Consider the following 115,343-nt stretch of genomic DNA (forward strand, 5'->3'; position numbering starts at 1 on the left):
AGCACGATCAGCAGATAGCCGAGGGCGTTGAACGGGTAGGCGATGGAGAGCGGCACCTTGGCCAGGGTCGACATCCAGGCGACGGCGGAGACCGCGAAGATCACCAGGCCGATCACCACCCAGGGGCTGGTGGCGGCCCGCAGGGCCACGGAGCCGCCGTGCTCCCCGGCGGTGGCCGCGGCACCCTTCATCCCGTGTTTGAGCATGATCTGGCCGCCCGCGGACGAGAACACGGCGAACAGCAGCAGCATCAGACTGGGAAGGGTCAAGACCTGGCTCCTGACTGCGGCGGCCGGGGTCCCGGACGCGGGGGCGGCGGTGGGTTCGTGGGCGGTCGCCTCAGACGCCGACCCGGCCGGCAGGGACGTACTGTCGGTTGAGGATGTCCTGTACATCGACGTGCTCTCCAGCGATGATCGTCTCGGCCGCATGCGGGGTGAGCAGTGCGACGTGCTGATAGCCGAACAGGGTCGGCCGGATCCGGGTCAGCAGCCTCGACAGCCCGCCGAGTACCGCGGCGAGCGGGCCGCGCCCGAGCAGCGACCAGAACGGCGCCCCCGTCGAGGCGATGTCCAGGACGTCGTAGCCCGCGTTGCGGACCGTACGGCGCAGACTGGCCCGGGTGAAGAACCGCAGATGCGTCTCGTCGAGGATGCCGCGGCGGTCGTAGTCGAAGGCGCCGAGCGCGACCCGCAGCCGTGAGTACCAGTGGCTGAAGTTCGGTACGGACAGCAACACCCGGCCACCGGGCCGGAGCACGGTGGCGACCTCGGTGAGCACCCGCTCGGGTCGGGAGAGATGCTCGATGACGTCCCCGGCGACGACGTAGTCGAAGTCGACGCCGATCTCGACCGGCAGGCCCTCCTCCAGGTTGGCCAGGTGGAAGTACGTGCACTTCTCGCGCACTCCGGGCACCTCGACGAAGTCCACACCGGTCACCTCGTGGCCGAGTGCCTCCAGCCGCTCCGCGAACAGACCGCCGGAACAGCCGAGGTCCAGGACCCGGCCGGGCGGCAGCTTCCGCATCTTCTCCAGGATGACCGCGTGCGAGGAGCCGTCGCCCTCCTTGAAGGCGTACTCGACGGGCTTGGGAATCCAGGCGCAGGTGCCGAACCCCTTGACCGCCAGGCGGTATTCGAGGACGTCCTTGATGACGTCCTTCGCGTACTTCATGCCGTTGACGTAGCAGATCTCGTCGCCGTAGTACGTGGGCACCGGGATCTCCTCGATCCGCATTCCCGCGTTGAGCAGCTGGACGATGATCTGGGTGTCGAAGTCGAAGGCGTCGGTGTTCCGGTCGATCGGCAGCCGCTTCAGCGCCTCGACGCTGTAGGCACGGTATCCGGAGTGGAATTCGGTCAGCCGCGAACCGAGCAGGCCGTTCTCCAGCCGGGTGAGAATGCGGTTGCCCAGCCATTTGTAGAGCGGCATACCGCCCTTGAGGGCGTTGCCGGATTTCATCATCCGCGACCCGAACACCGCCTCGCATTCGCCGCGTTCGATCGGGGCGACCATGTCGGGGATCAGTTCCGGGGCGTACTGTCCGTCGCCGTGCAGCAGCACGATGATGTCCAGTCCGTGCGCGGCTGCCAGCGCGTATCCGGCCTTCTGGTTTCCGCCGTATCCAAGATTCTTGGTGTGCCGCATCACCACGGTCCGCGGCATTCCCTCCGCCTGGGACCATCGGCAGCCGGCGGTGAAGGTCGCGTCATGACTCGCGTCGTCGAGAATGAGGATCTCGTCGATCCGGGACCGGAAATCCTCCGGAATACGGTCGAGGGTCTTCTCCAGCGTTGTCTCCGCGTTGTACGCGACCACCAGGATGCCGATCCTGGGGCTCGGGCTTTCCTTCACGGGGCGTTCTCCAGTTGCGCTCGGTGCTGGGGTCGGGAACGGACGGTGGTGGGTACGGCGCCGGTGTCCGCGATCAGTTGACGGTGGATCCGGAAGGCTGCGAGGTACGCGGAGCGGAGAGCGGCGCCCGCCCGGCGGGGGTCTTCGCGGGTGTGTCCGGCCGAGTGGCGAGGATCCGGCGGACGCCGGTGGCGAGGCCGGCCGCGAGGACGATCCATCCGGCGGCGCCCACGTACATCACCGGCTCGCTCCAGCGCACGGCGGAGCTTCCGCTGTAGCCGAGAATGGCCGTCAGCCCCACCACACAGCTGTACGCGAGCCCTTCCCAGAACCCGAGAACGAACGTTCCGGCGGCCCCCCAGGTCAGGTACTGCAGACCGGAGGCGGTGGACAGGAGCAGCAGCAGGCCCAGCGTGACGCCGACGACCCCGGGCAGTTGCGCGGGCCGCAGCCACGCCAGCCAGACCCCGGCGGCCACGCAGACCAGCACGAAGAGGAAGTGGCCGCCGCCCTGCATGAAGGTGATGACGGAGTCCGGCAGCCCGAGGACGTCGGCGAACCTGACGAGCCCCCAGAGGCGGTAGCTGCCGCCCGCGTACTCCAGGACGTTCTGCTTGAGATGCTGCGGCACGGTCACCAGGACCGGCCCCCACACCAGGGCGAACAGTGCGCCGAACCCGGCGGCGAAGCGGACCAGTACCGGCCGGCCGCCGCGCAGCGCGGCGACGAACAGCGCCGGCACCACCACCACCGGAATGAACTTGACGCTGATCGAGAGCGCCGCGGCCACCCCCGCGGCCAACGGCGACTTCCGGTCGGCCAGCAGATGGGCGGCGGCCAGGGCGAACATGATGGCGACTTCGTCGGTGTTGCCGTGGTAGCCGGAGGTGGCGATCAGCACCGGGCTGGCGGCCACTCCGACGCCGCACAGCACGGCCTTGCCCAGGGTGGCGCGCCGCCGGACGATTTCGAACACCAGAAGTGCGCAGAAGAAATCGGCGATCGACGCGGGTGACCGGATGAGCGTGGCGAACGACATTCCGAGTTCGGAAAGGCTGTTCAGACCGAGCAGCATCCAGCCGGCCAGTGGCGGGTGGTTGTAGACGGGCAGTCCGGGCAGCGGCTGCTCGTAGATCCGAACGGGGCCGTACACGGTGAGCGCCTTGGCGAACCCCGCGAAGATGCGCACATCGGCCGGGCCCGGCATATTCGCCGCGATGATCATGCGAGTCAGGAGGCCGACGGCCGCGGCGACGAGCACAACGGCTCTTGCGCGTCTCACGTCCCAGGATTCGCACCACATTCGGATACCCATGAAAGCAGAACGTAGCAACCCCGCGACGCTATGCGACGCACCGATGAACATACTTATGTAGCTTGCGGGTCGAATGCCCTGCGGGTCTGCGCAAACGCCGGGAATACCGAATCACTCGAAAGGTCCATGCAGTTCGCACGGCCCGTGCGTCAATTTCTGTTCACCACCGCGTCGCACAGCGGTTCCTTATACGCCGGTGCCCGGCCGGTTGGGGTACCGGCCGGGCACGTGTGCCCCTCGCTGGGCGACGTTTCGCGGGATATCCGGACTACAGCATCCGGTCGACCACTCGCGCGGTCGCACGGCCGTCGTCGAGGTCGCAGAAGTCCCGCCGGAATGCCTCGTACGCTTCCGCGTGTCCCGCGATGGCCCGGACCGGGTCGCGCAGGGCCGCGATGAGGTCGTCGGAGCCCGGGATCAGCGGGCCGGGAGCACGCGCCTCGAAGTCGAAGCTGAACCCGCGCAGCGTGTCGCGGTAGTGCTCCAGGTCGTAGGTGTGGAAGAGCATCGGACGGCCGGTCTGGGCGAAGTCGAACATCAGCGAGGAGTAGTCGGTGACCAGCGCGTCACTGATCAGCATCAGCTCGCCGACGTCCGGGTAGCGCGAGACGTCGCGGACGAATCCGGTGCCGCTGTCCGGGAGGCGGTCGGTGACCATGTAGTGACGGCGCACCAGCAGGACGGTGTCCGCGCCCAGTTCGCGTTCGGCCGCGGCCAGGTCGAGCTGGAGGCCGAGGGAGTAGCGCCCGCCGCCCAGCTGCTGGTCCTCGCGCCAGGTCGGCGCGTACAGCACGACCCGCTTGCCCTTGGGGATCCCGAGCCTCTCCCGTACCGCTTCGGCGACCTTCGTGCGGTCGGGGGCGTGGAAGATGTCGTTACGGGGATAGCCGCACTCCAGGACCTCGCCCTCGAAACCGAACGAACGGCGCAGGACGGGGGTGGAGAAGGTGTTCGGGGAGACCAGGAAGTTCCACTGCGCGGCGCGCTGCTTGAGCGTCGCGATGTACGCGGCGTTCGCCTGGATCGTGCCCGCGAGTTCAAGGCCGATGCGCTTGAGCGGGGTGCCGTGCCAGGTCTGGACGACGGTCTGGTCCTCGCGCCGCAGGAACCACTCGGGCAGCTGCGTGTTGGTGACGATGTGCCGGCTGCGGGCCAGCGCGTCGTGCCAGGCGGCCGAGCCGTGCTCCACGGCGGTGGCGCCCGCGGGGATGATGGCCTGCTGGTCGCGCACCACCCACAGGTGCTCCAGCTCGACTCCCCTGAGCACCAGTTCCTCGTAGACCGCACGCGGCGAGTCGGAGAACTGGCGGCCGTCGAAGCTGCTGTAGAGCACGGCCTCGCGCAGCGGCGCGGTGCGCTGTGCGGCGTAGGAGTCGCTCAGCAGCTTCTTGGCGCGCAGGCCGCGCTCCGAGACGGTGAGCACCGGGGCGGAGACGACCAGGAGCTGGTCGCCGAAGCGCCGCTCGATGGTGTAGTCGCGGCCGGAGAGGGTGCGGGTGGCGGGCAGGGTGCGGAAGGCGGAGGCCGGGATGCGCAGCGCGATGTCGCCGGTCTCGTCGCCCGCGCCCTTCTCGCGGAAGAAGAAGTACCAGTTGCCCTCACCCAGCGGGAGCGGGCCGCCGGGTCCCTCGACGGCGTCCGGCCGCAGTTCGGCCCGGAAGCGCCGCGCGTCACCGCCGCCGTCGCCGTTGCCTTCACCGTCACCGTCGAACTTGACCGGGAAGGTCGCCTCCTCGCGGTGGCTGCTGTTCTGGACCACCAGCTCGACGGGGTGTTCCGGGTCCTCGGGGAACGTGCCCTCAAGGATCAGCCGCCCGTCCTCCGTCCAGCTCGCCAGCTCGACGGACGGCTGCACGGTGCGGTCGCTGATCAGCAGGTTCCCGCGGGAGCTCGTGACGAAGGCGAGCTCGCGGCGTACGCCGTCCGCGCCGTCGCCGACCGCGTAGCGGCCGGGCGGCACGGGGCCCGGCACGTCGATCGGCGTCTTCTGGTTCTTGGGGCCGACGAGGTGGACGCTGTACCCGAGGTTCTTCGGTGTGTCGTCCGCCGGACGGGCCTCGGTGACGGCCGCGAGCGGGAGCTCGGCGGTGAACCGGAGCCAGCCTGCGGCCGAGGACTCGGTTCCCTCGCCCACGGTGACCGGGACGTCGAACGCGGTGCCGGTGGCCTTGTGGGTGAGGCCGAGCCGCAGGGAGCCCTTGGCGAGGCGGTCACGGACCATGCCGGACACCACGACGGTGCCGGACGTGTCGCCCGCGCGGTGGGTCTCGAACCGGGCGTCGATCCGCTCGGCGTGCAGCACCAGCTTGTCGTCGTCGAAGGCGGGGACGATCCGGTGGTCGCCGTCCGGCCGGAACACGGGCGGCGCCACGGGGGCCTCGCGGACGGAGGGGAAGGCGCGGCGCAGCAGGCCGTTCCTGGCGATGCCGACCTCCAGGCGCCAGGTGAGCTGCTTGGGGGTGCCGTCGGCGGCGATGCGCAGCTTCGCCGGGTCGACGACCGCCTCGAAGCCCGCCCGGTCGTAGTCGTGCAGGCTCTGGCGGGAGCGTGCGGTGGCCTCCGGCTCGTCGGTCCTGCGCAGCCGCAGCGGCACCACGTTGCGCCGGCCGGCCCGCAGCCAGCCGATCCGGAACTCGCTGGGGCCCGAGGCGACGGGCAGGTTGCGGATGTAGGCGTACCCCTTGAGGTGCAGCTTGCCGTCCCGCCACTGCGCGTCCCGGAGCCGGGCGGCGAGCGGGAGGTCGCGGTCGGCGACGCGCAGCACCTGGGCCGGCACCGGCCGCTTCAGCACCGGGTACCCGGCCTGCCGGCGGCGCACCCCGCGTACGGCGAACGCCCCGGGCTCGCGCTTGTCGTAGGCGAGCAGCGCCAGCAGTTCCTCCATGCGGTGCTCGCGCACCAGGTACCACATCAGGCGCAGCCGCAGCGGGAGTCCGTCGAGAACCGACGGGTCGACCTGGTCGAGGAAGGCGTTGCAGTGCGTCAGGAAGGCCTCGCGGTAGTCCGCGTCACCGTCGGGGAGGACCTCCATGAAGTACCAGAGGTCGTTGGCGAGGGCGTGCGCCTCGTAGTGGTTCTTGTCGGCGGCCGGGCGGTTCTCCGCCAGGAAGGTGGAGACCCCCTGCACGTGCGCGACCCGGTCGCGGACGCCGCGGACGACGGCCCGGCTGGTGGTGATCGAGCCCGGCCGGTCCCGCCAGTGGTAGACGGGGTCCTTCACGATGTCGACGGAGCCGGCCAGGAAGTGGGCCGGCAGCACGACGGGGATGTCCTCGTAGAGCGCGCCGACCGGGAAGGCGAACTCGTGCTTGTCCCAGAAGGAGCGGCGGAAGACCTTGTTGCAGGCGATCCGGTCTCCGAGGAGCTCCAGGTCGCGGGAGACGTGGGTGCGCAGCCGTGTCGTCGCCATCGGCTTGCGGAACATCGGCGACTGCTGGAGCCTGCCGCCGGCGCGCAGCCGCAGCACGTTGCCGGACGCGAGGTCCGAGCCGGTCTCCTCCAGCGCCCCGACGAGCAGCTCGTACGCGTTCGGCGGGATGATGTCGTCGCTGTCGACGAAGGCGAGGTAGCGGCTCTCCGGGTCGCAGTTGCGGACACCGGTGTTGCGGGCGTGCCCCAGTCCGCCGTTCTTCTGGCTCACCAGCCTGAAGCGGTCGTCCTGCGCGGCGAATTCGGCGGCCAGAGCTGCACTGCCGTCGGTGGACCCGTCGTCGACCATCACCACCTCGAGGTCGGTCATGGTCTGCTCCGCGAGGGACTTCAGGCAGTCCGTCAGGAAGAGTTCCACGTTGTAGACGGGGACAACGACACTGAGCCGTGGCGGCATGTTGAGCACGTCCGTTCATCGGGGGCCTGGCTGTCCGTATGGCTCAACCGTGTGACCGGTCGGGGGTCACCGGTTACGGTCCCGAACGCGTGACTACGCCTGCACCGTGCTCACCCCGTGGGCAGAGCCGCTCCGATCCAGGGTTCGTCCTCGGCGGTGACGGCAGTGCCCGGGGCTTCGCCCGGACGGCCCGGGAGCACGGTGTGGCGCATGCTCCGGGAGGCCCGGTGGGCGGCCCGTCCACCAGACTATCCGATGGACCGGCAGCTCCTGAAAACACACTCACACCCCGGTCCGAAGCGCAACCGGGGACGGGGCCCGCCCCAGCCCGGTGGTCCCGAGCGGGTCTGCCACGGGCGGGGACGCGGGGTGCGCGTCACCGGCCCGCCCCGCCCCGCCCGCGGTCAGCGGGTGAGCGCGGCCACGGCCGAGGCCGCCAGGTCGTCCAGATACCCGGCGGGCAGCTCGCCCCGGACCACCGCGAGGCGCCAGTAGAGCGGGCCGACGATCAGGTCGAGGGCGCGCTCGGGGTCGCTGCCCTGTGGCAGTTCGCCGCGTGCCACGGCGTCCCGTACGACCACCGCGGCGATGCCCAGCTGCGGGTCGAGCAGGGCGGCCTTGATGGTGGCGGAGATCTCCGGGTTCCGGGCCGCCTCCACGAGCAGGTCCGGGATGACCTGGGAGGCCAGCGGGTGGCGCAGGGCGTAGGCGGCCAGTTCGAGCACGGCGCGGACGTCCCCGTACAGCGAACCGGTGGCCGGGGCGGGCATGCCCTGTACCGCGACGGCGGAGACCAGGTCCAGGACCAGGTGCAGCTTGGACTTCCAGCGGCGGTAGACCGCCGTCTTGCCGACGCCCGCGCGCCGGGCGATGCCCTCGATCGACATCCGGGCGAAGCCGACCGCGGCCAGTTCCTCGAAGACCGCGCTGCGGATCGCATCGGTCACGTCCTCGCGGAGCACGGCGGCTCCGGCGGGGACACGGCGGCGGCTTCCCGGCTCGGTGGTCATGACCCGAATCATAGTCCGTGACGACGAAACGGTTGCGTTGCGACGCCAGCACGTCCTACCCTCTGCGTTACGACGATACGGTTCCGTTCCGTCGATTGTGTGTTTGTTCCCGCCCCTCGACGAAAGCGATCGTGGTGAGCCAGACAACAGCCCCGGCAGCCCCGGTGGACGCCCCGCCACCCCTGCTCCCGCCCGTGTACGCACCGGGAGAGCTCGCCGCCCTCGCCGCTAGGCACGGGCTGACCGTGAGCGGGGCGAGGCCGTCCCTCCCGGAGTACGTCCGGCAGCTCTGGGGACGGCGGCACTTCATCACGGCGTTCGCCACCGCCAAGCTCACCGCCCAGTACAGCCAGGCGAAGCTCGGCCAGATCTGGCAGATCATGACCCCGCTGCTCAACGCGACGGTCTACTACTTCATCTTCGGCGTCCTGATGAAGACGAAGCACGGCGTCCCGGACTACGTCCCGTTCCTGGTCACCGGCGTCTTCATCTGGACCTTCACCAGCAGCTCGATCACCGCGGGCACCCGTGCGATCAGCGGCAACATCGGGCTCGTACGGGCCCTGCACTTCCCGCGCGCCTCGCTGCCGATCGCGCTGGCCCTGCAACAGCTCCAGCAACTGATCTTCTCGCTGGGCGCGCTGGTCCTGATCCTGCTGGCGTTCGGCCAGTACCCGCAGCCCTCCTGGCTGCTGGCCGTACCGGCCCTGACGCTGCAGGCCGTCTTCAACACCGGCATCTCGATGATGATGGCCCGGCTGGCCGCACGGACCCCGGACATCGCCCAGCTGACGCCGTTCGTGCTGCGCACCTGGATGTACGCGTCGGGCGTCATGTGGAGCATCGGCACGATGCTCCAGGGCGACCGGGTGCCGCACCTGGTGAAACTGGCACTGGAGATCAATCCGGCCGCCGTCTTCATCAACCTGATGCGGTTCGCGCTCATCGACAGCTTCGACGGCGCACAGCTGCCCCCGCACGTGTGGGCGATCGCCGCGGGCTGGGCCCTGGTGTGCGGTGTGGGCGGATTCATCTACTTCTGGAAGGCCGAGGAGAGTTACGGACGTGGCTGACAGCACTTCGCCCGGAGTACCGACGGTCGTCGTCGACGACGTCCACATCACGTACAAGGTCAACGGCGCCCGCACCGGAAAGGGCAGCGCCACCTCGGCCCTCAGCCGGCTCGCCTCGCGGCGGCAGTCCCCCGGCGTGCGCGAGGTGCACGCCGTGAAGGGGGTCAGCTTCGCCGCGTACAAAGGCGAGGCGATCGGTCTGATCGGCTCCAACGGCTCGGGGAAGTCGACGCTGCTGAAGGCCATCGCCGGTCTGCTGCCCGCCTCGAAGGGCCGCGTCCACACCCAGGGCCAGCCCTCGCTCCTCGGGGTGAACGCCGCGCTGATGAGCGATCTGACCGGCGAGCGCAACGTCGTCCTCGGCGGACTCGCGATGGGCATGAGCCGGGCCGAGATCCGCGAGCGCTACGAGGAGATCGTCGAATTCTCCGGCATCAACGAGAAGGGCGACTTCATCACCCTGCCGATGCGGACGTACTCCTCCGGCATGGGCGCCCGGCTGCGCTTCTCGATCGCCGCGGCCAAGAACCACGACGTGCTGCTGATCGACGAGGCCCTGTCCACCGGCGACGCCAAGTTCCAGCGCCGCAGCAAGGACCGGATCATCGAACTGCGCCAGCAGGCCGGGACGGTCTTCCTGGTCAGCCACCACAACAAGTCGATCACCGAGACCTGCGACCGGGCGATCTGGCTGGAGGCCGGAACGCTGCGCATGGACGGCCCGGCGAAAGAAGTGGTCGCCGCCTACGAGAAGTTCACCGGCAAGAAATAACCGCTCCCACCACCGAGCACGCCCGACGAACGGGGGCGGGGCGGCCACCGGATCCACCCGGCAGCCGCCCCGCCCCCGTCACCGTCACATGTGCGTACGCAGCAGCGTCCGCATCGTCCGCATGGCCACCGACAGGTTCGCCAGGTCGAACGCGTCCGACCCCTGGATCTCCTCCAGCGTGGAGCGCGACCGCGTCAGGATCGCCGCGTTCTTCTCCTCCCACGCCTCGAACCGCTCCTGCGGCGTGGACGCCCCGTTGCCCACACTCAGCACGTCACCCGTGAGCGCCGCATGCGCCGCGTACAGGTCCTCGCGGATGGAGGCACGGGCCATCGACTGCCAGCGGTCGGCCCGCGGCAGATCGATGATCCGGTCCATCAGCTGGGTGATGCCCAGCCGGTCCGCCAGGTCGTAGTAGACCTCGGCGACGGACAGCGGGTCCTTGCCGGTACGGTCCGCGATCGCCACGATGTCGAGCGCCGGGAAGGCGGACGAGAATCCGGCGACGCGCTGCGCCAGCTCGTCCGGAACCCCCGCCTCGGTGAGCTCGTCCAGGATCGACTGGTACCACTTCTGGTCGGCGCCCATCAGCATCTTGGGCAGCTCGGCCCAGACCTGCTCGACACCGGCCCGGAAGAAGTCGATCGTCCCGGCGATCTCCAGCGGCTGCGGCCGGTTGCCGAGCAGCCAGCGCGAGCCGCGCTCGACGAGCCGCCGCGAGTGCAGCCTGATCCGGGTCTGCACATCGGCGGGCACCTGGTTGTCGAGCGCCTCCACGGCGTCCCACACCCTGCCGAGCCCGAAGATCTCGCGGGCCGCGACCTGCGCCCGCACGATCTCCTCGATCGAGGCCCCGGTCTCTTCCCGCAGCCGGTGCAGGAAGGTCGAACCGCCGCTGTTCACCGTGTCGTTGACCAGCACCGTGGTGATGATCTCGCGCCGCAGCGCGTGCCCGTCGACCGCGTCCGGGTACCGCTCGCGCAGCTGCTGCGGGAAGTAGGCGTGCAGCAGCTTCTGCAGGTACTCGTCGTCCGGGAGCGTCGTCCCGATCAGCTCCTGCGCCACCGTGATCTTCGTGTAGGCGAGCAGCACGGCCAGCTCGGGCTGGCTGAGCCCCTTGCCGGCGCTCAGCAGCTCGCGGATCTGCCGGTCGTTGGGCAGGAACTCCAGCGCCCGGTCGAGGTGGCCGTCGCGGCCCAGCCTGCGCATGAAGCGCTGGTGGGCGTGGAGCAGCGAGGGCGCCTGGGCGACCGCGTTGGAGAGCGCCGTGTTCTGCGCGTAGTTGTTGCGCAGCACCAGCCGGCCGATCTCGTCGGTCATCTCGGCCAGCAGCTTGTTGCGCTGCTTGACGGTCATGTCGCCGTCCCGCACCAGACCGTTGAGCAGGATCTTGATGTTCACCTCGTGGTCGGAGGTGTCCACCCCGGCGCTGTTGTCGATCGCGTCGGTGTTGATCCGGCCGCCGGTACGGGCGAACTCGATCCGGCCGAGCTGGGTGGCGCCGAGGTTGCCGCCCTCGCCGACGACCTTGGCCCGCAGGTCCTCGCCGTTGACGCGGATCGCGTCGTTGGCCTTGTCGCCGACGTCCGCGTTCGACTCGGCGGAGGACTTGATGTACGTACCGATGCCGCCGTTCCACAGCAGATCGACGCGGGCCTTGAGGATGGTCTGCATCAGGTCGGCGGGCGTCATCTTGGTGACCCCCGACTCGATGCCGAGCGCCTCGCGGACGTGCGCGTTGATCGGGATGGACTTGGCGCTGCGCGGGTGGACGCCACCGCCCGCGGAGATCAGTTCCTTCTTGTAGTCGGCCCAGGAACTGCGCGGCAGGTCGAAGAGGCGGCGCCGCTCGGCGTACGAGATCGCGGCGTCCGGCTTCGGGTCGATGAAGATGTGCCGGTGGTCGAAGGCCGCGACGAGCCGGATGTGCTCGGAGAGCAGCATCCCGTTGCCGAACACGTCACCCGACATGTCGCCGACGCCGACGACGGTGAAGTCCTCGGACTGGATGTCGTGGCCGCGCTGGCGGAAGTGCCGCTTGACGGACTCCCAGGCGCCCCGGGCGGTGATGCCCATGCCCTTGTGGTCGTAACCGGCGGAGCCGCCGGAGGCGAACGCGTCACCCAGCCAGAAGCCGTACGAGACGGCGACCTCGTTGGCGATGTCGGAGAACTTCGCGGTGCCCTTGTCGGCGGCGACGACGAGGTAGGTGTCGTCCTCGTCGTGCCGGACGACGTCCTTGGGCGGCACGACCTCGCCGGTCACCATGTTGTCGGTGATGTCGAGCAGCGCCGAGATGAAGGTGCGGTACGAGGCGATGCCCTCGGCCAGCCAGGCGTCACGGTCGACGGCCGGGTCGGGAAGCTGCTTGGCGACGAAGCCGCCCTTGGCGCCGACCGGCACGATGACGGTGTTCTTCACCATCTGCGCCTTGACCAGGCCGAGGATCTCGGTACGGAAGTCCTCGCGCCGGTCCGACCAGCGCAGACCACCGCGGGCGACCTTGCCGAACCGCAGGTGGACACCCTCGACACGCGGCGAGTAGACCCAGATCTCGAACGCCGGGCGCGGGGCCGGGAGGTCCGGGATGGACTGCGGGTCGAACTTCATCGACACGTAGTTGTGCGGCTTGCCGCTGTCCGCGCGCCGGCCTGTCCTGTCGTCCTCCTCGATCGCGCTCTGGAAGAAGTTCGTGCGCAGAGTGGCCTTGATGACGGTGAGGAAGGACCGCAGGATCCGGTCCTCGTCGAGCGAGGCGACCTGGTCCAGGGCCCCGTCGAGCTCTTCGAGGAGCCCGTCGGTCAGCTCCGTGCCCGCGCTCTGGCGCTCTGGCGACATCCGGGCCTCGAAGAGCGAGACCAGCAGCCGGGTGGTGTGGACGTTGTTCTGGAGCGTGCTCTCCATGTAGTCCTGGCTGAAGGTCGATCCGGCCTGGCGCAGGTACTTCGCGTAGGCGCGCAGCACCATCGCCTGCCGCCAGTTCAGACCGGCGCTCAGCACCAGCGCGTTGAAGCCGTCGTTCTCGGCCTCGCCGGTCCACACGGCGGCGAAGGCCTCCTGGAACCGCTCACGGGCGTCGTCGGGCAGGTAGCTGCCGTTGCCCGTGGCCTGCGGCATCCGCAGCCCGAAGTCGTAGATCCAGGCGTGCGTGCCGTCCGCGCAGCGCAGCTCGTACGGGCGCTCGTCGACGACCTCGACACCGAGGCGCTGGAGCGCCGGGAGGACGGCGGAGAGGGAGACCTGCTCGCCGGTCCGGTAGATCTTGAAGCGGCGCTCGCCGGGGGCGGCGCCGACCGGCTCGTACAGGCTGAGGGCGAAGTCCTGCCCGTGCTGCTTGAGGGCTTCGAGGTGGACCAGGTCGGCCACGGCGGCACGCGCCGAGTGGTCGGCCTTGTAGCCCTCGGTGAACGAGTGCCCGTAGTGGCGCAGCAGCTCGGCGGCGCGCTCCTCGCCGCACTCGGCGTTCAGCGCCTCCTGGAATCCGTCGGACCAGGAGCGGGCGGCCTCGACGAGCCGGGCCTCGATGCGGTCGGCCTCGGCGTCGGTGAGGCTGGGCAGCTCGCTGCCGGGGGCGACCCGGACGACGAAGTGCAGCCTGGAGAGGATCGACTCGGTGTTCCAGGCGGTGAAGTCGACGCTGGTGCCGTTCAGCTCCTCCTTGAGGATGTCGATCAGCCGGAGGCGCACGCCGGTGGTGTAGCGGTCGCGCGGCAGGTAGACGATCGCGGAGTAGTAGCGCCCGTACTCGTCCTGGCGCAGGTACAGCCGGAGCCGGCGCCGCTCCTGGAGGTAGAGCACCGACGTGACGACGGAGCGCAGCTGGTCGGGCGGCGTCTGGAACAGCTCGTCGCGCGGGTACGTCTCCAGGATCTGGAGCAGGTCGCGGCCGTCGTGGCTGTTGTACGTGAAGCCCGCGCCCTCCAGCACCTCGGCGACCTTGCGGCGGACGACGGGCACCCGGCGCACGGACTCGGTGTAGGCGGCGGACGAGAACAGTCCGAGGAAGCGGCGCTCACCGATGACGTTGCCCTCGGCGTCGAACTTCTTCACGCCGACGTAGTCGAGGTAGCTGGGGCGGTGCACGGTCGAGCGGCTGTTGGCCTTGGTCAGGATGAGGAGCTTGTGCTCCCGGGCCTTGGCGCGGGCGTCGGCGGGCAGCCGGTCGAAGGAGGGGCTGACCGGGTGTGCCTCGTCCTCGCTGTGGTGCGGGTCGGAGCGCAGGATGCCGAGGCCGGTGCCGGGCACGGCGGCCAGCGCATCGGAGTCCTTCAGCTCGTACTCGCGGTAGCCGAGGAAGGTGAAGTGGTCGGCGGCGAGCCAGCGCAGCAGCTCCCTGGCCTCGTTCACCTCGTCGTCGGCGAGGTCGTCGAGCGGCTCGCCGGGCAGGTCGTCGGCGATGCGCAGCGCGGCGTCCCGCATCTTCTCCCAGTCCTCGACGGTCTCCCGTACGTCGGACAGCACACGCAGCAGATCCGCCTGGATCTGCTTGAGGTCGGCGCGGTCGGACTCGCGGTCGATCTCGACGTGGATCCAGGACTCGACGAGCGCGTCGTGCGGCAGCTCGGCCTTGGCGTCCTTCGCCCCCTTGGCGTTCTTGCGCCCGTTCTGCACGCCGGTGGAGATGCCCGCGCCGTCGGTGAGGACCTCGATCAGCTTGCCGGCCACATCGCGCCGGACGATGACCTGCGGGTGGATCACGACATGGATGCCACGTCCCTGACGGGACAGCTCATTGGTGACGGAGTCGACCAGGAACGGCATGTCGTCCGTGACGACCTCGACGACGGAGTGACTGCAGGTCCAGCCGTTCTCCTCGACGGTCGGGGTGTGCACCCGGACGTTGGCCGTGCCCTGCGGGCGGTTCCCCGCGAGCCGGTAGTGGGAGGAGGCGGCGCCGAAGACGTCGACCGGGTCCCGGCCGCCGATGTCCTCCGGAGCGGTGTGGAGGTAGTAGCGCTGGAGATAGGCCAGCAGTACGTCCTGGCCCGGACGCTCCTGCCCGGCCCCGGTGCCGTCGTCGGCCACGGTGGCCGCAACGTGCACCCGGGGGGTACCGCCCGGGCCACCGACACCACCGCCCCGGCTGTTGTCAGCTACCTTGGCGGCCCGTACGAGCAGCTCGGCCTTGGCTTCGTCCAGCTTGGTCTGCATGTCCTCTGGCTCCTGTCGCGCGCCGTTGCGTGACGTAGGTGAAAAAGACGACGTACCGCCACGACACGGGGTTTCCGGTCTGAGTCGACGCTATGCCGCTATGAGAGACGCCCGTGACCTTATTAGCCATTTTTGGCACTCGGGTCGGGCTGAGGGGATCAGTCAGGGCCCGGGCACTGTGGCACTCCGGGCGCAGGTCGGGGGCTTCGCTGCCCCCGCGACGTATCGCGCTGATCACGGGGTCCAGGCTATCTCGCTCGCCCCGGTCACCGTCACGAGCCGTTTGGGTACAAAGAAAACCCCGAACTTTGACACTCTGGACAGCGCGTCGGGCCGCGCTGTCGCACTCTGGTACCCGAAACAGGCCGACGACCCGTGGGGAGCCCAGCCATGGCACCGAAGATCCTGATCGTCACCGGCGACGCCGCCGAGTCCCTGGAAGTCCTCTATCCGTACCAGCGGCTGCGCGAGGAGGGGTACGACGTCCGCATCGCAGCCCCCTCCCGCAAGACGCTGCGCTTCGTGGTCCACGACTTCGAGCCCGGCTTCGACACGTACACCGAGAAGCCCGGCTACACCTGGCCCGCCGACCTGGCCTTCGCCGAGGTCGACCCGGACGACTACGTGGCCCTGGTCGTGCCGGGCGGCCGCGCCCCCGAGTACCTCCGCAACGACGCCGACCTGCGCAAGATCCTCACGGCGTTCTTCGACACGGACCGCCCGGTGGCCCAGATCTGCCACGGCCCGCTGATGACGGCTGCGGCCGGTGTGCTGAGGAACCGCCGGGTCACGGCGTATCCCGCGCTGGAACCGGACATGGACACGGCCGGGGCCGCGTTCCAGGACACCGAAGTCGTGGTGGACGGCACCCTGGTCTCGTCCCGCGCCTGGCCCGACCACTCGGCCTGGATGCGTGAGTTCCTGACCGTGCTCCGCACCAAGGCCCCGGTCACCTGAGCCGCCCTGCACCGCACGAAGGCCCGGGCCGCCCGATCCACCCTGCTCCGTATGGGGGCCCGGGCCGCCTGGGTACCGGCTCCCCCGCAGCCGCTGCTCGGCTACCTGCTCTGCCCGCCCAGCTGCTCGGCGAGCGCCGCGGCTTCGGCCAGGGTGTCCACGACGGGCACCCCGGCTTTTTCCAGGCTGGCCCGGCTGTGCGAACCACCCGTGTAGAGCACCGCTCTCGCACCGACATGGGCCGCGGCCACCGCGTCGTCCACCGCATCGCCGATGATCACCGCGTGCTCCGGGGATATCCCGTCCAGCGCCGCGAAATGCCGCTCCATGTGCTGCGCCTTGCTGCCGCCGGAGCGCCCGGTGCGGCCGTCGACGCGGAGGAAGTGCCCCTCGATCCCGTATCCCCGCACCACGGGGACCAGCTCATCGTGTCCGTACATGCTCAGCAGGGACTGGCTGCGGCCGGCCTGCTGCCACTGCGCGAGCAGCTCCGCGGCCCCCGCCGTCAGCCCGCAGCCCGTGCGCTGCTCGGTGTAGTGGCGGTGGAAGGCCACGTCCATCAGATCCCACTCGGCCTCGGTGGGCAGCCGGCCCATCAGCCGTTCGTAGAACCGGGGTATCGGGATGCAGTACATCTCCCGGTACTGGTCCAGGCTGATCGGCGCCACGCCGACCTCCCCGAACGCGGCGTTCGTCGCGCCGACGACCGCGGTGTTGTCGTCGAGCAGCGTGCCGTTCCAGTCCCAGACCAGATGTGTGCGGTACTTCCCCTGCGTCCCCATGCCGAGAAAAATACCCGCCGCCACTGACAACCGCCGCGGCGGCCGTTCCTCAGCCGATCAGGCTCTCGATCTCCTGGATGCCGAACCACAGCAGTTCGTGGTCCTCGGCCCCGTCCACGGTGAACTGCGCGTCGCCGTCACCGAGGTCCGCCGCCCCCAGCGCTGCCGCGGCCGCGCTGACGTCCTTGTCCGCCTCGTCCGAGTCGACGTGCACCGCGGCAGCCTTGGTCAGCGCCACCGCGGAGGCGATCGTGACCTCACCGAGCGACGAGGCGTCCAGGATGTGGTCCGGATCGGCGACCGCGGCCCCGTCCGGCACATCGACCGCGACGACGACGCGACGGCGGGCGGCACCGGGGTCCCCGGCGATCATCCGCAGCGACGCGGACGCGGCCCGGTTGAGCGCCGCGTACTCCAGCTCCTCGATGTCGTCGGAGACGTACCACTCACGCAGTCCGGGGGTCACCGCGTACGCGGTGAGCGGACCGGGGCCCAGCTCGCCCGCCCTGTGCGCCGCTGCGAGACCGGAGAGGGTCAGGGGGACGTACACGCGCATGGCTTGGCCGCTTTCGTAGTCGGAGACGCCCTCAGGATACGTGCGACGTCCCCCTTTGGGGTTACCTGTACGGGCCCCGCCCCGTCCACCCGGCAACCGCCGCTCACCCTGCCCGCCCCGTCCCCGCCACCCCCTCCCGTCCCGGCCCACCACCCGGATAGGTGAATTCCTGGCACCCTCCACCGGCCGCGCCGACGCTTGCGGCCGCGCCGCCGCCCCCGTAGAAGATCCCCAGCAGAAGTTACCGCCCGGTATACGCCGGGCCTCTGAAGCACGGGGGCGATGAGCAGTGACCATGAACAGGACCCGGCCCGCCGGACGGCACGACGCACGCAGGCCCGAAACCGTCCCCACGCAACGCCACCGGACACCCCGGCGCATCCGTCCCCACCAGTGGTTCGCGGAACGCCTCCTGGCGGTCCTCAGCGGCCAGCGCCCCGTCCACTGGATGCTGGGCCACACCATCGGCGATGCCTACGACCAGCTCGCCGAACTGGCCCCAGCCACCCCGCTCCGCAGCCGCGGCGCCCGCCCCGTGATCCGCATGTGCCGCGGCGCCCAGCCGGCCCCGGGCGTGGTGGAGGCCTGCGCGAGCATCGCGGCGGGCGAACAGGTCCGCGCCATGGCCTTCCGCCTGGAACAGGGCCCCGACCTCCGCTGGCGCTGCGCCGCGGTGGAACTGGGCAGCACCCCGGCCCGCCATCCCTGACCGAAGGAGAGTCCATCCCCCATCCCCATCCGTAAGGGTCTGTACGACCCACAGAGGCCCGTACAAACCCCTCCCGACCACAGTCCCTCCCCGTCTCTCCCTACCGACGCACCCAGCCCCCGTTCCAGCCCCTCCGGCGTTTGAGGAGCGGGGCCCGGGGCGGAGCCCCGGTTGCGGGAAGGGGCGGGCAGGGGACCAGGCCTGCAGCAGGCGCACCCCACCCGCACCCACCCCGCACCGCCGAGCCACCCCCACCCCGCACCCACCCCACGCACAACGGCCGGGGCCGAACACCCAACGGTGTCCGGCCCCGGCCGCGATCCAACGATCAGCGCACGCTACTTCTTGCGGCGCCGCCCACCCCCACCACTCTTCTGCGCCTTGCGCCGCTCAGCCCGGGTAAGACCGTCGGACTCACCACCGACCCCGTCACCGTTGGAGAAGTCGCCCTCGACGACGCCGCCCTCCCCGTCCACCGTGGGAGCGGAGAAGTGCAGCCGGTCGGGCCGCTGCGGAGCGTCGAGCCCCTTGGCCCGGATCTCCGGACGCGCCGCCGGGACCGCGTCCTCCTTGGACAGCGAGGTCCCCGCGTCCTGCACCGGCACCTCCTCGACCTGCTGCTCGACCTGGACCTCCAGGTTGAACAGGTAGCCGACGGACTCCTCCTTGATGCCCTCCATCATGGCGTTGAACATGTCGAAGCCCTCGCGCTGGTACTCGATCAGCGGGTCCTTCTGCGCCATGGCCCGGAGGCCGATGCCTTCCTGGAGGTAGTCCATCTCGTAGAGGTGCTCACGCCACTTGCGGTCCAGTACGGACAGCACCACGCGCCGCTCCAGCTCACGCATGATGTCGGAGCCGAGCGTCTTCTCCCGCTCGTCGTACTGCTCGTGGATGTCGTCCTTGACCGACTCGGCGATGAACTCGGCGGTGACCCCGGCGAGATCCCCGGCGGCCTCCTCCAGCTCGGCGACCGTGACCTTCACCGGGTAGAGCTGCTTGAACGCGCCCCACAGCCGGTCCAGGTCCCACTCCTCGGCGAACCCCTCCGCCGTCTCCTGGCGGATGTAGTCGTCGATCGTGTCGTCCATGAAGTGGCGGATCTGGTCCTGCAGGTCCTCGCCCTCCAGGACCCGGCGCCGCTCGCCGTAGATGACCTCACGCTGCCGGTTGAGCACCTCGTCGTACTTCAGGACGTTCTTACGCGTCTCGAAGTTCTGCTGCTCGACCTGCGACTGGGCCGAGGCGATCGCCCGCGTCACCATCTTGTTCTCGATCGGCACATCGTCGGGCACATTGGCCATCGACATGACGCGCTCGACCATCTGGGCCTTGAACAGACGCATCAGGTCGTCGCCCAGCGACAGGTAGAAGCGGGACTCGCCCGGGTCGCCCTGACGGCCGGAACGACCGCGCAGCTGGTTGTCGATACGGCGCGACTCGTGCCGCTCGGTGCCCAGGACGTAGAGCCCGCCGAGCTCCTTGACCTCGTCGTGCTCGGCCTTCACGGCCAACTCGGCCTTCTCCAGCGCCGCGGGCAGCGCGGCCGCCCACTCCTCGACGTGCTCGACCGGGTCGAGTCCGCGCTGACGCAGATCCGCCTCGGCCAGGTCGTCGGGGTTGCCGCCCAGCTTGATGTCCGTACCGCGGCCCGCCATGTTCGTCGCGACCGTGACGGCACCCTTGCGGCCGGCCTGCGCGATGATCGGCGCCTCCCGGTCGTGCTGCTTGGCGTTGAGGACCTCGTGCTGCACGCCGCGCTTCGACAGCTGCTGCGAGAGGTACTCGGACTTCTCGACCGAGGTGGTGCCGACCAGGATCGGCTGGCCCTTCTCGTGCTTCTCGGCGATGTCGTCCACCACAGCGGCGAACTTCGCGACCTCGGTGCGGTAGATCAGGTCCGACTGGTCGGCCCGGACCATCGGCCGGTTGGTCGGGATCGGCACCACGCCGAGCTTGTAGATCTGGTGGAACTCGGCGGCCTCGGTCATCGCCGTACCGGTCATGCCGGAGAGCTTGCCGTAGAGGCGGAAGAAGTTCTGCAGGGTGATCGTGGCGAGGGTCTGGTTCTCGTCCTTGATGTCCACCCCTTCCTTCGCCTCGATCGCCTGGTGCATGCCCTCGTTGTAGCGGCGGCCGGCGAGGATACGGCCGGTGTGCTCGTCGACGATCATGACTTCGCCGTCGATGACGACGTAGTCCTTGTCCTTCTTGAAGAGTTCCTTGGCCTTGATGGCGTTGTTGAGGTACCCGACGAGGGGGGTGTTCACCGACTCGTAGAGGTTCTCGATGCCGAGCCAGTCCTCGACCTTCGCGACACCGGGTTCGTGGATCGCGACGGTCCGCTTCTTCTCGTCGACCTCGTAGTCGCCGGTCTCCTCGATGCCCTTGAGCGGGTTGCCCGCCTCGCCCTTGGACAGCCGGGTGACCAGCTTGGCGAAGTCGGCGTACCACTTGGTGGCCTGGTCGGCGGGGCCGGAGATGATCAGCGGGGTCCGGGCCTCGTCGACCAGGATCGAGTCGACCTCGTCGACGATCGCGAAGTTGTGACCGCGCTGGACGAGCTCGTCCTGCGACCACGCCATGTTGTCGCGGAGGTAGTCGAAGCCGAACTCGTTGTTCGTGCCGTACGTGATGTCGCAGCCGTACTGCTCGCGGCGCTGGGCCGGCGTCATGTTGGCGACGATGCAGCCGACGTCCAGTCCGAGGAACTTGTGGACCCGGCCCATCATCTCCGAGTCACGCTCGGCCAGATAGTCGTTGACCGTGATCAGGTGCACGCCCTTGCCGGAGAGCGCGTTGAGATACGCGGGCAGCGTGCCGACCAGGGTCTTGCCCTCGCCGGTCTTCATCTCGGCGACGTAGCCGAGGTGCAGGGCTGCGCCGCCCATCATCTGAACGTCGTAGTGGCGCTGTCCGAGAACCCGCTTGGCGGCCTCACGGACGGTCGCGAATGCTTCGGGAAGCAGGTCGTCCAGGCTCTCGCCGTCCGCGTACCGTTCTTTGTACTCGTCGGTGAGCGCCCGCAGCTCGGCGTCGGAGAGGTTGACGAAGTCCTCTTCGATGGAGCTGACCTGGTCCGCGATGCGGTGCAGTTTGCGCAGGATCTTGCCTTCGCCTGCACGCATGAGCTTGTTGAAGACGGACACTGAGGCTGGTCTCCTTGCCGGTCGGGCCTGGCACTGGGTCGTGTTATGGACTCTGGCGCGGGCACGGCAGGTGGGCCCCACCGCAACGGCCATCGTAAGCGAGGACCCCGCCGCGCCGGGAGGGCTGCCACCGCGTTGAGCTTGCAGTGCCCTTCCGGGTCAACGGCCGAAGGGCGCCGAAGGTGCCGGGAAGTCCGAAAAGTGCTCGCCCCGCACCCGGGCCGGTCATCAGAATCCGTACATGGAGCCGATTACTCTCACCACCGACCGCCTGCTGCTGCGCCCTTTCGCCCTGGGCGACGCGGACGACGTGTACGCCGCATGCCAGGACCCGGACATCCAGCGCTGGACGGTCGTCCCCTCCCCCTACAGCCGCACCGACGCGGAGCTCTTCACCAGGCAGTTCTCCCCCGACGGCTGGCAGGACGACTCCATGTACAACTTCGCCGTCGTACTGCGCGACGGCGGCGCCCTGACCGGTGCGCTCGGCATCAACCGCCGCAACCAGCCGGGCACCTACGAGGTCGGGTACTGGACCGCCGGGGAGCACCGCGGCCGCGGCTACACGACGGAAGCGGTCCGCCGTGCCGCCCGCTGGACCTTCACCTCACTCGGCGGGGACAGGCTGGAGTGGCGGGCCGAGACCGGCAACGTCCCCTCGCGGGCCGTGGCGCTGCGGGCCGGCTTCCGTATGGAGGGCGACCAACGCTCCGGGCTGCTCAACAAAGGGGTGCGACGCGATACGTGGACCGGTGCGCTGCTCCCCTGCGACCTCGGCCTGCCAGGGACCTGCGCCTACCTTCCGGCGGTCGCCCGCACCCGCCCATGAGGGTCACGGAACTCCCGGCCGGCGTGTCAGTGCCGCCCTTTAGGGTTCGAGGCATGACGCCTGTGCAGCCACCCGCAGCCGAACTCTCCGCCGATCAGGCCCGCCGGATCGCCCTGCGCGCCCAGGGCTTCCTGGGCGCGCCGGACCGCCGGGCCGGGGTGCCGGGCGTGCTGCGGCACCTCGGTGCCGTACAGCTCGACACGATCTCGGTGCTCGCGCGGTCGCACGAGCTGATTCCGTACGCGCGCCTCGGCGCGGTCGGCAGGCGCACGGTCGAGGAGGCGTACTGGTCGGGTGGTCGCGCCTTCGAGTACTGGTCACATGCGGCGTGCATCCTGCCGGTCGAGGAGTGGCCGCACTTCGCCTTCCGCCGCCGCGCCTACCGCGCGCGCCCGCAGTGGCACCACGACCTGCCTGACGGTGCGTACGACACGGTCATCAAGCAGTTGCGCGCCGAGGGCCCGCTGACGGCCACGGAGCTGGGCGGCGCGAAGAACGGCGGGGAGTGGTGGGACTGGTCGGCGTCGAAGGTCGCCGTCGAGCGGGCCCTGATGTACGGCGAGGTGGTGTGCACCGAGCGACGCGGCTGGAAGCGGGTCTACGACCTCGCGGAACGCGCCCTGCCCGACGCGCTGCTCCACGACGATCTGGACGACGCGGAGTGCACGCGCCGGCTGGTGGCACTCGCCGGCCAGTCGCTGGGCGTGGGCACCCGCGCGGACATCGCCGACTACCACCGGCTCAGGGGCGAGCAGTTCGACGCCGTGGTCGCCGACTCCGGTTTGGTACCGGTGACGGTGCAGGGCTGGGCGAAGCCGGCCTGGGCCGATCCGGCGGCGCTGGCCTCGGAACCGCGCGGCCGGCACCGTACGACGCTGCTGTCACCGTTCGACTCGCTGGTCTGGGAACGGGCGCGCACCGAACGGATCTTCGACTTCACCCACCGGCTGGAGGCCTATGTCCCCAAGCCCAAGCGAATCCACGGCTACTTCGCGATGCCGCTGCTGGCGGGCGGCAAGCTGCAGGGCCGGGTCGACCCGGCGCGCGAGGGCACGACGCTGGTTGCCCGGCAGGTGTCCCTGGCGGGCCCGAAGGCCGTGACCCCGATGGCGGAGGCACTGGTGGAGGCGGCGTCGTGGGTCGGCTGCACCGAGGTCCGGCTGGAGCGGGTCGACGCACCGGAACTGCGTGGGCCGCTCACGCGGGAAATCGCCCGCGTCCTGGCATGACCGCGCATTCCAGGGGCTATACCCGGCCGCGCCGCGTCATCTGATCTCGAGGATCTTCTCCCGCATGGCGTAGACCACGGCTTCCATCCGGGAGTGCAACTGGAGCTTCTCCAGAATGTTGCGGACGTGGTTCTTCACGGTGTTCTCGGAAATGAAGAGTTCCTTCGCGATATCGCGATTGTTCATGCCCGTTGCAACCAGTTTGAGGACTTCGAGCTCACGCTCGGTGAGCCGGGGCGCCGGCACCAGCCGTCGTTCGTCGGTCCGCTGAATCATGGACTTGAACTCGGTGAGCAGTTTGGACGCCATGGACGGACTGATCTGGGACTGTCCGTCGGCGACCGCGCGAATCGCGGTGGCGACCTCGTCCGTGGAGATCTCCTTGAGGAGATAGCCGGTGGCGCCCGCCTTGATGGCGTCGTAGAGGTCGGCCTCCTCATCGCTGATCGTCAACATGATGATCTTCGCGCTGGGAGCCACCTCCTTGATGGAGGTGCAGGCCTCGATACCTCCGCGTTTGGGCATCCGTACATCCATGAGCACGATGTCGGGCAGCAGATCGGCCGCCTTGTCGACCGCCTCCGCCCCGTCCCCCGCCTCGCCGACGACCTGGATGTCCTCCTCCTGCGCGAGGACGATCTCCAGTCCTCTGCGGAAGAGGGCGTGGTCGTCGACCACGAGCACCCGGATCGGTTCCCTGCGGGAACCACTGTCCTCAGCCACTGCGGTATGGGCACCGGCAGCAGCATCGGCATTATTCGCATCGCGCACGGGCCCGAAGGTATCCGCCATCGTTCCTCCCCCTGAAGGCCATGGCCTGAAGTTCACAAACTGTCCGCCAACGGCAGTTCGCAGAGCACCGATTGGCTTGGATCGCCATGATTTCATGCCTGGACGTCAGAGCGGTGATCCAGCGGTCGCGCGCGGGTGCCCCTGGGGGCGCACAGGGCGCTCCAGGGGCACCACGGAGCGGTGGCGTCAGCCGCCGAGCGCGCCGCCCGCGCCGCCCGCCTCATCAGCGGCCAGCGGGTCGGTCCTCAGGTGGATGACACCGTAGTCATAGGCGTGCCGCCGGTAGACGACACTGGGTTCCTTCGTCTCGGAGTCAACGAACAGATAGAAGTCGTGTCCGACCAGTTCCATCTCGTAGAGCGCCTGGTCCAGCGACATGGGTGCCGCGACGTGCGTCTTCTCGCGCATCACCAGCGGACCTTCGCCCTGTACCTCGAGCGAACCGATCATGGTGGTGGGTGCGGGCTTGGTCACTTCGTCGGCGACCAGCACGCCGTCGCCGTTGAACGACGCCGCGTCCGGCACCACCTCGGCGACTTCGGCAGCAGGGATACGGCCCGTGCCGCGGCGGCTGTAGCGCTTGTCGTGCTGCTTGCGCAGCCTGGCCTCCAGCTTGCCGGTGGCCAGGTCCAGCGCTGCGTACGGGTCGCCTGCGGCCGCTTCCGCCCTGATGACCGGCCCACGCGAGCGGAGCGTGATCTCCACCCGGTCGGAACGGTCGGCCTGACGGGGATTCGGCTCCTTGGACACCTCCACGTCGAGGCTGATCACCTTGCCGTCGAACTTCTGGATCTTGTCCAGCTTCAGCTTCTCGGCCACGTGCTTGCGGAACCGCTCGGGCACCTCGGTCTTGCGGCCCTTGACGACGATGTCCACGCAGAACTCCGTTCCCGGATCGCTCCGCTCAGTGGCGGAGCATCTCCCTTTTGCACCAGGCTCCGGTGATCGCCGGAGCCGCGGACTCGGTGGCTTCCACCTCCTCCTCCCCCGTCGGCGAGGTCTCACCCCACCGAATTCCCGGATTCTTGACTGCCGGTGGGTCACCTGCCCGAAACCTGGTGGTGCATTCGCCGAGGCCTGGCATTCACCATTCCTCACAACCGAACATAGCCTGCTCGGCCACCTGTCGGCACCTGCTACTCGCACGTACCTCCGTTCAGGTCTATTTACCCACTCACCACCTGCAACGATGCAAGTTCACTTCCAGTTCCGGTTTATTTCGAAGGAGGACGGAGATACTGCGACAACGGCCGCCTGTCGCACCCCGGGTCGAGGGCTGTCCGGCCCGTCGACCGCGTCGATCGCCCGTGCCGCCTCGGCCAGCGAGGCACCCGTCGTGAGCAGGTCGTCCACCAGCACCACCCGTCCGGCACCCAGCAGCCGTCCACCCCCGGCCACCACCTCCAGCGCCCCCGCCAGATTCGCCCGGCGGTCCCCGGCTCCGAGCCCCGACTGGTCGGCCACCGGACGTCGCTGCCGCAGCACCGCGGCCACCCGGACCGGGGTGCCGGTGCGGCGCAGTTGCGCCGCTGCCGCCAGCGCGATCCGGCGGGTCGGATCATGTCCTCGCGCCGCCACGGCCCGCCGCGCCGACGGTACGGGTACGAGCAGCAGCGGTCCCGGATCGGACAACGACCCCGCCCCGGCCCTCACAGCCCCCGCCAGCGCTTTGCCGAGCGCCCCGGCGAGGCCGAGTGCACCCCGCTCCTTGTGGGCCAGCAGCAGCGCCCGTACCGCGTTCTCGTAGCCGGCGGCGGCATGCACCACGGGCAGACCGGCCGGCTCCGGCACAGGTCGGACCCGGCGCGGCGCCCCGCCGTGGAGCTGTGCGCCGCACTCCTCGCACAGCTCGGTCCGCGGTCTGCCGCAGCCTCCACAGGCCACCGGCAGGACCAGTCCGGCGATCTCCCGCCACCACCCGCGCATGGCTCCACTGTGCCCCCGGCCGGGCCGCCGGACCACCCCTGTGGACAACCGCCCGGACACAGACGACACGGTCAGGTACGGGCAGAAACCGGTCAGGTACGGGCGGGTTCTGGCAGGCGCGAGCGGGTTCAGGCGGGTTCGGTCAGGTATCGGGTGTCAGCCCGGGTAGACCAGCGCCGAGCCCTCCTTGAGAACCGTCTGCCAGTTGTCACCGGGCAGCAGCTTCACTATTCCGTCGCCCTGCGTGTCCGCCATCAGCGGCAACTGCTCGTCGTCCGCCGCGGCGATCGCCAGCACCTGGTTCACCCCTGGCAGCACACCCGAGGAAGGTGTCGAGCCGTCCGCCTGCACATAGCGGACCTGCTGCACGCCGCCCTGCTCCTTGCCGACCACCACGAGGCGGCTCCCGCCCGACCACGACATCGCGGTCACATCCGCGAGCTGCGGCGCGGCCTGCCGCAAGTCCACCACGGATACCCGTTGCTTGTCCTGCGGTCCCTGCCGCTCGATCCGGCCGATCTTCAGCGTCGTATGGCCCTCGCTCGTCAGCAGCAGCGCGATGCGCACCCCGTCCGACGACAGCCGCAGCGCCTCGATCCGGCTGCCGTCCAGACTCGGCACGGTGACCTCCTGCGGCTTGCCGGCCCCACCGGCCAGCCGCAGCAGCCTGGGTCTGTCGGGGTCCCGGTCGGCAACCCAGAGGTCGCCCCGGCCGTCCCAGCTGGGCGCCGTCAGCCGGTCCTTGGAACTGCCGGCCCTACTCGTCACCGCCGGGGGCGGCAGCTGGCCGTCCGCGGTGACGGAGGCCACGTAGAGCGCGTCGCCGTGCTCCGAGAGCGCCGCGGCCAACTGCTCGTCCCGGGCCACGCCGACCGCACTCAACCGCGCCGCACCCGTACCGAACGGCCCGGCCACCGGCTCCGGTTCCCCACTGCCCTTGGTGCTCCCCGGAATGCGCTGCACGTGCCTCTTGGCATCGACGAAGTACTGGCTTTCGGACCCGCCCGACGAACCGTCGGGGGCGTACTCCTCGGCCTGATCCGATCCGAGCACGCACAACGGCGAACCGTCCGAGCGCTGCAGCTCCACCTGCTCGACCCGAGCCGACGTCAGGTCCCGGAGGGTGAAGAGCAGCTGCGAGGCCATCATCCGGCAGGAGCGCTGCCCGGCCCCGTCCGCCTTCTTGTTGAGCGGGACCTTCAGCACGTTGCGGTCGTCGGGCGTCAGCGAGGTGACGTCCTTCCGCAGTCCCGTACCCGCGGGAAAACGTGATGTGACCACCGGACGCAGCCAGTCGGTCGGGCCCCTCAAGAGACTGCGGACCGCCTGTGTGACGGTGTCCATCCCGGTGACGGGGTCCGTCCGGTTACGGATGTAGACGGGGTCGGCGACCAGTGTGGACTCCGCCTCGGACCGCCCGGTCGCGAAGTAGAACTTGTTGACGGAACGGTAGAGCCGCTTGAAGTCCGACTGCCCGAGCACCAGGCCGTCCGGCACGATGTCGATGCGCCACTCCTTGCCGTCCGGCCCCTTCTGCCGCACCAGATGGAGGGTGCGGGAGTAATCCGTCGGAGCCAGCGGCTGGTACGCGCTCTGCTCGTCGACCGTCGCGACCTTCTCGCCGGACAGGGTGTAGCTGACCTCGGTGGTACTGCGGTCGCTCTCGTGGACCGGCCGGTCGCTCCGGTTCGGCGCCTTGGCCAGCACAGTGGTGAGCGCACTCGGATTCCAGCCGTTCGACGCCTCCTGCGTGAGGTACTTGCGCGTCGTCCGAAAATCGGAGTCATCGCTGGTCATCGACTCCAGGAAACCGTCGACCACCTCGTTCGGAGTGGCACCGTCACGCGGCGCGACCGCGTACACCTGCACCTGGGAGTCACCGGGCTGCGAGGCGTCCACGGCCTTGACATCCCCGGTGACGGGCATCGAGCCGCACGCGGTCAGCAACAGGGCGCCGCATCCCAGCAGTACGATCAGCCCCGCCGCACCACGTCCACGGCCGCCCTGACGGGGGTCAGTGCCCACGAGTCGTGTCCTCCCGCCCCGGATCCTGCCCCGGAGAGTCGTTGTCGCCGGGCCGCTCCTCGGCGGGCCGCGGCACCACTCGTGCGCCGCTGCCCGGCAGCGCCGCCGGATGCACCGAGACCGGTGCAGTCCGGGCAGCCGCGGGGACGCGAGCCGGTACCGGCAGCGGTGAGCGGTCGGTACCGGCCGGCTGCGAGGGCACCGCCATCAGCCGGTGCTCACCTCCTGCGGCCGGCGCGGGGGCGGCCGCGGCCCGCTCCCGGTTCTCCCGGTTACGCCGTGAGTCCTCGGGCTCCAGCGGTATCGGCGAACCACGCAGCGGCTCGTCCGCCGTACGCGGCAGCGTCAGACGGAACTGCGAGCCACCGCCGGGCTCGCCCCAGGCCTGCAGCCAGCCGCCGTGCAGCCGGGCGTCCTCGACGGCGATGGACAGCCCCAGACCGGTGCCACCGGTCGTCCGGGCGCGGGCCGGGTCGGCCCGCCAGAAACGGTTGAACACCCGGGTCGCCTCGCCGGGCTTCAGCCCCACGCCGTAGTCCCGGACGGCCACCGCGACCGCTCCACCGGCCACCCCCATCCGCACCACGACCTCGCGGCCCTCACCGTGCTCGACGGCGTTGACGACCAGGTTGCGCAGAACCCTTTCGACGCGTCGCGCATCGGCCTCCGCGATCACCGGCTGCTCGTCACCGACCACCCGGATCCGGGTTCCCTTGCGCTCGGCCAGCGGCTCGGCACCGCCGATCACCCGCCGCACGACTTGCCTCAGATCTATCGGTTCGGCCTCCAGCGCCGCGGCTCCCGCGTCGAACCGGCTGATCTCCAGCAGATCGGAGAGCAGCGACTCGAACCGGTCGAGCTGATCACCGAGCAGTTCCGCGGAGCGAGCCGTGACGGGATCGAAGTCGACGCGCGCCTCATGGATGACATCGGCGGCCATCCGTACCGTCGTCAGCGGTGTCCGCAGCTCGTGCGAGACATCCGAGACGAACCGCCGCTGCATCCGCGAGAGCTCCTCCAACTGCTGGATCTTCAGTTGAAGGTTCTGCGCCATCTTGTTGAAGGCCTCACCGAGCCGGGCGATGTCGTCCTCGCCGGTGACCTTCATCCGCTCCTGGAGCCGGCCGGCGGAGAGCCGTTCGGCGATCCCGGCCGCCATGCGGACGGGTGTGACGACCTGGCGCACCACGAACCAGGCGATGGCCCCGAGCAGCACGACCACGAACAGACCCGCGGTGGCCAGCGTGCCCTTGACCAGGGTCAGGGACTTCTCCTCCTGCGTCAGCGGGAAGACGTAGTACAGCTGGTAGGGGTTGCGATCGATGTCGTACAGCCGCTTGCCCACGACGAGACCGGGCTGCGAATCCTGCCCGTTCGCGTAGCGGATCAGGGAGTACGTCTGGAACGCTCCCGGCCCCTTGTTCACGGACTCGCGGAGGCTCTGCGGAATACTCGCGGCCTCGACGCTGCCCGAGCCGCGGGGCGCGCGGGAGCCCTCGTCGGCGCTGAGCGCCACCACGTTGAAGGCGTTCTTCCCGCCACTGGCGAGCTGGTCCACGAGCTCGGTCCGCCAGGAGTTGTTGGCCGTCGTGCCGTCCGCGGAGTCGCCGCCCTGCCCCGTGGGGGTGATCGGCGCGTTCGCCTTCTCCTGGGCAGCGGCGAATCCGCCTGCGGCCTGTGTCTGGGCGGCCTTGCCCTTCGCGTCCAGCAGGCCGTTGCGCACCTGCCCGATCACGACCAGGCCGAGCAGCAGCACCACACCGAGCGACATCAGCAGCGTGCCCGCGACGACCCGCAACTGAAGATTACGCCGCCACAGCCGCACCGCGGGCAGCAGCGGACGCCGCACCCAGCGCATCAGCAATCGCGGCACCGGCCCGCCGGGCGCCCGGTTCTGGAACATCCGGCCGCCCCGAAGAAAACGCCCGACGGGAGACGACGTATGCCCTGAGCCGGCAGCCCGCTCCGCACGGACTCCCGGCTCCCCGGGCCTCGGAGCAGCGCTACCCAGGGACATGTCAGCTCGGTCCGGCCTTGTAACCGACACCTCGGACGGTCACCACGATCTCCGGCCGCTCCGGGTCCTTCTCGACCTTGGAGCGGAGGCGCTGAACATGCACGTTCACCAGCCGGGTGTCGGCGGCATGGCGATATCCCCACACCTGCTCGAGCAGTACCTCACGGGTGAAGACCTGCCACGGCTTACGAGCGAGCGCGACCAGCAGGTCGAACTCCAACGGGGTCAGGGCAATGGACTGCCCGTCCCGCTTCACCGAGTGCCCGGCCACATCTATGACCAGATCGCCGATGGTCAACTGCTCCGGCGCCGGCTCCTCGGACCTCCGCAAACGTGCCCTGATCCGGGCAACCAACTCCTTAGGTTTGAACGGCTTGACGATGTAGTCGTCGGCCCCGGACTCCAGGCCCACCACCACGTCAACCGTGTCGCTCTTGGCAGTGAGCATGACGATCGGCACACCGGACTCGGCCCTGATCAGCCTGCAGACCTCGATGCCGTCCCTACCGGGCAGCATGAGATCCAGCAGAACCAGGTCCGGCTTTGCCTCACGAAATGCAGCAAGTGCCTTGTCGCCGTCCGCTACGAACGACGGCTCGAACCCCTCACCACGCAGCACAATGCCGAGCATCTCGGCCAGTGCGGTGTCGTCGTCGACGACAAGGACGCGTCCCTTCATAAACGACATCATCCCATTAGCTAATCGTTATCTGCGATGATCTGGCACACAGCTCTGCCAGTCCGACCCCTGTGACCGGGGAGATTACGCCCTCCTCCGTGACGATCGCCGTGACCAACTCCGGCGGCGTGATGTCGAAGGCGGGGTTGTACGCCTGGGTTCCCAGCGGTGCCACGGGCACGCCGCCCCTTTCTCGGCCGGCTACCCCGACCTGCGGAAATGTGACCTCCGTCACTTCCCGTCCGGGTCTCTGCTCCACTGTGATCGACGCCCCGTCCACGGTGTCCAGATCCACGGTCGTGGTCGGGGCCACCACGATGAACGGTACGTGGTGATACTTCGCAAGCACCGCCAGCGGATAGCTCCCCACCTTGTTGGCCACGGATCCGTCCGCAGCGATGCGGTCCGCCCCGATGAGCACGGCGTCCACCTCCCCCGCGGCGAACAACGACCCCGCGGCGTTGTCCGTGAGCAGGCTGTACGGCATGCCGTTGCGAGCCGCCTCGTACGCGGTCAGCCTGGCGCCCTGGAGCAGCGGACGGGTCTCGTCCACCCACAGCCGCCTCAGCCGGCCTGCCCGGTGCGCCCCGAGCGCCACCGCGAAGGCCGTGCCCTCGCCTCCCGAGACGAGCGCCCCGGTATTGCAGTGGGTCAGCAGCTGATGCCCGCCATCGGGAAGCAGCTCGTCCAGCAGCGCGAGCCCGAACCGCGCCATACGCCCACTGGCCACGGCGTCCTCCCGGTGCAGGGCCCTGGCCTCTGCCAGCGCCTCTGCCGCAGCCAGCCCCGGATCCGCCCCCTTCTCGACCGCCTCCCGATAAGCCCCGGCGGCCCTCCGCACGCCGTAGCCGAGGTTCACCGCGGTGGGCCGCGCCTGCTCCAGCAGCCCTGCCGCCACCCCCACGTCCTGGCCCCGGACAGCGGCGAGAGCCACGCCATAAGCCCCCGCGATACCCAGCAGCGGCGCTCCCCGTACCGCCAGAGTCCGGATCGCCTCCACCAGCGCGGGGACATCGGCACACACCAGCTCCGCCTCTTCCGCAGGCAATCGCGTCTGGTCGAGAAGCACCAGCACGGGACCTTCCGGAGGCTCGTCCCAGCGAAGTACGGGAAGCGCCGAGGGGGCGGTGCCCACCGGCGGTTGCGCGTCCTGATCAGCCATCCGCCCAGTCTGCCCGGTGAGCCGCCCACAAATGAAGGGACGAAGGAGATAGAGCGCCAGGCCCGGACTGGTGCAACGCGTGGCACGATGGCTGCCAACCTGACGCCCCGATGAGCGGACAGGACCGTTAAGGAGCGAGAATGAACGACACTCCGGGCTGGGCCTCGCCCGGATCTGCCCCCTCCGACGGCCAGGAGACGGGCATCCCCCGTCCTTCCGAGCCTGTCGACAGCAGCGGACCTGCGGGGAACTGGTCTTCCAGGCAGCCGCCCGCAGGGCAGTGGTCCCCGCCGAGCAGTTCCGGTACCGGTCCCGGCGCGCCGCCACCTGCCCCGGGGTGGGGCGGACGCCCCCAGGGACCCGGCTGGGCCGGCCGCCCGCATGCGGCAAAACCAGGTGTCATCCCGCTCCGGCCGCTGGGCGTCGGCGAGATCCTGGACGGCACCGTATCCACCATGCGCGCCCACTGGCGCACGGTCCTCGGCATCACGCTCACCGTCGCCGTGATCGCCCAGACCGCGATCATCCTCGTACAGCGTTACCTGCTGCCCGATCCCCCGCCGGTCGACGCGAACGCCACGGGCCCGGAGGCCCTGCGACAGACAGCCGACTCGCTCCAGTACAACCTGATGAACAGCGCCCCGCCTCTGCTCATCACGATGTTCGCCACAATCTTCACCACAGCGGTGCTGACCGTGGTGATCAGCCGCTCGGTGCTCGGCCGCCCCGTCACACTCTCCGACGCGTGGGCCGAGGCCCGGCCCCGGCTGCTCCCGCTGCTGGGCCTGACACTTCTGCTGGCCGTCATGGCCGCGGCCGTCATGACCGCCGGCCTCCTCCCGGGCCTCCTGCTCGGCGACACGGCAGGTGTCGGGCTCGCCTTCCTCGGGCTTCTCGCCGCGTGCGTCGTACTGGTCTGGCTGATGATCCGCTTCTGCCTCGCCTCCCCGGCGCTGATGCTGGAGCGGCAGTCGATCACCGCCTCGATGCGACGCTCCGTCAAACTGGTCCGCGGCGCATGGTGGCGGACCTTCGGCATCCTGGTGCTCACCTCGCTGCTGACGTTCATCGTGACCCTGATGATCGGCATCCCGTTCGGCACCATCGCCCTGTTCGTGGACGACGGCGGACTGAACGCCCTCCTCACCGATGGCGCCACCAGTTTCGGCTGGCCGTTCCTGATCATCGGCGACGTGGTCATCGCAACGATCACCTATCCGCTCTCCGCAGGTGTCATGGCACTGCTGTACGTGGACCAGCGCATCCGACGCGAGGCACTCGACCTCGACCTCGCCAGGGCAGCAGGCCTGCCGGGCTACGACAACGGGAGCTGACACCGTGTCGGGGGTGGGTGCCACAGCGGCAGCACAGCTGCTGGTCCGAGCGAGCGGCGACATACCCGTGGACACCCCGCGGGTGCCAGCCCGCGAGGCGGCGCGGCATGAACTGTCCAAACCGATGTACCACGAGAACGACCCGAACCTCCTCCAGCGTGCCCTCGACCACCTGTGGGAATGGATCGGCGATCTCCTCTCGTTCGCCTCGGGCGCCGCCCCCGGCGGTCCGGCCGGACTGGCCGTACTCGCGCTGATCGTCCTCGCTCTGGCAGCCGCTCTCCGGTGGCGGCTGGGTACCCCGCAACGCAGCCTCAGGCCACCGGACGCCCTCTTCGAGAACGGTCCCCGCAGTGCTGCGGAACACCGCACAGCAGCCGAGTCCCACGCTGCCGCCGACCGCTGGAACCAGGCGCTACAGGAACGGATGCGCGCCATCGTCCGCTCCCTCGAAGAGCGCGCCCTGCTGGACCCGCGCCCCGGCCGCACGGCCGATGAAGCCGCCACGGAAGCCGGCCGCCCGCTCCCCGCACATGCCGCCCGACTGCGGGCGGCGGCCCGGCAGTTCGACGACGTCACATACGGTGGCCGCACCGCCGGCCAACAGGCGTACCTGACCGTGCTCGCCCTGGACCTGGAGCTCGAGACCACCAAACCCCAGCTGACCGGCACCCTCCAGGGGGCTGCTGAATGACCGTGGTCACCGCCCCCTCCTCCTCGGCCTCCCCCACTCCCCGTCAGGTCTGGATCCGCATACGCGGACTGCTGCTCGCCGTCCTCGTGCTCGTCGCCGTCGGAGTCACTCTGGCAGCCACCCACTCCGGCGATCGGCACGGACGCCTCGACCCACGGTCCGCGGACCGCTACGGCAGCCGAGCCGTCGCCGAACTCCTCAAGGACCGTGGCGTCTCCGTCCGTGTCGTCACCACACTCCAGGCCGCCACATCCGCGGCGGGCCCTGACACCACGCTGCTCGTCGCCGCCCCCAATCTGCTGACGCCGGACCAGCAGCGCACCCTCCGCACGGCGACCACCGGCGTCGCCGGCCGGACCGTGCTCCTCGCTGCGGGACCTCCCTCCGTGGGCAGGCTTGCCCCCGGTGTCCGAGCAGAGTCCTCCGTCCCGGTAGTCACACGCGCCCCTCGGTGCTCCTTGGACGCGGCCCGGCTGGCCGGCGACATCGAGACGGGCGGCTTCCGCTACGCCTCGGACAGCCTCGACGCGCTCGCCTGCTACCCGGCCGACGGCCTTCCCTCTCTGCTGCTCATCCGGCAGCAGGCAGCGGGTGACACCGTCCTTCTCGGCTCCCCCGACATCCTCTACAACGACCGTCTGGACAATCAGGGCAACGCCTCGCTGGCCCTTCAACTCCTCGGTTCCCACCCGCATCTGGTCTGGTACCTCCCCTCATTTGCTGACAGCTCCGCCACGAACAGCAGCGAAGGCAATGACGGCAGTCCGAATGGCAACAGCACGGGCGGCGAGAGCAGCTTCATCGACCTGATCCCCTCGGGCTGGCTGTGGGGCACCCTGCAACTCGCACTCGCCGCCGTACTCACCGCGGTCTGGCGAGCACGCCGCCTGGGCCCCGTAATCGCGGAACGGCTACCCGTGGCCATTCGCGCCTCCGAGTCCACCGAGGGCCGCGCCCGCCTCCACCGCAAGGCCAACGCCCGCGACCGGGCCGCCGCCTCACTGCGCCACGCCGCGCGCGCCCGTATCGCCCCCCTCGTCGGCGTCTCCCCGCAGGACGCCCACTCCCCCGCAACACTCCTGCCTGCCGTGTCCACACGCCTCAGCGCGACCGCCGGCGGCCTCCACGAGCTGATCTTCGGCCCGGCTCCCTCCGACGACGCCGCACTCGTCCTTCTGGCAGACCGACTCGACACCCTCGAAAGGGAGGTTCGTACCTCATGACCGCCCCGCCCCCAGTTCCCGCCGGGACAACCGAGCCCATCAGGAGCGACAACACCGCCCGCGCCTCCCTGGAGGCTCTGCGCTCCGAGATCGCCAAGGCCGTGGTCGGGCAGGACCCCGCGGTCACCGGTCTTGTCGTCGCGCTGCTCTGCCGAGGTCACGTCCTGCTCGAAGGCGTCCCGGGTGTGGCCAAGACCCTGTTGGTCCGGGCTCTTGCGGCATCACTCGAACTCGATACCAAGCGCGTCCAGTTCACCCCCGACCTGATGCCCAGCGACGTCACCGGGTCCCTCGTCTACGACGCCCGCACCGCTGAGTTCTCCTTCCAGCCGGGACCTGTCTTCACCAACCTCCTGCTCGCTGACGAGATCAACCGAACGCCCCCCAAAACGCAGTCCTCCCTCCTGGAGGCCATGGAGGAGCGCCAGGTCACTGTCGACGGAACCCCCCGTCTCCTCCCCGACCCCTTCCTCGTCGCAGCCACCCAGAACCCGGTGGAGTACGAGGGCACGTACCCGCTTCCCGAAGCCCAGTTGGACCGCTTCCTCCTCAAGCTGACGGTGCCCCTCCCGTCCCGCGAGGACGAGATCGGCGTCCTGACCCGTCACGCCGACGGGTTCAACCCCCGCGATCTCAAGGCTGCGGGCATACGGCCGGTCGCAGGGCCGGCCGATCTGGAGGCCGCTCGCACCGCTGTCGCCAGGACCAGCGTCTCCCCCGAGATCGCCGGATACGTCGTAGATATCTGTCGTGCCACGCGTGATTCCCCCTCGCTCTCCCTCGGGGTCTCGCCCCGCGGTGCCACTGCTCTCCTCTCCACAGCCCCGGCCTGGGCCTGGCTCACGGGCCGCGACTATGTCATTCCCGACGACGTCAAAGCCCTGGCCCTCCCCACTCTCCGGCATCGTCTCCAGCTGCGGCCCGAGGCGGAGATGGAAGGAGTCACCCCCGACTCCGTCATCGCCGCAGTTCTCGCCCAAGTCCCCGTACCCCGATGAGGCGGTGAATTGTGGCCCTCACCGGACGCACCGCGCTGCTCGCCGCTCTGGGGTCACTCCCCGTAGGCATCCTGGCCCCGAGCTGGACGGGCATGCTCGCGGTCAATGCCCCGCTGTCTCTAGCAATTCTGTGCGACTACGCCCTGGCTGCGCCAGTGCGCCCGCTCCAGTTCACCCGATCTGGTGATACAACCGTTCGACTCGGTGACGGCGCGGAAGTGCAACTCACCGTAATCAATCCTTCCCGCCGCCGCCTGAGGGCACACCTCCGTGACGCCTGGCCTCCCAGCAGTTGGCAGACCGGCACGGAACAGTCCGCGTCCCGCCACAAACTGACGATCCCGCCCGGTGAACGCCGCCGCATCACCACTTTTCTGCGTCCCACCCGACGTGGTGACCGACGGGCCGAGCAGGTCACCGTCCGCTCGTACGGCCCGCTGGGGCTCGCGGCACGCCAGGGCAATCATCAAGTTCCTTGGACGGTCCGGGTCCTGCTGCCTTTCGCCAGTCGCAAGTACTTGCCGTCCCGCCTCACCAGACTTCGCGAACTCGACGGTCGCACAAGCGTCCTGACCCGCGGCGAGGGTACGGAGTTCGACAATATTCGTGCTTATGTGCCCGGCGACGACACCCGCTCGATCGACTGGCGGGCCACCGCCCGTCAGTCCGCTGTCGCTGTACGCACGTGGCGTCCGGAGCGCGACCGTCACATACTCATCGTCCTCGACACGGGACGTACGTCGGCGGGGCGGGTCGGTGATGTCCCTCGTCTCGACGCGGCAATGGACGCGGCTCTGCTCCTGACCGCTCTCGCCACCCGGGCCGGCGACCGGGTGGATCTGCTCGCCTACGACCGCCACGTTCGCGCCCGCGTTCAGCGCCGGGCAGCCGGGGAAGTCCTGGCGGCCATGGTCGATGCGATGGCACCGCTCGAACCGGAGCTCGTGGAGACGGATGCACGAGGTCTCTGTGCCGCGGCTCTCGCGAACGCTCCTCGTCGTTCCTTGATCGTGCTTCTGACCAGTCTCGACGCGGCCCCCGTCGAGGAGGGGCTGCTGCCTGTCCTGTCCCGCCTCATCCAGCGGCACACAGTACTGCTGGCGGCCGTCAGCGACCCGCATATCGAGGAGATGGCCGGCGCGAGAGGCACAGTGGACGCGGTCTATGAAGCTGCTGCCGGTGCCCAGGCCAAGGCTCGGCGACGGCGAACGGCGGACCAGCTCCAGCGCCGCGGCGTGGTTGTCGTCGATGCCACTCCCGACACCCTCGCGCCGGCCCTCGCCGACGCCTACCTGGCTCTCAAGGCGGCAGGTCGTCTGTAGCGGGCTTCGGTCACACATTTCCGGATCAGCGGGCACGCCAGGAAGGACGTGACCCGCTCGGATCCGTTCGGACTCGTTCTGGTCCGGAACGCAGAAAAGCCCCGTGCCACAAGGGCACGGGGCTTAACTATCAAAAGGAGTTCGGCGGCGTCCTACTCTCCCACAGGGTCCCCCCTGCAGTACCATCGGCGCTGAAAGGCTTAGCTTCCGGGTTCGGAATGTAACCGGGCGTTTCCCTAACGCAATGACCACCGAAACACTATGAAATTAACCAACACCGGAACAAAACACGGCCGTTCGTTATTTCAGAACTAACACAGTGGACGCGAGCAACTGAGGACAAGCCCTCGGCCTATTAGTACCAGTCAGCTCCACCCGTTACCGGGCTTCCACATCTGGCCTATCAACCCAGTCGTCTACTGGGAGCCTTAACCCTTCAAGAGGGTGGGAATACTCATCTCGAAGCAGGCTTCCCGCTTAGATGCTTTCAGCGGTTATCCTTTCCGAACGTAGCCAACCAGCCATGCCCTTGGCAGGACAACTGGCACACCAGAGGTTCGTCCGTCCCGGTCCTCTCGTACTAGGGACAGCCCTTCTCAATATTCCTACGCGCACAGCGGATAGGGACCGAACTGTCTCACGACGTTCTAAACCCAGCTCGCGTACCGCTTTAATGGGCGAACAGCCCAACCCTTGGGACCGACTCCAGCCCCAGGATGCGACGAGCCGACATCGAGGTGCCAAACCATCCCGTCGATATGGACTCTTGGGGAAGATCAGCCTGTTATCCCCGGGGTACCTTTTATCCGTTGAGCGACAGCGCTTCCACAAGCCACTGCCGGATCACTAGTCCCGACTTTCGTCCCTGCTCGACCCGTCGGTCTCACAGTCAAGCTCCCTTGTGCACTTACACTCAACACCTGATTGCCAACCAGGCTGAGGGAACCTTTGGGCGCCTCCGTTACTCTTTAGGAGGCAACCGCCCCAGTTAAACTACCCATCAGACACTGTCCCTGATCCGGATCACGGACCCAGGTTAGACATCCAGCACGACCAGAGTGGTATTTCAACGACGACTCCACAACCACTGGCGTGGCCGCTTCAAAGTCTCCCACCTATCCTACACAAGCCGAACCGAACACCAATATCAAACTATAGTAAAGGTCCCGGGGTCTTTCCGTCCTGCTGCGCGAAACGAGCATCTTTACTCGTAGTGCAATTTCACCGGGCCTATGGTTGAGACAGTCGAGAAGTCGTTACGCCATTCGTGCAGGTCGGAACTTACCCGACAAGGAATTTCGCTACCTTAGGATGGTTATAGTTACCACCGCCGTTTACTGGCGCTTAAGTTCTCAGCTTCGCCGACCCGAAAGTCAGCTAACCGGTCCCCTTAACGTTCCAGCACCGGGCAGGCGTCAGTCCGTATACATCGCCTTACGGCTTCGCACGGACCTGTGTTTTTAGTAAACAGTCGCTTCTCGCTGGTCTCTGCGGCCACCCCCAGCTCACCGAGTAAATCGGATCACCAGTGATGGCCCCCCTTCTCCCGAAGTTACGGGGGCATTTTGCCGAGTTCCTTAACCATAGTTCACCCGAACGCCTCGGTATTCTCTACCTGACCACCTGAGTCGGTTTAGGGTACGGGCCGCCATGAAACTCGCTAGAGGCTTTTCTCGACAGCATAGGATCATCCACTTCACCACAATCGGCTCGGCATCAGGTCTCAGCCTTAATGTGTGACGGATTTACCTACCACACGGCCTACACCCTTACCCCGGGACTACCACCGCCCGGGCTGGACTACCTTCCTGCGTCACCCCATCGCTTACCTAATACAAGTCTGGTTCGTCGGCTCCACCACTACCCTCAACTCCGAAGAGATCGGGCCGGCTTCACGGACTTAGCATCGCCTGATTCAGTATTGGGCGTTTCAAAGCGGGTACCGGAATATCAACCGGTTGTCCATCGACTACGCCTGTCGGCCTCGCCTTAGGTCCCGACTTACCCTGGGCAGATCAGCTTGACCCAGGAACCCTTAGTCAATCGGCGCACACGTTTCTCACGTGTGTATCGCTACTCATGCCTGCATTCTCACTCGTGAACCGTCCACAACTCGCTTCCGCGGCTGCTTCACCCGGCACACGAAGCTCCCCTACCCATCCACACAGGCGTTGGCCCTATATGTGTGAATGACACGACTTCGGCGGTACGCTTGAGCCCCGCTACATTGTCGGCGCGGAATCACTTGACCAGTGAGCTATTACGCACTCTTTCAAGGGTGGCTGCTTCTAAGCCAACCTCCTGGTTGTCTCTGCGACTCCACATCCTTTCCCACTTAGCGTACGCTTAGGGGCCTTAGTCGATGCTCTGGGCTGTTTCCCTCTCGACCATGGAGCTTATCCCCCACAGTCTCACTGCCGTGCTCTCACTTACCGGCATTCGGAGTTTGGCTAAGGTCAGTAACCCGGTAGGGCCCATCGCCTATCCAGTGCTCTACCTCCGGCAAGAAACACACGACGCTGCACCTAAATGCATTTCGGGGAGAACCAGCTATCACGGAGTTTGATTGGCCTTTCACCCCTAACCACAGGTCATCCCCCAGGTTTTCAACCCTGGTGGGTTCGGTCCTCCACGAAGTCTTACCTCCGCTTCAACCTGCCCATGGCTAGATCACTCCGCTTCGGGTCTTGAGCGCGCTACTAAATCGCCCTGTTCGGACTCGCTTTCGCTACGGCTTCCCCACACGGGTTAACCTCGCAACACACCGCAAACTCGCAGGCTCATTCTTCAAAAGGCACGCAGTCACGACTGCATGTGCAAGCACACACAGCGACGCTCCCACGGCTTGTAGGCACACGGTTTCAGGTACTATTTCACTCCGCTCCCGCGGTACTTTTCACCATTCCCTCACGGTACTATCCGCTATCGGTCACCAGGGAATATTTAGGCTTAACGGGTGGTCCCGCCAGATTCACACGGGATTTCTCGGGCCCCGTGCTACTTGGGTGTCTCTTAAACGAGCCGTTGATGTTTCAGCTACGGGGGTCTTACCCTCTACGCCGGACCTTTCGCATGTCCTTCGCCTACATCAACGGTTTCTGACTCGTCTCACAGCCGGCAGACCGTGAAAAAGAGATCCCACAACCCCGCATGCGCAACCCCTGCCGGGTATCACACGCATACGGTTTGGCCTGATCCAGTTTCGCTCGCCACTACTCCCGGAATCACGGTTGTTTTCTCTTCCTGAGGGTACTGAGATGTTTCACTTCCCCTCGTTCCCTCCACACTGCCTATGTGTTCAGCAGTGGGTGACAGCCCATGACGACTGCCGGGTTTCCCCATTCGGACACCCCCGGATCAAAGCTTGGTTGACAGCTCCCCGGGGCCTATCGTGGCCTCCCACGTCCTTCATCGGTTCCTGGTGCCAAGGCATCCACCGTGCGCCCTTAAAAACTTGGCCACAGATGCTCGCGTCCACTGTGCAGTTCTCAAACAACGACCAGCCACCCACCACCCCACCCTTACCGGGCGAGTTCACTGGGGCCGGCAACCGAAGGACGACCAATGACGGCCGTACCTTCAGATACCCAACAGCGTGCCCGACCCGACCGATCACTTCCCACATTCCACGCCGAAGCAGTACTAGTGAAAAACAACCTGTCGTGCCGAATAGTCAACGTTCCACCCATGAGCTGACCACCGTCGATCATTTGCCGACGTAGTGGCTCTGGATTCCTTGCGGAATCTAGATGCTCCTTAGAAAGGAGGTGATCCAGCCGCACCTTCCGGTACGGCTACCTTGTTACGACTTCGTCCCAATCGCCAGTCCCACCTTCGACAGCTCCCTCCCACAAGGGGTTGGGCCACCGGCTTCGGGTGTTACCGACTTTCGTGACGTGACGGGCGGTGTGTACAAGGCCCGGGAACGTATTCACCGCAGCAATGCTGATCTGCGATTACTAGCAACTCCGACTTCATGGGGTCGAGTTGCAGACCCCAATCCGAACTGAGACCGGCTTTTTGAGATTCGCTCCGCCTCGCGGCATCGCAGCTCATTGTACCGGCCATTGTAGCACGTGTGCAGCCCAAGACATAAGGGGCATGATGACTTGACGTCGTCCCCACCTTCCTCCGAGTTGACCCCGGCAGTCTCCTGTGAGTCCCCATCACCCCGAAGGGCATGCTGGCAACACAGAACAAGGGTTGCGCTCGTTGCGGGACTTAACCCAACATCTCACGACACGAGCTGACGACAGCCATGCACCACCTGTATACCGACCACAAGGGGGGCACCATCTCTGATGCTTTCCGGTATATGTCAAGCCTTGGTAAGGTTCTTCGCGTTGCGTCGAATTAAGCCACATGCTCCGCTGCTTGTGCGGGCCCCCGTCAATTCCTTTGAGTTTTAGCCTTGCGGCCGTACTCCCCAGGCGGGGAACTTAATGCGTTAGCTGCGGCACCGACGACGTGGAATGTCGCCAACACCTAGTTCCCAACGTTTACGGCGTGGACTACCAGGGTATCTAATCCTGTTCGCTCCCCACGCTTTCGCTCCTCAGCGTCAGTAATGGCCCAGAGATCCGCCTTCGCCACCGGTGTTCCTCCTGATATCTGCGCATTTCACCGCTACACCAGGAATTCCGATCTCCCCTACCACACTCTAGCCTGCCCGTATCGACTGCAGACCCGGGGTTAAGCCCCGGGCTTTCACAACCGACGCAACAAGCCGCCTACGAGCTCTTTACGCCCAATAATTCCGGACAACGCTTGCGCCCTACGTATTACCGCGGCTGCTGGCACGTAGTTAGCCGGCGCTTCTTCTGCAGGTACCGTCACTTTCGCTTCTTCCCTGCTGAAAGAGGTTTACAACCCGAAGGCCGTCATCCCTCACGCGGCGTCGCTGCATCAGGCTTTCGCCCATTGTGCAATATTCCCCACTGCTGCCTCCCGTAGGAGTCTGGGCCGTGTCTCAGTCCCAGTGTGGCCGGTCGCCCTCTCAGGCCGGCTACCCGTCGTCGCCTTGGTAGGCCATTACCCCACCAACTAGCTGATAGGCCGCGGGCTCATCCTTCACCGCCGGAGCTTTTAACCTTCCCCCATGAGAGGGAAAGTATTATCCGGTATTAGACCCCGTTTCCAGGGCTTGTCCCAGAGTGAAGGGCAGATTGCCCACGTGTTACTCACCCGTTCGCCACTAATCCACCCCGAAGGGCTTCATCGTTCGACTTGCATGTGTTAAGCACGCCGCCAGCGTTCGTCCTGAGCCAGGATCAAACTCTCCGTGAATGTTTTCCCGTAATCGGGATGACACCACGAGAGCGGAACAATCAAGTCGGAATAAGACCGATCGTCCACTGTGTCCTCGCTATGTGCATTGCCTGCCAGACCCGTAAGGAATCTGCCAGGACTTTCAAAGGAACCTCGAACCTGCCGAAGCAGGTCGGGGTATCAACATATCTGGCGTTGACTTTTGGCACGCTGTTGAGTTCTCAAGGAACGGACGCTTCCTTTGTACTCACCGCAGAACATTTTCTGCGGCTTTCCTCCGGGCGCTTCCCTTCGGTCTTGCGTTTCCGACTCTATCAGACTCTTTCGCGTCCGATTCCCGGTCGAAGCGGGTTTCGCATTTTCGCTTTCCAGTTCTTCGCTTTCGCGTTTCCCTTTCCGGCGGTTCCAACTTTACCAGACTCGATTTCGTTCCGTTTCCGGTTCGAATTTGAATTCCGGTGGCCGTTGAAGTGGCCTTGCCTTTCGGCTGACTCGACTTTATCAGAAACAGTTCGGCCGAACTAATCGGCTTCCTGATCCGGAGAGTGGGAATCAATGGCTCTGCGGAAATTCAATTTCCGGTGAGAGCGAGGTAACGCTAAACGTTGGGCCCGAACTTGTCCAGTTCGAGGCAACTGTTCAAATATACCTCCCCCAGTCCGCCGTGTCAACGGTTTTTTGGGGCGAGGAGGAGACTAGCAGCTCGGGAGAGGCATACGCACATCAGGCGGCAACCGGGAGTTCGGCGCTCCGTTCGGAGCCGGCAATGTCGCCTGAGTCGCCGGTTCGGGCCGCGCGGCCGCCCAGGATGTAGACGTAGGCGAGAAAAGCCAGCTCCGCGGCGATTCCTATGGCGATGCGGGCCCAGGTGGGGAGGCCGGAGGGGGTGACGAAGCCCTCGATGACACCCGAGACGAACAGGATCAGGGCCAGGCCGATGGCCATGCCGATCGCGGCACGGCCCTGCTGCGCCAGGGCTGTACGCCGGGTGTACGGGCCCGGGTCGATCACCGTCCAGCCCAGACGGAGGCCGGTTCCCGCCGCCACGAAGACGGCCGTCAGTTCGAGCAGTCCGTGCGGAAGGATCAGGCCGAGGAAGGTGTCGAGCCGGCCGGCCGAGGACATCAGCCCGATGCCTACTCCGAGGTTGAGCACGTTGAGAAAGAGGATCCAGATCACCGGGACGCAGAGGAATGCTCCCAGGACCAGGCACATCGCCGCGGCCTGAGCGTTGTTCGTCCAGACCTGGGCGGCGAACGAGGCCGCTGGATGGCTTGAGTAGTAGGTCTCGTACTCCCCGCCAGGACTGGTCATGCGGCGGAGGTCGTCCGGGGCGGCGATGGCCGACTGGACCTCCGGATGCGTACCGATCCACCAGCCGACCAGTGCGGCCAGGAGCGTGGAGAGGACAGCTGTCGGTATCCACCAGTTCCTGGAGCGGTAGACCGCTGCGGGAAATCCCGCCGTGAGGAACCGCGCGGCGTCGCGCCACGACGCACGGCGGGTCCCGGTCACCGTGGAGCGGGCCCGGGCCACCAGCTGGGTGAGGCGCGCGATGAGCAGTGCGTCGGGGGCACTGGACTGGATCAAGGAGAGATGCGTCGCCGTGAGCTGGTAGAGGTCGACGAGCTCGTCGGCTTCCGCGCCTGTGAGCCTGCGCCCGCGGTGCAGGAGGTGATCCAGGCGGTCCCACTCGCTGCGGTGGGCGTTGACGAAGACGTCGAGGTCCATGGGCGGCTGCTGCTCCAGGCATGGGTGCGTACGGGTCCGTACTACTGCGGCGCTTTTGCGGGTCAGCTTGGCAGACTGTGGCCCCGTAGGGCAGGGATGGTCGGCGAAGGGTGGGCGGCGATGAGTGAGCTCGTGACCGGGGACGCGGTCGTGCTGGGGCTGCGGCCGGCGAAATTGCCGAGTCGTGCGCTGGCTCTGGCCATCGATCTGGTTGTAGTAGGAACGGGCTTCGTCCTCGTGTCGATCGGACTGGTCGTGGCGACGGCCGCACTGGACGAGGCTGCTGCCGCCGCCATCTCCGTGGCGACCTTCCTGCTGGTCCTGGTGGGAGCGCCGATAGCGGTGGAAACGCTCAGCCACGGCCGTTCGCTGGGGAAGCTGGCATGCGGGCTGCGGGTGGTGCGGGACGACGGGGGGCCGATCCGGTTCCGGCACGCTCTGGTGCGCGGGGCGATGGGCATCGTCGAGATCCTCATGACACTCGGGGTGGTCGCCTCCGTCGCGTCGCTGGTGTCGGCGCGTGGGAGACGGCTCGGGGATGTCTTCGCGGGGACGCTCGTCGTACGGGAGCGGGTACCGGCGGGCCGGGCCGCAGCCGTTCCGCCTCCGCCGCCCTGGCTGGTGGGACGCTTCGCCGGGCTGGATCTGTCGGCGGTCCCGGCCGAGCTGTGGCTGGCGGTGCGGCAGTACCTGACGCGGATGCACCAGCTGGACGCCGACGTGGGCCGGACCATGGCCGAGCGACTGGCCGGAGAGCTCGCCGGGTGGACCGGAGTTCCGGCGCCGGTGGGGGTGCCCGCCGCCGCGTACCTGGCGGCCGTGGTGAACGAGCGGCAGGCTCGGGATGCGCGCCGGCTGTTCGCCGCTTCCCGCGCCGCTGCCGGCGTTACGGGGCCGTGGGGCTCAGGGACTCCTGTGGACCCCGTGGCCCCCGTAGCTCCTGCAGTCCCTGGCGCTTTTGGTGCTCAACCTGCGCAGGTGGCCTCAGTGGCGGCTGTTCGGCCCGCGGAGTCAGGGGATGTGGCGGCGCCCGGGGCGGATGGGGCGCGGCCGTCCACCACCGGGTTCGCTCCGCCCGGCTAACGGGTCGAGGGTGGGGATTCCAGCTCTTCGAGCTCGATGCCCGGGGCCGAGAGGACCACGTCACCGGCGATGTGGATGGTGTGCTGCTCACCGGTGTCCAGGGCGTTGACCTGGTATTCGTCCACAGTCAGCGGACCGTTGTCAGTGGCGTGCGCTTCACTGTTCACCAGGGCCCAGGACTGGTCGACGGTACGGGGGGCGAGGACCGGATCCGTGAAGGCCACGACGCGGAGACGGGTCGCGGGGGAATCGGGGGTGAGGCGCAGCAGGCGTGCGGTCGCGATGAGGAAAGCGGGGGAAGTGCCGGTGAAGGTGTGGGCGCGGACATTGCCTTCGTTGGCGTGAGTGCCGGTCGGATCGGTGCGGACCCAGGTGACGCCTTCGAGGGCGGCGCCGCGGATCTGCCAGCTCGCGGCGTGGAGCTCGAGACGGATCGGGCGGCCGAGTTCGTCGAGGGTGAGGTCGATGGATCCGAGGTGATCGCCGGACGGGGCGGTCGTCTGGGAGACATAACGCCAGCCGGAGGGGCCGGGGGCGCAGTGGAAGTGTTCTTCACCGAGGGGGGTGTGGTCGTGAAGATCGTGGAGCGAATATCGGCCGCGGGGCATGGGGTCCTTCAGGTTCCTCGGGCTGTGCGGGTGCGGTACGACGCAGGCCCCCGACACGGGGGTGCGGGGGCCTGCGTGCGTAGCTGCTGCGCTGCTGCTGCTGCTGAGTCACCGGGTCTGTTGACGCTGTCGCGTCCGCGGACTCCGGGTCCGGGGTCGTGGGGCCTGCCGGTGGCCGGTCTTCACTGACTGGTGGTGACCGTGAACGGTCACCGGCGGGCCGCCGCGGTTACGGGGTCAGTAGCGGTAGTGGTCGGACTTGTACGGGCCCTCGACCTCGACACCGATGTAGGCGGCCTGCTCGGGGCGGAGCGTCGTGAGCCTCACTCCGAGCGCGGCGAGGTGGAGGCGGGCGACCTTCTCGTCGAGGTGCTTGGGCAGCACGTAGACGTCGGTCGGGTACTCCTCGGGCTTCGTGAACAGCTCGATCTGGGCCAGGGTCTGGTCCGCGAACGAGTTGGACATGACGAACGAGGGGTGGCCGGTGGCGTTGCCCAGGTTCAGCAGGCGGCCCTCGGACAGCACGATGAGGACCTTGCCGTCGGGGAACGTCCAGGTGTGGACCTGCGGCTTGACCTCGTCCTTGACGATGCCGTCGATCTTGGCGAGGCCGGCCATGTCGATCTCGTTGTCGAAGTGGCCGATGTTCCCGACGATGGCCTGGTGCTTCATCCGGGCCATGTCACCGGCCATGATGATGTCCTTGTTCCCCGTCGTGGTGACGAAGATGTCGGCCTGCTCGACGACGTCATCGAGGGTGGCGACCTGGTAGCCGTCCATCGCCGCCTGCAGGGCGCAGATCGGGTCGATCTCCGTGATGATCACCCGGGCACCCTGGCCGCGCAGGGACTCCGCGCAGCCCTTGCCCACGTCGCCGTAGCCGCAGACGACGGCGGTCTTGCCGCCGATCAGGACGTCGGTGGCGCGGTTGATGCCGTCGATCAGCGAGTGGCGGCAGCCGTACTTGTTGTCGAACTTCGACTTGGTGACCGCGTCATTGACGTTGATCGCCGGGAACAGGAGGGTGCCGTCGCGGTGCATCTCGTACAGCCGGTGCACACCGGTGGTGGTCTCCTCGGTGACACCGCGGATCTCGGACGCCAGCTGGGTCCACTTCTGCGGGGCCTCGCCGAGGGTGCGGTTCAGCAGGGTGAGGATGTAGGCGTACTCCTCGCTGTCCGCGGTCGAGGGGTCCGGGGCCGCGCCGGCCTTCTCGAACTCCACGCCCTTGTGGACGAGGAGGGTGGCGTCACCACCGTCGTCGAGGATCATGTTCGGGCCGCCGGTGGGCGTGTTGGGCCAGGTCAGGGCCTGCTCCGTGCACCACCAGTACTCTTCGAGCGTCTCGCCCTTCCAGGCGAAGACGGGGACGCCGGCGGGGGCGTCCGGGGTGCCGTTCGGGCCGACCGCGATGGCTGCGGCCGCGTGGTCCTGGGTGGAGAAGATGTTGCAGGAGGCCCAGCGGACCTCGGCGCCGAGGGCGACCAGGGTCTCGATCAGCACGGCCGTCTGCACGGTCATGTGCAGCGAGCCGGTGATGCGGGCACCGGCCAGCGGCTGCGTGGCGGCGTACTCCTTGCGGATCGACATCAGGCCGGGCATCTCGTGCTCGGCGAGGGTGATCTCCTTGCGGCCGAAGGCTGCGAGGGAGAGGTCGGCGACCTTGAAGTCCTGTCGATTGGCGACCGTCGTCATAACGGGCTGCTCCTCGTGATGGGTCGAGGGTGGGTGGGCGGCTCTGCGGCGGCGGGCACACGAATGCCCGAGCGGCTCGCAGCGCAGTCCGTCGGAGGCCCTCTCTCCCTCGGCCGGTCCGCGCGAACGGACCGATCGACCGCCATCAGCAGCGACGTCTGGCACTGCCGTCGAATCTACACCGAACGGCCCAGCCGCTCCCAGCCCACCGGGTCCGGGAGCGGCCTCGAAGGCGCGTCGGGTGCGGTCAGTGGCCGGTTTCCGTCGGATCGGCCGGGGTGTCGGAGGCCTCGTCGGATGCGGAGGGTGCGGTGGGTTCGGCGGGTGCTCCGGCCGGGTCCTTGGCCGGGTTGGTGCCGGCCCGGGCCGCGGCCTCGTTGTAGATGTCCGGTTCCAGGTAGATGACCCGGGCGATCGGGACCGCCTCGCGGATGCGGGACTCGGCCGCGTTGATGGCGTTGGCGACCTCGGTGGCCGTGTCGTCGTGCTGGACCGCGATCTTGGCGGCGACCAGCAGTTCTTCCGGGCCGAGGTGGAGCGTACGCATGTGGATGATGCCGGTAACGGTGTCGCCGTCCACGACTGCGGCCTTGATCTTGTCGACCTGGTCGATGCCCGCGGCCTCGCCGAGCAGCAGGGACTTGGTCTCGGCGGCCAGGACGATCGCGATCGCGATCAGCAGGATGCCGATGCAGAGGGTGCCGATGCCGTCCCACACCCCGTCACCGGTGCCGACGGCCAGGCCCACGCCGCCGAGGGCGAGGACCAGACCGATGAGCGCGCCGAAGTCCTCCAGCAGCACGACGGGAAGTTCGGGGGCCTTCGCGCGGCGGATGAACTCGGTCCAGGACAGTGCGCCGCGGGTCTCGTTGGACTCCTTGATGGCCGTCCGGAAGGAGAAGCCCTCGGCGATGATCGCGAACACCAGGACACCGACCGGCCAGTACCAGGCCTCGATCTCGTGCGGGTTCTTGATCTTCTCGTAGCCCTCGTACACGGCGAACATGCCACCGACCGAGAACAGCACGATGGAGACGAGGAAGGCGTAGATGTAACGCTCTCGCCCGTACCCGAAGGGGTGTTGCGGGGTGGCCTCGCGCTTGGCCTTCTTGCCGCCGAGCAGCAGCAGTCCCTGATTGCCCGAGTCGGCGAGCGAGTGGACGCTCTCCGCGAGCATCGACGACGAGCCACTGAACAGGAACGCCACGAATTTGGCCACTGCGATCGCGAGGTTGGCGCCGAGCGCCGCCACGATCGCCTTGGTTCCGCCTGACGCACTCATGGGTGCCTGGTGTCCCTTCGTTCGGTGCTGCGGCCCCAGCGGCCGCGGTACGGCCGGACATTGTTGCAGTCCATGGTGCGGACGGTGCGTCAGGCCACCACAGTGGAACGGAACAGCGTGCCCGTACCGGACACTTCGGTCGTTTCCCCTGCCGGTACGAAGACCGAGTCGCCGGGTACGAGGACGAGGTCGCCGGCCCGTGGTGCGCCCGCCGTGCAGAGCAGGATCTGGGGTGTGGCCGCGGTCAGGTCGACGGGGTCGGCGCCGGGCGAGAGGTCGAAGCGGGACAGCCGGAACTCGTCGGCCGGCGTCTCGTACAGTTCCTCGCCGGACGGGGACGCCTCGGGGCGCAGGATCCCGGGTTCGGTCGCCTCGAAGCGGACGATGCGCAGGAGTTCGGGTACGTCGATGTGCTTGGGCGTCAGTCCGCAGCGCAGCACATTGTCCGAGTTGGCCATGATTTCGACGCCGAGGCCGTCGAGGTAGGCGTGCGGCACTCCGGCGCCGAGGAACAGCGCCTCGCCGGGCTGGAGTTGTACGTAGTTCAGCAGCATGGCCGCGATGACGCCCGCGTCACCCGGGAAGTGGTGGGCGATGCGCGCGTACGGGGCGTACGCGCCGCCGAGCCGTTCCGCGGCGGCTGCCGCGGCGGTCACCGTCTCCGCCATCTGTGCCGGGTCCGCGGTGAGGATCGCCGTGAGGACCTCGCGCAGGGCGGCCTCCTCGGGGTGGGCGCGGAGCAGATCGGCGTACGGCTTGAGGGAGTCGACGCCCAGTGCCTCCATCGCCTCGGCCGCCTCGACGGGCCGGCGGAAGCCGCACAGGCCGTCGAAGGGGGTGAGCGCGCAGATCAGTTCGGGCTTGTGGTTGGCGTCCTTGTACGTGCGGTGGGGGGCGTCGATCGGGACGGACCGGCGCTCCTCGTCCGCGTATCCCCGCTGTGCCTGGGCGAGGTCGGGGTGGACCTGGAGGGAGAGCGGGGCTCCGGCGGCGAGAAGCTTGAGGAGGAAGGGGAGACGGGGACCGAACTTCTCGACGGTGGCCGGGCCGAGCTCCGCGACGGGGTCGGCGGCGATGACGTCGGTGAGGGGCTGCTCGGCAGTGGGCTGCTGGGTGACGGGCTGCTTGACGGTGGGCTGCTCGGCAGTGGGCTGCTGGGTGCCGGACGTTGCGTCGGGGGTGGCGGCGGTGCGGGTTATCCGGGAGGGGGCTCCGGGATGGGCGCCCATCCACATCTCGGCCTGGGGCTCGCCGGTGGGGGCGACACCCAGCAGGGCCGGGATGGCTGTGGTGGAGCCCCAGGCGTACGGGCGCACGGTGTTGGAGAGCCGGTCCATGGAGTTCGTCCTCGTGCTTTGTGGGATGCGTGGAGCTTGGGGGTGTGCGTGCGCTGGGGTGCGTACGCTGAGCCGGGGGTGCGTCGGGTCCGGGTGCTTGCCGGGCCCGCGGCTTGCGGCGTGGTGGTTCAGGTGCGGGTTTCCGAGGCCAGGGCCAGGTAGACGGCCGCGAAATCGGTGACCGCGAGAAGCTCGGCGAGGGCTTCGAGCCTGTTGCCCTCCTCCGGTTCGAGTTCGCTGATCGCCGTCTCGTGGCCCAGAGCGAGTTCGCGGGCCGCGGGTGCCGCGCTCAGGCCGCCGGTGGGCCGGTCCCGGAGCAGGACGACCCGGGCGTGCAGGGTCTCCGGCTCGTCGACCCGGTCGCGGAAGAACTCGTCGGGGTCGGCCCCGGCGGCGAAGGCCCCGGCCAGCAGTCCCCCGTGCGCGGGGAGCGCCTCGGGGAGTTCGGCCGCGAGCGCCGGACGGCCCGAGAGCTCGGCCAGGACCGCGGCGAACCGGCGTCCGACGGGGGCCGCAGCCTCGCCCTCGGTCCAGATGAGCGGAAGGGTGTCCGCGAGTTCGGCGGCCAGGGTCTTCGCCGGATTGCTGTACGTGGCGATGGCCGGTCCACAGCGTTCCGCCGTGCGGTCCAGGCGGTCCGCGACGCTCTGCAGCGTCTCCGGGGGCGCGGTGACCAGGCCGACGCGGTCGAGCAGCGCGAGCAGCGGGGTGAACAGGGCCCACAGGGTGCCCGGGCCTGCGGCCGACGTCTCGGCGTCGTACTCGCCGTGCGGGGCGGAGGCCATCGGTACGACGAGGCCGTGCGCGCCGTCGACCGCCTCGTTCAGCGGTGACTGCCGGGGGGCGACGGCCACGACCGTGCAGCCGCGGCGGTACGCCTGCTCGGCGACGAGGGCCAGGCCGGGTTCGGAGCCGTCCGCCGTGACGATGAGCAGCAGGTCGAGGGAGCCGGCCCAGCCGGGCAGCGTCCAGCGCATCGCGCCGGCGGCGGGTGCGACGCCGGTCGGGTGGACGCGCGTGACCGGTGCGGAGGCCCCGGCGAGGGCGCCGATCAGGTCGGCGACGCCGGATGCGGCGGTGCCGGAGCCCGCGACCAGGACGGCGCGTGGGCGGCCCTCCGGGTTCAGCTCGGAGATTCCGGCTTCCGTCGCGTGCCGGGCGGCGGTACGGACCCTGGCCCCGGCCTCGGCGGCGCCGCGCAGCAGACCGCGGCGGTCGGCTCGGGCCAGGGCTTCCGGGGCGTCGAGCAACGACTCGTCGAGCATGGGGACGGTCCTCCGATCACGTGCTGATCACCGTGCGGGGTGTGGGGCCCGCTCAGGCGGGGCGGCGGGCCTCGTCGACGAGGAGGACGGGGATGCCGTCCCGTACCGGGTAGGCCAGGCCGCAGTCCTTGCCCGTGCAGACCAGTTCGGGGCTGTCGGCTGCCGACCGGTCGTCGAGGGGGGAGTGACAGGCCGGACAGGCCAGGATCTCCAGGAGGCCGGCTTCGAGCGGCATGGGGTGGGTCCCTTCGGGCGGATACGGGTGTGGTGCGTGTTGTTGCTGTTCTTGCTTGTGTTCTTACGACTTGCTTCTTGCTCTTGGATCGGGCGACGTCAGCCTACCGCTGGGGTGGCTGAGGCGCGGCCCGGCCGGGGCCCGTGGTGGACGTGCCAGCGACGGCGGGGGCACCAGACGTCCCGGAACCACGGATCAAGGTCAAGGCCTCGTCCCGTACGGCCTTCATCGTCTCTTCGTCGCGGGCCTCGACGTTCAGGCGCAGCAGCGGTTCCGTGTTGGAGGCTCGGAGGTTGAACCACCAGTGCGGGGCCGTGACCGTCAGGCCGTCCAGTTCGTCGGTGGTGACGCCCTCGCGGTCGGCGAATGCTGCTCGTACCTCCGCCGTGCGGGCCGGCTGGTCGTCGACCGTGGAGTTGATCTCGCCGGAGCCGGCGTAGCGGTCGTACTGGGCCACCAAGGCCGAGAGGGGTTCCTCCTGGCCGCCCAGCGCGGCCAGGACGTGGAGGGCGGCGAGCATGCCCGTATCCGCGTTCCAGAAGTCCCGGAAGTAGTAGTGGGCGGAGTGCTCGCCGCCGAAGATCGCCCCGTGTGCGGCCATCTCCGCCTTGATGAAGGAGTGGCCCACCCTCGTCCGGACCGGGGTGCCGCCGTTCTCGCGTACGACCTCCGGGACCGAAAGGGACGTGATCAGGTTGTGGATGACCGTGCCCCGGCCGCCGTTGCGCGCCAGTTCCCGGGCCGCGACCAGGGCGGTGATCCCCGACGGGGAGACTCCCTCGCCCCGCTCGTCCACGACGAAGCAGCGGTCCGCGTCGCCGTCGAAGGCCAGGCCCAGATCGGCGCCCTCGGCCAGCACGCGGGCCTGGAGGTCGAGGATGTTCTTGGGGTCCAGGGGGTTGGCCTCGTGGTTCGGGAACGTGCCGTCCAGCTCGAAGTACATCGGGACGAGGTCGACGGGCAGACCTGCGAAGACCGTGGGGACCGTGTGGCCGCCCATGCCGTTGCCGGCGTCCACGACCACCTTCAGCGGGCGGATCGCGGACACGTCGACCAGCGACAGCAGGTACGCGGCGTAGTCGGTGAGCGTGTCCCGTGCGGTGATCGTGCCGGGGGTGGCGGTCGGCTGCGGGGCACCGGTCACGGACCACTTCTCGACGAGGGTGCGGATCTCGGCCAGGCCGGTGTCCTGGCCCACCGGGGCGGCGCCCGCGCGGCACATCTTGATGCCGTTGTACTGCGCCGGGTTGTGCGAGGCCGTGAACATCGCGCCCGGCAGGTCCAGCGACCCCGACGCGTAGTACAGCTGGTCCGTCGAGCACAGCCCGATCATCGTGACGTCCGCGCCGCGGGCCGCCGCACCACGGGCGAAGGCTCCTGACAGGGCGGGGGACGTGGGGCGCATGTCGTGGCCGATCACGATCGCGTCCGCGGCCGTCACCTCGACGAACGCCGCTCCGAACTGCTCGGCCAGGGCTTCGTCCCACTGGTCGGGCACGACTCCGCGAACGTCGTACGCCTTCACGAGCTGCGACAGGTCTGCAGTCACGGGACGGTCCTCCTGAGGGTTTCTTCGGACCGCCAAACTACCCGGCGGCCCAGGTCGCCTCGTGCTCCGGGGACGGGAGCGCGACGGAAGCGGGAGGGGAGCGTCACGGGAGCGCGAGGGAAAGCCTCGCGGGGAGAGCGCGGGAAAGTTCGCGGCTCGTGTGCGGGAAACTGCCGCCGGCGTCAGGAGTCGGGCGAGCGCAGCACGCGGAGGTGGCTCCTGCGGGCGACCTCCAGCGGATCCGCGGTACGAGGACCGCCACCGCGCCTGGTCCCGTCGCCGCGGTCCTGCGGACGCGCCGCTTCCCGTACGGCGTTGGCGAGCGCTTCGAGGTCGTCACCGCTGGGGCGGGTGGGCGCGGAGGGGTCGGCGAGCCGGACGACCTCCCAGCCGCGTGGCGCGGTCAGCCGCTCGCTGTGCTCGGCACAGAGGTCGTAGCAGTGGGGCTCGGCGTAGGTGGCGAGCGGGCCGAGGACCGCAGTCGAGTCGGCATAGACGTACGTCAGTGTCGCGACGGCAGGGCGGCCGCACGCGGTGCGCGAACAGCGACGTACAGGGCTCACGATGTTGGACGCTACCGCACTCTTGACCGGGCTGCGAAGACTCTCCCTCAGCTCACCCCACCGTGTCGCCCTGTGGCGTCGGGCTCAGCCGCCTCCGGGGCGACTCCCCTGACCTGCGGGGCAACAAGGGGGTACGCGTCACGGCGGCAGCCTTTCCGGTCGCCACGCGCCTCGAATACGGTCATGTGGCAGGAGGCCCATGGTCGGGAGCGGGGCCTGAAACGGGCTCCCCCGTGGCCGGATCGCTCAAGAACCGACAGTCCCGTTCGCCCCTCGGGAAGCCCTCGCGAATCCCCCTGGGAAACCGCCCGGGGTTCCGCTGGGCAGTCGCCGGTCGACCGCCGTCCGCTCGCCCCGTGGAGCGTTACGCTGCGTCGGTGATGGACAGTCCCGTACCGCCCCACTCGTCCGAGCCGCGACCGCGGCGCAGAGACCGGCACGGCCGAGGCATGCGTGGGCCGGTCGCCCCGCCCCAGGTGCCGCTCTCGGCCAGCCGGGCGGACAGCTTCCGTGATCTCGTGCAGGACTCCGTGGAGCGGCTGGAGCGGCGCTGGCCGCAGTTGGCCGAGGTCGACTTCGTGGTCCTCGATGTGCCGACGACCGGGGAGGAGACCGTCCCGCTGGGGAGCGCGTTGTCGGCGGAGAAGGAACGGCCGGCGCAGATCGTCGTCTACCGGCGTCCCGTCGAGATCCGCACCAAGAGCCGCGACGAGCGAGCGCTGCTGGTGCACGAGGTCGTGGTGGAGCAGGTCGCGGACCTGCTCGGGCTCTCGCCGGAGTCGGTCGATCCGCGGTACGGGCAGGAATAGCGGCGCAGCGCGGCGGCGCAGTACGGCGGCGGGCGGGGGCCGTGTTCGTCGGCCCCCGCCCGCCGCTACCGCTCCTGGCCGTGTTCAGTCGTCCAGCACCGACAGGTCCTGGACGGCCGCCGGTACCTCGACCGTTCCGCCGTCGTCCGGCAGGGTCTGCACCGTGAACATCGGGATGCCGTCCCGCGGAAGGGTGAGCGTGCGGGCGGCGTGGACCGGGCCGCCCGACTGCGTCTCGACCGTCAGCGCGTACGTGCCCTTGAGGCCCGCCGGGACCGGCGGGGTGACCGCCACCGTCGTGCCCGCGGCGACCTTGTACGTCTTGCTGACCGGTGTGCCGCCCTTGCTGCCCGCGGACGCCGTGACCTTCACGGTGCCGGCGGCGCCCGGTGCGGTGAGCGAGAGGACCGAGCCCTTCGCCCGGTTGTCGGCCGCGGTCGCCTGCGCGCCCACCGGGCCGGTCGCCGGGATGTAGCCGACCTCCTGGTTGCCGCCCTTGCCCCGGACCACCCGCAGCGCGGCCACCACCGGGGTGGCCCTGTCCTTCCGGGCAGGGGTCAGCAGCAGGGAGCCCGCCTCGCCCCGGGTGAGGTTCTTCAGGTCGACCCCGGCCGTCATCCGTGACTTGACGTGGAGCTCCTCGTGACCCACCGGGGCGAACGCGCCCGTCTTGCCGAGCAGCTTCACCGTCAGGTCCGCGTCGTCCTCGCCGGGGGCGAAGGCGACCAGCCGGACCGAGGTCGCGTCCGCCGGGATGCCGGGCAGCACCAGGGTGCCCGCCGGGCCGGCGGAGGCGGTGAGCCAGTCGCTGCCGGTCGTGCTGTCCGCGGTCCTGACGACCGCGCCGACCCGTCCGGTACGGGTGGTGACGTGGACGGTCACGTCGTCGGCCGCCGTGCTGGTGAGGGTCGAGATCAGGACCCGGACGCCGGATCCCGCCGGGACCGTGATGCCCTCGCCCACATCGGACTTGAGCGTGCCGTCCGGTCCGTACAGCTCGATGTCGGCGACCGCGGCGGTGTCGTCCGGGTTGGTGAGGTTGACGTAGTCCTGGCGGGACTTCGCGGTGCTCGCGGCCGGGAACCAGAACTCGGTGTCGGGTGCCGTGCAGCTGACCCCGAGCAGGCCGCGGGCGTCGCCCGCCTCGACGGTGGTGGTCTGCTGGGTGGTCCAGCCGGGGGCCAGCCGGCCGGTGGCGGTGCCGACGAGGGCGGGGGCGTCCGAACCGGACACATCGGCGGTGGCCGGCTTGCCCGGCTCCTTGAGGGCGACGACCGGCTTGTCCGTCTCTGCCTTCTTGTCCTTGCTCTTGCTCTTGTCCTTGCCCTTGTCGTCCTTCGCGGCGTCCGTCTCGGCGTCCTTCTTGGCCGTGGACGACCTCAGTTCGGCCGTGCCGGCCTCGCCGCCGCCCTTCGTGGCCGGGGTGAAGGACGTGTACGTCGTCTCCGCGAGATCCGAGAGACCGGGCGCCGGGCAGAGCAGGCTGGACTGCTCCACGGGCAGCCTGGTGGCCGCCTTCGCCTCCGTCGCACCCCCGTCCCCGGGCACGGAGACCGCGGCGAATCCGGTGACGGCGGCGAGGGCGACAACCCCCGCGATGAGGGACAGGCTGGTGGACTTCACTCGGACTCGCCTCGCGATGCGTTACCGGTCGGCCACGGGTTCTGGCCCGGGGCGGGGTTCTCGTCGGGGTTCTGGTTCTGCGGGTCGTACGGCTGCTGGTCGCCGTACTGGCCCGCGCCGTACTGGGCGTTGCCGTACTGATCGCCGGTGGCGTACTGCTCACCGGTGCCGTACTGGGCATGGGCGTCGTACTGCGGGTTCGCCGGGTCGTACGGGGTGTTGGTGTACTGGCCCTGGTCGTACGCGGGGTAGTCGCCCTGCTGTTGCGGATAGCCGTACTGGTCGTACGCGCCGGAGGCGTCCGGCTGCTGCCCGTCCGGGTACTGGCCGCCCTGGTACTGGCCCTCCTGGTACTGCCCCTCCTGGTACTGGCCCTCCTGGTACTGCGGGTAGTCGGCGCCCTGGTACTGCTGGGCGTCCCACTCCCCGTACTGCTGCTGCGGCACCGCCGCGTACTGGCCGGTGTCGCCCTCGGCCTGCTGGGGCACGAAGGCGTCCTGGTGGTCGGGGGCCGGCGGTTCCGGTTCGGCCGCCTGCTGGGCCGGGACGTACTCCGCCCGAGGCGCCTCCTCCTCCGCGTCGCCGTACTCGTCGCCGTCCTCGCCCTCCGCCTGGGCGGCCGCGCGGAGCCTGCGCGCCCGGCGTCCCTCGCCCGAGACCGGCTCGGCGGGGACCGGCGCGGTCTCGTCGGGCAGGTCGTCGTCGATCTCCCGGCGGCGGCCCGGAAGGGCCAGGACCAGCAGGACCACGGCGAGCGCGACCTGGGCCCAGATCCACGCGGAGTGCGCGAAGGACGTCTCGTACGTGAGGTCCAGCGAGCCGCCCTCGGCGGGGAGCTCGAAGCCCTGGGCCCAGCCGTCGACGGTCTTGCGGGTCAGCGCCCGCCCGTTGAGCGTGGCCTGCCAGCCCGGGTCGGCGGCGTCGGCGATCCGCAGCACCCGGCCCGCGCCGCCCTCAGGGATCTTGGTGTGAGCCTCGACCGGGAGGGAGCCGACCGGAAGCGGCTCGTCACCGGCGGCGGGCGGGATGATCATGATTCGGGCGACCTGGCGGTCGACCCGCCAGAGCGCGCTGCCGTCCAGCTGGCTGAGCCGGCTGAGGCCGGGCGTCGCGTCGAGCACCCGGCTCATCTGCCTCGGGGCCCCGTCCCGCACGAGGACGTAACGGATCGCGAAGCCGCTGAGCTGGCTGCCCTGGTTGGCACCGGAGCCCGCGACCAGGTTGGCGACGACCTTGTCGAGGTGGCTGTTGCCGCCGCCGGCCGCGGCCAGCTCGGCATCGCCGAGGCGTGCGCCGGAGCCGCGGACCAGGGTGTACGCGACGGAGGAGGGCGATGTGCCGCCGAGCACCAGGGTGCGCGGCTGGTCACGGGTGCTGCTCTCCTCGGCGACGAACGCGGGCACCTGCACCGGGTCGCGCCGCTCCAGCGGGCCCGCGGCGCCGCCGATCATCCAGCCCGCGGCGGCCAGCACGGGGGCGACCCCCGCGGCGAGGGCGATCAGGACGGCGACCGGCTGGCGCCAGCCGAAGTTCAGCTCGGCGACGCGTACCCGGGCACCGTCCGCACCTACCAGCGCGGCGGCGATGAGCGCGGCGCCGTAGACGAGGGTGGCCGGTCCCGCCCAGCCCGAGCCGTTGGCGAGGCCGGCGAAGGCCAGGCCGACCAGGGCGACAACCCAGGCGGACCGGACCGCGAACTGCCGCTCCCCGCGCAGCAGCGCGGCCAGCGCCGCGAGCACGATGCCGAGCAGCAGGACGCCGCCCGCCGCCTTGGGGCCGCCGGGGCTGATCCCGAGCAGATCGAGGGCGGAGGCGGTACCCGTACCGGTCTCCAGGCCCGCTTCCTTCAGGAAGGACGAGGGGCTGGACAGGAGCGACAGCGACCAGGGCGCCAGGGCGAGCAGCGGGGTGCCGACGGCGGCGAGGAAGCGGAGCGCGTAGGCCGTGATGTCGTTGCGGCGCAGCGCCAGGACACCGATGCCGAGCACTACGGCGAGCGGCCACACGATGGGGGTGAACGCCATCGCGAGGGTGAGCAGAAGGGTGTACGCCCAGGTGGCGCGCCAGCTGCCGCGGCTGTCGCCGCTGCCGCGCATGCCGTGCGCCGAGACGGCCGCGCGGGCGATCAGGGGCAGCAGGACGAGCAGTACGGCCGTGCCGAGACGGCCGGTCGCCAGGGCGCCGGTCGCGGCGGGCAGGAAGGCGTACGCGACGCTCGCCCAGGCCCGCAGCAGCCGTGAGGGGATCAGCGGACGGGAGACGAAGTACGCGGTGAGTCCGGCGAGCGGGACCGAGCAGACCAGCAGCAGGGTGAGCGCGAAACCGGTGGAGCCGAGGAACAGCGCGGACAGGGCCGCGATCATCGCCAGGTAGGGCGGTGCGGTCTGGGTGCCGCCGGTGCCGACGGTGTGCCAGCTGTCCGCGTACCGGCCCCACAGCTCGGACACGTCGCCGGGGGCGGGCAGCAGGGCGCCGCCGGCCAGTGCGCCGCCGCCGAGGAGGCTGCGGCAGGCGATGAGGGAGACCAGGAGCAGGACGGCGAAGAGCACCGGTCCCGGCTTGCGCCCGACCCGCTTCAGCTTGGCGAACTGGTCGATCTCCAGGAAGTCGGCGTCGTCGCCGCCGGGTCCGGACTCGACGGCACCGTGCCGCGAGCCGCCGGACTCGGCCTCCGTGGAGCCGCCGAAGTTCCCGGCGACCTGTTCGACGGTCGCGCGGACGGTGGCGCCGGGCGCCGGGAAGAGCCCGCGCAGCTCGGCCGGGTCGATGACCCCCTTGCCGCGTGCGCGGCGGGCCGCGAGGATCCGTCCGGGCCGCAGCAGGGTGCCGAGGAGTCCGGCGACCTCGTCGAGCGCCTGGCCGGGCGCCTTGCCGACGAGGTAGGCGAGCGTACGCAGCAGGGTGCCGAGCACCAGCCGGAGCAGCGCCCAAAGGAGCAGTTTGCCGCGGGCGTTGACGAGCATCGTGTAGACGGCGCCGGCCTTGTCGACGCGGTGCGGGCTGGAGACGGACCGCCCGGCGCAGTCGATGGGACGGCGTTCGCGGGCGGACGCCTCGGCGTGCCGCAGGACGGCGTCGGGGGCGACCAGTACCCGGTGTCCGGCCATGTGGGCGCGCCAGCACAGGTCGACGTCGTCGCGCATCAGGGGGAGGCTGCGGTCGAACCCGCCGAGCTCCTCCCACACGTCACGGCGGATCAGCATGCCCGCGGTGGAGACGGACAGGACGGTACGGACCTGGTCGTGCTGGCCCTGGTCCTGCTCGCGCCGGTCGAGTCCGGTCCAGCGGCGTCCGCTGTTGGCGATGGAGACGCCGACCTCGAGGAGTTGCCTGCGGTCGTACCAGCCGCGGAGCTTGGGTCCGACGATCGCGGCGTGCGGGTCGTTGTCGACGACGCGGAGCATCTCGGCGAGTGCGTCGGGCTCGGGCGCGCAGTCGTCGTGGAGCAGCCAGAGCCACTGCACCGGTTCGCCGTGCGGCAGGTCGGGCAGGTCGTAGGCGTCGTCGCGCCAGGACCTGGTGACCGGGTCCCAGCCGCTGGGGCGCTTCAGGTACGGCAGGTCGTCGGGGGTGAGGACACCGGCGGTGCCGGTCGCCTCGTCGACGGCGGTGCCGAAGCTCGTACGTCGCGCGAGGTGCAGGACGCGGTCGGCGCCGAGCGCCTCGGTGACCAGCCGCGCGGAGTCGTCGGCGCTGCCGGTGTCGGCGGCGACGACGCTCTGCACGGGGCGTTCCTGCCCGAGCAGCCCGGCGAGTGCGTCGGGCAGCCAGCGTGCGCCGTCGTGGGAGACGAGCACGGCGGTGACGACATGCCGGGGGAACTCTGGGGCGGCGGCGGCCGCGTACGGCGCCGTCGAATGGCTGTGCACGGACATCGAGGTACGGGCCCTCCGGCCGGGTCCGGGGGAATGTACCCCCGGTGGCTGCATCGGTGTACACGCGCGCCCTGTCGGGTCGTTGGCGCGTCTCGGACGGGGCCCCACACTAACGGTACGGGTAACCGGGGTGGCGCGGACCGGTTGAACGAGGGCGCCCGCACAGCGGCCGAGGGCTGCGGGCCGGGCCCGTCGGAGCCGTGGCCCGGGGCGGCGGCGGCCGTGCGCGGACTGCGCACACGGCGGGTACCGCGGGTACGGCGGACACGGCAATGGCCCGCCGCCTGCGGGCAGGGTGCAGGCGGCGGGCCATGTGCGGCCGGGGCCCGGGGGCGGTCCGCTCCTCGGGGCCGGCGTCTTCCGGCCGGGCTCGGCGGGCCAGGACTTCCGGCCGGGCTCGCCTGGCCGGAGACTTCCCGGTCGGACTCGCCGGGCTCAGCTCCTCGGGCCCGGTGTCCCGGCTGCGGTGCGTCAGATCGCGGCCTTCTTCAGGCGCCGCCGCTCGCGCTCGGAAAGACCGCCCCAGATGCCGAATCGCTCGTCTTTGGAGAGGGCGTACTCAAGGCATTCGGACCGGACTTCACAGGCGAGACAGACCTTCTTCGCCTCGCGGGTCGATCCGCCCTTCTCCGGGAAGAAGGACTCGGGATCGGTCTGGGCGCACAGTGCGCGCTCCTGCCAGCCGAGTTCCTCATCCGCGTCCTCGACCAGCAGTTGCTGGAACAGCTCGGTCATGTGCGCCCCTCGTCTGTCTCTTGCGTCCCCGTGATGCGGCCGTTACCGAATCGGCCGAACGACACGAGTGAAATTACAAGTGTGTAGCTTCGCGCCAGTCAAGCGCAGATCTGCTATTGGGCCCGGCATTCACTCTGCGGCACCAAGCGTATGCGGAAAGTGTTCAAATCACCAGAGACCTGACATATGCCATAGGCCCTGTCACGGGTACACCCGTCACGGAGGTGAACTCCCGAGGGGGTGGACGCGTTGCGATTCGGTCACCGAAGCGACCAAGATCACAGTCGGGTCACGGGGCCGCGACCGCGTTTGCGGGTGCGCTTGGTGCGCCACATCTCCACCCCGAACACGGCACAAACCTTTACCCCTCCGGAACAACCGGATGAGGGGAAACAATAACCCTAAATCGGGCATTGGGTTGACAGTCGTGGTTTCTCCGGTTCTCCTTGATGGCATGCCAGTGACCTCAGCGATGCGCGTCACCCACGTCCGTGGGTTCCGTAGCGCTGTTCAGGCTCGCTGTTGCTGTTCCAGCTGTCTCAGCTGTTGAAGCCCTCGCGCTCCAGCCCGACACAGCTCGTCCCGGACCCCCGGACCCTCCCCCTGTGGCCTTCGCGGCCCGTGGTCACCCGGTCCCCACGGGCCTCGCGACGCCCCTGCATCCCCACTGCATCTGCACTCCTGCCGAGGAAGCACCGCACCCATGAACAGCGACAGTGACCTCCAGATCGCCGGCGACCTCCTTGAGGTCCAGCACCTCCTGCGCCCCGCCCGTGAGCACCCCGCCACGGTGGCGGAGTTCGTCGGGCTCGCCCGTTCCATCGCCGGCGACCGCTCCCGGTGGGCCCCGCTGGTCCAGTACGACGCCACCACCCGCTGGTATCACCGGCTGCTCAGCGTTCCGCCGACTCCCGGCTCCGCCCGGGCCGGGGAGACCCCGCTCGGCTATGACGTCTGGCTGCTCAGCTGGATCCCGGGCCAGGGCAGCGGGCTGCACGACCACGGTCTGTCCTCCGGCGTACTGACCGTGCTGGACGGCGAACTGACGGAGCGTACGGATCGCGGGAAGCGGACGCTGGGCCCCGGCGCCCAGCGCGTCTTCGCCCCCGGCTACGTCCACGAGGTGGTCAACGACTCCCTCGAACCGGCCGTCAGTCTGCACATCTACTACCCGGGCCTGACCGACATGCCGATGCACTCCGCCCAGTGCGCCCCGGCCGAAGCCACCGTCTGACGGCCCGCCGCCGAGTACCGGGCTTCGCCTGACAAACTGTCCGCATGCGCATTGTGGTTCTGGCCGGCGGTATCGGTGGTGCTCGTTTCCTGCGTGGCCTCAAGGAGGCCTCGCCCGACGCGGACATCACGGTGATCGGCAACACCGGTGACGACATCCATCTGTTCGGGCTCAAGGTCTGCCCCGACCTCGACACCGTGATGTACACCCTCGGCGGTGGTATCAACGAGGACCAGGGCTGGGGCCGTACCGACGAGAGCTTCCACGTCAAGGAGGAACTCGCGGCCTACGGCGTGGGACCCGAGTGGTTCGGTCTCGGCGACCGTGACTTCGCGACCCATATCGTCCGGACGCAGATGCTCGGCGCGGGCTATCCGCTGAGCGCCGTCACGGAGGCGCTCTGTGCGCGCTGGAAGCCGGGCGTCCGGCTGCTGCCGATGTCCGACGACCGGATCGAGACGCATGTGGCGGTCGATGCCGACGGCGAGAGCAGAGCCATCCACTTCCAGGAGTACTGGGTGAAGCTGCGCGCCTCCGTCCCGGCGCGGGCGATCGTGCCCGTCGGTGCCGAACAGGCCAAGCCTGCGCCGGGCGTCCTGGAGGCGATCGCCTCGGCCGACGTCATCCTCTTCCCGCCGTCGAACCCCGTCGTGTCCATCGGGACCATCCTTGCGGTGCCCGGGATCCGGGAAGCCATCGCCGAGGCCGGGGTGCCGGTCGTCGGCCTCTCCCCCATCGTCGGTGACGCACCGGTGCGCGGGATGGCGGACAAGGTGCTCGCCGCGGTGGGCGTCGAGGCCACGGCCGCGGCGGTGGCCACGCACTACGGCTCCGGGCTGCTCGACGGCTGGCTCGTCGACACCGTGGACGCCGGCGCGGTGGACGAGGTGGAGGCCGCGGGGATCCGCTGCCGTTCCGTACCGCTGATGATGACCGATGTCGCCGCCACGGCCGAGATGGCACGGCAGGCACTGGTTCTCGCCGAGGAGGTACGGGCATGAGCGCGACCTCCGCCGCCGCACCCTCGTACCGGGTGTGGGCGCTCCCCGGGATGCCCGAGGTGCGGGCCGGGGACGATCTCGCGAAGCTGATCGCCGCCGCCGAGCCCGGTCTCGCCGACGGTGACGTCCTGCTCGTCACCTCGAAGATCGTCTCCAAGGCTGAGGGCCGGATCGTCGAGGCCACCGACCGGGAGGCGGCGATCGACGCCGAGACGGTACGGGTGGTGGCGCGGCGCGGTGCGCTGCGGATCGTCGAGAACCGGCAGGGCCTGGTCATGGCCGCGGCCGGGGTCGACGCCTCGAACACCCCCGCCGGAACGGTCCTGCTGCTGCCCGAGGACTCCGACGCGTCGGCCCGGGCGATCCGCGAAGGACTGCGGGACACACTCGGCGTCGAGGTCGGCGTCGTCGTCACGGACACCTTCGGGCGCCCTTGGCGCAACGGGCTGACCGATGTCGCGATCGGGGCGGCCGGGGTGCGGGTACTGGACGATCTGCGCGGCGGGAGCGACGCGCACGGCAATCCGCTGAGCGCGACCGTGGTCGCCACCGCCGACGAGCTGGCCTCGGCCGGGGACCTGGTCAAGGGCAAGGCGGACGGGCTGCCGGTGGCGGTGGTGCGCGGGCTCGGCCACGTCGTGGACCCGGCCGACGCCGGGGGCGCACGGGCGATGGTGCGGGTCGCGGCCGACGACATGTTCCGGCTGGGGACGTCCGAGGCGGTACGGGAGGCGGTGACCCAGCGGCGCACGGTGCGCGAGTTCACCGACGATCCGGTGGACCCGGGCGCGGTGCGGCGGGCCGTGGCCGCGGCGGTGACGGCGCCCGCGCCGCATCACACGACGCCGTGGCGGTTCGTGCTGCTGGAGTCGCCGGAGTCGCGGACCCGGCTGCTGGACGCCATGCGGGACGCGTGGATCGCGGATCTGCGGCGTGACGGGAAGAGCGAGGAATCGGTCGCCAAGCGGGTGCGGCGGGGCGATGTGCTGCGCCGGGCGCCGTATCTGGTGGTGCCGTGTCTGGTGATGGACGGCTCCCACACGTACGGGGACGAGCGGCGGGACACGGCGGAGCGCGAGATGTTCGTGGTCGCCGCGGGCGCCGGGATCCAGAACTTCCTGGTCTCGCTGGCGGGTGAGCGGCTGGGGTCGGCGTGGGTGTCCTCGACGATGTTCTGCCGCGATGTCGTGCGGGAGGTGCTGGAGCTGCCGTCGTCGTGGGACCCGTTGGGCGCGGTGGCGGTGGGGCGGGCCGCGGGGGCGCCGTCCGCTCGGGCGGAGCGGGCTGCGGAGGCGTTCGTCGCGGTGCGGTGAGGCTGCGGCCGTGTGTGGGTGTGGGCGGGGTGGGTTTCGGGGCTGTGCCCCGTTGCGGGGCTCTGACCTGTTGCGGGGCTCTGACCTGTTGCGGGGCTCTGACCTGTTGCGGGGCTCTGTCTCGTTGCGGGGCTCTGACCCGGGCGGCCCCGGTCCTCCGACCCGGGCCCGGTCCTCCATCGCCGGGCGGGCTGCGACGGCGGCCGGAGGGGCCTACAGGCGGGCGATGTCGCCTCTCGTCATTCTCGGGGCGTGGCGGGGCGGGGTGTTGCCGGAGAGCATGATCAGGCGGGTCGCCCGGTGGCGCTGGCCCTCGTAGGGGGCCAGGAGGGACAGCATCTCCTCGTCGTCGGCGTTCCGGTTTCCGGCCAGTGCGTGGCCGACGATGCCGGGCAGGTGGATGTCGCCCACCGTCACCGCGTCCGGGGCGCCGTTCGCCCGTTGCAGGGTCTCGGCGGCCGTCCAGGGGCCGATGCCCGGGATCGCCTGGAGCCGGGCCATCGCCTCGGTGAGCTCCATGGCGGCCGCCTCCTCCATCCGGCGGGCCACCCGGACCGCGCGCAGGATCGTCGCCGAGCGCTTGCTGTCGACGCCCGCGCTGTGCCACTCCCAGGACGGGATCAGCGACCAGGTGCGGGCGTCCGGCATGACGTACAGGCCGTACTCCTGCGGGCCGGGCGCCGGCTCCCCGTACTTGCGGACCAGGAGGCGCCAGGCGCGGTACGCCTCGTCCGTGGTGACCTTCTGCTCCAGGACCGACGGGATCAGGGACTCCATCACCAGGCCGGTGCGCAGCAGCCGCAGTCCCGGCCGGCGGTGGTGGGTCGCCGCGAGCAGCCGGTGGCGCGGGGTGAAGGCCTCCGGTTCGTCCGCCGCGCCCAGCAGCGTCGGCAGCTGGTCCAGCAGCCAGGCCGCGCCGGGCCCCCAGGCGGCCGCCTCGATCCGGCCGTCGCGGGCGACGACATGAAGGGTGCCGGGGCCCGCGGGGGTGCGGCTGGCCCGCCGGACGGAGCCGTCCGCGGACATCCGGAAGGCGGGGTCGGCGGGACCTCGGCGCAGCGGGCCGAGGACGAGCCGCAGATCGAGCGGGCCCGGCGGGGTCCAGTCACGGGTCAGTGCCGCCGGCGCGGGCGTCGTCACCTGGTGCGGGACGGCCGCGTGCGGGGCGCTGCGGGGAGCGAATCGTCCTGCCACGGGTGGAGTCCTCGGTAGTCGGGGGTGCCTGTCGAGGGTACGGCTGATTCCGGCCAGTCGCGGTGTCCTACGAGGAGCGGATCGCCCCGGTCATTCGTCCGAGGAGAAGCGCACCGATGCGGCGGGCAGGTGTGCCCCGCACCAGATCCGGACACCGTCGCGCAGTTCGTTGTCGGCGCCGACCTTGGCCCCGTCGCCGATGACCGCGCCGGCCAGCACCGTACGGCTGCCGATCCTGGCGCCCGCTCCGACCAGGGAGTCCGTGATCACGGCTCCCGGTTCGACGACGGCGCCCGCCAGCACGGTGGAGCCCTCGATCCTGGCGCCCGCGCCGATGACGGCGTCGGCGCCGATGACCGTACCGCCGGTGAGTTTGGCGTCGGGGGCGACGGTGGCGGTCGGCAGCACGAGCCGGTCGCCGCATCGGCCGGGGACTGCCGGGGAGGGGGCACGGCCGAGGACCAGGTCGGCGGAGCCGCGTATGAAGGCCTGCGGGGTGCCGAGATCCAGCCAGTACGTGGAGTCGACCATGCCCTGGAGATGTGCGCCGGAGGCGAGCAGTCCGGGGAAGGTCTCGCGCTCCACCGAGACCGGGCGGCCGGTCTCGATGGTGTCGATGACCGACCGGCGGAAGATGTACGCCCCCGCGTTCACCTGGTCGGTGACGATCTCCTCGGGGGTCTGCGGCTTCTCCAGGAACGCGGTGACCCGGCCGGTCCCGTCCGTGGGTACGAGGCCGAAGGCGCGCGGGTCCTCGACCCGGGTGAGGTGGAGCGAGACGTCCGCCCCGGAGTCGGCGTGCGAGGTGACCAGTGCCCGGATGTCGAGGCCGGTGAGGATGTCACCGTTGAAGATGAGTACCGGTTCGTCCGGGCCCGAGGTGAGCCGTGCGGCGACGTTGCGGATGGCTCCGCCGGTGCCGAGCGGTTCGCGTTCGGTGACGTATTCGATGTGGAGGCCGAGCTCCGAACCGTCGCCGAAGTACGGCTCGAAGACCTCTGCCAGGTACGACGTCGCGAGGACGATGTGCTCGACCCCGGCGGCCCGTGCACGCGCCAACTGGTGCGTGAGGAAGGGGACGCCCGCTGCCGGAACCATGGGTTTCGGGGTGTGCACCGTGAGCGGGCGCAGCCGGGTTCCCTTGCCACCGACCAGGAGAATCGCTTCTTTTGCCTCTGTCACAGCACTGTCTCTGCTTCCTGCTGGGCCGGGCCTGGTTTCGGCTGGCCAGTTTATGCAGACCGGACGGGGTGTCCTTCGGTCAGCAGCCCGCAGCAGGCCCCGGGCGCCGTCGGCGCCCTTCGGCTCCTTCCGTTCAGCGGCCCTGGAGTCGGGCCGAACTGGTCCGAGCCGTGCCGAGCTTCTTGTAGAGACGCGCTCCGGGGCATTCGGTTGCGAAACCGTCCCGGTGGCCGGAGATGACGTTGAGTTCGACCTTCTTGCCCTCCTTGTACTTGTTGCTTCCGCCCGAGACCAGGGTCACCCTGCCCTTCGGGTTGGCTCCGTAGAGGCCGAGCTTCCAGGCGGTGAGCTTCGCGACGGCGTTGACCGCGGCGGCGGGCGGGTTCGCGTCGCTGAAGGTCCCGAGCACCGCGATGCCCATGGTGTTGGTGTTGAAGCCGAGGGTGTGTGCGCCCATGACGGCCTTCGTCACGCCGCCGGCCCGGCCCTCGTAGATGTTTCCGCACTTGTCGACGGCGAAGTTGTAGCCGATGTCGCGCCAGCCGCTGCTCCTGACGTGGTAGCGGTAGATGCCGCGCAGCACCGCGGGCGCCTGGGAGCACGCGTAGTTGTTGCCGGTGGCGCTGTGGTGGATGAAGGCCGCCTTGACGCTCTTGGTGTACGTGAAGGCGCGCTCGCGGAGCTTCTCGTCGGCGCCCCAGCCCTGGCGGGTGATGATGCGCGGGCGGGGTCCGATCAACGGCGCGGCGCCGGGCACGTAGCCGGCGGCCGCGTCGGTCGCGAGCCTGCTCAGGGCGGGGAGCGCCGTGATGCCCGCGGTGCGGTCGGCGCCGGCAACACCGGTGGCGGGAACTTGCCGCGGGTCCTTGCCGGGGTCGACGAGTTCGAGGCGCAGCCCGCCGGGCAGCGGTACGGAGGGCGCGGAGCCGCCCCGGGCGTCGGGGGCCTCGGGGTTCACCCGGACCTCGACGCCGTCGGAGTCACCGACCCAGAGCGGGGCGGTGGAGCCGCGGGCGGCGCCCGAGTCGCGTTCGGCGGTGCCGGGGTCGGCGGAGTGCTCGGCGTTGTGCGTCTCCAGGTCCTGCCAGCCGGACCAGCGGTGGGTGCCGGTGGCACGGGTACGGACCTGGGCGGTGCCGTGGAGTTCGGCGCTCACGTCGTCCCAGACGACGCCGACCATGGAGAACGCGCGGACGTCACGCTCGGTCAGCCCTTGTCCGGCGGCCACTGCTATGGGTTGACCGGTGGCGCGCGCGGAGGCGGCGGGCAGGGAGGTCAGGGCCAGCGACTGCGTAGAACCGGACAGCGGGGCGGGTTCGGACGCCTCGGCGGGCGCGGGGCCCATGGCGGCCGAGTGGGCGGGGGTGTCGGGGGCGGCGCCCGCGGGCGCGGCGAGCGGTAGTACGAGAGCTGCCGCGCAGGTGACACCAATGGAGGATGCAATGAAGGCACGCATACAGATGATCCTGGGCACAATCGGACGACTCCGGCGACCGGTGTTTCTCGCGGCAGTTGACGGCCCGTCTGCCGAACCGGTGTACGGGATACCCGGCGTACCCTGCCCGGCCCGCCGCCGCCACGTACCCTTGCGCGGATGAACGCCAGCGACCGCACCCCTGCCGACCTGCTGCGTTCCGCGCTTGCCGCGGACCCGGCCCGCCCCATGGTCACTTTCTACGACGACGCCACCGGAGAACGCGTGGAACTGTCGGTGGCCACCTTCGCCAATTGGGTGGCCAAGACCGCCAACCTGCTGCAGGGCGACCTCGCCGCGGAGCCCGGCGACCGGCTCGCGCTGCTGCTGCCCGCGCACTGGCAGTCCGCGGTCTGGCTGCTCGCCTGCTCCTCGGTCGGTGTCGTCGCCGAGGTGCAGGGCGATCCGGCCGCCGCCGATCTCGTCGTCACCGGACCGGACACGCTGGAGGCCGCACGGGCCTGCCGCGGCGAGCGGATCGCGCTGGCGCTGCGCCCGATGGGCGGCAGGTTCCCGCAGCCGCCCGAGGGCTTCGCGGACTACGCGGTGGAGGTGCCGGGGCAGGGCGACCGGTTCGCGCCGTTCGCCCCGGTGGACCCGGATGCCCCGGCGTTGACCGTGGACGGGGTCTCGTTCACCTCGGCGCAGCTGGTGGCGCGGGCCCGCGAGGACGGTGCCGCGCTGGGCCTGGGCGCCGGATCGCGGCTGCTGTCGGGACGTACGTACGACACCTGGGACGGCCTCAGCGCCGGGCTCTTCGCGCCGCTGGCGACCGGGGGTTCCGTGGTCCTGTGCCGGCACCTCGGAAAGCTGGGCGAGGACGGGCTGGCGCAGCGCGTCGAGAGCGAGCGGGTCACCCGGAGCGTGTGACCTGCCCGTGCGGCAGCGCCTCGTACGACAGCGCTTCATGCGACAGCGCGGCGCTCGGCAGCGCTTCGTGCGGCAGCGCGGCGGTGCGGTACGACAAGCGGCCCGTGGGGCACCCGTCCGGCCCATCGTGGGCCGAGCCCTACGGGCTGGGCATCAACTCCGGTACATGATCTGCGGTACGGACCACTCAAGGCACAACCAAGCGTGAGGTTCAGCCGTCTACTTCTGCGACCGGCGGCCCAACGCGCCGCCGAACGTGAAGGATGGACGCAGACGTGACCGAAAGCGCCGGCACTCCGGCCGACCCCGACGACGCGGGCGCGGGCGAGGACCAGACGCCGGACGGGTTGCCCGTCGAGGAGAGCGGCAAGCAGCCCGCCCCGGGCGGCGAGACCCGCAGTGGATCGGGCAGCACATCGGGCGGCGGGCCGTCGCCCGCGGCCCCCGACCCCGGCTCGACGCTCGACATCACCGTCAAGCGCAGGCGGCACTGGCTGCGTTGGACCGCGCTCGGGGCCTCGTTCGTCGTCCTCGTCGCCGCGGGCACCGGCTGGTGGCTGTACAAGAGGCTCGACGGCAACATCAAGACGGACACCTCCGCGGCCGCCGAACTCAAGACGTACGAGAAGGAACGACCCGTTTCCGTCGTCCACGACGCGGAGAACATCCTGCTCATCGGCTCCGACAGCCGGGCCGGGGACAACCGCAAGTACGGGCGTGACGACGGGGGCAGCCAGCGCTCGGACACCACGATCCTGCTGCACATGGCAGCGGACCGGAAGAGCACCACCGCGATGTCCATCCCGCGCGATCTGATGGTGAACATCCCGGCCTGCCACAGACAGGACAAAACCACCAGCAAGCCGCAATTCTCCCAGTTCAACTGGGCTTTCGAGTTCGGCGGAACCGCCTGCACCATCCGTACCGTCGAGAAGATGACGGGCGTCCGCATCGACCACTACATGGTTGTCGACTTCAACGGCTTCAAGGACATGGTCGACGCGGTGAAGGGCGTCGACATCTGCCTCAAGGAGCCGATCAACGACACCGCGGCCCACCTCAAGCTCCCGGCGGGCCGCCAGAAGCTCAACGGCGAGCAGGCGCTGGGGTACGTACGGGTCCGCAAGTCGATCGGCAACGGCAGCGACACCGAACGGATGGACCGCCAGCAGCAGTTCCTGGGCGCGCTGGTCAACAAGGTGCAGAGCAACGGCGTACTGCTCAATCCGACCCGGCTCTACCCGGTGCTGGACGCGGCGACGAAGGCGCTGACCACGGACCCCGGGCTGGACACCCTGAAGGACCTCTACGAGCTGGTGCGCGGCATGCGCAACGTACCGACCGACAAGGTGCAGTTCCTGACCGTCCCCCGGAAGCCGTACACCGCCGACCCGAACCGGGACGAACTCGTACAACCCGACGCGGACAGGCTCTTCAAGCAACTGCGCGACGACACACCCCTCGCAGTGGTTCCGGCGGATCAGCTCAACGGCGACCAGGGCAAGAACACCGGCCAGGGTTCGGAACATTCACAGAATGAACAGGATGACGGCGGCAAGAGCCAGCCGGGCGAGGGGTCCACGGAAGGGGAATCGGGCGCTACCGGCGCTCCGGGCGCCGGCCCCACACCCACCTATTCGGGGAACAACGCGGCCGCCGACCTGTGTAAGCGGTAAAGCAATTACCAAGCAGACATCAACATTCGGCGTGCAATGGGAAGAATGCCCGGTTGTAAGGGTCGTGGAATGCGTCACGCCCATCGCTCGGCGCCGAACTGGACGGATAGTGTGACGCGATCCGGTTGCTTCCGGCCCTCGGGCCGAGCACTTCCGGAGCGAAAGATTGAGCGCCTTTTCGGGGGAGGCGCCTCGCGTGGCACCGACGGAGGACTCAAGCAACCGTGGATGCGCAAAGCCGTGGGCGGGCGGAAGATATTGATCCCGCAGACCAATGGGTCCTCAACCCGGACACCGGCGACTACGAACTGCGACTGAACCAATCCGGAGGGGATTCGGGCGGTCGCTCGGACACTTCGGCCCCGCGTGCTTCCCGGCGCAGAGGCGCCGTCCGTGAGGACGGCGGCGAACGCCGGGGTGCGCCGGCCGAGGGTCCGCGCCGTAGCCGCGAGGTGCCGCGCCAGGGCGGCCGCCGTTCGGGCCGCGGGCCGCGTGGCCAGGAGCCTTCCGGCCCGGTCGAGAACAGGGCCGGCCGCCGCAAGCGCAAGGCCTCGACGCCACGTCGCAAGAAGGCGCTGATCTGGACGGGCGGCGTGATGGCGTTCCTGCTCGTCGGCGTCTCGGTCGGCGGGTACGCGTTGTACCAGCACTTCAACGGCAACCTGAACTCCGTGGACATCGGCGATGTCGGCAACAAGGACGTCGTCACGGCCAACGCGCCCCTCAACATATTGGTCATCGGTACCGACAAGCGGACCGGCAAAGGCAATGAGGGCTACGGCGACGCGGGAAGTGTCGGCCACGCCGACACGAACATCCTGTTCCACGTGTCCAAGGACCGCACCAACGCAACCGCGATGAGCATCCCCCGCGACCTCATCACGAACATCCCGGACTGCACCACCAGGCAGTCGGACGGTTCGGAGAAGGCTATCCCGGGCGCCGACCACGTCCGTTTCAACACGAGCCTCGGCCAGGACGACCGTGACCCGGGCTGCACGATGGAGACGGTCAAGGAACTCACGGGCCTGGAGGTCGACCACTTCATGATGGTCGACTTCAACGCGGTCAAGACCCTGTCCACGGCGGTCGGCGGCGTCAAGATCTGCCTCGATCACGCCGTCAACGACAGCAAGTCGCACCTCAACCTCCCGGCGGGCGACAACACCATCCAGGGCGAGGACGCGCTGGCGTACGTACGGACCAGGCACGCCTACGCCAACGAGAGCGACCTCGACCGGATCAAGGGCCAGCAGCAGTTCGTCGGGTCGATGATCCGGCAGATCAAGTCGGACGACACCCTGACCAGCCCGACGAAGCTGTTCAAGCTGGCGAACGCGGCGACGAAGGCCCTGACGGTCGACCAGGCCATCGCCTCGGTGCCGAAGCTGACCTCGCTCGCCAAGGAACTCACCAAGATCGACACGAAGAACATCACCTTCGTCACGATGCCGGTGATCGACAACCCGGAGGAGAAGACGCCCGTCACGGTCGTCCCGCACCCCACGCAGGCGGAGCAGCTGTTCTCGATGATGCGCGACGACACCTCCCTGACCGAGGTCGCCGTACAGAAGAAGAAGGCCAAGAGCAAGCAGGACGCGCTCCTCAAGGGAACCAAGGCAGCCGCCGCCGACGTCCGTGTCGACGTGTACAACGGCGGCAAGATCCCCGGCGCCGCCCAGCAGACCGTGACCTGGCTCCAGAACAACAAGGGTGTCCTGAAGTCCACGAACAAGGCCAACGCCCCGGCGAAGACCGCCAGGACGACGCTGGAATACGCGCCGAACCAGGCGGACCAGGCCCGTGCGCTGGCCGGGATGATGGGCCTGCCCGGCTCCGCGATGAAGCAGGGCACCGAGGACGCCGAGGGGCTGCAGGCGATGGTCCTGACGCTGGGGGCGGACTTCAAGGGCGCGGGGACCTCCATCACCGGACCGGCGAAGATCGACATTCCGAAGTCCAGTGCCGACAAGGCGGGGTGCTCCAAGTGACACGGAGCCACTGCGCGATACCACGAGTCTGAGCAGCAGGGGGGTCCCGGTGGGACGGAGCAGCACGCCAGGGGAGGGAACGCGACCACGGGTCCGGCATGCCGGTCAGCTCGGCTGGGACGACGGCCTCTACGAGGACCGGAACGACGACGCCGTGACACCGGACGCGGAAGGGGCCGGAGACGGGGGCAGCGTCCGCCGCGGCGACGGGCGCCGCGGCCGTTCGCACCGGGCCGGGAAGCGGAAGAAACGGCGCGTACTGCGCTGGACAGCCCTCGTGCTGGCGGTGCTGATACTCGGCACCGGCGCGGCCGGTTACCTCTGGTACGAGCACCTGAACGGCAACCTCCGCAAGGGCCACCGCAGTGCGGGCAACAGCTCGGCGAAGAAGACCGCGCCGAACGCCGCCGGGCAGACCCCGCTGAACATCCTGCTGATCGGGTCCGACAGCCGCAACACCGCGGAGAACCTCAAGCTCGGCGGGTCGAAGTCGAGCGTCGGCGGGACCCCGCTCGCCGATGTGCAGATGCTGCTCCATGTGTCGGCCGACCGGAAGAACGCCTCGGTCGTCAGCATCCCGCGCGACACCCGCGTGAACATCCCGGCCTGTGAGGACCCCGACAGCGGCCACAAGTACCCCGCCACCAACGACCTCATCAACACGACGCTCGGCCGTGGCGGCCCCGGCTGCACACTGGACACCTGGGAGACGCTCACCGGGGTCTACATCGACCACTGGATGCTGGTCGACTTCGCCGGTGTGGTGTCCATGGCGGACGCGGTGGGCGGCGCCGAGGTGTGCGTGAAGCAGGACGTCCACGACGTGCCCAAGCCCAACGTGCCCGGCGGCTCCTACCTGAAGCTGACGAAGGGCCCGCACAAGATCAAGGGCAAGCAGGCCCTCCAGTGGCTGCGCACCCGGCACGCCTTCGAGAGCGACTTCGGCCGGTCCAAGGCCCAGCACATGTACATGAACTCCGTCATCCGTGAGCTGAAGGATCAGAACGCCTTCACTGACACCGGACGGCTGATGAGCCTCGCCGAGACGGCGACCAAGTCGCTCCAGGTCTCCGAGGAGATCGGTTCGGTGAAGAAGCTGTTCGACCTCGGCATGCAGCTCAAGGGCGTGCCGATGGACAAGATGAACATGCTGACCATGCCGAGGATTCCCGACCCCGGGAACGCCAACCACGTGCTGGCGAAGCCGGGCGCCGCGGACAAGCTCTGGGCGCTGCTGCGCGACGACGAGTCGCTCGACCCGAAGGACCGGGCCAAGAGCAAGAAGAAGAAGGAGAGCGGACCCGCGGCCGGCGCTCCCGCCTCGCTCGGCGTGACCGTCGTCAACGGGACGGCGGCCGACGGCCAGGCGCCCACCAGCAACCGTGCCGCGGGCGTCCGGGACCTCTTGCGGGCCAAGGGCTTCACCGAGGCGGCCACCTCGACCACTCCCGGATCGGCGCTGACGACCGAGGTGACCTATCCGAAGAGCTCCGGCCCCCAGGGCAGGTCGGACGCGGTCTCCATCGCCAAGGCGCTGTCGATGCCGACCAGCGTCGTCAAGGAGGCGCCGGACGGGGACGAACTGACGCTCACGGTCGGCTCGGACTGGCGGACGGGGTCCACGTTCCCGAAGGCGGCAGCGGACGACAGCGACCCGCTGGAGGGCACCGAGGCGGTCAACGGTGCCAAGACGGGCTGCATGGACGTGTACTGGCCGTACCGCCAGATGTAGCCGAGCGCCCGAAGGCGCATGAGGAGGGGGATGCCCGGTTCATCGGGCATCCCCCTCCTCATGTTTCCTGCTTCCTGCTTCCTGTTTCCTGCGCGACGTGCGGGTCAGGCCACCGGTGTGCCCGGCTCGCTGACCGCCGGGCGGCGGCTGGCGATGACCTTCTTCGCCAGCGAGCGCGGGCTGGTCAGGAAGCCGTACCCCCACGACATGTGCATGGTCGCCAGCGCCACCGGGATCAGCGCCCGGGCCTTCAGCGGCAGTCCCTTGCCGGCCGGCAGCGATCCGGCGACGATGGCCGCGACGTACCCGGCCGGGACGACCAGCGCCCACGGGGTGACGGCCGCGCCGACGACGATGCCCGCCGCGATCGCGACGACGGCGGTCGGCGGGGCCAGGTAGCGCAGGTTGATCGAACCGGCGTGGTAGCGGGCGACGACGTGGCGCCAGCGGCCGTAGTCCTTGTACTGCTTGGCTAGCGCCCGGACGGAGGGGCGGGGGCGGTACTGCACCCGCAGCTCGGGCGAGAACCAGATCAGGCCGCCGGCCTCACGGATGCGGAAGTTCAGCTCCCAGTCCTGGGCGCGGATGAACTCGATGTTGTACCCGTCGGCCTTCTCCAGGGCCTCGCGGCGGAAGACACCCAGGTACACGGTCTCGGCCGGTCCCGCCTGGCCGCCGGTGTGGAAGGCCGCGTTGCCGACGCCGATCTTCGACGTCATGGCCGCGGCGACGGCGTCCTCCCAGGCGTTCTCGCCCTCGGCGTGCATGATCCCGCCGACGTTCTGCGCGCCGGTCTCCTCCAGGAGCCGGACGGCGGTCGCGATGTAGTTCGGCGAGAGCATGCCGTGACCGTCGACCCGCACCACGATGGGGTGCCGGGAGGCCTTGATCGCGGCGTTGAGCGCGGCGGGGGTGCGGCCGGTCGGATTGGGCACGGTGTGGACCCGGGGGTCCTCCGCGACCAGTTCGGCGGCGATCTCGTCCGTACGGTCCGTGGACGGGCCGAGCGCGATCACCACTTCCATCTCACCGGCGTACTCCTGCTCCAGGATGTGCCGGACGGAGTTCCTGAGATGGCGCTCCTCATTGAGCACCGGCATGATCACGGAGACGGCGGGGTGCTGCGCGGCAGACATGTGGTCCTCGGGGGGTCCTCGGGGGCGCCGGGGGTCCGAACCGAACCCCACCAGGCGGCGTCATTCGGCCGCCACGTTACCGCGAATGGGGGAACCCGGCGCGCGCCGCCGGGTTGCGGACCGGGATGCAGATCGTATGGGCCTACCGTGCGACAGGTCCCCCTCGCACCGCGGAGGTGTCCCCCCGTGCCCACGCCGCACCGCTCCCCCCGTCCGCCGCGGCCCCGCGCCGCTCCCACGCAGCGCAGACAGCCCAGAAAGCCGGGCGAGAAACCGCGCTGGAGCACGCGAATGGCCACAGGCCTGTCCGTGCTGGTCCTCGGAGCCGGAGGCATCGGCCACGCCGTCCTGACCAACCTGGAGACCGGGATCGATCGGATCGACCCGTTCAAGGACATGAAGAACCGGCCCGCGGGCGGTCACGGCATGAATCTGCTGCTGGTCGGCACCGACGGCCGCGACAAGATCACCCAGGACGAGAAGGAGAAGTACCGGCTGGGCGGTGCGCCCTGCCACTGCACGGACACGATCATGCTGGTGCACCTGTCCGCGGACAAGGAGCGCGCCAGCGTCGTGAGCCTGCCGCGCGACAGCTACGCCGAGATCCCCGAACATCTGGATCAGAACACCGGCAAGGAGCGCGCGGCCCATCCGGTGAAGCTGAACGCCGCGTATGCCGAGGGCGGGCCCAATCTGACCGTGCGGACCGTCGAGCACATGACGGGCGTCAAGGTCGACCACTATCTGGAGGTCGACTTCACCGGCTTCATGACGACGGTGGACGCCCTGGGCGGGGTGCAGATCTGCACGGCCCGGCCGATGAAGGACTCGTACACGGGTCTCGATCTCGCGGCGGGCCCCCACAAGCTGGACGGCGGCCAGGCGCTCCAGTACGTACGCTCCCGGCACATCGACGGCGCCGCCGATCTGGGCCGGATGCAGCGCCAGCAGAAGTTCCTCGCCTCGCTGATCAAGCAGGCGACCAGCAGCGGGGTGCTGCTCAACCCGGTGCAGTTCCGCGAGGTCGCCTCGACGATGCTGAAGTCGGTACGGGCGGACAAGGGCTTCGGTACGCAGCAGATGCTCGACCTCGGTGAGGCGATGCGGGGCTTCTCCGCCGCCTCGTCCGAATTCGCCTCGGTGCCGATGGGTGATGTCGCCTACCAGGTCAAGGGCGTCGGCTCGACGGTGAAATGGGACCCGAAGAAGTCGAAGCAGCTGTTCCAGGCGCTGCGCGAGGACAAGCCGCTCGCCGTGAAGCGGCACAAGCAGGCGTCGGCGAAGCAGGTGGACGTACCGCCGCAGCAGATCCGGATCCAGGTCTACAACGGGACCCCGACGGACGGCCTCGGCGGCAAGATCGACCGTGCGCTGCACGCCACCGGCTTCGACACCACCAGGTCACCGCTGAACGCGGAGCAGCGCGACCTCAAGCACACCCTGGTCGTGTACGACCCGCGCTGGGACCGGTCGGCGAAGTCACTGGCGGTGGCGTTGCCGGGGGCGGAGCTGAAGGCCGTGAAGGGGCAGGGACCCACACTGAAGGTGATCGGGGGCGCGGACTACGCCAAGGTGGAGCGGGTCCGGGCCGAGGAGCCCGACGCGGGCAGGTTCGGCGCGGTCACGGGCGACGAGGTGGTCTGCCCGTGAGCAACAGCGCGGGGGGCGCCCGCGGCCTCAGTCCTCGATGCCGTCCGCGGCGCGCTTCTCGCGCAGTTCCTTGATCGCGCGGCGCCGGGCCAGCCGGTGCGTACGGCGGATCTGCGCCTCCTGGTAGCGCCGGTTGTCGCGTTCGGTCTCCGGGATCACCGGCGGTACGACGCGCGGCCTGCCGTCCGCGTCGACCGCCGCGAAGACCAGGTACGCGCTGCCCACCTGCTGGGCCGGGGTCGACTCGTTCCACCGCTCGGCCATGACCCGGACGCCGACCTCCATCGAGGAGCGGCCGGTCCAGTTCACCTGGGCGCGGACGTGAACGAGATCACCCACGCGGACCGGCTCCAGGAAGACCATCTCGTCCATCGAGGCCGTCACCGCGGGACCGCCGGAGTGCCGGCCGGCCACCGCGCCGGCCGCGTCGTCGACCAGCTTCATGATCACGCCGCCGTGCACCGTACCCAGCAGATTGGTGTCGCTGCCGGTCATGATGTGGCTGAGGGTCGTCCGGGAGGCCGCGGTCGGCTTGCCGGGAATGTCGCCCTCCGGGCGCGGGGCCTGATCTGTCATGCCCTCCACCTTATGCGGGGGCTTCGGGCCCGTCGCAATGCATCAGCTTCGCAACAGCCGAGGTCCTATTTAACTCACACCCTGTAATAGCAGGGGGCCGGGCCTGCACACTGGACGGCATGAACGATTGGCCCGAGGGCCGTAACGACGACAACCGCGGCGGCAACCGCTACGGGCAGGGCAGCGCGAGCGACCGGCCCGAGAGCGCCCGCTCGATGCCGCACGTCCAGCACTCCGTCCCGCAGCAGCCCGCCCCGCCCCGGCGGCGCCCCGCACCGGCGCGGCAGCCGCAGGTACCGCAGCAGCCGGGCGGCTACGACGACGGCTCGCAGTACGACAGCGGCTACAACACGGGCCAGGTCTACGGCGGCGGCAACGGCGGGGGTCGCGGTGGCGGCCACGGCGGCGGACCGGGTGACGGCGGCTACGTCCAGGGGCGTCCGTCGGCCGCACCGAACTGGCGCCGCCGGATCAAGATCGGCGCGCTGACCCTCGTGATCGTGGTGCTCGCCGTCTCCATCGGTACGTACTTCTGGGCCGACTCCAAGCTGAAGCGCGAGGTCGACCTCTCCAAGGTCATCGAGCGGCCGAAGGGCGGCGACGGCACGAACTACCTGATCGTCGGGTCGGACAGCCGCGAGGGCATGACCGCCGAGGACAAGAAGAAGCTTCACACCGGTTCCGCCGAAGGCAAACGGACCGACTCGATGATGATCCTGCACGACGGCGGCAACGGCCCGACGCTGGTCTCGCTGCCGCGTGACTCGAACGTCGAGATCCCGTCGTTCAAGGGCTCGGACACGGGCAAGGTCTACCCGGCCCGCGGCCGCTTCACCAAGCTGAACGCCGCGTACGCCGAGGACGGTCCCGAACTGCTGGTCCGCACCGTCGAGTTCAACACCGGGCTGCACATCGACCACTACGTCGAGATCGGCTTCGGCGGCTTCGCCAAGATCGTGGACGCGATCGGCGGGGTGGAGCTCGACATCCCGAAGGCGTTCAAGGACAAGAAGTCCGGCGCCGACTTCAAGGCGGGCAAGCAGACGCTGAACGGCGAGCAGTCCCTGGCCTTCGTCCGGACCCGGTACGCCTTCGCGCGCAGCGACCTGGACCGTACGAAGAACCAGCAGAAGTTCCTCGCGGCGCTGGCGAGCCAGACGGCGACCGCGTCGACGATCCTCAACCCGTTCAAGCTGTACCCGACGATGGGCGCCGGTCTGGACACCCTCGTCGTCGACAAGGACATGTCCCTCTGGGACCTGGGCCAGATGTTCTTCGCCATGAAGGGCGTCACCGGCGGCGACGGCACGTCGATGAACATGCCGATCTCCGGTTCCACGGGCGGCAACCTGGTCTGGAACAAGGCCAAGGTCAAGCAGCTGGTCGAGCAGCTCAACAACGACGAGAAGGTCACCGTCTCCGAAGACTGACGGCGGTCGCGCGGCAGGGCCCGGACGGTTCGCCGTCCGGGCCCTGCCGCGTATGCGGCCGCCCCCGCCACTCCCCCAGGGCCGGGCCCGGCGTACGAGAAGCTGCCTATACCCGTCCCTGAGCCAACAGGGCGAGATGGGGCAGCGCCAACTCCCCGCCCTCCGAGGCGAATTCCTTGCACAGCACGTCGTACTCCCGCTTCGCCGCCGCCACTCCTTCCGGACCCCGGCTGTTGACCAGCTGCCCGATCGCGGCGACGCCGGCGGCGGGACCGGCCCACCAGTCCTCCGGGTCGGCGTGGTGCTCCCAGGACAGCGACTCGCTCCGTACGTCCCTGAGCCCGGCGGCCGTCAGCAGCACCTTCAGCCCGTCCGGGGTGCGCGGGAAGTTGTGCTCCTCGTCGACAGTGGCGAGCCATCCGGGCCGGGTCAGTCCGGCCGCCTCGGCCGCCCGTCCGATCAGCGCCTGGCCCGAGCCCCCCGGCGCCTGCCAGATGGTGACGACGACCCGGCCTCCGGGGCGGGTGATCCGGCGCAGCTCGACGAGCGCGTCCAGCGGGCGGCCCACGTGGTTGAGCACGAAGTTCGCCACGACCGCGTCGAACTCCCCGTCCGGGTACGGGAGCTGGGGAAGCGAGCCGGTCCGGACCTCGACGCCGGGCGCCGCCCGGTGGGTGGCCGCGACCATGCCGGGTTCGGCGTCCACGGCCCGTACGACCGCCCCGCGGGCGACGGCCACCAGCGTCACGCTGCCGCTGCCGCAGCCCACATCGAGCAGCCGCGTCCCGTGTCCCGCACCTGCGGCGTCCAGCAGGGCGGGCACCGTATGGGCGCAGAGGCGGGCGACAGTCCGGGCATAGCTCTCGGCCCGCCCGTCCCAGATCCGCCGCTCACTCACATCGAACGCGGTCATGCGGCACCTCCGGTCGGGCCTTGCGGCTCCACTTCGTCCAGGTCCTCGTAGAGCGCGTCAAGGACGCGCCCCGTGGGCCTGCCCTCCGGCGACAGTTCGGCCAGACACCAGCCGGGCAGCCTCGCCTCGGTCTCGGGCGGGAGATCGCCGTCCGCCGGGTCGGCCAGCCCGTAGAGCAGGCCGAACGCGGTCTCCTTCGCCACCTCGCGGGCTATCTCCCCCAGTTCGCCGGGGGTCAGCCCGAGCCGCAGGGCCCGCTCGACGGCCCCGCCGGCCAGGCCCGCCTTCCGGTAGGCCTCGACCCAGTCGGGCGCCGCCGCGCTCCAGGCGTCGATGTCCTGCCAGACCATGCGCAGGAACCGGTACCGGGCCAGCTGCGGAATGTTCTCCTCGGCCTCCGAGTCGGCCCAGCCCGGCGCGTCGTCGGCGCCCAGTGCTTCGAACAGGCCGGTCAACTCGTCGATGTCCGTCATGGGTAGGGAAGGTACGCCACCGGCCCCGGCGGGACGGAACCGCTCCCGCCCTTGGGTCTTCAGTTCGAACCAGGCGGCGTGCGTCTCGTCTGCCACACCGAAGAAACTGACGGCCGGAATCCTGTCCGCCACCGGGGCGTTCGCGGGCTACACGTACATCGTGAAGTTCCTGGGCGACGTGAGCGGCTTCTCCGGGAGCGAGGTCAGTGCCCTGTTCATGGCTTTCGGTGTGGCGTGTCTGGCCGGGGTGAGCATCACCGGGGTGCTGCTGGACCGCTTCCCGAACTCCGGCCGCACGTGGACACGGTGCGCACCTGGCCGGCCCGGTTCGCCGCCGTGGCCTGCCCGCCCTGGCCGACCGCAGGTCGGTACCGGTAGTTCGGGATCAGGAAGGGCCTTGACCAGCCGTAACACGGCGCTTCGGCTGGCTGCCACTCCGAAGGCGCCGGCCATGCGGGCCGGACCGCCGACGGGCAGGCATGGGCCACGCGCAAGCGCCCCGCCCCCGCGGATCGGGGACAGGGCGCTTCGGGCCGGGCGGAGGGCTCAGTACACGTTGTTGTAGATGTTCCAGCCGTAGCCGATCTTCACACGCTTGGCGATCTTCCCGGTTCCGGTCGACGTGTAGAGGTACACGTCGCCCTTGCCGTCGACACCCACCAGATCGGCCTTGCCGTCACCGTCGATGTCACCCGGTGCGGCGAACTGCTTGTAGATGTTGTACCCGGTGCCGATCTTCACCCGCGCCTTGAGGGGCGCGGCGGCGTTGCCCGTGCCCTTGTAGAGGTACAGGTCGCCCTTGGTGTCACGGGCCACCACGTCGGCGAGACCGTCGCCGCTGAGGTCACCGGCGCCGACGATCTTGGTGTACGTGTTCCAGCCGTAGCCGACCTTGACCTTGGGCTCGAACTTGGTGCCGAGGCCGTTGCCCTTGTACAGGTACAGGTTGCCCTTGGCGTCGCGCGCCAGCAGGTCGCCCTTTCCGTCGCCGCTCAGGTCCCCCGGACCGGTCAGGCTGTCGTACACCTCCCAGCCACGGCCGATGAAGTTTCCCCCGGCGAACAACTGGCCCTGGAAGATCCAGAGTTCATCGGCCTGGCCGTCGTTGCTGAATGAGGAGGCGAGCCAGTACTTCCCCAGGCCCATGCCACCGGCGGGCTCGCCGTACGGGCTGTTGGCATCGCGTGGGAAGAACTGTCCGTTGTTCCTGGACCGGTACCACCAGGCGTAGCCGGAATGGGTACTGGCCAAGAGCGTGTGCTTGCCGTAGTCCGGGTTGCCACCCTCGCCGACGAACTGTGCCGCCTTGTTCCAGCCGGTGCCGCCTGCGACGCGCGGCGCGAAGGTGCCCCGGCCGGTGGACAGGTAGGTGTAGATGACGCCGTCCGGCTTGCGCGCGATGATATCGCCGAGCCCGTCGCCGTCGATGTCGTCCATACCGACGAGCTGGTTGTAGACGTCGAAGCCGTAACCGGTCTTCACACGCGCCTTGAACGGCTTCGCCGGGTCGCCGCTACCGGCGTAGAAGTACAGGTCACCGCCCGTGGTCCGGGCGATGACATCGCCCAGCCCGTCACCGTTGACATCGTTGGCGCCCACGATCTGGTCGTAGACGCCCCAGCCGTAGCCCACCTTGACACCGGGCTTGAAGGGCGCGCCGCCGACCTTGCCGGTGGAGACGTACACGTAGATGTCACCCGAGGGCGTACGCGCCAGCAGGTCGCCGCGGCCGTCACCGTTCAGGTCACCGGGCGCGATCACCTTGTTGTACTTCTGCCAGCCGGTGCCGGACCAGGTAATGGGGCCGGTGCCGGACCAGGTCGAGTGCTGGCGCAGCGAGAGCTTGCCCGTCGCCGACAGCGTGATGACGTCGGACGTACCGTCACCGTCGAGGTCGCCCGGAGCGATGATGTCCTTGGCCATCTCCTCGTTGTCGTCGCGCCGGATCATGTACGGGCCGGCGCCGGTCGTGTTCGTGATGGCGTACAGCTCGCCGTCCAGGCCCCGGTACATTAGGTCGCCGTGCCCGTCGCCGTCCACGTCGAGGCGCGGCTTTACGGGAACGGCCGCCGCCCGTGTGCCCGCGACACCCGCCGCACCGGACTCCTTCGCGGTGCGCTTCGGCAGGACGAGGGTCGGCTGCGAGCCGAGCTCGGGAGCGGACTTCGGGGTGGCGCCGCTCGGGGCGGGCGCCGCGTTGTCGGCCGAGGCCGGAGCCGCCAGCAGCATGCCGGCGGAGAGAACGAGTGCGGTGCAGGCCGCGATCCGGCGCGCGCGCTTCGAGCGCGCGGGAACGGAACGGCCGGTTTCCACAGAAGACAAAGCCCCCCCAGGGGTAAGTAGTGGAACCGGGAGAAACGTCTTCACACGTGCATGGCGTGCAGGGTGAAGCATTCCCGGGATGGTCACAGAACCTACAACTGCGACCATCCGGACTGAAGTCGTTTAGTGCTGAACCAGGTTGCTCCTGGTGCACACCGCACCACCGCTGCCCCGTGACCTGTCACCGCCGGCTTGAACTCCGCGCATCCAGCGGCCCATCGGGCCAGGACTGCGGCGACGGCGGCCTCGGTGGTCGGCGTCGGCGTCGGCGTCGGCGTCGGCGTCGGCGTCGGCGTCGGCGTCGGCGTCGGCGTCGGCAAGTGAGGACTTCCCATGCCGATGCCCGCCAGCGGGGGTCAGGACCGGGCAGCGGCGTACGCGACGAAGGCGACCCACGCGGCGGAACGGTGGGCGAGGCGGGGGCCCCGGAGGTTCTTGGAGTCGCGGACGTGGACCGTGTCCTGAGTGGTCGCGACCTCGACGCAGTCGTTGCCGTCGCCACTGCTGCTGTAGCTGCTCCTGAACCACGCCCACTCGGCAACGGCCCTTGCAGAGGGCTTGTCGATCATGACTCTCCCAGTAATTGCTCGATGAAGACCAGCGACTCCCTCGGCGAGAGGGCCTGGGCCCGGATCATCCCATTGCGCAACTCAAGGATCCTGAGCTGCTTCGGCCCGGTGACCGGACGGCCGCCGAACATCCCCTCGGAACGCCCCACGGCACTGCCGTCGGGGAACTTCAGCACCTCGATCAACCCGCCCGTCCCCGGGTGCTCCTCGCAATGGGTAGGCATCACTTGGATCGACACATTCCGCAATCGCCCTACTTCCAGGAGGCGTTCCAGTTGTCGGCGCCACACCATTGTGCCCCCGACAGGACGGCGCAGCGTCACCTCCTCCTGTACGAAGCTGAGTGACGGGAGCGGGTCACGGTCGAAGATCAACCGCCGGGCCATGCGCGCGGCCACCACACGCTCGATCTCGCCCACCGTGTACGCGGGCAGCCACGATGCGAACAGAGCCCGCATATGCTCCTCGGTCTGAAGGAGTCCATTGATGTTGTGGTGGTGATACGCCTCCACCTCAACGGCCTTGGCCTCCAGCTTCGCCAGATCCCGCACCTTCTTCGGGTACCGGACCTCCGCGACGTCCCGCTTCATCGCGGCGAGCTTCCCGCCCGCACCCAGCACCTCGTCCGCCCTGTCCAGGAACTCGGGCCGGGGGATGCGCCGCCCGCCCTCCACCTTGTAGATCAGGTCCTCGCCGTACCCGATCGCAGCCCCGAACTCACCGGCCCGCAGGCCGGCCGCCTCCCGCCACGCCTTGATCTGGCGGCCCACGGCGGCGACCACCGCGACGCCGGGCTCGTCATCGGGATCGACGTCCCAACCGGGCTCGTCCGCCCCGCCACCGCTCTGTTCCGTACCGACCCCGTCCGCGCTCATCCGTGCCCCACTTCCGACGTGCCTGCCGTGATTCCTCAACGGCTTCCGTTCCCCGCACGTCACGCCGGACAGCCGGGACAGCACTGGACAAGCCCCGGACAATCACCGTACGCAAGGGCTCATTCACTGTGCACGGTACGCGGACGCCGCCACGCTGAGTGATGTGAACCAACCAACTGCCATCCCCCAACGCCCCACCACCAGGCGCGCTTTCACCGTGCTGCTCTCCCCCACCCGTCGGGGCGCCCGCCTCGCCCGACTGCTCACCGTGGCCCATCTCAGCCTCTGGGGGCTGCCTTCGGAGTCGGCCGCGCACATCGTCGCGGAGCTGGCCGCCAACGCCACCGTGCACGGCCGGGTGCAGGGAAGGGACTTCCAACTGGGCCTCACCGTGCGCGGGGAGGCGCTGCTGCGGATCGAGGTGACCGACACCCGGGGCGATCGTCTGCCCGTCCCGTCCGCCCCCGGGGACGACGCGGAGGGCGGCCGGGGTCTCCTCATCGTCGAGGCGCTCGCCGACCTGTGGGGCGTCATTCCTGGTCCGGTCCCGCGCAAGACGGTCTGGGCGGAACTCGACCTCGTGCCGTGACCGACTCCACCGGGTCGTGGACGCCCGCGACCCCCTCGGCCACGACCCGGTGGGCCACGACGCGGCTGCCCACGACGTCCAAAGGCTTTAAAGAACCTGAGAAACAACCCAACCCAGCCCCGCCCCGCCTCGTCCCGACCCCATCACTCACACGGGTGATAAATGGCAACTGGGCTGGTTTTGAGGTGGGTTGGCTGGCATATGCTCGCGGCGAAACCCACAGACACGAGACGGCCCCGGCAGGGACAACAATCCCGGCCGAGGCCTGACCACGAGGAAGAAGACCCTTCCCGATGGATACCCCGCAGATTAGCGCGCCCCCGTGCACCCCGCCCGGCTCCCCCGGCTTCCCGAGTGACGTCACACCGACATCCGGTGTCCTCCACGTCAACACCCGCCACATCTCCGGCTTCACGGTCATCGGCAACCACCTCGCCCAGCACTGCGACCTCTCCCTCATCGCGATCGGGCTCGCCGCGCACATCCAGTCGCTGCCCGCCGGAGCGAAGGTCGGCATCAAGGTCCTCGTCGAACGCTTCCCGTACACCCACCCTCAACCCGAACGGATCTGCATGGTCAGCTCACCGCACGAAGCGATGCACCGCATCTTCCAGGAGTACCCGGGCCTCTTCTCCCGCGTGTCCGAAGTGCTGGGCATCGACATCCCGCCACCCACCTCGGTCACCATCCTGCCCACCGACCTCACCGAAGCCCGACCCGTCGAACGCCGGGTCGACACCCTCCTGCGCATCGAAACGCGGGACGACGGGCCCTTCCTGCTCGCCATCGAGTCCCAGGGCAAGAAGGACCCGGGCAAGACGACCAGTTGGCCCTACTACGTCACCTACCTGCACAACAGGTACGGCGGACTGCCCGTCCTGCTCCTGGTCGTCTGCCAGGACCACGCCACCGCCGAATGGGCCGCCCGGCCCCTCACCATCGGCCTCCGCCAATGGCAGACGCTGACCCTCAACCCCCTCGTCGCGGGGCCGCACAACATGCCCGTCATCACCAACGTGGCCGATGCCCGCAAGGACCTCGCCCTCGCCACTCTCGCCGCCATCACACACGCCGACAATCCGGACGTCGGTGCCATACTGAAAACGCTGTCCGCCGCGCTGCGGGAGGCACCGGAAGACATCGCCGACCCCATCGTCGAGCTCACCGCACAGGGCCTGGGCAACCGCCCGGCCGCACAACAGTGGAGGAACCTGGTGGCCGTGGATACCTCTTTCTACAAGTCCTTCATGTCGGAGGAAATCCGGGACGAAGGCCGGGTCGAAGGCCGGGTCGAAGGCCGAGCCGAAGGCCTAGCCGAAGGCCTAGCCGAAGGCCAGGCAAGGGGCCTCCTGCTGATCTTCGAAGTACGCGGCATCGCCGTCACCAACAAGATCCGCGAGAAGATCACCAACTGCAGCGACCCCCAGCTCCTGAGCCAGTGGCTCGAAAACGCAACCACCGCCTCCTCTGCCGAGGAAGTCGTCGGACAGCCGCAGGCGGACTGACAGAGCCCCATGCATACGGCCTCCGGCGTGACGCCGGAGGCCGTAGTGCCGCAGGTGGCCGAGCGGAACACACCCTCAAGACGTGGCGCTGCCCTGCCGACCGCCAGTCGCGCGCCGACTCACCATCATCACGACGAGGCCGATCAGCAGAAGCACGCTGCCGGTCAGAGTTCCCCACTGGCGGGTGCCGGAGTCACTGAGGACCAACAGGAACAGCACCTGATGGCACAGCGCGAAGGCAACCAGCAACTGGCCCCAGCCGTAGAGGCGGGGGCGGAGGATCGGCAGTCGGTTCGTGGGGAGCACCCACCCACGAGTAACCGCCGCTACGCCGGAGGCGGCGATCCCCTCGTCGAGCTCACCGCACAGGGCCTGGGCAACCGCCCGGCCGCACAACAGTGGAGGAACCTGGTGGCCGTGGATACCTCTTTCTACAAGTCCTTCATGTCGGAGGAAATCCGGGACGAAGGCCGGGTCGAAGGCCGAGCCGAAGGCCTAGCCGAAGGCCAGGCAAAGGGCCTCCTGCTGATCTTCGAAGTACGCGGCATCGCCGTCACCGACCAGATCCGCGAGAAGATCACCAACTGCAGCGACCCCCAGCTCCTCAACCGGTGGCTCAAACACGCAATCACCGCCTCCTCCGCCGAGGAAGTCTTCGCCGAGGAGTAGAGCCGCATGAGCAGCCCCGGGCCCTCGCGCTCCGAGGCAGCACCCCTCGCGGCTCGGGCCCCGGACAGCGCAGCGCCCCGCACCCGGCGTGAACAGGGCGCGGGGCGCGGGTCTCGCACGGGCGGGACTCGTGGCCGAGGTACTACGGCAGGTTGCGGGCCATGACGATCCGCTGGACCTGATTCGTGCCCTCGTAGATCTGGGTGATCTTCGCGTCCCGCATCATCCGCTCCACCGGGTAGTCCCGCGTGTAGCCGTAGCCGCCCAGCAGCTGGACCGCGTCCGTGGTGACCTCCATCGCCACGTCGGAGGCGAAGCACTTGGCCGCGGCGCCGAAGAAGGTGAGGTCGCTGTCGAGGCGCTCGGACTTGGCGGCGGCCGAGTAGGTGAGCTGGCGGGCCGCCTCCAGCTTCATGGCCATGTCGGCGAGCATGAACTGGACGCCCTGGAAGTCGCCGATCGGCTTGCCGAACTGCTTGCGCTCCTGGACGTAGCCCTTGGCGTAGTCGAGTGCGCCCTGGGCGACACCGAGGGCCTGGGCGGCGATCGTGATGCGGGTGTGGTCGAGGGTCTTCATCGCGGTGGCGAAGCCGGTGCCCTCCTCGCCGATCATGCGGTCGGCGGGGATCCGTACGTTGTCGAAGTAGACCTCGCGGGTCGGGGAGCCCTTGATGCCGAGCTTCTTCTCCGGGGCGCCGAAGGAGACGCCCTCGTCCGACTTCTCGACGACGAAGGCCGAGATGCCCTTGGACCGCTTGGTCGGGTCGGTGACCGCCATGACCGTGTAGTACTCGGACACGCCCGCGTTGGTGATCCAGCGCTTCACGCCGTTGAGGACCCAGAAGTCGCCGTCGCGGACGGCCTTGGTCTTCATGCCGGCGGCGTCGGAGCCCGCGTCGGGCTCGGAGAGGCAGTACGAGAACATGCCGTCGCCCTTGGCGAGCGGGCGCAGGTACTTCTTCTTCAGGTCCTCGGAACCGGAAAGGATCACCGGGAGGGAGCCGAGCTTGTTCACGGCCGGGATGAGGGAGGACGAGGCGCAGACGCGGGCCACCTCCTCGATCACGATGACGGTGGCGAGCGCGTCGGCGCCGGCGCCGCCGTACTCCTCCGGCACGTGGACCGCGTGCAGGTCCGAGGCGGTGAGGGCGTCCAGCGCCTCCTGCGGGAAGCGGGCCTCCTCGTCGACCGCGGCCGCGAACGGGGCGATCTTCGCCTCGGCGAGCGCACGCACCGTCTCACGGAGCATGTCGTGCTCCTCGGCCGGACGGTACAGGTCGAAATCGGTCGAACCCGCCAAGACTCTCACTCCCCAGGACGCTAACTACCGTTAAGTAACACAATTTTAGGTGTCTGCCCCGGCAATGGCATACGGGCTGGGGCCGTGAGCTTCGCGACAACCGGAATGGAGCGATTCAAGGGCAGGACTATGCTCGTTCACCGCACGTCTGTCCGCACCTCACAGGAGCACTACATGGCCCTCAGGATCACTGTGATCGGCACCGGCTACCTCGGCGCCACCCACGCCGCGGCCATGGCGGAACTGGGCTTCGAAGTGCTGGGCCTCGATGTCGTGCCCGAGAAGATCGAGCTGCTGTCGGCCGGCCGGGTCCCGATGTACGAGCCGGGGCTCGAGGAGATCCTGAAGAAGCACGTCGCGGGCATCGCGGGTTCCAGTGGGCGGCTGCGGTTCACCACCTCGTGGGAAGAGGTGGCGGAATTCGGTGATGTGCACTTCGTCTGCGTGAACACCCCGCAGAAGCACGGCGAGTACGCCTGCGACATGAGCTACGTGGACAGTGCCTTCGAGTCGCTCGCCCCTCTCCTGACCCGGCCCGCCCTGGTGGTCGGCAAGTCCACCGTGCCGGTCGGCTCCGCGGCCCGGCTCGCGGCGCGGCTCGCCGAGCTCGCACCCGTGGGCGACGCGGCCGAACTGGCGTGGAACCCGGAGTTCCTGCGCGAGGGCTTCGCCGTCAAGGACACGCTGCACCCGGACCGGATCGTCGTCGGGGTGGCGAGCGAGCGGGCCGAGAAGCTGCTGCGCGAGGTGTACGCGGTACCGGTCGCGGAGGGGTCCCCGTTCGTGGTGACGGACTTCCCGACCGCCGAACTGGTGAAGACCTCCGCCAACTCCTTCCTGGCCACCAAGATCTCCTTCATCAACGCCATGGCGGAGGTCTGCGAGGCCGCCGACGGCGATGTGGTGAAGCTGGCCGAAGCGATCGGCCACGACGAGCGGATCGGGAAGAAGTTCCTGCGCGCGGGCATCGGTTTCGGCGGCGGATGCCTGCCCAAGGACATCCGGGCCTTCATGGCGCGCGCCGGTGAGCTGGGCGCCGACCAGGCGCTGACCTTCCTCCGCGAGGTCGACTCCATCAACATGCGGCGCCGGGGCCACATGGTGGAGCTGGCCCGGGAGGCGGTCGGCGGCGACTCGTTCCTCGGCAAGCGGGTGGGCGTCCTGGGCGCCACCTTCAAGCCCGACTCGGACGACGTACGCGACTCACCGGCCCTGAACGTCGCGGGGCAGATCCACCTCCAGGGCGGCCAGGTCACGGTCTTCGACCCGAAGGGCATGGACAACGCCCGCCGCCTCTTCCCCACACTCGGTTACGCGGACACGGCCCTGGACGCGGTGCGCGGCGCGGACGTCGTGCTGCACCTGACGGAGTGGAGCGAGTTCTGCGACCTGGACCCGGCGCTGCTGGGCGAGGCCGCCGGCCGCCGGATCATCCTGGACGGGCGCAACGCGCTGGACCCGGTGGTGTGGCGCGAGGCCGGGTGGACGTTCCGGGCGATGGGGCGGCCGAAGGCCTGAGGCCCGGGGTCCGGGGCCCGGGGCCCGGGGCCCGACCGCTGGCGCCCGCGCCGCTGATCGCTGGGGCCCGCGCCGCGTTTCAGCCGCGCTTCGCGCGGTACGTGCGCATCTTCGCGCGGGCGCCGCACACCGACATCGAGCACCAGCGGCGGCGTCCCGCCGGGCTGCGGTCGTAGTACGCCCAACGGCAGTCCGCCGCCTCGCACACCTTGAGCCGGTCCCAGGTCCCGTCCGCCGACGCGGTGGCGATGGCCGCCGCGACCCGGGCGGTCAGTCCGGGCGGCTCCTCGACGGGACGCAGCGCCGCGACGCCCGTCTCGTCCACGGTGACGCGCAGGGGCGCGTCGGCGAGCAGTCGGTCGAGCCGGGACACCGCCTCACCCCCGGGCGGGACGTGACCGGCGTGGGCGAGGCGGCCGGACACCCCGGCCGCGGTTCGGCCTTTCAGGCCGTCGGGGTGTCCAGCTGCTCGATCGTGGCGTGCGACGGGCCGCGGCGGGCGGACAGGTCGCGGGACACGTCCTGGGCGGCGCGCAGCACCCGTACCGCGTTCTGCCAGGTGAGCTTGGCCAGGTCGGCGGCAGACCAGCCGCGGCCCAGCAGCTCCGCGATCAGGTTCGGGTAGCCCGCGACGTCCTCCAGGCCCTGCGGGAGGAACGCGGTGCCGTCGTAGTCGCCGCCGATGCCGATGTGATCGATCCCGGCGGTCTCGCGCATGTGGTCGAGGTGGTCCGCGATCGTCGCCACGGTCGCCATCGGCCGCGGGTTCGCCGCCTCGAACGCGGCGTGGATCTTCATCGCCCGCTCGGTGGTGTCCAGGTGGTGCAGGCCCTGGGCGCGCATGTTCTCGTCCGCGGAGTGGGTCCAGGCGACGGCCTCCGGCAGGACGAACTTCGGCACGAAGGTCGCCATGGCGATGCCGCCGTTCGCCGGAAGCCGCTCCAGGACGTCGTCGGGGATGTTGCGCGGGTGGTCGCAGATCGCCCGCGCCGAGGAGTGCGAGAACATCACCGGCGCGGTGGATGTGCGCAGGGCGTCGCGCATCGTCGTGGCCGCTACGTGCGAGAGGTCGACCAGCATGCCGGTGCGGTTCATCTCCCGTACGACCTCGTGGCCGAACGGCGAGAGGCCGCCGACACCCGGGTCGTCGGTCGCCGAGTCCGCCCAGGCGATGTTGTCGTTGTGGGTCAGCGTCATGTAGCGGACGCCGAGGGCGTGCAGCGCGCGCAGCGTGCCCAGCGAGTTGTTGATGGAGTGGCCGCCCTCGGCGCCCATCAGGGAGGCGATACGGCCCTCGGCGCGGGCCGCCTCCATGTCGTCGGCCGTCAGCGCGCGCCGCAGGTCGGCGGGGTGGCGGGCCAGCAGTTCGGCGACCGCGTCGATCTGTTCCAGGGTGGCGCTGACGGCGTCGTCGCCCGCCATGTCGGACCGTACGTAGACGGACCAGAACTGCGCGCCGACGCCGCCGGCGCGCAGTCGCGGGATGTCGGTGTGCAGATGGGCCGACTGGTCGGTGGCGATGTCCCGGGCGTCCAGGTCGTAGTTGACCTGTTCGCGCAGCGCCCACGGCAGGTCGTTGTGACCGTCGACGACGGGGTGCTCGGCGAGGAGTTCCCGGGCCCGCTCCAGCTGGTCCATCGCCGCTCTACTTTCCGAAGCCGAAGGAGTCGGAGCCCTTGACCTTGCTGCGCAGGCGCTTGCCCTTCTCGGTGGCCTGGTCGTTGAGGTCCTTCTGGAACTCGACCATGCGGGCCTGCAGCTCACCGTCGTGGGCGGCGAGGATACGGGCCGCCAGCAGGCCCGCGTTGCGTGCGCCCGCGACCGAGACGGTGGCGACGGGGACGCCCGCGGGCATCTGCACGATGGAGAGCAGGCTGTCCATGCCGTCCAGGTACTTCAGCGGGACCGGTACGCCGATGACCGGCAGCGGGGTGACCGAGGCGAGCATGCCGGGCAGGTGGGCGGCGCCGCCCGCGCCCGCGATGATCGCCTTCAGGCCGCGGGCCGCGGCGTTCTCCCCGTACGCGATCATTTCGTGCGGCATGCGGTGGGCGGAGACGACGTCGACCTCGTAGGGGATCTCGAACTCGTCGAGGGCCTTGGCCGCTGCTTCCATGACGGGCCAGTCGGAGTCGGAGCCCATGACGATGCCGACGACCGGTGCGGCGGAGGCGGGGGGTGTCATTCGGTGATCGTTCCTCGCAGGTAGTCGGCCGCGTGCCGGGCGCGCTCTCGCACATCCGCCAGGTCGTCGCCGTAGGTGTTGACGTGGCCGACCTTGCGGCCCGGCTTCACGTCCTTTCCGTACATGTGGATCTTGAGCTGCGGGTCGCGGGCCATGCAGTGCAGGTAGGCCTGGTACATGTCCGGGTAGTCGCCGCCGAGGACGTTACTCATGACCGTCCAGGTGGCGCGCGGGCGCGGGTCGCCGAGCGGGAGGTCGAGGACGGCCCGGACGTGGTTGGCGAACTGCGAGGTCACCGCACCGTCCTGGGTCCAGTGCCCGGAGTTGTGCGGGCGCATCGCCAGCTCGTTGACGAGGATCGCGGGCTTCCCGTCGGGTCCCCGGGTCTCGAACAGCTCGACCGCGAGGTGGCCGACCACACCCAGCTCGGCCGCGATCCGCAGCGCGAGCTGCTGGGCCTCGCCGGCGAGCCGCTCGTCCAGCTCGGGGGCCGGGGCGATGACCGTGTCGCAGACGCCGTTGACCTGGACGGACTCGACGACCGGGTAGGCGACGGCCTGGCCGTGCGGTGAGCGCACGATGTTCGCCGCCAGCTCCCGTACGAAGTCGACCTTCTCCTCGGCGAGGACCGGGACACCGGCCCGGAAGGGGTCGGCCGCGTCCGCCTCGGAGCGGACCACCCAGACGCCCTTGCCGTCGTAGCCGCCGCGCACCGTCTTGAGGATGACGGGGAAGCCGCCGACCTCGTGGGCGAAGGCCGCGGCGTCGGCCGGGTCCTTCACGATGCGGTGGCGGGGGCAGGGCGCGCCGATCTCGGTGAGCTTCGCGCGCATCACCCCCTTGTCCTGGGCGTGCACCAGCGCGTCGGGGCCGGGGCGCACGGGGATGCCGTCCGCCTCCAGGGCCCGCAGATGCTCGGTCGGGACGTGCTCGTGATCGAAGGTGATCACGTCACAGCCGCGCGCGAAGGCACGCAGCGTCTCCAGGTCGCGATAGTCGCCCACGACGACTTCGCTCACGACCTGGGCCGCCGAGTCCTGAGCGGTGTCACTGAGGAGCTTGAACCTGATGCCGAGGGGGATGCCCGCCTCGTGGGTCATACGGGCGAGCTGACCGCCACCGACCATGCCGACTACCGGAAACGTCACTCCTCCAGGGTATCCGCACGCCCCGCCGCCGCCCGACGATGCCCTGCGGGCGGGATGCGGCGGAAGATGTCGGCGGTATGCGGCAGGTGCCGCACGGGACCGGCGGCGACGACCGGAGCCGGGTGTCACGGCCTCGCCGCACCCGCACCGGTACCCACAGGCGCCCGGTGGACGGGCTGGATAGCATGACCGGGTTGACGGAACCTGAAGACGAACCGACAGACGGGCAGAGCAATCACCATGAGTGAACGGGGCGCACTGCGGGCCCGGCTGGATCTGCTGGCCCGGGAGGCCGCCAAGTTCGGCGTGGTCGGCGCGGTCGGTCTGGTCGTCAATATCGCGGTGTCCAACCTGCTGTGGCGCTACACGGACATCCCCACGGTCCGGGCGGGACTGCTGGCGACGTTCGTCGCCATCCTCTGCAACTACGTCGGCTTCCGCTACTGGACGTACCGGGACCGCGACAAGAGCGGCCGGACCCGGGAACTGACGCTGTTCCTGCTGTTCAGCGCGGTGGGCGCGGTCATCGAGACCGGGGTTCTGTACACGGCTACGTACGGGTTCGGCTGGAACAGCCCGGTCCAGAGCAACGTCTTCAAGATCATCGGAATCGGCGTCGCGACGCTGTTCCGCTTCTGGTCGTACCGGAGCTGGGTGTTCAAGGCGCTGCCCGACAAAGGGGCCGTACTGAGTGAGGCGGCCGTGCCCACGCCCGCGGCCCCCGCTGCGCGGGTCGAGGTGGATGCGGTGCCGCAGTAACGGGCGCGCTGCTGGGCGGACTCCTCGACCGCCGGACGGGCTCGTGTCCGCCGCGGCCGGGGCCTACCTCACCGGGCGTTCCGGTTCTTTTCTGTTCAGGGCCACTCGGCTGAGGAACAGGGCGAACACCGGGGGCTGCTGCTGGAGCAGTTCCAGACGGCCGCCGTCCGCCTCCGCAAGGTCCCGGGCGACCGCGAGCCCGATGCCCGTGGAGTTGCGGCCGCTGATGGTCCGCTCGAAGATCCGCGCGCCCAGGTCGGCGGGGACCCCGGGGCCCTCGTCCGTCACCTCGATGACCGCCTGATTGCCGGTGACCCGGGTACGCAGGGCGACCGTGCCGCCGCCGTGCATCAGGGAGTTCTCGATCAGCGCGGCCAGCACCTGCGCGACCGCGCCCGGGGTGCCGACGGCTCGCAGCCCCTGCTTGCCGGAGCGGACGATCGCGCGGCCCTCGCCCCGGTAGGCCGGGCGCCACTCCTCGATCTGCTGCTTGACGACCTCGTCGAGGTCGAAGACGACGGCCGAGCCGGTCCGCGGGTCGCGGGCGTTGGTCAGCAGCCGCTGCACCACGTCCGTGAGCCGCTCGACCTGGGTGAGGGCGATGTTCGCCTCCTCCTTCACCGTCTCCGGGTCGTCGGTGACGGAGATCTCCTCGATCCGCATGGAGAGCGCGGTCAGCGGCGTACGGAGCTGGTGGGAGGCGTCGGCGGCGAGCCGGCGCTCCGCGGTCAGCATCCGGGCGATCCGTTCGGCGGAGGAGTCGAGCACATCGGCGACCCGGTCCAGCTCCGGCACCCCGTACCGCTTGTGGCGCGGGCGCGGGTCGCCTGAGCCCAGGCGCTCCGCGGTCTCGGCGAGGTCGGTGAGCGGTGAGGTCAGCCGGTTGGCCTGGCGTACGGCGAGGAGGACGGCGGAGACGATGGCCAGCAGCGCCACCGCTCCGATGATCACCAGGGTGCGGCCGATCTCGCGGGTGACGGCGAAGCTGGACTCCTCGATGGTGACCTGCTCGCCGCGCTCCCCCTGCTCCGTGGCACTGATCACGCTGCCGCTGGGGCGCTTGCCCACCTCGATCGGGGCGCGGCCGGGCATCTTGACCAGGGCGTAGCGCTTGTCGTCGACCTGTTCGGCGAGCACCTCGGGGTTGATCCGCTCGGAGCCCAGGAGCCGGCTCTCGAGGACGCTGATCACCCGCAGCGCCTCGGAGTCGACGCTCTCCTGGGCGCTGCTGCTGATGGTGCGGGCCTCGACGATGACGAGGGAGACGCCGAAGACGGCGATCACCACGAGCACCACGGCGAGGGTGGAGTTGATCAGTCTTCGGCGCATGAGTGTTTCTGTACGTCAGCTCTTCTCGAACCGGAAGCCGACGCCCCGGACGGTGGCGATGTAGCGCGGGTTGGCGGCGTCGTCCCCGAGCTTCTTGCGGAGCCAGGAGATGTGCATGTCGAGGGTCTTGGTGGACGACCACCAGGTGGTGTCCCAGACCTCGCGCATCAGCTGGTCGCGGGTGACGACCCGGCCTGCGTCGCGGACCAGGACCCGCAGCAGGTCGAACTCCTTGGCGGTGAGCTGGAGTTCCTCGTCGCCCATCCAGGCGCGGTGCGACTCGACGTCGATCCTGACCCCGTGGGTGGCGGGCTGCGGGGCGGGCTCGGTGGCCCCGCGGCGCAGCAGCGCCCGGACCCGGGCCAGGAGTTCGGCCAGCCGGAAGGGCTTGGTGACGTAGTCGTCGGCGCCGGCGTCGAGGCCGACGACCGTGTCGACCTCGTCGGCGCGGGCGGTCAGCACCAGGACCGGCACGGTGTGGCCCTCGGCACGGAGTCTCCGGGCGACTTCGAGGCCGTCCATCCCGGGCAGCCCCAGGTCGAGTACGACCAGGTCAATGCCGCCCTGGAGGCCGGCGTCGAGAGCGGTCGGACCGTCTTCGCGGACCTCGACCTCGTATCCCTCCCGACGCAGGGCGCGGGCCAGCGGCTCCGAGATGGATGCGTCGTCCTCGGCGAGCAGTACACGGGTCATGGAGTGATGGTAGTCCGCGCAGCTGACAAGAAGTGAGGTGATCGAAAAGCCCTGCGGGTCTACTCCAGGCCCACGGCCACACCTTCGAATGTGGGAGTGTGATGACATCCTGACCTGTGATTCATGTCTCAAGTCCTTCCATATCGGGCTCTGTCATGTCGTAAGGTATCTCCACGCCTGTTGCACCATTCAAGGACTTTTGGGCAGCTATGAGCACCAAGGGTCTCTTTTGCGTGCGGGGCTGGTACCCAGCCAGTCCGGAATTTTCAGTGAATGACCTGTGGGCCGGGCCCGGAACGCCATCGAAGGCACCGGGCGTGGATCCCGACGTGGTGGGCGTACCCGCGTCGGTGCCGGCCTCCCCCCACCGGGCGCTTCCCGCTTCACCAAGCGACGCGTCCCGAGCAAGCAAGGATCGACCATGGCGTCCAGCCTGACGAAGGACCCTGCCAGTGCCCCTGGCGTAGAGAAGACCTTCCTCGGTCACCCCCGCGGCCTGGCCACTCTCTTCATGACCGAGATGTGGGAGCGCTACAGCTTCTACGGCATGAAGGCACTGCTCCCGCTGTACCTGATCGCCCCCGGCGGCATGCACATGAGTGCCACCACGGCGACGGCGATCTACTCCGTCTACATGGCGATGGTCTACCTGCTCGCCATGCCCGGCGGCTGGATGGCCGACCGCTTCTGGGGGCCGCGCAAGACGGTCGTCATCGGTGCCGGTGTCGTCATCCTCGGCCACATCACGCTCGCACTGCCCGACACGGCGTCCTTCTTCGCGGGTCTCGTGCTCGTCGCGCTCGGCTCCGGCCTGCTCAAGGCGAACATCTCCACGATGGTGGGCCACCTCTACGACGGCCCGGACGACCCGCGCCGCGACGGTGGCTTCACGCTCTTCTACATCGGGATCAACCTCGGTGCCTTCCTCGCCCCGCTGTCCATCGGCACCATCGGCGAGAAGGTCAACTGGCACTTCGGCTTCGCGCTCGCCGCGATCGGCATGGCGCTGGGCCTCGTGCAGTTCCTGTTCGGCTCGCGCCATCTGAGCCGGCAGAGCGATGTCGTCGCCACTCCGGCGACGGCGCAGGAGAAGCGCTCCGTGCTCCGCAAGGGCCTGGTCTGGCTGATCGTCGCGACCGTCTTCTACAGCCTGCTCGGCGTCACCGGGAACTTCGCCGACTGGGCGCTGCTGCCGATCACCATCGCCGGTCTGGTCATCCCGGTCGCGGTCCTGGTCCGGATGAAGCGCGACAAGGACCTGACGGAGGTCGAGCAGTCCAAGCTGTCCGGCTACATCTGGTTCTTCGTGGTCGCCGCCGTCTTCTGGATGATCTACGACCAGAACGGCTCGACCCTGTCGATCTTCGGGGAGAACTCGACCACGAACAGCCTGTTCGGGTTCGGCTTCCCCACGTCCTGGTACCAGTCGCTGAACCCGGTCTTCATCATGGCGGCAGCCCCCGTGGTCGCCTCGGCGTGGCTGTGGCTGAACAAGCGCGGCAAGGAGCCGAGCACCGCCGTCAAGTTCGCCTCCAGCCTCACGCTGATCGGCATCTCGTTCATCGTCTTCATGATCCCGCTGATCGACACCGCGGCCAACGGCGGCAGGGTCAGCCCGATGTGGCTGGTGGCGATCTACTTCATCCAGACCGTCGCGGAGCTCTGCCTCTCCCCGGTCGGCCTGTCAGTCACCACGAAGATGGCACCGGCGAAGTACAGCTCCCAGATGATGGGTGTCTGGTTCCTCGCGGTCACCGCCGGCGACTCCCTGACCGGTCTCCTCACGTCCCCGCAGCTCGGCATCGACCTGAACACCTCGGGCGCCGTCGCCGTCGAGGCCATACTCGCGGTCGTCGCCGGCTTCGGCATCTGGACGTACCGCAAGAAGGTCACGAAGCTCATGGGCGACGGGAGCTGACCGCGTAACGCGCACAGCAGGGGCCGCCGCACCGTCGAAACGGTGCGGCGGCCCCTCGTCGTACGAGAACGTACCGGTACCGATACCGATACCGGTTCAGCTCACCGGCCGGACCGCAGCCTGCGCCACGGGGTGAACGTGAACACCGCGCCGCCCAGCAGGATCGCCGTGCCAGCGACCAGGCCGAGTGCGTGCAGGGCGCCGTTGTCCTCGGCACCGGTGGCCGCGAGCCCGCCGCCGGAGGCCGTGCCGCCCGCCGCCGCTGCTGCGCCGGAGCCCGCGGTGTCGCCGCCGGACGCGCCGCCCTGCTGGGCGGTGGTGTCGAGTTCGAGCGACGCCTTCGTGGCGCCCTTGACCGCGCACGGGATGTTGATCTTCGAGACACCCAGCGTGACGTCGATCGTCAGGGCGCCGGGCGTGAGGGTGGACTTGCCGGAGGCCCCCGGCTTGTACGTACCGGTCATGTCGGGCAGGTCGACCGGCTTGCCCGTCTCCAGGGCTGCGGGGTTCCCCGGTCCCCTGACCGTGACGGAGCCGTGGTCGGCGCCGCCGATGACGATCTTCATGGACGGCTTGAGTGCGCCCGCGGGCAGCGATGCCGGGCTGTTCATCACGCCCTTGGCGGTCTTGACCGTGAGTCCGTAGCTGCCACCGTCCTTCTTGGCGTTGATCGTCACCTTGGAGGCGATGGAGGCGGGTCCGGGCGACGTGCAGGTGAAGTTGACGGCGACCTCCTTGCCCGGGAAGTCGGTGGCACCGCCGGTGCCGCCGGAGCCCGCGGTGGCGCCCCCGGCGTCCGTACCGCCGGTGGCCGTACCCCCGGAGTCACCGCCGCCGGTGGCGGTCCCCCCGGTGTCGGTACCGCCGGCGGTGGTCGTACCACCCGCGGTCGTCCCGCCGGTGGTCGTACCACCCGCGGTCGTCCCGCCGGTGGTCGTGCCCCCGGCGTCCGTACCGCCGGTGGTCGTACCCCCGTTGGTCGTACCGCCGGTCGTGGATCCGCCGCCGTCCGTGACCTTGATCGTCGCGCCCGGCTTCACCGTCTCCTTCGGGGAGCACTTGGTGTCCGTGGAGATCGGCTTGGAGACGTTGATGTTGTAGCCGTCCGGCGTCAGCGTGAGGTCACCCGCCTTCTTCAGCTTCAGTGAAGCCTTCATGTCCGGCAGGATCATCGCGGAGTTCCTGGGGATCGGCGGGTTCTGCCGCGGCCCCTCCATCTTCAGGTCGCCGGTGTCGGCGCCGCCCAGCTTGATCGTGCCGGTCGGCTGGATGGCGTCCTTCTCCAGGTCGATGACATCGGGGTTCTTGGAGGCGGCCGCGACCGTCTTCCACACCACCTCGACGGTGTCCCCGACCTTCGCCTCGGCGGGTGCGGTCAGCCGCACCTGGGTGGTGCCCTGTACGGCCGGCAGTCCGGAGATGGCCGGAGGTATGCACTCCGTCTTGTACGAGATGTCGGCGGCCTGGGCGGGGCTCGCGGCCAGCAGCATGCCCGCCCCGCCGATCATCATCGCGACTCCCGCCGCGACCGTCCTGCGTTGCGTACTCACGAATGTCCCCTCGTAGTCGGTCTGTGCTCTGACGGTGCGGAATCAGGGGTGAACCACGGCAGCGTGGCCGTGGTGGTGCTCGCGCGCTTCGCGGGCGCGGGGCCCTCGGACGGCGCGGGCGCCCGCCGCAGTCCCGGCAACCGGGCTGTCACATCGGCGAGTCGGTCGGAGCCCCGCCGCGACCGGACCGCCGCGTGCGAGGAGCGCGGCCGTACCTTGTCGACGACGGCCATGCCGATACGGAACACGGCGGCGGGCACGACGAGGCAGAGCAGGATCCAGAAGAGCGTCACGCCCCAGGGACGGCCGACCCCCCACGGCTGCTGGGCCAGCACCTTCGTGCCGTACTTCAGCGAGACCTGGTAGTCGCCGTGGGCGCCCGCCGTCAGCTCGACGGGCAGTTCGATCCGTGCCTTGCGGCCGGGCTCGATGGTGCCGCGCCACTGCCGCTCCTCCCACTGCGGGGCGTAGACGCCGTGCGCGGTCCCGACCTCGAAGACCGGGTCCTTGACCGCGGCCGAGCCCAGGTTGCCGACGGTGAGGACGAGGCGCCGGGAGGCCGGGGCGCCGAACCAGGTCAGGATCCCGCTGTCGCCCTCCAGCCGGGTGGTGGCGAGGACGGCGAGCTTTCCGTCACCGGTCTGTTCGGGCAGCGCGGCGACGGGATGCCCGGCAACGACGAACACGGCGTCGGCCACGGCCTGGTCCCCGGTGACCGTCGCGACGTGCACCACGCAGGGGCACGGTACGGGCGGCTCCGCGACCGGCAGCTTCTTGGCGAACGCGCCCTTGGCGTCGGTGGTGACCGCGAGGCCGTCCGCGTTGGCGCAGGAGTTGGTGCCGCCGATCACCCCGCGCGCCGGGCTGGACCGCCCGCAGACCAGCATCATCAGCAGGGTGTTCGCCCGCCAGCCGCTGCCCTTGACGGTGATCTCGCCGCCCTTGCCCGCCTGCTTCCCGGAGAGCGTGACCACCGGCTTCGGGTCCGCCGCGCTCCGGCCGGTGGCATGGGCGCCCGTCGCGGTCAGCAGCAGCGCGGGCAGTATCGCGGCCAGCAGGGCGGCGAGCAGCAGGGCCGCCCTCCCCCGGCCGTCGCTCCGGAGTGCCGCCGGTCCGGTCGGTCCAGTCACGATTCCGCTCCCGCCTTCACCAAGTGCCTCTCGTCGGAATGCTGTTGATGGTCCGGGGACGGGACGGCCCCGTCGTCGCGCCCGCTCCGCCGTGCTCCTCGCAGGCGCCGGTGTCCGTACGTGCCGGCGGCGGCCGCGGCCAGGAGCAACAGCGCGCCCCCGGTCACCGGCACCCACGGCACGAAGAGCGCCCGGGCCGTCGCCTCGCCGTGCGCGCCGCCCGCCGCCGTGACGCGCAGCCGGACGGTGGCCGAGTCGAGGGCGGGGGCGCCCCGCCACGGTTCGGTGAGCCGTACCCGCTGTCCGGGCAGCAGCTCGACGGGCAGGGTGCGGGCGTCACGTCGCAGCAGGGCGCCGAACACCCCGTCGGCGCTGACGGCCAGGCGTGGCGCGAGGACCGCGTTGCCCCGGTTGACCAGCGTGTAGTGGATGGTCCGCCCGGACACCGTGACGTCCTCGACCGTGAGCGCCGCCAGCGTCGGCCCGCCGACCCGCAACTGGACCCGGACGCCCACCGAGCGGCCGCCGCTCTCGGCGACGATCGCGCCCGGGTGGTCACCTGGCAGCGCGTCCTGCGGCACGGTGACGGCTACGGGCACGTCCGCGCGGGTCCGGCCGGGCACGGTCACCTCGGTGGCGGCCGTGCGCAGCCAGGCCCCGATGCCGGTGGAGCTGTGCGCGCCGCGTACCGCGAAGCCGCCGTTCGCGGTGTTGTACGCGTCGGCGCCGCGCAGCCGTACGGTCACCGGCTCAGGACCCGGGTTGGTGACCGAGAGGCGGTCCTGGAGGACGCTGCCGGGCAGGCCCTCCAGGTAGAGGTACGGCCGGCCGCCGTCCCCGCCGGCGCCGTTCGCCGCGGGCCGCGCCGTCCACACCGGGGCGGCCGGGTGCTCGGTGGCACCGGCCGCCGGGGCCATGGCGACGGTCCACCACAGGGCGGCGAGCAGCGGTACGGCAAGGGCGAATCGGGTGGCGTGACCGGTCAACGGCGGCATGGGCGGCTCCCTGGTGCGTGACGGCGGCGGCGGTTGGCGGGACGTCAGCCCGCGGCCCGCTGCCCGCGCCTGGTCAGCCACAGCACCCCGGCCGCGCCGGTCAGCAGCACCGTGCCGCCGAGCGTGCCGAGCGCCACCGCCGAGTCGAGCGGGCCGGTCTTCGGCAGTGCGGCGTTGGCGTCCGGTGCGCCACCCCCGGCCTTGACGTCGAGGGAGAGCGAGGGGCCCGGGTTGTTGGACGGGGTGCAGGTCGTCGTCGTACCGAGCGCCTTGATGGTGAGCACCCCGGCGGTGAAGTCGACCTTGCCGCTCTTCCTCGGGGTGTACGTCCCCGACAGGTCACTGATCTTGATGGGGCTGTTGGCGGGGATCGCGGCGGAGTTCGCCGCTCCGGCGACCTGGACCTGGCCCGGGTCGACGCCGCCCACCTTGATCACCGCGCTGGGGCTCATCGCCCCCTTGCCCAGTTCGACGGGGCTGGACGAGACGCCCTTCTGGAAGGACATCGTGAGCTTGTAGGAGCTGCCGCTCTTCACGCTCTTGATATCGATGGGCGACACGGCGGCCTTGTCCCCGATCGGCGTCTTGCACTGGTAGTTGACGTCCACGACTGTCGCGTGAGCGGCGGGCGCGGCCATCAGCACCACCACCCCCGCCAGTCCGGACGCCAGCGCGAGAGCTGTTCGCTTCTGGTACGACACCTCGAATTCCCCTCATGCCGGGAGTCGCCGTGCGCCGCTTCGGTGCTGCGGTGCGGCCCAAATAACTGACGACACATCAGATTGGGCGCTCAAGGTACGCCCGGGGCCTTGTGGAGGGAAGACAAAGAGCGCGCCGATCCGGCGCGCTCTTCAAGGGGCGTGGGGCCCGGGGTACGGCCCCGGGCGGGCGGGGAAACCCGTCGGCGGCTACGCCGGGGCGGCCAGCTCCGCCCAGACGGTCTTGCCGGGCTCACCCGGGACCCGTACGACTCCCCAGTCCAGGCAGAGCCGCTGCACGATGAACATGCCGTGCCCGCCGGGCCGGCCGGCCCGGTGCGGGGTACGCGGCGCGGGCTGTCCCGCGCCGCCGTCGGCGACCTCAACCCGCAGCACCTTCGGCGTGCGCGCGATACGGAGCTCGTCGGGGCCGTCCGCGTGCAGGCACGCGTTGGTGACCAGTTCGGAGACGACCAGCAGGACGTCCTCGGCGGCCGCCCGGCGGTCGGCGGTCGAGGCGGGGAGCCAGCCCCAGTCGTGGAGCGCCTGACGGGCGAAATCGCGGGCCGTCGGCACGATGCCGCTGACCTGCCGCAGTGGCAGCGTGCGCCACTGCCGCTCGACGGACTCGGCGGGCCCGGCGGGCTCGACGGAGGAAACGCCGGCGCCCGCGTCCGCGCGTGTGCCCGCGACGGCGCGCGCACCCACGCCCGCGCCCTCCGGCTCGCGGCCGGGGTCGCCCGGCGGATGCTGCCGGGTGGTCCCCATCAGCGCTTCACCTCACCGATTCACCATGTCGCCATTGAACAGATACGGATACGAATACAAATACGGACGCCGATACAGGCGCCGGACGGATACGGAGCGTGCGGCTCGCCGAGGGCTCGCCGGGGTGTCTCCTGCCCGGCCGAATCGGGACAACACCCACTTCGCCTACGCGGATCGCGTGACGCGGGCAACGGACGAGGCTCCCGGGGCGGTGAAACACACCACGATCAGCTGTCCAGAGCCTCTTCGAGGGAGCCGTGAACGGTGAAAACCGCCTCGGCCCCGGTGATCTCGAATACCCGCGCCACCACCGGCAGCATTCCGGCCAAATGGACCCCTCCCCCGGCCGCCTCCGCCTTGAGGCGGGCACCGAGCAGCACGTTCAGCCCGGTGGAGTCACAGAATTCGAGTCGCGAGCAGTCCACCACCAGGCGCACGCGCCCTTGCTCGACCGCGCTCTCCAAGGGCTCGCGCAGCAGATCGGCCGTGTGGTGATCGAGCTCACCCACCGGCGTCACAACCTCGCTGCGCCCCTCGGTCCGGGCCTCGACCTGAAGCCGACCCCGGTTCGCACTGCCGACCGTCCCGCGGTCCATGCCCGTCCCTCTTCATCGATTGTCACTGTCCGCATCACCGTGTGTGCAGATGCGTTGCAGCTGTCGCTGACGTTCTCAAAACAGTACGCGTTCTGTGCGCCACGCGGTAGCCGAAGACCTCAATAAACCGGACATATAGCGGCAATTGGAGCTTGTAACGACCCGCAAGGACCAGGTAAGGGTAGGGGACACCCAAAAGATGGCCGGCTTTGGAGGCGCCGCTTTACCGCAGGAACACGTATGGGCATCGGCAGCCATATGCCGAGAACGATGGAGGAGACCATGTCACCCCGGCTCGACGAACCGCGTACCCACAACGCGCCGTCAGTATGTCCTCAGGGACTGACCGAATCAGACTCCCCTGCCGCGACCGTCCTGGACGGCACGCGCACCAGCACCACCAGTAACAGCAGTGGCAGGGGCACCAGCGGCACCGAAGGCATCATCGGTGAACGCGCGGAGCCTGCCGAGATCCCGCCCGGCTCCGAGTTGGGGCCGATGGACGCCAGGGCTCTCTCGAAGACGCTCTTCGCCCGGCTCGAATCCCTCGAAGAGGGCACCCACGAGTACTCCTACGTACGCAACACGCTCGTCGAGCTGAACATGGCCCTGGTCAAGTTCGCCGCCTCCCGGTTCCGCTCCCGCAGCGAACCGATGGAGGACATCATCCAGGTCGGCACCATCGGCCTGATCAAGGCGATCGACCGCTTCGAGCTCAGCCGGGGCGTCGAGTTCCCGACCTTCGCGATGCCGACCATCATCGGTGAGATCAAGCGCTTCTTCCGCGACACCAGCTGGTCCGTGCGCGTGCCGCGCCGCCTGCAGGAGCTGCGGCTCGACCTGGCCAAGGCAGGCGACGAGCTCGCCCAGCAGCTGGACCGGGCGCCCACCGTGGGCGAGCTCGCCCACCGCCTGGGCATCAGCAACGAAGAAGTCGTCGAAGGCATGGCCGCGAGCAACGCGTACACCGCGAGCTCCCTGGACGCCAAGCCGGAGGAGGACGAGAACGACGGCGCGCTGGCCGACCGGATCGGCTACGAGGACCACGGACTCGAAGGCATCGAGTACGTCGAGTCCCTGAAGCCGCTGATCGCCTCGCTGTCCGGCCGTGACCGGACCATCCTCTCGCTCCGGTTCGTCGCCAACATGACGCAGTCGGAGATCGGTGAGGAGCTCGGCATCTCGCAGATGCACGTGTCGCGGCTGCTCACCCGCACCCTGGTCAAGCTCCGCAACGGCCTGACGCTGGAGGAATGACCGGGCACCTCGCAACGCGCTTGCGAGGACTGCCGGACAAAGGACCTGCCCCGCCAAGGGGCAGGTCCTTCCGCGTTGCTGACCTGACGTCAGCCACGCAGGCTCGGGGCAGGCCGTGGTTCCGCGTCGGACACGTAATCGGGTGCCGGCCTTGGTTCCGCGTCGGACGCGGATTCGGGGGGCGGCCGCGGTTCCGTGCCGGACGCGGAATCGGGTGTCAGCCGTGGTTCCGTGCGCCGGTGCGTTCGCCGCGCCGCCAGACCTCGTGCACCAGCGGCACGCCGGGCCGGTAGGCGAGATGGACGTGGCTGGGTGCGTCGAGGACCACCAGGTCGGCGCGGGCGCCGGGGGTGATGCGCCCGATGTCGGTACGCCGCAGGGCCGCGGCGCCGCCCGCGGTGGCGGACCAGAGGGCCTCATCGGGGGTCATGCCCATGTCGCGGACGGCGAGTGCGACGCAGAACGGCATGGAGGAGGTGAACGAGGAGCCCGGGTTGCAGTCCGTGGAGAGCGCGACGGTGGCGCCCGCGTCGAGGATGCGGCGGGCGTCGGGCCAGGCGGCGCGGGTGGAGAACTCGGCGCCGGGGAGCAGCGTGGCGACGGTGGCGGACTGCGCCAGGGCGTCGATGTCGGCGTCGGTGAGGTGGGTGCAGTGGTCGGCCGACGCCGCGTCCAGCTCCACGGCCAGCTGGACGCCGGGGCCGTGTCCGAGCTGGTTGGCGTGGACGCGGGGGTGCAGGCCCTTGGCGCGGCCCGCGGTGAGGACGGCACGGGCCTGGTCGCCGTCGAAGGCGCCCTTCTCGCAGAAGACGTCGATCCAACGGGCGTACGGGGCACAGGCGTCGAGCATCGGTCCGGTGACCAGGTCGACGTATCCGGCCGGGTCGTCGGCGTAGTCCGGGGAGACGATGTGGGCGCCCAGGAAGGTGACCTCCTCGGTGTGCCGGGCGGCGATGCGCAGGGCGCGGGCCTCGTCCTCGACGGTGAGGCCGTAGCCGGACTTGGTCTCGAAGGTCGTGGTGCCCTGGCGCAGCGCCTCGGCGAGGTAGCGGGCGACGTTGGCGGAGAGTTCCTCGTCGGTGGCGGCGCGGGTCGCGGCGACGGTGGTGCGGATGCCGCCCGCGGTGTAGGCCCGGCCGGACATCCGGGCGTTGAACTCCTGGGTGCGGTCGCCCGCGAAGAGGAGGTGGGAGTGGGAGTCGACGAAGCCCGGGATCACGGCCCGGCCGGCCGCGTCGACGGCATTGTCAGTGGCGGGTGCTTTGCTGGATTCACCGGTCCAGACGACCCGGTCGCCCTCGATGACGACGGCCGCGTCCTGGATCAGTCCGAGGGGGGAATTGTCACCGAGGGAGGGGTCGTTGGTGACCAGTGCGGCGATGTGGGTGATGGCGGTCGTCGTCATCGGGGGACTGCTCTCCTTGCGTGTCGGCTTCGGCGGGGGCGCGGGGCTGACCGGTTCCTCGGGACCGCTCAGTGGTGCAGGGCCGCGATGGCCTTCGCGAGTGCCGCGGGAACGTCGTCGACCAGCGCGTGATGTCCGTCGCGCACGATGTGCCGTCCGGCGACCACCGTGTGGCGTACGTCGGCCGCGGAGGCGGCGAATACGGCTGTTTCGGCAGCCAGTCTGGGTACCGGCCCCGCTGTTCTGACGGAGTCCAGGGCGACGGTCGCGAGGTCGGCGGGCGCGCCCGGTTCGAGGATGCCCGCGTCGGGGCGGCCGAGCGCGGCGTGGCCGTCGGCGGAGGCGGCGCGCAGGAGTGCGGCCGCGGTCCAGTGGCCGCGGGTCCGGGTGCGCAGGCGCTCGTTGAGCTCCATCGCGCGGGCCTCTTCGAAGAGGTCGATGACGGCGTGGCTGTCGCTGCCCAGCGAGAGCGGGGAGCCGGCGCGCTGGAGGGTGACGGCGGGGCCGATGCCGTCGGCGAGATCGCGTTCGGTGGTCGGGCACATGCAGGTGCCGGTGGCCGTGGAGCCGATCAGCGCGATGTCCTCACCGGTGAGATGGGTGTTGTGGACGCCGGTGGTGCGCGGGCCGAGTACCCCGTGGTCGGCGAGGAGCCGGGTGGGGGTGCAGCCGTGGGCGGCGAGGCAGGCGTCGTTCTCCGCCGTCTGCTCGGAAAGGTGGACATGGAGCGGTGCCTGCCGCTCCTGCGCCCAGTTCGCGACGGTGGCGAGCTGGGCGGCGGGCACGGCGCGCACGGAGTGGATGGCGGCGCCGATCAGGGCGTGTTCGTCGCCCTTGAGGAGGGAGGCGCGCTCGGCCCAGGCGTCGGCGGTGGTGTCGGAGAAGCGCAGCTGGTGCTGATCGGGCTTCTGGTACTGGGAGGGCCGGCGGCCGAACCCCGCGGCGAGATAGGCGGTGTCGAGCAGGGTGATCCGGATACCGGCCTCGCGCGCGGCCGCGATCAGTGCCGCGCCCATGGAGTTCGGGTCGTTGTACGGGGTACCGCCCGGCGCATGGTGCAGATAGTGGAATTCGCCGACCGCGGTGATGCCTGCCAGGGCCATCTCGGCGTACACCGCACGGGCCAGTTCGTAGTACGTGTCGGGGGTGAGCCGGGACGCGACCTGGTACATGGTCTCGCGCCAGGTCCAGAAGGTGCCGGAGCCGACCTGGACGGCGGAGCGCAGCGCGCGGTGGAAGGCGTGCGAGTGGGTGTTGGCGAGACCGGGCAGGGTGAGCCCGCGCAGCACGGTGGCGCCGGGCGGCGGGGAGTCGACTCCGGTCCGCACTCCGGCGATCAGCCCGTCGGACACCTCCAGGACGACGCCTGGCTCGACATGGGTGCCGAGCCAGGCATGGGAGAGCCAGTACGTCACGGCGACGGGCCCGCCCGGCGTCGCCGGCTGCGTTGCCGCCTGCGGTGTCCCCGTTGTCGGCTCCGTTGCCGGCTGCGTTGTCGGCTCCTTTTTCGGCTGCGTTGTCGGCTCCGTTGTGGGCTGCGTTGTCAGCGGCACGCGAGACCTTCCAGTACGTCGGCGAGTGCGATCACCCCGGCCACGCAGTCGTCCTCGGCGGCGTGCTCGGCCGGCGAGTGCGAGATCCCGGTGGGGTTCCGGACGAACAGCATGGCGGTAGGGGCCGAAGCGGACAAAATACCCGCATCGTGTCCCGCTCCGGTGCCGAGTACGGGGACGGCGCGACCGTCGCCACGGGTGGCGGCGCCCTTCAGGATCGTGCCCAGCTCGTCGCGCAGGGCGTGCCGGAACTCCACGACGGGCGTGAAGGACTCCCGTACGACGTCGAGATCGATCCCGGCCCGTTCGGCGTGTTCCCGGGCGGCCCGCTCGATCCCGGTGACGACGGCGTCCAGGGTGTCCTGGTCGGCGGCCCGGGAGTCGAGCCAGCCGCGCACCAGGGAGGGGATCGCGTTGACGCCGTTCGGCTCGACGGCGATCTTGCCGAAGGTGGCGAGGGCGCCGGCCGCCTCCGCCTCCCGGCGGGCGGCGAGCACGGTCTCGGCGTACGTGAGCATCGGGTCGCGCCGGTCGGCGAGCCGGGTGGTACCCGCGTGATTGGCCTCGCCCCGGAAATCGAACCGCCAGCGTCCGTGCGGCCAGATCGCGGAGGCGATGCCGACGGGGTCGCCGGTGAGGTCGAGGGCGCGCCCCTGCTCGACGTGGAGCTCGACGAACGCACCGATACGGGCGAGCCGTTCCGGGTCCGGTCCGATGGCGTCGGGGTCGTACCCGGCCGCCTCCATGGCCTGCGGGAGCGTGACACCGTCCCCGTCCCGCAGCCGGTGCGCGGCCTCGGCGGTCAGCTGCCCGGCGGCGAGCCGGGAGCCGACGCAGGCGAGGCCGAAGCGGGCACCTTCCTCGTCGCCGAAGTTGGTGATGGCCAGCGGCCTGGTGAACTCAACGCCCCTGCCGCGGAGTTCGTCGAGGGCGGCGAAGGAGGAGACGACACCGAGCGGCCCGTCGAAGGCGCCGCCGTCCGGCACCGAGTCGAGGTGCGACCCGGTGACGACGGCGTCCCCGGCCAGGGGGTCGCCGAGCCAGGCCCACTGATTGCCGTTGCGGTCGGTCTCCAGGGTCAGCCCGCGGGCCTCGGCCTGTGCCCGGAACCACCTACGGCAGTCGGCGTCGGCGGCGCTCCAGGCGTAACGCCGGTAGCCGCCGCTGTCCGGGTGGCGCCCGATGGGAGCGAGCTCGCGCCACATGTCCTGAAAGGACAGGGGTGACCGCGGTCCGCCCGGCGCCGTCACGCCCCGTCCTCCCGCATCGGCACCCGCACACCCTTGTCCGAGGCGACCGACTCCGCGATGTCGTACCCCGCGTCCACGTGCCGGACGACCCCCATGCCCGGGTCGTTCGTCAGCACCCGCCGGATCTTCTCGCCCGCCAGTTTCGTCCCGTCGGCCACCGTCACCTGGCCCGCGTGGATGGAGCGCCCCATGCCCACGCCGCCGCCGTGGTGGATGGAGACCCAGGACGCCCCCGACGCCACGTTGACCATGGCGTTCAGCAGCGGCCAGTCGGCGATCGCGTCGGACCCGTCGAGCATGGCCTCGGTCTCCCGGTACGGGGAGGCCACGGATCCGCAGTCCAGGTGGTCGCGTCCGATGGCCAGCGGCGCGGCCAGCTCACCGCTCGCCACCATGTCGTTGAACCGCTCGCCGGCCCGGTCCCGTTCGCCGTAGCCGAGCCAGCAGATACGGGCGGGCAGTCCCTGGAACTGGACGCGCTCGCCGGCCATCTTGATCCAGCGGTGCAGCGATTCGTTCTCCGGGAAGAGTTCGAGCATCGCCTTGTCGGTCTTGTGGATGTCGGACGCCTCGCCGGACAGGGCCGCCCAGCGGAACGGGCCCTTGCCCTCGCAGAAGAGCGGCCGGATGTACGCGGGCACGAAGCCAGGGAAGTCGAAGGCCCGCTCGTATCCCGCGAGTTGGGCCTCGCCGCGGATCGAGTTGCCGTAGTCGAAGACCTCGGCGCCCGCGTCCATGAAGCCGACCATCGCCTCGACGTGCTTCGCCATCGACTCACGGGCGCGCAGGGTGAAGTCGGCGGGCTTCTCGGTCGCGTAGTCGGCCATGTCGTCGAAGTCGACCCCAAGCGGCAGGTAGGCGAGGGGGTCGTGCGCGCTGGTCTGGTCGGTGACGATGTCGATCGGGGCGCCCTCGGCGAGCATCCGCGGCAGCAGCTCCGCGGCGTTGCCGAGCAGCCCGATGGAGAGCGGCCTGCGCGCGTCCCGTGCCTCGACCGCGAGCCGGAGCGCGTGCTCCAGGGAGTCGGCGCGCACGTCCAGGAAGCGGTGCTCGATGCGGCGCTCGATGGCGCGCGGGTCGCAGTCGATACAGATCGCGACGCCGTCGTTCATCGTCACGGCGAGCGGCTGGGCGCCGCCCATCCCGCCGAGCCCGGCGGTCAGGGTGATGGTCCCGGCCAGCGTCCCGCCGAACTTCTTCGCGGCGACGGCGGCGAACGTCTCGTAGGTGCCCTGCAGGATGCCCTGGGTGCCGATGTAGATCCACGAACCGGCGGTCATCTGGCCGTACATGGTGAGCCCCAGCGCCTCCAGGCGGCGGAACTCCTCCCAGTTCGCCCAGTCGCCGACGAGGTTGGAGTTGGCGATCAGGACCCGCGGGGCCCACTCGTGCGTCTGCATGACGCCGACCGGCCGTCCGGACTGGACGAGCATCGTCTCGTCCTGCTTGAGCGTGCGCAGTGTGCGCACCATCGCGTCGAACGAGCGCCAGTCGCGGGCCGCCTTGCCGGTGCCGCCGTAGACGACGAGCTTGTCGGGGTGCTCGGCGACCTCGGGGTCGAGGTTGTTCTGCAGCATCCGCAGCGCGGCTTCCTGCTGCCATCCCAGGGCGCTCAGTTCGGTACCGCGCGGTGCCCGTACGGGGCGGGGTCCTGACATGGCAATGCCTCCTCGCGACTGTGAATTTTCTATTCACATCTTGATCGGCTGAATACCTCCAGTCAACAGGGCGGCTCGGACGGCGTACCGGAGGGCCCCCGTCCGGTGCGCGGCGGGGTATTTTCCCCCATCACCTGCATGTACCCATGGAAAATGCCAGAACCTCCACCGGGCGTGAGCACGTTGCGTAACCTCAGGGTCACAGCCGCACGCAGCGTCGGAGGGGAGTCCGCGTGCCCGGAATCGACGAGTGCCTGCTCGACGTCATGAGACTGCCCGGTGCCCGTGGTGCCGCCGTGGTCGACTGGACGAGCGGTCTCGCTCTCGGCACCATCGGTGACTCGCCCAACGGCGATCACGAGGCCACCGCCGCCGAGACGGCAGAGGTGGCACGGATGGCGGCCGAGCAGCCCGCCTTCGCCCTCGGTTCACCGCAGCCGCCGCCGGCCACCGCCGACGGCAAGGGTGTCACGGGGACGGGCTCCCCGGTCGAGGACGTCATCGTCACCACCCGGTCCGGGTACCACATCCTCCGATTCGTCGAAACTGCGTTCGACAGCAGCGTGTTCCTTCACCTGTGGCTGGACCGCGCGGAGGGCAACCTGGCACTGGCCCGGATCCGGCTGGGCGAGACGGCCGAGCGGCTGGTCCTGGCATGAGGACGACCGCCCCGCCACCCGACCCCGCCTTGCCGGTGTTATCGCCCATGCTCCAGCGCCTCGCCGCCGAACGGGCCACCGGCGCCCTGATGCGCGACCGCGGCACCCTCTACCTCGCCGACGGCAAGGTGGTGCACGCCGAGAGCCCGGCCACGCCCGGCATCGACGTCCTGCTCACCCGGGGCGGTGCGCTGCACCGCGACGGCTGGTGGGACGCGGTCGCCCAGGCGGGCGCCGGACAGCGGGTCGGCCGCTACCTCGTGGACAGCGGGCGGGTGACGGGCGGCGCGCTGGAGCTGTGCCACCTGGGCGCGTTGTACGACGCGGCGTTCTTCGCCCTCGCCCCGACCCGGACCCCGGCCCGCTTCCGTTACGGGGTCGCCCACTGGATCGGCCCGGTCCGCCCGGTACCCGTGGACGCCGTGCAGCGCGAGACGCTCCGGCGCCGGGAGTTACTGGACCGGATCTGGCCCGACGCGGTGACCGACAGCGCCCCGCTCGTACGGACCGGCCGCCCGGTCGACTCCCCCGTGCCGCCGCGCCAGCGCCGTGTGCTGGAGCGCGTGGACGGGGTGCTCACCGCGACGGACATCGCCCAGGAGCTGGGCAGATCGGCTTTCCATACCCTGGTCGACCTGCGACGGCTGGCCGCCTCCGGGCTGGTGGAAGCCGTCCGGCAGCCGGCGGGCCCGGCCGGCTCCACAGCCGCCCGGATCCCGTTGCCCGAGGTCACGGCCGACCCCGACGTCGCACTGTTGCGCCGGCTCCGAGACGCATTGGAGGCCCTGTGATACGCGCGCTCAGACAGCGTGCCGGAAGGAGACAGCTGATGGTGCCCGAGGCCGAGGTCCAGAACGTACTGGCCGAACTCCAGCGGCTGCGGGCGCGGGTGCCGCTCCTCGCGGGCGCCCTGGCGGCCAGCACCGACGGACTCGTCCTCGCCCATGACACCCCGGGGGTGGAGGCCGAAGGGGTCGCCGCACTGACTGCGGCCGCCCTCGGCGTCTCCATCCGGATGACGGAGGCCACCGGCCGCGGCGGCTTCCGCGAACTTCTCGTACGGGGCGAGACGGGCTACATCGCGGCGTACGCCGCGGGGTCGTCCGCCGTGCTGACCCTGCTGGCGGAGGACCGGATCAACGTCGGCAGGCTCCACCTGGAGGGCCGCCGGGCCGGCACCCGGATCGGTCAGCTCGTCGACGCCGCACTGGAACGCACCCCGCAGCCCGCGCCCGGCGCACGCGCACCGGCGCAACGCCCCCCGCAGCAGCCCGGCACGCTGCCCCACCGCACGACATGACGCGGGCGGCACCGGCACCCCGCGACACGGGCCGCCAACCGCCACCCGCACCGCACAGAGCTCCAGCCCACAGAAACGGAACCGGCCGTCGCGGCCGGTCAGGGAAAGGAATCAAGCACTCATGGCGAACACCGAAGCGTCACTGAAGGAAGCGATGACGTCCATCGAGGGCACCGTCGGTGTCGCCCTCGTCGACTACACGAGCGGCATGGCGCTGGGCACCCTCGGCGGCGGCAAGGAGTTCAACCTGGAGGTCGCGGCGGCGGGCAACACCGACGTCGTACGCGCCAAGCTCCGCACCATGGAACACCTGGGCATCCAGGACGAGATCGAGGACATCCTGATCACCCTGGGCGGCCAGTACCACATGATCCGGCTGCTCAAGACCCGTGGCAACAACGGCCTGTTCCTCTATCTGGTGCTGGACTCCGGCCGCGCCAACCTGGCCATGGCCCGCCACCAGCTGAGGAAGATCGAGGCCGAGCTGGACGTCTGACCGACCGTCAGCGGGAGCGCCGCGCCCCACCGGGCGCGGCGTCCCCGGCCACCGGCCCGGTCGTCCGGTACGCCTCGATCTGCTTGCCGGCGGGCCGCCCGCGCTCCACCCGGTCCGTGCGCACCCAGTACAGGGCGTCGTCCCGGCGCTCCCACTGCCCGATCCGGACGGCCTTGGCCCAGAGTCCGGCCCCGGCCCCCGCGAGCAGCAGCCCGCCCGCCCCGGGCAGCACGCACGCGCTCGCGACGGCCACGAGGAACGCCCCGAGCAGCCACCAGCGGTGTCCGCGACGCCAGTTGCGCGCGGTCGCGGCCCGGTCCTGGAGGAAGTCGGTACGGCCGGCCCGGGTGGCGCCCCGGGCGAGTGCGGCGTACCGCCCGCCGCGCGCCAGTGCCACGACGGCCATCGTGACCAGGAACAGCGCGGCCCCGGTCAGCAGCCCGATGCGCCGGCCGGTGAGCCCCGGCACCAGTGCCCCGATGGCCGCGGCGAGCAGCCCCGGCCACCACATCGGCGCCGCGCCCGCCCGTACGATCACGGCCACTCTCGCCAACGACTGCGCTCCGCGCCCCATGTCCGTACCCCTCTCGACGGGTCCCGTGCTCGTTCCGTGGGCGCAGATTAAGGGCCGTGGATGAGCGAAGTCTGAGAATCGGAGGGATACGTGCTCACTCGATGAACAGGCCCCGCGCCGCCGCCCTCGCGTCGAACTCCTCCAGCCGCGCCTGCGCGTCCGGCAGGGCGTCGCACATGGACTCCAGCAGCACGCGCCCGAGCAGCATCGGCGCACACGCCGTGTCGAAGGCGAGCCCGGTCCCGACGGCGGCCGGGATCAGCAGATCGCTGTGCGCGGCCACCGGGGCGAAGGCGGAGTCCGCGACCGAGATCACGGCCAGTCCCTGTTCCCGCGCGTACGCGAGTGCGTCCACGACCTCGCGGGGGTGGCGCGGCAGTGCGAAGCAGATCAGCGCACTGGCCCCGGCCCGGCGGGCGGCGTCGATCCGGTCGTGCAGCATGCTGCCGCCCTCGTCGAGCACCCGGACGTCGGGGTGCACCTTGGCGGCGAAGTACCCGAAGCCCCGGGCCTGCGAGGAGGCGGCGCGCAGCCCCAGCACGGGCAGCGGGCGCGAGGCGGCGAGCAGCCGCCCGGCCCGCTCGACCGGCGCCGGGTCGGCGAGCAGCTCGGCGAGGTGGCGCAGGTTCTCGATCTCGGCGTGCACCGCCTGCTGGTACTCGTTGTACGTGTCCTGCGCGCCGCCCGCGACGGGCCCGGCCGGGGTGACCTCGCGCAGATGCCTGCGCAGCGCCGGGTACCCGTCGAAGCCGAGTGCGACGGCGAACCGGGTGACGGAGGGCTGGCTCACCCCGGCCAGTTCGGCCAGCTCGACGCTGGACAGGAACGGGGCGTCGCCGGCCCTGCGCACCATCGAGTGCGCGATGCGCCGCTGGGTGGGGGTGAGCCTGCGCCCCTCGAACAGCTGCTGCAACCTCGCGGCCGGGCTGCTCCCGCTCATCCTGTCCCCTCGGTAGGTCCGTCGCGCCACCATCCGGCACCGACGAATCCATTCAGCCAGCAAGGCGTCTGCATGTCCATATGCAGCCACCCGTCGCCGGGCCCGTCCGGGCAGGCCCGCTCACCCGGCGGGCCTGCCCGGATGCTGCGGACGTCTTTACGCGCTCGGCCCCGGCGACCGACCCCGGCGCTCGTCCTCCGTGCAAACAGGGGGGTTAGCCCCACTGACCCGGCCGCCCCCGGCTTCGT

91 protein-coding genes, 3 rRNA genes and 1 pseudogene (1 of these 95 only partly in view) are annotated in these 115,343 nt (G+C 69.8%); 34 read left to right on the forward strand and 61 right to left on the reverse strand.

Annotation, left to right across the window (positions count from 1 at the left end):
• From FHX80_RS09485 to FHX80_RS09505, 5 genes are all read right to left on the reverse strand, one after another.
• Window positions 1-269, reverse strand: the 5' portion of a protein-coding gene (locus tag FHX80_RS09485; RefSeq protein WP_244318187.1) for a DMT family transporter. The gene continues 106 nt to the left of window position 1, outside the view; only the first 269 of its 375 coding nucleotides appear in the window; the start codon lies at window positions 267-269; the stop codon falls past the left edge of the window.
• A gap of 70 nt (window positions 270-339) precedes the next feature.
• Window positions 340-1,854, reverse strand: coding sequence for a bifunctional glycosyltransferase/class I SAM-dependent methyltransferase (locus FHX80_RS09490; RefSeq protein ID WP_145763800.1), 1,515 nt, complete (start codon window positions 1,852-1,854; stop codon window positions 340-342).
• Window positions 1,855-1,927: 73 nt separating this feature from the next.
• On the reverse strand, window positions 1,928-3,136 hold the full coding sequence (locus FHX80_RS09495) for a hypothetical protein (protein ID WP_244318188.1): 1,209 nt from the start codon (window positions 3,134-3,136) through the stop codon (window positions 1,928-1,930).
• A 301-nt stretch (window positions 3,137-3,437) separates the two neighbouring features.
• On the reverse strand, window positions 3,438-7,004 hold the full coding sequence (locus FHX80_RS09500; RefSeq protein WP_145763801.1) for a bifunctional glycosyltransferase/CDP-glycerol:glycerophosphate glycerophosphotransferase: 3,567 nt from the start codon (window positions 7,002-7,004) through the stop codon (window positions 3,438-3,440).
• 395 nt (window positions 7,005-7,399) lie between these two features.
• Window positions 7,400-8,017 carry a TetR/AcrR family transcriptional regulator gene (locus tag FHX80_RS09505; RefSeq protein ID WP_145763802.1) on the reverse strand — a complete coding sequence of 206 codons (618 nt, stop codon included), beginning with the start codon at window positions 8,015-8,017 and terminating at the stop codon, window positions 7,400-7,402.
• A 119-nt stretch (window positions 8,018-8,136) separates the two neighbouring features.
• On the opposite strand from FHX80_RS09505, the gene FHX80_RS09510 reads away from it, so the two are divergent.
• Window positions 8,137-9,078, forward strand: a complete 942-nt coding sequence (locus tag FHX80_RS09510) for an ABC transporter permease (RefSeq protein ID WP_145763803.1) — start codon at window positions 8,137-8,139, stop codon at window positions 9,076-9,078.
• Window positions 9,071-9,850, forward strand: coding sequence for an ABC transporter ATP-binding protein (locus FHX80_RS09515; protein WP_145763804.1), 780 nt, complete (start codon window positions 9,071-9,073; stop codon window positions 9,848-9,850). Before FHX80_RS09510 ends, FHX80_RS09515 begins: the two co-directional genes overlap by 8 nt.
• A gap of 84 nt (window positions 9,851-9,934) precedes the next feature.
• Here the strand turns inward: FHX80_RS09515 and FHX80_RS09520 are convergent, their stop codons facing one another.
• The gene (locus FHX80_RS09520; protein WP_145763805.1) at window positions 9,935-15,001 is read right to left on the reverse strand and encodes an NAD-glutamate dehydrogenase; all 5,067 of its coding nucleotides are present in this window, start codon (window positions 14,999-15,001) and stop codon (window positions 9,935-9,937) included.
• Window positions 15,002-15,391: 390 nt separating this feature from the next.
• Between FHX80_RS09520 and FHX80_RS09525 the strand changes: the two genes are divergently transcribed.
• Entirely contained in the window at window positions 15,392-15,958 is a 567-nt protein-coding gene (locus tag FHX80_RS09525; RefSeq protein WP_145763806.1) for a DJ-1/PfpI family protein, read from the forward strand.
• 101 nt (window positions 15,959-16,059) lie between these two features.
• Here the strand turns inward: FHX80_RS09525 and FHX80_RS09530 are convergent, their stop codons facing one another.
• Together FHX80_RS09530 and FHX80_RS09535 are read right to left on the reverse strand one after the other, a co-directional pair.
• Entirely contained in the window at window positions 16,060-16,740 is a 681-nt protein-coding gene (locus tag FHX80_RS09530) for an HAD family hydrolase (RefSeq protein WP_145763807.1), read from the reverse strand.
• A gap of 49 nt (window positions 16,741-16,789) precedes the next feature.
• The gene (locus FHX80_RS09535; RefSeq protein WP_145763808.1) at window positions 16,790-17,296 is read right to left on the reverse strand and encodes a DUF6912 family protein; all 507 of its coding nucleotides are present in this window, start codon (window positions 17,294-17,296) and stop codon (window positions 16,790-16,792) included.
• Between the two features lie 289 nt (window positions 17,297-17,585).
• Between FHX80_RS09535 and FHX80_RS09540 the strand changes: the two genes are divergently transcribed.
• Window positions 17,586-18,005, forward strand: a complete 420-nt coding sequence (locus FHX80_RS09540; protein WP_145763809.1) for an Rv3235 family protein — start codon at window positions 17,586-17,588, stop codon at window positions 18,003-18,005.
• 338 nt (window positions 18,006-18,343) lie between these two features.
• Here FHX80_RS09540 and secA read toward each other — a convergent pair whose 3' ends face one another.
• Window positions 18,344-21,154, reverse strand: a complete 2,811-nt coding sequence (secA, locus tag FHX80_RS09545) for a preprotein translocase subunit SecA (protein ID WP_145763810.1) — start codon at window positions 21,152-21,154, stop codon at window positions 18,344-18,346.
• 241 nt (window positions 21,155-21,395) lie between these two features.
• Here secA and FHX80_RS09550 point away from each other — a divergent pair, with 241 nt between their 5' ends.
• Both FHX80_RS09550 and FHX80_RS09555 read left to right on the forward strand, forming a co-directional pair.
• Window positions 21,396-21,983 carry a GNAT family N-acetyltransferase gene (locus FHX80_RS09550; protein ID WP_145763811.1) on the forward strand — a complete coding sequence of 196 codons (588 nt, stop codon included), beginning with the start codon at window positions 21,396-21,398 and terminating at the stop codon, window positions 21,981-21,983.
• A 53-nt stretch (window positions 21,984-22,036) separates the two neighbouring features.
• Complete coding sequence (locus tag FHX80_RS09555; RefSeq protein WP_145763812.1) at window positions 22,037-23,212, forward strand: winged helix-turn-helix domain-containing protein; 1,176 nt, start codon at window positions 22,037-22,039, stop codon at window positions 23,210-23,212.
• Between the two features lie 36 nt (window positions 23,213-23,248).
• On the opposite strand, the gene FHX80_RS09560 is transcribed toward FHX80_RS09555, so the two are convergent.
• The 7 genes from FHX80_RS09560 to mtnA all read right to left on the reverse strand — a co-directional run bounded on the left by FHX80_RS09560 (window position 23,249) and on the right by mtnA (window position 31,813).
• Window positions 23,249-24,004 carry a response regulator gene (locus FHX80_RS09560; RefSeq protein WP_145763813.1) on the reverse strand — a complete coding sequence of 252 codons (756 nt, stop codon included), beginning with the start codon at window positions 24,002-24,004 and terminating at the stop codon, window positions 23,249-23,251.
• 186 nt (window positions 24,005-24,190) lie between these two features.
• Entirely contained in the window at window positions 24,191-24,880 is a 690-nt protein-coding gene (gene hpf / locus FHX80_RS09565) for a ribosome hibernation-promoting factor, HPF/YfiA family (protein ID WP_145763814.1), read from the reverse strand.
• A 321-nt stretch (window positions 24,881-25,201) separates the two neighbouring features.
• Window positions 25,202-25,930: a ComF family protein gene (locus tag FHX80_RS09575; RefSeq protein ID WP_145763816.1), complete on the reverse strand. Its 729-nt coding sequence runs from the start codon at window positions 25,928-25,930 to the stop codon at window positions 25,202-25,204.
• Window positions 25,931-26,086: 156 nt separating this feature from the next.
• Entirely contained in the window at window positions 26,087-27,955 is a 1,869-nt protein-coding gene (locus FHX80_RS09580; protein ID WP_483025189.1) for an LpqB family beta-propeller domain-containing protein, read from the reverse strand.
• A complete protein-coding gene (gene mtrB / locus FHX80_RS09585; RefSeq protein WP_208764612.1) occupies window positions 27,945-29,972 on the reverse strand; it encodes an MtrAB system histidine kinase MtrB in 2,028 nt (675 codons plus the stop codon). Before mtrB ends, FHX80_RS09580 begins: the two co-directional genes overlap by 11 nt.
• A 1-nt stretch (window position 29,973) precedes the next feature.
• On the reverse strand, window positions 29,974-30,663 hold the full coding sequence (mtrA, locus tag FHX80_RS09590) for a two-component system response regulator MtrA (protein WP_005316841.1): 690 nt from the start codon (window positions 30,661-30,663) through the stop codon (window positions 29,974-29,976).
• A gap of 4 nt (window positions 30,664-30,667) precedes the next feature.
• Window positions 30,668-31,813 (reverse strand): S-methyl-5-thioribose-1-phosphate isomerase, encoded by a 1,146-nt coding sequence (mtnA, locus tag FHX80_RS09595; protein WP_145763817.1) that lies wholly within the window; start codon window positions 31,811-31,813, stop codon window positions 30,668-30,670.
• A 140-nt stretch (window positions 31,814-31,953) separates the two neighbouring features.
• Here mtnA and FHX80_RS09600 point away from each other — a divergent pair, with 140 nt between their 5' ends.
• The 5 genes from FHX80_RS09600 to FHX80_RS09620 are packed head-to-tail and all read left to right on the forward strand — an operon-like array spanning window position 31,954 to window position 37,384.
• Window positions 31,954-33,147: a DUF7847 domain-containing protein gene (locus tag FHX80_RS09600; RefSeq protein ID WP_145763818.1), complete on the forward strand. Its 1,194-nt coding sequence runs from the start codon at window positions 31,954-31,956 to the stop codon at window positions 33,145-33,147.
• A 4-nt stretch (window positions 33,148-33,151) separates the two neighbouring features.
• Window positions 33,152-33,841, forward strand: a complete 690-nt coding sequence (locus FHX80_RS09605) for a DUF4129 domain-containing protein (protein ID WP_244318190.1) — start codon at window positions 33,152-33,154, stop codon at window positions 33,839-33,841.
• Window positions 33,838-35,064: a DUF4350 domain-containing protein gene (locus FHX80_RS09610; RefSeq protein ID WP_145763819.1), complete on the forward strand. Its 1,227-nt coding sequence runs from the start codon at window positions 33,838-33,840 to the stop codon at window positions 35,062-35,064. Before FHX80_RS09605 ends, FHX80_RS09610 begins: the two co-directional genes overlap by 4 nt.
• On the forward strand, window positions 35,061-36,062 hold the full coding sequence (locus tag FHX80_RS09615) for an AAA family ATPase (RefSeq protein WP_145763820.1): 1,002 nt from the start codon (window positions 35,061-35,063) through the stop codon (window positions 36,060-36,062). The genes FHX80_RS09610 and FHX80_RS09615 overlap by 4 nt, the downstream gene beginning before the upstream one ends.
• Window positions 36,063-36,073: 11 nt before the next feature.
• Complete coding sequence (locus FHX80_RS09620) at window positions 36,074-37,384, forward strand: DUF58 domain-containing protein (RefSeq protein ID WP_145763821.1); 1,311 nt, start codon at window positions 36,074-36,076, stop codon at window positions 37,382-37,384.
• A gap of 139 nt (window positions 37,385-37,523) precedes the next feature.
• Here FHX80_RS09620 and rrf read toward each other — a convergent pair.
• The 4 genes from rrf to FHX80_RS09640 form a co-directional block, all read right to left on the reverse strand.
• Window positions 37,524-37,640 (reverse strand): 5S ribosomal RNA (rrf, locus tag FHX80_RS09625).
• A 79-nt stretch (window positions 37,641-37,719) separates the two neighbouring features.
• A 23S ribosomal RNA gene (locus FHX80_RS09630) occupies window positions 37,720-40,844 on the reverse strand.
• Window positions 40,845-41,144: 300 nt separating this feature from the next.
• A 16S ribosomal RNA gene (locus tag FHX80_RS09635) occupies window positions 41,145-42,670 on the reverse strand.
• Together the 16S, 23S and 5S rRNA genes form the textbook arrangement of a ribosomal RNA operon.
• Window positions 42,671-43,375: 705 nt before the next feature.
• Window positions 43,376-44,383 carry a stage II sporulation protein M gene (locus FHX80_RS09640; protein WP_145763822.1) on the reverse strand — a complete coding sequence of 336 codons (1,008 nt, stop codon included), beginning with the start codon at window positions 44,381-44,383 and terminating at the stop codon, window positions 43,376-43,378.
• A gap of 120 nt (window positions 44,384-44,503) precedes the next feature.
• Here FHX80_RS09640 and FHX80_RS09645 point away from each other — a divergent pair, with 120 nt between their 5' ends.
• Window positions 44,504-45,466 (forward strand): RDD family protein, encoded by a 963-nt coding sequence (locus tag FHX80_RS09645; protein WP_145763823.1) that lies wholly within the window; start codon window positions 44,504-44,506, stop codon window positions 45,464-45,466.
• Here the strand turns inward: FHX80_RS09645 and FHX80_RS09650 are convergent.
• The 8 genes from FHX80_RS09650 to FHX80_RS09685 all read right to left on the reverse strand — a co-directional run bounded on the left by FHX80_RS09650 (window position 45,463) and on the right by FHX80_RS09685 (window position 54,000).
• Window positions 45,463-46,074, reverse strand: coding sequence for a hypothetical protein (locus FHX80_RS09650; RefSeq protein ID WP_124284155.1), 612 nt, complete (start codon window positions 46,072-46,074; stop codon window positions 45,463-45,465). The genes FHX80_RS09645 and FHX80_RS09650 overlap by 4 nt on opposite strands.
• Before the next feature lie 237 nt (window positions 46,075-46,311).
• Window positions 46,312-47,769, reverse strand: coding sequence for an adenosylhomocysteinase (gene ahcY / locus FHX80_RS09655; RefSeq protein ID WP_145763824.1), 1,458 nt, complete (start codon window positions 47,767-47,769; stop codon window positions 46,312-46,314).
• A gap of 247 nt (window positions 47,770-48,016) precedes the next feature.
• Window positions 48,017-49,051: a cation diffusion facilitator family transporter gene (locus FHX80_RS09660; protein WP_145763825.1), complete on the reverse strand. Its 1,035-nt coding sequence runs from the start codon at window positions 49,049-49,051 to the stop codon at window positions 48,017-48,019.
• Between the two features lie 89 nt (window positions 49,052-49,140).
• Window positions 49,141-50,388 carry a mannose-6-phosphate isomerase, class I gene (manA, locus tag FHX80_RS09665; RefSeq protein WP_145763826.1) on the reverse strand — a complete coding sequence of 416 codons (1,248 nt, stop codon included), beginning with the start codon at window positions 50,386-50,388 and terminating at the stop codon, window positions 49,141-49,143.
• Between the two features lie 128 nt (window positions 50,389-50,516).
• Entirely contained in the window at window positions 50,517-51,653 is a 1,137-nt protein-coding gene (locus FHX80_RS09670; RefSeq protein WP_145763827.1) for an SIS domain-containing protein, read from the reverse strand.
• 52 nt (window positions 51,654-51,705) lie between these two features.
• A complete protein-coding gene (locus tag FHX80_RS09675) occupies window positions 51,706-51,888 on the reverse strand; it encodes a Trm112 family protein (RefSeq protein ID WP_018552946.1) in 183 nt (60 codons plus the stop codon).
• A gap of 103 nt (window positions 51,889-51,991) precedes the next feature.
• Complete coding sequence (locus FHX80_RS09680) at window positions 51,992-53,437, reverse strand: phosphomannomutase/phosphoglucomutase (protein ID WP_244318191.1); 1,446 nt, start codon at window positions 53,435-53,437, stop codon at window positions 51,992-51,994.
• Between the two features lie 182 nt (window positions 53,438-53,619).
• A complete protein-coding gene (locus tag FHX80_RS09685; protein WP_145763828.1) occupies window positions 53,620-54,000 on the reverse strand; it encodes a DUF3499 domain-containing protein in 381 nt (126 codons plus the stop codon).
• A 380-nt stretch (window positions 54,001-54,380) separates the two neighbouring features.
• Here FHX80_RS09685 and FHX80_RS09690 point away from each other — a divergent pair, with 380 nt between their 5' ends.
• Window positions 54,381-54,809 carry a metallopeptidase family protein gene (locus FHX80_RS09690; RefSeq protein WP_145767177.1) on the forward strand — a complete coding sequence of 143 codons (429 nt, stop codon included), beginning with the start codon at window positions 54,381-54,383 and terminating at the stop codon, window positions 54,807-54,809.
• An 84-nt stretch (window positions 54,810-54,893) separates the two neighbouring features.
• Here the strand turns inward: FHX80_RS09690 and FHX80_RS09695 are convergent, their stop codons facing one another.
• The 3 genes from FHX80_RS09695 to FHX80_RS09705 form a co-directional block, all read right to left on the reverse strand.
• Window positions 54,894-56,432 carry a DUF5719 family protein gene (locus FHX80_RS09695; RefSeq protein ID WP_145763829.1) on the reverse strand — a complete coding sequence of 513 codons (1,539 nt, stop codon included), beginning with the start codon at window positions 56,430-56,432 and terminating at the stop codon, window positions 54,894-54,896.
• The gene (locus FHX80_RS09700; protein ID WP_145763830.1) at window positions 56,429-60,307 is read right to left on the reverse strand and encodes a glycosyltransferase; all 3,879 of its coding nucleotides are present in this window, start codon (window positions 60,305-60,307) and stop codon (window positions 56,429-56,431) included. The genes FHX80_RS09695 and FHX80_RS09700 overlap by 4 nt, the downstream gene beginning before the upstream one ends.
• A gap of 471 nt (window positions 60,308-60,778) precedes the next feature.
• The gene (locus FHX80_RS09705) at window positions 60,779-61,042 is read right to left on the reverse strand and encodes a WhiB family transcriptional regulator (protein ID WP_024494319.1); all 264 of its coding nucleotides are present in this window, start codon (window positions 61,040-61,042) and stop codon (window positions 60,779-60,781) included.
• A gap of 703 nt (window positions 61,043-61,745) precedes the next feature.
• Between FHX80_RS09705 and FHX80_RS09715 the strand changes: the two genes are divergently transcribed.
• The 3 genes from FHX80_RS09715 to FHX80_RS09725 are packed head-to-tail and all read left to right on the forward strand — an operon-like array spanning window position 61,746 to window position 64,590.
• Window positions 61,746-62,276 carry a cysteine dioxygenase gene (locus FHX80_RS09715; RefSeq protein ID WP_145763831.1) on the forward strand — a complete coding sequence of 177 codons (531 nt, stop codon included), beginning with the start codon at window positions 61,746-61,748 and terminating at the stop codon, window positions 62,274-62,276.
• 44 nt (window positions 62,277-62,320) lie between these two features.
• Window positions 62,321-63,277 (forward strand): 2-phospho-L-lactate transferase, encoded by a 957-nt coding sequence (cofD, locus tag FHX80_RS09720; RefSeq protein WP_145763832.1) that lies wholly within the window; start codon window positions 62,321-62,323, stop codon window positions 63,275-63,277.
• Window positions 63,274-64,590, forward strand: coding sequence for a coenzyme F420-0:L-glutamate ligase (locus FHX80_RS09725; protein WP_145763833.1), 1,317 nt, complete (start codon window positions 63,274-63,276; stop codon window positions 64,588-64,590). The genes cofD and FHX80_RS09725 overlap by 4 nt, the downstream gene beginning before the upstream one ends.
• A 213-nt stretch (window positions 64,591-64,803) precedes the next feature.
• Here the strand turns inward: FHX80_RS09725 and FHX80_RS09730 are convergent, their stop codons facing one another.
• From FHX80_RS09730 to FHX80_RS09740, 3 genes are all read right to left on the reverse strand, one after another.
• Entirely contained in the window at window positions 64,804-65,784 is a 981-nt protein-coding gene (locus FHX80_RS09730) for a DNA-3-methyladenine glycosylase family protein (RefSeq protein WP_145763834.1), read from the reverse strand.
• A gap of 90 nt (window positions 65,785-65,874) precedes the next feature.
• Window positions 65,875-66,966, reverse strand: coding sequence for a mannose-1-phosphate guanylyltransferase (gene manB / locus FHX80_RS09735; protein WP_145763835.1), 1,092 nt, complete (start codon window positions 66,964-66,966; stop codon window positions 65,875-65,877).
• A gap of 133 nt (window positions 66,967-67,099) precedes the next feature.
• A complete protein-coding gene (locus tag FHX80_RS09740) occupies window positions 67,100-68,422 on the reverse strand; it encodes a peptidoglycan recognition protein family protein (protein WP_145763836.1) in 1,323 nt (440 codons plus the stop codon).
• A gap of 138 nt (window positions 68,423-68,560) precedes the next feature.
• Between FHX80_RS09740 and FHX80_RS09745 the strand changes: the two genes are divergently transcribed.
• From FHX80_RS09745 to FHX80_RS09760, 4 genes are all read left to right on the forward strand, one after another.
• On the forward strand, window positions 68,561-69,310 hold the full coding sequence (locus FHX80_RS09745; protein WP_145763837.1) for a TIGR03089 family protein: 750 nt from the start codon (window positions 68,561-68,563) through the stop codon (window positions 69,308-69,310).
• Between the two features lie 275 nt (window positions 69,311-69,585).
• Complete coding sequence (locus FHX80_RS09750; RefSeq protein ID WP_145763838.1) at window positions 69,586-70,986, forward strand: LCP family protein; 1,401 nt, start codon at window positions 69,586-69,588, stop codon at window positions 70,984-70,986.
• A gap of 224 nt (window positions 70,987-71,210) precedes the next feature.
• Window positions 71,211-72,977, forward strand: a complete 1,767-nt coding sequence (locus FHX80_RS09755; protein WP_208764613.1) for an LCP family protein — start codon at window positions 71,211-71,213, stop codon at window positions 72,975-72,977.
• 49 nt (window positions 72,978-73,026) lie between these two features.
• Complete coding sequence (locus FHX80_RS09760; protein WP_167523386.1) at window positions 73,027-74,709, forward strand: LCP family protein; 1,683 nt, start codon at window positions 73,027-73,029, stop codon at window positions 74,707-74,709.
• Between the two features lie 104 nt (window positions 74,710-74,813).
• Here the strand turns inward: FHX80_RS09760 and FHX80_RS09765 are convergent, their stop codons facing one another.
• Entirely contained in the window at window positions 74,814-75,845 is a 1,032-nt protein-coding gene (locus FHX80_RS09765; RefSeq protein ID WP_145763840.1) for a glycosyltransferase family 2 protein, read from the reverse strand.
• A gap of 186 nt (window positions 75,846-76,031) precedes the next feature.
• Between FHX80_RS09765 and FHX80_RS09770 the strand changes: the two genes are divergently transcribed.
• Window positions 76,032-77,495, forward strand: coding sequence for an LCP family protein (locus FHX80_RS09770; protein WP_446447090.1), 1,464 nt, complete (start codon window positions 76,032-76,034; stop codon window positions 77,493-77,495).
• Between the two features lie 27 nt (window positions 77,496-77,522).
• On the opposite strand, the gene FHX80_RS09775 is transcribed toward FHX80_RS09770, so the two are convergent.
• Complete coding sequence (locus FHX80_RS09775) at window positions 77,523-78,071, reverse strand: acyl-CoA thioesterase (RefSeq protein WP_145763842.1); 549 nt, start codon at window positions 78,069-78,071, stop codon at window positions 77,523-77,525.
• Window positions 78,072-78,190: 119 nt separating this feature from the next.
• Here FHX80_RS09775 and FHX80_RS09780 point away from each other — a divergent pair, with 119 nt between their 5' ends.
• Complete coding sequence (locus FHX80_RS09780) at window positions 78,191-79,501, forward strand: LCP family protein (protein WP_145763843.1); 1,311 nt, start codon at window positions 78,191-78,193, stop codon at window positions 79,499-79,501.
• Window positions 79,502-79,607: 106 nt separating this feature from the next.
• On the opposite strand, the gene FHX80_RS09785 is transcribed toward FHX80_RS09780, so the two are convergent.
• The 4 genes from FHX80_RS09785 to FHX80_RS09800 all read right to left on the reverse strand — a co-directional run bounded on the left by FHX80_RS09785 (window position 79,608) and on the right by FHX80_RS09800 (window position 83,200).
• Entirely contained in the window at window positions 79,608-80,414 is an 807-nt protein-coding gene (locus FHX80_RS09785) for a class I SAM-dependent methyltransferase (protein WP_145763844.1), read from the reverse strand.
• Window positions 80,411-80,887, reverse strand: coding sequence for a hypothetical protein (locus FHX80_RS09790; RefSeq protein WP_145763845.1), 477 nt, complete (start codon window positions 80,885-80,887; stop codon window positions 80,411-80,413). Before FHX80_RS09790 ends, FHX80_RS09785 begins: the two co-directional genes overlap by 4 nt.
• Window positions 80,888-81,034: 147 nt before the next feature.
• Complete coding sequence (locus tag FHX80_RS36735) at window positions 81,035-81,184, reverse strand: hypothetical protein (RefSeq protein ID WP_208764614.1); 150 nt, start codon at window positions 81,182-81,184, stop codon at window positions 81,035-81,037.
• 249 nt (window positions 81,185-81,433) lie between these two features.
• On the reverse strand, window positions 81,434-83,200 hold the full coding sequence (locus tag FHX80_RS09800) for an FG-GAP repeat domain-containing protein (RefSeq protein WP_145767179.1): 1,767 nt from the start codon (window positions 83,198-83,200) through the stop codon (window positions 81,434-81,436).
• Between the two features lie 201 nt (window positions 83,201-83,401).
• Here FHX80_RS09800 and FHX80_RS36355 point away from each other — a divergent pair, with 201 nt between their 5' ends.
• Entirely contained in the window at window positions 83,402-83,533 is a 132-nt protein-coding gene (locus FHX80_RS36355) for a hypothetical protein (protein WP_280118743.1), read from the forward strand.
• A 32-nt stretch (window positions 83,534-83,565) separates the two neighbouring features.
• Here the strand turns inward: FHX80_RS36355 and FHX80_RS09805 are convergent, their stop codons facing one another.
• Window positions 83,566-83,778: a DUF397 domain-containing protein gene (locus FHX80_RS09805; protein ID WP_145763846.1), complete on the reverse strand. Its 213-nt coding sequence runs from the start codon at window positions 83,776-83,778 to the stop codon at window positions 83,566-83,568.
• Entirely contained in the window at window positions 83,775-84,653 is an 879-nt protein-coding gene (locus FHX80_RS09810; RefSeq protein ID WP_145763847.1) for a helix-turn-helix domain-containing protein, read from the reverse strand. The genes FHX80_RS09805 and FHX80_RS09810 overlap by 4 nt, the downstream gene beginning before the upstream one ends.
• A 163-nt stretch (window positions 84,654-84,816) precedes the next feature.
• Here FHX80_RS09810 and FHX80_RS09815 point away from each other — a divergent pair, with 163 nt between their 5' ends.
• The 3 genes from FHX80_RS09815 to FHX80_RS35130 all read left to right on the forward strand — a co-directional run bounded on the left by FHX80_RS09815 (window position 84,817) and on the right by FHX80_RS35130 (window position 87,416).
• On the forward strand, window positions 84,817-85,242 hold the full coding sequence (locus tag FHX80_RS09815) for an ATP-binding protein (RefSeq protein ID WP_244318192.1): 426 nt from the start codon (window positions 84,817-84,819) through the stop codon (window positions 85,240-85,242).
• A 572-nt stretch (window positions 85,243-85,814) separates the two neighbouring features.
• Window positions 85,815-86,747, forward strand: coding sequence for an RpnC/YadD family protein (locus tag FHX80_RS09820; RefSeq protein ID WP_145767181.1), 933 nt, complete (start codon window positions 85,815-85,817; stop codon window positions 86,745-86,747).
• A gap of 27 nt (window positions 86,748-86,774) precedes the next feature.
• Window positions 86,775-87,416, forward strand: coding sequence for a hypothetical protein (locus FHX80_RS35130; protein WP_208764615.1), 642 nt, complete (start codon window positions 86,775-86,777; stop codon window positions 87,414-87,416).
• A gap of 142 nt (window positions 87,417-87,558) precedes the next feature.
• Here the strand turns inward: FHX80_RS35130 and FHX80_RS09835 are convergent, their stop codons facing one another.
• Window positions 87,559-88,716: an acyl-CoA dehydrogenase gene (locus FHX80_RS09835; RefSeq protein WP_145767183.1), complete on the reverse strand. Its 1,158-nt coding sequence runs from the start codon at window positions 88,714-88,716 to the stop codon at window positions 87,559-87,561.
• A gap of 174 nt (window positions 88,717-88,890) precedes the next feature.
• Between FHX80_RS09835 and FHX80_RS09840 the strand changes: the two genes are divergently transcribed.
• A complete protein-coding gene (locus tag FHX80_RS09840) occupies window positions 88,891-90,234 on the forward strand; it encodes a UDP-glucose dehydrogenase family protein (protein WP_145763849.1) in 1,344 nt (447 codons plus the stop codon).
• Between the two features lie 79 nt (window positions 90,235-90,313).
• On the opposite strand, the pseudogene FHX80_RS09845 reads toward FHX80_RS09840, so the two are convergent.
• The 4 genes and pseudogenes from FHX80_RS09845 to FHX80_RS09860 all read right to left on the reverse strand — a co-directional run.
• Window positions 90,314-90,646: pseudogene (locus FHX80_RS09845) on the reverse strand (CGNR zinc finger domain-containing protein); the annotation flags it as partial.
• A 32-nt stretch (window positions 90,647-90,678) separates the two neighbouring features.
• Window positions 90,679-91,872, reverse strand: a complete 1,194-nt coding sequence (locus FHX80_RS09850; RefSeq protein WP_145763850.1) for a dipeptidase — start codon at window positions 91,870-91,872, stop codon at window positions 90,679-90,681.
• A gap of 7 nt (window positions 91,873-91,879) precedes the next feature.
• Window positions 91,880-92,419 carry a 5-(carboxyamino)imidazole ribonucleotide mutase gene (purE, locus tag FHX80_RS09855; protein WP_145763851.1) on the reverse strand — a complete coding sequence of 180 codons (540 nt, stop codon included), beginning with the start codon at window positions 92,417-92,419 and terminating at the stop codon, window positions 91,880-91,882.
• Window positions 92,416-93,567 carry a 5-(carboxyamino)imidazole ribonucleotide synthase gene (locus FHX80_RS09860; protein ID WP_208764616.1) on the reverse strand — a complete coding sequence of 384 codons (1,152 nt, stop codon included), beginning with the start codon at window positions 93,565-93,567 and terminating at the stop codon, window positions 92,416-92,418. The genes purE and FHX80_RS09860 overlap by 4 nt, the downstream gene beginning before the upstream one ends.
• 240 nt (window positions 93,568-93,807) lie before the next feature.
• Between FHX80_RS09860 and FHX80_RS09865 the strand changes: the two genes are divergently transcribed.
• Window positions 93,808-94,326: a GtrA family protein gene (locus FHX80_RS09865; RefSeq protein ID WP_145763852.1), complete on the forward strand. Its 519-nt coding sequence runs from the start codon at window positions 93,808-93,810 to the stop codon at window positions 94,324-94,326.
• Window positions 94,327-94,389: 63 nt separating this feature from the next.
• On the opposite strand, the gene FHX80_RS09870 is transcribed toward FHX80_RS09865, so the two are convergent.
• Together FHX80_RS09870 and FHX80_RS09875 are read right to left on the reverse strand one after the other, a co-directional pair.
• Window positions 94,390-95,655 carry an ATP-binding protein gene (locus FHX80_RS09870; protein WP_145763853.1) on the reverse strand — a complete coding sequence of 422 codons (1,266 nt, stop codon included), beginning with the start codon at window positions 95,653-95,655 and terminating at the stop codon, window positions 94,390-94,392.
• A gap of 15 nt (window positions 95,656-95,670) precedes the next feature.
• Window positions 95,671-96,348: a response regulator transcription factor gene (locus FHX80_RS09875; protein ID WP_018524728.1), complete on the reverse strand. Its 678-nt coding sequence runs from the start codon at window positions 96,346-96,348 to the stop codon at window positions 95,671-95,673.
• 421 nt (window positions 96,349-96,769) lie between these two features.
• Between FHX80_RS09875 and FHX80_RS09880 the strand changes: the two genes are divergently transcribed.
• Entirely contained in the window at window positions 96,770-98,266 is a 1,497-nt protein-coding gene (locus FHX80_RS09880) for a peptide MFS transporter (RefSeq protein WP_145763854.1), read from the forward strand.
• A 101-nt stretch (window positions 98,267-98,367) separates the two neighbouring features.
• On the opposite strand, the gene FHX80_RS09885 is transcribed toward FHX80_RS09880, so the two are convergent.
• The 6 genes from FHX80_RS09885 to FHX80_RS09910 form a co-directional block, all read right to left on the reverse strand.
• The gene (locus FHX80_RS09885) at window positions 98,368-99,777 is read right to left on the reverse strand and encodes a hypothetical protein (protein ID WP_145767186.1); all 1,410 of its coding nucleotides are present in this window, start codon (window positions 99,775-99,777) and stop codon (window positions 98,368-98,370) included.
• Between the two features lie 35 nt (window positions 99,778-99,812).
• On the reverse strand, window positions 99,813-100,946 hold the full coding sequence (locus FHX80_RS09890; RefSeq protein WP_145763855.1) for a hypothetical protein: 1,134 nt from the start codon (window positions 100,944-100,946) through the stop codon (window positions 99,813-99,815).
• Window positions 100,943-101,941, reverse strand: a complete 999-nt coding sequence (locus FHX80_RS09895) for a COG1470 family protein (RefSeq protein WP_145763856.1) — start codon at window positions 101,939-101,941, stop codon at window positions 100,943-100,945. Before FHX80_RS09895 ends, FHX80_RS09890 begins: the two co-directional genes overlap by 4 nt.
• 44 nt (window positions 101,942-101,985) lie before the next feature.
• Window positions 101,986-102,642 carry an MDR/zinc-dependent alcohol dehydrogenase-like family protein gene (locus FHX80_RS09900; RefSeq protein WP_145763857.1) on the reverse strand — a complete coding sequence of 219 codons (657 nt, stop codon included), beginning with the start codon at window positions 102,640-102,642 and terminating at the stop codon, window positions 101,986-101,988.
• A 207-nt stretch (window positions 102,643-102,849) separates the two neighbouring features.
• Complete coding sequence (locus FHX80_RS09905; protein WP_145763858.1) at window positions 102,850-103,407, reverse strand: ATP-binding protein; 558 nt, start codon at window positions 103,405-103,407, stop codon at window positions 102,850-102,852.
• Between the two features lie 227 nt (window positions 103,408-103,634).
• Complete coding sequence (locus FHX80_RS09910; RefSeq protein ID WP_145763859.1) at window positions 103,635-104,003, reverse strand: STAS domain-containing protein; 369 nt, start codon at window positions 104,001-104,003, stop codon at window positions 103,635-103,637.
• 282 nt (window positions 104,004-104,285) lie between these two features.
• Between FHX80_RS09910 and FHX80_RS09915 the strand changes: the two genes are divergently transcribed.
• Window positions 104,286-105,260 carry an RNA polymerase sigma factor SigF gene (locus FHX80_RS09915; protein ID WP_145767187.1) on the forward strand — a complete coding sequence of 325 codons (975 nt, stop codon included), beginning with the start codon at window positions 104,286-104,288 and terminating at the stop codon, window positions 105,258-105,260.
• A 217-nt stretch (window positions 105,261-105,477) separates the two neighbouring features.
• Here FHX80_RS09915 and hutI read toward each other — a convergent pair whose 3' ends face one another.
• The 4 genes from hutI to hutU all read right to left on the reverse strand — a co-directional run bounded on the left by hutI (window position 105,478) and on the right by hutU (window position 111,126).
• Window positions 105,478-106,665: an imidazolonepropionase gene (hutI, locus tag FHX80_RS09920; RefSeq protein ID WP_145763860.1), complete on the reverse strand. Its 1,188-nt coding sequence runs from the start codon at window positions 106,663-106,665 to the stop codon at window positions 105,478-105,480.
• A 68-nt stretch (window positions 106,666-106,733) separates the two neighbouring features.
• Window positions 106,734-108,080, reverse strand: a complete 1,347-nt coding sequence (locus FHX80_RS09925) for a formimidoylglutamate deiminase (protein WP_145763861.1) — start codon at window positions 108,078-108,080, stop codon at window positions 106,734-106,736.
• Window positions 108,081-108,208: 128 nt separating this feature from the next.
• The gene (locus tag FHX80_RS09930; RefSeq protein ID WP_145763862.1) at window positions 108,209-109,423 is read right to left on the reverse strand and encodes an allantoate amidohydrolase; all 1,215 of its coding nucleotides are present in this window, start codon (window positions 109,421-109,423) and stop codon (window positions 108,209-108,211) included.
• Between the two features lie 41 nt (window positions 109,424-109,464).
• On the reverse strand, window positions 109,465-111,126 hold the full coding sequence (hutU, locus tag FHX80_RS09935) for a urocanate hydratase (protein ID WP_145763863.1): 1,662 nt from the start codon (window positions 111,124-111,126) through the stop codon (window positions 109,465-109,467).
• A gap of 233 nt (window positions 111,127-111,359) precedes the next feature.
• On the opposite strand from hutU, the gene FHX80_RS09940 reads away from it, so the two are divergent.
• The 4 genes from FHX80_RS09940 to FHX80_RS09955 all read left to right on the forward strand — a co-directional run bounded on the left by FHX80_RS09940 (window position 111,360) and on the right by FHX80_RS09955 (window position 113,581).
• Complete coding sequence (locus FHX80_RS09940) at window positions 111,360-111,785, forward strand: hypothetical protein (RefSeq protein ID WP_145763864.1); 426 nt, start codon at window positions 111,360-111,362, stop codon at window positions 111,783-111,785.
• On the forward strand, window positions 111,782-112,576 hold the full coding sequence (locus FHX80_RS09945) for a transcriptional regulator (RefSeq protein WP_145763865.1): 795 nt from the start codon (window positions 111,782-111,784) through the stop codon (window positions 112,574-112,576). Before FHX80_RS09940 ends, FHX80_RS09945 begins: the two co-directional genes overlap by 4 nt.
• Window positions 112,577-112,614: 38 nt before the next feature.
• Window positions 112,615-113,085: a roadblock/LC7 domain-containing protein gene (locus tag FHX80_RS09950; protein WP_145763866.1), complete on the forward strand. Its 471-nt coding sequence runs from the start codon at window positions 112,615-112,617 to the stop codon at window positions 113,083-113,085.
• A gap of 121 nt (window positions 113,086-113,206) precedes the next feature.
• Window positions 113,207-113,581, forward strand: coding sequence for a hypothetical protein (locus FHX80_RS09955; protein ID WP_145763867.1), 375 nt, complete (start codon window positions 113,207-113,209; stop codon window positions 113,579-113,581).
• Between the two features lie 7 nt (window positions 113,582-113,588).
• Here FHX80_RS09955 and FHX80_RS09960 read toward each other — a convergent pair whose 3' ends face one another.
• Together FHX80_RS09960 and FHX80_RS09965 are read right to left on the reverse strand one after the other, a co-directional pair.
• Window positions 113,589-114,155: a hypothetical protein gene (locus tag FHX80_RS09960; protein ID WP_167523387.1), complete on the reverse strand. Its 567-nt coding sequence runs from the start codon at window positions 114,153-114,155 to the stop codon at window positions 113,589-113,591.
• Window positions 114,156-114,249: 94 nt separating this feature from the next.
• Window positions 114,250-115,095 carry a MurR/RpiR family transcriptional regulator gene (locus tag FHX80_RS09965; RefSeq protein ID WP_145763868.1) on the reverse strand — a complete coding sequence of 282 codons (846 nt, stop codon included), beginning with the start codon at window positions 115,093-115,095 and terminating at the stop codon, window positions 114,250-114,252.
• Window positions 115,096-115,343 lie beyond the last annotated feature (248 nt).

Origin of the sequence: Streptomyces brevispora, from assembly GCF_007829885.1 — a bacterium.
Taxonomy (GTDB): domain Bacteria; phylum Actinomycetota; class Actinomycetes; order Streptomycetales; family Streptomycetaceae; genus Streptomyces; species Streptomyces brevispora.

What these genes read in the sequence shown, in the direction of transcription:
- FHX80_RS09640 (WP_145763822.1), bottom strand. Translation starts at nt 44,383, where the DNA reads ATGGACCTCGACGTCTTCGTCAACGCCCACCGCAGCGAGTGGGACCGC.
- FHX80_RS09810 (WP_145763847.1), bottom strand. Translation starts at nt 84,653, where the DNA reads ATGAGCGCGGACGGGGTCGGTACGGAACAGAGCGGTGGCGGGGCGGAC.
- FHX80_RS09700 (WP_145763830.1), bottom strand. Translation starts at nt 60,307, where the DNA reads ATGTCCGTGCACAGCCATTCGACGGCGCCGTACGCGGCCGCCGCCGCC.
- mtrA (WP_005316841.1), bottom strand. Translation starts at nt 30,663, where the DNA reads ATGATGTCGTTTATGAAGGGACGCGTCCTTGTCGTCGACGACGACACC.
- FHX80_RS09870 (WP_145763853.1), bottom strand. Translation starts at nt 95,655, where the DNA reads ATGCGCCGAAGACTGATCAACTCCACCCTCGCCGTGGTGCTCGTGGTG.
- hutU (WP_145763863.1), bottom strand. Translation starts at nt 111,126, where the DNA reads ATGTCAGGACCCCGCCCCGTACGGGCACCGCGCGGTACCGAACTGAGC.
- FHX80_RS09660 (WP_145763825.1), bottom strand. Translation starts at nt 49,051, where the DNA reads ATGAGTGCGTCAGGCGGAACCAAGGCGATCGTGGCGGCGCTCGGCGCC.
- ahcY (WP_145763824.1), bottom strand. Translation starts at nt 47,769, where the DNA reads ATGACGACGGTCGCCAATCGACAGGACTTCAAGGTCGCCGACCTCTCC.
- FHX80_RS09675 (WP_018552946.1), bottom strand. Translation starts at nt 51,888, where the DNA reads ATGCCGCTCGAAGCCGGCCTCCTGGAGATCCTGGCCTGTCCGGCCTGT.
- FHX80_RS09505 (WP_145763802.1), bottom strand. Translation starts at nt 8,017, where the DNA reads ATGATTCGGGTCATGACCACCGAGCCGGGAAGCCGCCGCCGTGTCCCC.
- FHX80_RS09650 (WP_124284155.1), bottom strand. Translation starts at nt 46,074, where the DNA reads ATGCCCCGCGGCCGATATTCGCTCCACGATCTTCACGACCACACCCCC.
- FHX80_RS09615 (WP_145763820.1), top strand. Translation starts at nt 35,061, where the DNA reads ATGACCGCCCCGCCCCCAGTTCCCGCCGGGACAACCGAGCCCATCAGG.
- FHX80_RS09885 (WP_145767186.1), bottom strand. Translation starts at nt 99,777, where the DNA reads ATGATGATCGGCGGGGCGGGCATGCTGCTGGCCGCGAGCCCCGCCCAG.
- FHX80_RS09910 (WP_145763859.1), bottom strand. Translation starts at nt 104,003, where the DNA reads ATGGACCGCGGGACGGTCGGCAGTGCGAACCGGGGTCGGCTTCAGGTC.
- FHX80_RS09850 (WP_145763850.1), bottom strand. Translation starts at nt 91,872, where the DNA reads ATGGACCAGCTGGAGCGGGCCCGGGAACTCCTCGCCGAGCACCCCGTC.
- FHX80_RS09905 (WP_145763858.1), bottom strand. Translation starts at nt 103,407, where the DNA reads ATGGGGACCACCCGGCAGCATCCGCCGGGCGACCCCGGCCGCGAGCCG.
- FHX80_RS09880 (WP_145763854.1), top strand. Translation starts at nt 96,770, where the DNA reads ATGGCGTCCAGCCTGACGAAGGACCCTGCCAGTGCCCCTGGCGTAGAG.
- FHX80_RS09535 (WP_145763808.1), bottom strand. Translation starts at nt 17,296, where the DNA reads ATGCGCGTGTACGTCCCCCTGACCCTCTCCGGTCTCGCAGCGGCGCAC.
- FHX80_RS09745 (WP_145763837.1), top strand. Translation starts at nt 68,561, where the DNA reads ATGAACGCCAGCGACCGCACCCCTGCCGACCTGCTGCGTTCCGCGCTT.
- FHX80_RS09530 (WP_145763807.1), bottom strand. Translation starts at nt 16,740, where the DNA reads ATGGGGACGCAGGGGAAGTACCGCACACATCTGGTCTGGGACTGGAAC.
- FHX80_RS09950 (WP_145763866.1), top strand. Translation starts at nt 112,615, where the DNA reads ATGGTGCCCGAGGCCGAGGTCCAGAACGTACTGGCCGAACTCCAGCGG.
- FHX80_RS09645 (WP_145763823.1), top strand. Translation starts at nt 44,504, where the DNA reads ATGAGTGAGCTCGTGACCGGGGACGCGGTCGTGCTGGGGCTGCGGCCG.
- FHX80_RS09840 (WP_145763849.1), top strand. Translation starts at nt 88,891, where the DNA reads ATGGCCCTCAGGATCACTGTGATCGGCACCGGCTACCTCGGCGCCACC.
- FHX80_RS09705 (WP_024494319.1), bottom strand. Translation starts at nt 61,042, where the DNA reads ATGACCGAGCTGTTCCAGCAACTGCTGGTCGAGGACGCGGATGAGGAA.
- purE (WP_145763851.1), bottom strand. Translation starts at nt 92,419, where the DNA reads ATGACACCCCCCGCCTCCGCCGCACCGGTCGTCGGCATCGTCATGGGC.
- FHX80_RS09670 (WP_145763827.1), bottom strand. Translation starts at nt 51,653, where the DNA reads ATGCTCGACGAGTCGTTGCTCGACGCCCCGGAAGCCCTGGCCCGAGCC.
- FHX80_RS09785 (WP_145763844.1), bottom strand. Translation starts at nt 80,414, where the DNA reads ATGACCGCGTTCGATGTGAGTGAGCGGCGGATCTGGGACGGGCGGGCC.
- hutI (WP_145763860.1), bottom strand. Translation starts at nt 106,665, where the DNA reads ATGACGACGACCGCCATCACCCACATCGCCGCACTGGTCACCAACGAC.
- FHX80_RS09525 (WP_145763806.1), top strand. Translation starts at nt 15,392, where the DNA reads ATGGCACCGAAGATCCTGATCGTCACCGGCGACGCCGCCGAGTCCCTG.
- FHX80_RS09520 (WP_145763805.1), bottom strand. Translation starts at nt 15,001, where the DNA reads ATGCAGACCAAGCTGGACGAAGCCAAGGCCGAGCTGCTCGTACGGGCC.
- FHX80_RS09915 (WP_145767187.1), top strand. Translation starts at nt 104,286, where the DNA reads ATGTCACCCCGGCTCGACGAACCGCGTACCCACAACGCGCCGTCAGTA.
- FHX80_RS09895 (WP_145763856.1), bottom strand. Translation starts at nt 101,941, where the DNA reads ATGCCGCCGTTGACCGGTCACGCCACCCGATTCGCCCTTGCCGTACCG.
- FHX80_RS09775 (WP_145763842.1), bottom strand. Translation starts at nt 78,071, where the DNA reads ATGACAGATCAGGCCCCGCGCCCGGAGGGCGACATTCCCGGCAAGCCG.
- FHX80_RS09930 (WP_145763862.1), bottom strand. Translation starts at nt 109,423, where the DNA reads ATGTGGCGCGAGCTCGCTCCCATCGGGCGCCACCCGGACAGCGGCGGC.
- FHX80_RS09765 (WP_145763840.1), bottom strand. Translation starts at nt 75,845, where the DNA reads ATGTCTGCCGCGCAGCACCCCGCCGTCTCCGTGATCATGCCGGTGCTC.
- FHX80_RS09965 (WP_145763868.1), bottom strand. Translation starts at nt 115,095, where the DNA reads ATGAGCGGGAGCAGCCCGGCCGCGAGGTTGCAGCAGCTGTTCGAGGGG.
- FHX80_RS09945 (WP_145763865.1), top strand. Translation starts at nt 111,782, where the DNA reads ATGAGGACGACCGCCCCGCCACCCGACCCCGCCTTGCCGGTGTTATCG.
- FHX80_RS09690 (WP_145767177.1), top strand. Translation starts at nt 54,381, where the DNA reads ATGGACAGTCCCGTACCGCCCCACTCGTCCGAGCCGCGACCGCGGCGC.
- FHX80_RS09600 (WP_145763818.1), top strand. Translation starts at nt 31,954, where the DNA reads ATGAACGACACTCCGGGCTGGGCCTCGCCCGGATCTGCCCCCTCCGAC.
- FHX80_RS09820 (WP_145767181.1), top strand. Translation starts at nt 85,815, where the DNA reads ATGGTCAGCTCACCGCACGAAGCGATGCACCGCATCTTCCAGGAGTAC.
- mtnA (WP_145763817.1), bottom strand. Translation starts at nt 31,813, where the DNA reads ATGGCTGATCAGGACGCGCAACCGCCGGTGGGCACCGCCCCCTCGGCG.
- mtrB (WP_208764612.1), bottom strand. Translation starts at nt 29,972, where the DNA reads ATGTCCCTGGGTAGCGCTGCTCCGAGGCCCGGGGAGCCGGGAGTCCGT.
- FHX80_RS09555 (WP_145763812.1), top strand. Translation starts at nt 22,037, where the DNA reads ATGACGCCTGTGCAGCCACCCGCAGCCGAACTCTCCGCCGATCAGGCC.
- FHX80_RS09960 (WP_167523387.1), bottom strand. Translation starts at nt 114,155, where the DNA reads ATGGGGCGCGGAGCGCAGTCGTTGGCGAGAGTGGCCGTGATCGTACGG.
- cofD (WP_145763832.1), top strand. Translation starts at nt 62,321, where the DNA reads ATGCGCATTGTGGTTCTGGCCGGCGGTATCGGTGGTGCTCGTTTCCTG.
- FHX80_RS09955 (WP_145763867.1), top strand. Translation starts at nt 113,207, where the DNA reads ATGGCGAACACCGAAGCGTCACTGAAGGAAGCGATGACGTCCATCGAG.
- FHX80_RS09725 (WP_145763833.1), top strand. Translation starts at nt 63,274, where the DNA reads ATGAGCGCGACCTCCGCCGCCGCACCCTCGTACCGGGTGTGGGCGCTC.
- FHX80_RS09875 (WP_018524728.1), bottom strand. Translation starts at nt 96,348, where the DNA reads ATGACCCGTGTACTGCTCGCCGAGGACGACGCATCCATCTCGGAGCCG.
- FHX80_RS09715 (WP_145763831.1), top strand. Translation starts at nt 61,746, where the DNA reads ATGAACAGCGACAGTGACCTCCAGATCGCCGGCGACCTCCTTGAGGTC.
- FHX80_RS09550 (WP_145763811.1), top strand. Translation starts at nt 21,396, where the DNA reads ATGGAGCCGATTACTCTCACCACCGACCGCCTGCTGCTGCGCCCTTTC.
- FHX80_RS09790 (WP_145763845.1), bottom strand. Translation starts at nt 80,887, where the DNA reads ATGACGGACATCGACGAGTTGACCGGCCTGTTCGAAGCACTGGGCGCC.
- FHX80_RS09805 (WP_145763846.1), bottom strand. Translation starts at nt 83,778, where the DNA reads ATGATCGACAAGCCCTCTGCAAGGGCCGTTGCCGAGTGGGCGTGGTTC.
- manA (WP_145763826.1), bottom strand. Translation starts at nt 50,388, where the DNA reads ATGGACCGGCTCTCCAACACCGTGCGCCCGTACGCCTGGGGCTCCACC.
- FHX80_RS09865 (WP_145763852.1), top strand. Translation starts at nt 93,808, where the DNA reads ATGAGTGAACGGGGCGCACTGCGGGCCCGGCTGGATCTGCTGGCCCGG.
- FHX80_RS09610 (WP_145763819.1), top strand. Translation starts at nt 33,838, where the DNA reads ATGACCGTGGTCACCGCCCCCTCCTCCTCGGCCTCCCCCACTCCCCGT.
- FHX80_RS09780 (WP_145763843.1), top strand. Translation starts at nt 78,191, where the DNA reads ATGAACGATTGGCCCGAGGGCCGTAACGACGACAACCGCGGCGGCAAC.
- FHX80_RS09560 (WP_145763813.1), bottom strand. Translation starts at nt 24,004, where the DNA reads ATGGCGGATACCTTCGGGCCCGTGCGCGATGCGAATAATGCCGATGCT.
- FHX80_RS09740 (WP_145763836.1), bottom strand. Translation starts at nt 68,422, where the DNA reads ATGCGTGCCTTCATTGCATCCTCCATTGGTGTCACCTGCGCGGCAGCT.
- FHX80_RS09575 (WP_145763816.1), bottom strand. Translation starts at nt 25,930, where the DNA reads ATGCGCGGGTGGTGGCGGGAGATCGCCGGACTGGTCCTGCCGGTGGCC.